Genomic DNA, 115,343 nt, shown 5'->3' with positions numbered 1-115,343 from the left:
GCGGTTAAGTCAATCTCGCCTGTTTCGGTGGCGCTGCCGATATTACCTAGGCCATCGTCTACCTGTGCGGTAACAGTATATTCGCCTTCGGCTAAATCAGTTGGTGCATCGATGCTCCATACACCACCCGTTACCGTCGTATCAACAGTCGTAATATTCCCTGCACTGTCTTCAAACGTTAAACTAATCGTGGTGCCATCTGCCGCATCGCTTGTACCATTAATGGTTGGGGTGGTGTCGTTGGTATCAACCAATGCATTAATACTAATGCTTGGGGCCGTGGTGTTGAGTGTTGCGGTTTCACTTAATGTAGTGGTATTACCGGCGTTATCACTAACGCTAGCTTCAATGGTGAGCTCACCATCGCTCAGTGCATTCGGTACATCCGCTGACCAGCTGCCATCAGCTTGTACTGTTGCGGTGAACGTTTCTGTATTATCTGCATCCGTGACGTTAATCGTTATAACCGTGCCTACTGGCGCGTTCGATGTCCCGCTAATTGTTGGTGTGCTATTATTCGTGGCACCGACTGTGTCTAACGTCAATGTCGGCGCTAAGGTATCTAGGTTGCCTGTTTGTGTGGCGCCGCCGGTGTTGCCTGCATCATCGGTGATACTGGCTTGCACACTGTAGCTGCCCTCTGGTAATTCAGGGCTGATTGCTTGCCAGTTGCCGTTCGCATCGACTGTGGCTGTAATTGGTGTTTCATCGCCGTTACTGTCTGTGATAACAATATTCACAACGGTGCCTTCAGGCTCTGTTGAGGTACCACTAACAACAGGGGTGCTGTCGTTGCCTAAACCCAGTGCATCAACGGTGATAACCGGTGTAATGGTATCTACATTACCACTACTGTTGGCCGTGGTGTCGTTGCCTGCGGCATCGGTAATGCTGGCAACAACGCTAAAGTCACCTTGTGCAAGGGCACCTGGAATTTCAATATTCCAGTGGCCATCACTTTCAACGGTGGTGGTGAAGGTTTGCTCAGCGCCTTGGCTGTCGGTGATGGTCAGTGTTACGGTGCCGCCAATTTCATTACTAGTGCCCTGCAGCTCAGGTGTTAAATCGCTGACATCGCCTACGTTTTGAATGGTGAGTATTGGCGCTTGTGTGTCTAACGTAATTGTATCTGTAACTGTTGTCGTATTTCCTGCTTCGTCAGATACACTCACTTCGATGGTGTTATCACCTTCATTTAAATCTGTTTGTGGAGTTACTTCCCAGTTACCATTTGCATCTACTGTGGTGCTAAGTGTTTGTTCAACTCCATTTTCATCTGTAATAACAACCGTGATACTGGTACCAACGTCTGCATCACTAGTGCCTGAAATAGTAGGCGTTGAGTCGTTGGTTACAGCTTCAAAGTCAACGGTTAAGCTAGGTCCTGATGTGTCTATATTACCGGTAGCCGTAGTTGAAGCGCTATTTCCTGCAGCATCAGATACTTCAGCTTCTACAGAATAATCGCCCGAGGCCAACTCTTGAGAAAGTTCAACACTCCAATTACCATCGGCATCCGTTGTTGTGCTAAATGTACGAACAACCCCTTGAGAATCAGTAACCGTTAAATTTATAACTGTGCCTGAAGCTACGTCTGTTGTGCTACCTGAAATAATTGGAGTAGTGTCATTACTAGTTTCTAGTTCATTAACTTGTATTGTTGGAGGCGTAATATCAATTACAGCATCAAGCTCTGCATTAGCCGTTCCACCACCTATGTCTGTTACTGTTGCAATAATTAAAATGGTGCCCTCAGCTAAATTTGCAGGCGGAGTAACACTCCAAAGACCGTTTTCATCAACAACTGTGGTTAAAGTAATTACTGCACCCGCTGAGTCAGTGATCTGAACTTCCACTTGAGAGCCAACTTGTGCATTAAAAGTATCACCATTTATTTGAGGTGTTTGATCGTTAGTTTCGCCAATAATATCAATGGTAATGGTCAATGCGCTTGTATCAATTGTGCCTGAAGCACTTGCTGTGCCTTCATTACCAGCGCTATCACTAATACTTGCATCTACAGAGTAGCTTCCTTCAGCTAAAGCCGCGGATACTTCTGCAGTCCAACTTCCATCAGCAATTACTTGTGCTGTAATTGTTTGTAATTCACCGTTAGCATCGGTCACGGTTAAAGTTACGGTTGAACCAGCTGGCTCACCGCTAGCTGTGCCTGAAATAGTTGGTGTTGTATCACTCGTATCGCCTAGCGCATTAATAGTAACTATTGGCGCTGTGGTATCAACTTCTCCCGTTGTTGTGGCTGTGGTTTCATTACCCGCGGTATCAGTAACCGATACTTCAACAGTAAATTCGCCTTCACTTAATTCGTTCGGCACATCTACACTGAAGGTGCCATCGGCTTGTACTTCAGTAGTAATTATTTGTGGATTACCTGCTTCATCAGTCACGGTAATAGTAACAACCGTGCCTTCTGGCTCACCCGTCGCGGTGCCTGAAATAGTTGGTGTGGTGTCGTTAGTATCACCTACAGGGTCTATTATTACTGATGGTGCAGCCGTATCAACTTCTCCAGTCGTAGTTGCTGTGGTTTCATTACCTGAAGTGTCAGTAACGGATACCTCAACTGTAAATTCGCCTTCACTTAATTCGTTTGGTACATCAACACTGAAGGTGCCATCGGCTTGTACTTCAGTGGTAATGATTTGTGGGTTACCTGCTTCATCAGTAACTGTAATAGTAACAACCGTGCCCTCTGGCTCCCCCGTTGCGGTGCCTGAAATAGTTGGGGTGGTGTCGTTACTATCAGCCAGTGCATCTATCGTGATCACCGGTGCTAAAGTATCAACCTCGCCAGTCGTAGTTGCTGTGGTTTCATTGCCCGCAGTATCTGTAGCCGATACCTCAACAGTAAATTCACCTTCACTTAATTCGTTCGGCACATCAACACTAAAGGTGCCATCAGCGAGTACTTCTGTAGTGATAGTTTGTGGGTTACCGGCTTCATCAGTCACGGTAATAGTAACAACCGTGCCTTCTGGCTCACCTGTTACGGTGCCTGAAATAGTTGGGGTGGTGTCGTTACTATCAGCCAGTGCATCTATCGTAATCACCGGTGCTGAGGTATCAATAGTACCCGTTGTTACTTCTGTACTTTCGTTACCCGCAGTATCAGTGATTGATACGTCTACACTGTATTCGCCTTCGCTTAATTCATCTGATACATCAACAGTGAAAGTGCCGTCAGCGAGTACTTCTGTGGTGATGGTTTGTGGGTTACCTGCTTCATCAGTCACGGTAATAGTAACAACGGTGCCTTCTGGCTCGCCCGTTACAGTGCCAGAAATTGTCGGTGTTGTATCGTTACTATCAGCGAGTGCATCAATCGTAATAGTTGGTGCGGTATTATCGATAGTTCCTTGTGCTGAAGTTTCACTTTGGTTACCTGCTTCATCGCTAACGATGGCATTAACGCTAAAGTCACCTTCAACTAACTCATTAATAGCATCAGCTGTCCAGCTACCATCAGCTAGCGTTTGTGTTGTAATTGTTTGTGTATTACCACCAGCGTCCGTCAATGTTAACGTAACCGTTGTTCCAGCTGGCACATTTTGTACGGAACCTGAAATTGTTGGAGTAGTATCGGCGCTATCTGGGATTGCATTAATTGCTATAATTGGAGCTGATAAATCAATTGTTCCAGTACCGGTATCGCTTGCTTCATTACCTGCAGCGTCTGTTACTGTTGCCGTAATTGTAAAGTCGCCTTCAGCAACAGCTTGAGTTGCACCTACTTGCCAAGTTCCATCTTCTGACACAACCGCCGTCAATGTTTGAGACTCACCATTTGCATCAGTAACTAAAACACTAACAAGGCTACCCGGAGCTACATCACTCGTTGTTCCGCTAAATGTAGGTGTTGTATCGTTTGAATCAGCAAAGTCATTTATTGCAACTAAAGGAGGGGTGGTATCAACTGAGCCTAATTGTGAATCTTGAGCTGCGTTACCCGCATTATCAGATACATTAGCAGTTACGGTAAAATCCCCCTCGCTTAAAGCAGTTGGAACCTCAATACTCCAAGTACCATCCGCACTTATAGTAGTAACTAACTGTTGCTCAGCCCCTAGACTATCGGTAACAATTAAAGTTACTTCACTGCCCGATGCTAATCCTTGGGTAGAGCCTGTAAGAGTAGGTGTTGTATCGTTTGTATCTGCAATATTGTTAATAGTGACACTTGGTGCGGTTAAATCAACCGTACCTGTAACAGTTGCAGTACTGCTATTGCCTGCAGTGTCGCTAACACTTGCTGTTACTGTGAAATCACCTTCACTGAGATCTGCAATAATATCCGCTGTATATGTACCATCGGCATTTGTAAGTGTTGTGAGTGTTTGTTCATTGCCTTCACTGTCAGTTATTACTAATGTAACTTCGGTCCCTGCAGGTACATCAATTACGTTACCACTTACTGATGGGGTTACATCATTCGTATCCTCAATAGGATTAATCGTGATTGCAGGATCGGTTAAATCAATCTCTCCAGTTTCACTTGCAGAAGCTGTATTACCTGCAGCATCAGTCACTGTTGCAATTACACTAAACTCACCTTCAACCAATTCATTACTTGCCTCAACAGACCAACTTCCGTCAGCACCTGTAACTACTTGCACGGTTTCTGCTACGCCATCGCTTCCTGTAAATGTAACGGTTACTAACGCACCAGGTTCTACGTCTTGGGTAGAGCCGCTAATTGTTGGTGTTGTATCGTTAGTATCAATAATAAAATTAATGCTTACAGTTAAATCAACATTACCTACTGCACTTGCTTGCGCTTCATTGCCCGAGTCATCTATAACCGCTGCAACTACAGTAAAGTCGCCCTCAGGCAGAGGAGTTGTTACTTGTGCAGTCCACGAACCATCTGCTTGCGTCACTGCTAGTAATGTAAATGTACTGCCATCGCTTGCCGTAATAGTTAAAGTAATGGTAGTACCTGCAGGCACATTACCGGTGTTACCACTTAAAAATGGAGTGGTATCGTTAGTATTAGCAATTGCATCGATTTGAATTGAAATAGGAGCAAACGTTATTTCGCCGTTTGTTTGCGCAGTAGCCTCATTACCCGCAGCATCGGTTACTGACGCAGTTGCTGTAAACTCACCACCTGGCAAGATTTCATTAGCATCAACACTCCATGTACCATCTTCATTTAATAAAGTAGTTAAAGTTTGTACGCTACCGTTTATATCGGTTACTAATACTGTAATTACAGAGCCCGCTGGAGCGTCTTCTACCCTACCTACAAATGTTGGTGTAGTATCGTTAGTATCAGCAATTGCAGTAACGGTAATATCTGGATTTGTTAAATCAACAACACCTTGGTTATTTGCTTGGGCTTGATTACCTGCAGCATCGCTTACACTTGCATCAACCTCAAACTGCCCTTCAGCCAATGGCGTAGTTACGTCAATAGACCAATCACCATCAGCGTTAGTTTGGGTTAATAATGTTTGAGTTTGACCATTAAAATCGGTAATAACCACACTAATAATAGAGCCAGCAGGTACATCTTGCGCGTTACCTGTAATAGTTGGCGTGGTGTCTTGAGTGTCGTTAATATTATTAATTTGTACCGTAGGCGCCGTTAAATCAACTACTCCTGAATCACTTGCTAATGCTAAGTTTCCTACACTGTCGCTTACTTGTGCATCAACTGTAAAATCACCTTCAGGTAAAGGAGTCCCAACTTCTACACTCCAGCTTCCATCGGCTTGAGTAACCGCTGTTAATGTTTGTATTTGTCCTGCACTATCTGTAACAGTAATTGTTACTTGCGTGCCTTCAGGAACCCCATTTGTTGTTCCAAAAAGTGGTGGTGTTGCGTTATTTGTTTCATCAGTTACATTTACTGTGATTACCGGAGCAGTTAAATCTACATTCGCTAAAGCTTGATCTACAGCTTGATTTCCAGCGGCATCAATCACCACTGCGCTTACGTTAAACTCTCCTTCAGATAAAGGTGAGGTAGTAGTAATAACCCAATTTCCTAGTGCATCAACCTGAGTAACAATTGTTTGTACCGTACCTGCACTATCCGTTAACGTGACCGACACATTATCACCAGTGTTCAACCCAGATACAGTCCCTGTTATTGTCACTGTTTGCGAAGCAGAATCGGCAACAGGATCAATAGCAATAAGCGGAGGTGTTGTATCAATTTCTATAAAAATAGTGTCGTTTATAGGGGTGCCAACAGGATCTGTCGCCTCAACAACAACGGTCACAGGACCATCCGCAACTGGAGTTGGTAGGGTTATTTCAAAGGTACCATCAGGGCCAATCACAACACTAACTACTTGAGAATTTCCATCAACATCAGTTACCGTTACATTAACCGTTTCGCCAATTAAGTTTTCACTCGTACCGGTAATTGTTGGTTGTGATGAATTAGTAACGCCCAGCTCATTAAGTGAAATAGAAGCCGAAGTTGCGTCAGGCACAATACCATCAGAGGTATCTCTTAAATTAAAAGCTTCAGTAGCGCTTTGATCAAAAGAAGAATCAAAAGTAACACTACTAGGATCAACACTTTCAGAAATTCGGGTTAACTGTACAAACGAACTACCTCCATCTGCACCAGCTGCATTACCGCCACCAGCGGCTGTTGCCTCTAAATTATCTAAAATGTCCCCATCACCCTCTAATGCATCTAAAAAATCTGTTACATCTGAATTAGCCGCCGTTGATGAGTCTTGTTCTGTACCTAAATCTAAGCTTGCGATTGCTTCATCTAAACTTTCATCAAAAACAGTTGTTTCGCTAGAGTCTCTTGCTTCTTTAGCTAATAGGTCTGGTGTTATTTTTACCTTTTGATTTGCGGGTATAGATAAGGTTTCACCTTGCACATCTATTTGTAACGACGACTTAATAGCAGTAACAACTAAATCACCTACGGTAATAATGTCACCAACGTTTAACGCTCTTATTGATCCATCATCCAACACAACACCCGCCGAACCCTGAATATCAATAACTACAAGTTGATTTGCTTCCATTTAGGTACCCTCAAACTTTTTAAAATAACAATCTAATAAATTAAAGGTAGAACAAAAAAAGCACATAGATACTGGACTCAAGTACAGGTTTAGAAGAAAAATTCAAAAATAAAAAATCAACAAAAAAGTGGTAGAAATTTTTTTTCATGCTACCCGAAAAGATTACTTGCAAAATTAGCACTCCTTTACTAAATATTTAAAAGAGTATTTTCGGTCTTAACAGGATCTAAGAGGAAGAAATGATTATAAAAAACACTTTTAAAAAGCATCAAGGGACTATGTTAATCGGATTAGCGATTACAGCCGTAACTTTATCAAACTACGTGCATGCAAACGAACAATCAGCAATGCCACTTACATACGTCTCAAGTAAAGCGATTGAAAACAATCCTGAAGTACAAGAAGCATGGCATGCTTTTAAATCTTCTATTTATGGAGTGGATGCTGCCCGTTCAGGTTATTTACCAAGTGTTGATGTATCAGCAAGTGCAGGATATGAAAGAAGAAATTACGGTATTGAAGAAGAATATAACCGTAATACAGCCGAATTAAGCGTTACTCAAATGCTTTATGACGGTTTTAGAACATCTAATACAGTTGACCGTTTTAAACGTATTCAACTTATTAGGTACTTTGAGCTTATTTCTCAAACAGAACAAACAGCACTTGAAGCCTCGATTGCACTACTTGACGTACAAAAATTCAAAGAGTTAGTACAACTTGCAGAAGCTAATTTACAAGAGCACGAGTCTGTATACCAACAAATAGAGCAAAGCGTAAGCGCCGGTGTAGCGCGCGCAGCAGACCTAGAACAAATTAGTGGCCGTTTATCTCTAGCGCAATCTAATGTATTAACGGAGTACTCAAATTTACATGATGTAAGCGCTCGCTACCTAAGAGTTGTAGGTGAGCTACCTATGAACGATATAAAGCAAGCTGACCTTGATGAAAACAATATACCAATTTCGGTTAACCAAGCGCTAGACGTCGCCTACAAAAACAGCCCTTCATTTTATGCCTCTTTGTATAATATTGAAGCGCAAAAGGCGAACGCCAAAGCACAAAAAGCGGCCTTTCATCCTAACGTAGATTTATCTGCCCGCTACGGTAGCCAAGATAGAGATGAGCTTGGTCAAAATGAAACCAGAACAGAAGCGCGAGTCGGCATAGATATTAGTTATAACTTGTATAACGGTGGTCTTGATAGCGCTAATTTAGAACAAGCTTATCAAGATATAAACATTGCAAAATATCAACGAGATCAAGCCTGTATTGATATTCGTCAAAGTCTGCAAATTGCCTACTACAACGTCACTATACTAGAGCAAAAGTTGCCAGCGCTTAATCAACACCGCGAATCATCAACTAAAGTTAAAATTGCATATAAAGATCAATTTGATATAGGCCAACGAACTCTACTAGACGTACTTGATGCCGAAAACGAATCGTTCCAATCAACACGTTCATACATAGTTGCGCTATACGACCGCCAATCGGCTATTTTAACTATGCTAAAAGAAATGGGGAAATTATTGCCAGCACTTGACGTAATGTCAGGTAAATACCCTACATTAAAAGAGCTAACTGACGATCCTATTGTGCATAACGCACAAAATATTTGTCCGAGTTACGATGTAGCAACCACCTTTAGCCGCAAGGCATTTCTACAAAAAAAAGCGAAGCAAGATAATGCCTACATGAGTGTAACCGCTATGCCAAGGTACTTAGATATACCGTTGGAAACCGACACTACACAAAGTAGCTTTTTAGATGATGATGGTGACGGCGTACCAAACGAGCAAGACACTTGTCCGAGTACGCCGCTGTCAACTAATGTTGATTTATCTGGCTGTACAATTTATAGCGCATCAACCTCGAATATAGAGATTGGTATCCCTTTTTCTGCTGACTCAAGCGATGTAAGGTCTCAATATATTCAAGAAATTAGTCGGCTTGCAGATTTTTTAAAAGAAAACCCAAATAAGCAGGTTGAAATACAAGGTCATGCTTCTCTAGATGGAGATCGAACATATAACCGCAAACTATCTGAAAAACGTGCGTTTGCCGTTGCTGAAATTCTAATTAAACAATTCGATATAAAACCAAAACGTGTTAAATCGTTCGGGTACGGTATTGATCAACCTCGAGTAAACGAAATATCAGTAAGAGCAAATGCTGCGAATCGACGTATCGAAGCTGTAATTACTGATAGCTAAGTCAATTAACGTTATGTAAATAACTAGGGTCTGTTGATCTTTGCGGATTAAAATTTGTTCAAACTAGGGGCTGTTTAATCGCGGCGCGAGATTTGTAACCTAGTGGGCTAAGTAAAAACCGAGCAACAAAGAGTAAATAGCCCCTAGGAAGAACCCTTTGGGCAGCGCCTGTTTGGCATTAATGCTACGTTATCACCCATTTATGGGGAATAACCACACTGCATAGGCTCTGCCTTGCCTAAATACCAAACAGACTGCTGCAAATTCAACCTGAAAGATCAACAGACCCTAAACTCGGCTTGAAATATTTAAGCTAAATTTATTTCTCGAGTTTAGGTTTAGTAGTAACAACCGCATGCAGTTCTACATAACATTGGATGGTTTATGGAATTAAACGATGTACTTGATCACGGTGGCATACTCGTTGATTGCCTAGCAGTTTTATGTCGCCATCATGATAAAGAGTTTTCAAGAGAAGCACTATTAAATGGACTTCCTCTAACTGATGGAAATCTTACTCCATCAGGTTTTTCGCGCGCAGCTAAGCGCATTGGCTTTAAATCGAAAGTAGTTAATAAGCCACTACAAAAAATTAATACAGCACTGCTACCTGCCATCTTAATTTTAAAAGACAATCAAGCCTGTGTTATTAATTCTATTGATTACGATAAGCAGTTGGTGAGTGTAATTTACCCAGAGCTTACCGAATCAGTTATCGAACAAAGCATTGATGAATTAGCAGGCAACAGTGTTGGTTTAATTATTTATGCACAACCAGAATTTGCATTTGATGAGCGAACACCTGTACTTGAAAAACTATCAAAAGACGGATGGTTTTGGGGAGTAATTAAAGAGTGCCGCTCACTTTATAAAGACGTAATCATTTCAGCTATTGCGTTGGGCTTTTTGTCGGTTGCCATGCCTTTATTTGTAATGAATGTATATGACCGCGTAGTGCCCAACCATGCAACAGAAACCCTTTGGGTACTTGCCATTGGTATTTTGATAGCACTCACTGCTGACTTTGTTTTACGCTTAGTAAGAGGCTATTTTGTAGAGCTTGCTGCAAGCAGAATAGATGTAAAAGTATCGGCTGTAATTATGGAGCGGGTATTAGGTATGAAACTAAAAAACCGTCCATCATCAGCTGGCTCCTTTGCTAGCAATATTCAATCATTTGAAGCTGTACGTAACTTTTTTAGCTCCATAACGCTTGTCGCATTAGTCGACTTACCATTCGTAGTTTTATATTTAATTGTTATCGCCATTATTGGCGTACCTCTAAGTTTACCCATTATAGCGGGCGCACTTACATTATTAGCTTACGCTATAGCCGCACACCGCAAACTTGAAGCCCTTTCAGAGCAAACAATGAAAGCAAGCTCAATGCGAAATGCAGTATTAGTAGAAAGTTTAACCAGCATTGAAGATGTAAAAAGCTTTCACTCAGAGTGTAAAACACAATCTGTATGGGAAAAGTCGACCATTTACATTGCGCAAGTAAACGCACAAAGTCGACTCGTTTCTAGCTCTATATCAAATACAGCATCGTGGATACAGCAATGTGTAGGCGTGATAATAATGATAATAGGCGTACACCTCGTTATTGAAGGTGAGCTAACTCAAGGCGGATTAATTGCAGCCTACTTATTATCATCTCGTGCTATGGGCCCTATTGGGCAGTCAGCCGCTGTTTTAGCGCAATATCATCATGCCGCAATAGCAATGCAGTCACTAAATGAGATTATGGAAAAAGAGGTCGAGCGCCCACCTGGTAAGCATTGGTTAAGCCACCCTATTTTAAAGGGCGATATAGAATTTAAAGATGTATGTTTTAAATACTCTGACGAATCTCATAATGCACTCAACGGCGTTAGCTTTAAAATTAAAGCTGGTGAAAAAGTCGCAATTTTAGGACGTAATGGCTCAGGTAAAAGTACATTAGAAAAGCTTATCTTAGGGCTATATGAACCCTGTTCAGGAGCAATTTTGATGGACAATAACGATATACATCAAATTGACCCTGCAGAGCTTCGCCATAATATTGGTTATGTACCGCAAACCGTTGCCCTGTTTTATGGGACCTTAAAAGACAACCTTACGATAAGCGCTTGGCATGCCAAAGACGAGCAAATTATTGAAGCCTGTGAGCGAAGCCAATTATTTGATTTAATTAATTCGCACCCAGACGGATTTGATCTACAAGTAGGCGAGCAAGGCCGCCAATTATCAGGAGGGCAACGCCAAGCTGTAGGTATGGCAAGAGCCATAATTAACGACCCACCAATACTATTACTAGATGAGCCAACTTCATCGCTAGATCACAATAGTGAAAGTAAAATTATTAACAATTTAAAAAATTATTCTAAAGATAAAACCCTAATTGTAGTGACTCATCGCTCATCATTACTCGAGCTTGTTGACCGTATTATAGTTTTAGATAACGGAAAAGTAGTTGCTGATGGACCAAAACAAAAAGTAATTGCGGCGTTAAATAATAAAACCGTGGAGCAAGCCTCATGAGTGATAACAAAAAACCACTTGAACAACGCTCTTTTGAATCTGTTAGCAAAGCAATAGAAGCAAGAAAACAAGGTAAGCCATCCGTATTTAATAAACTATTTAAAGGATGGATTTCACCGCCAAATACTCAAGACTGGGTAGTAGATGCACAGTGGGAAAAAATGCAGCAGGAACCAGCAAGCGCTAGGTTACTACTTTATCTAATTTGTTTAACGTTTATATGCCTTATTGTGTGGTCTGGCTTTGCTAATTTGGATGAAGTTGCTCGTGGCGAGGGCCGTGTTATTCCCTCTAATAAATTACAGCTTATTCAATCTTATGACGGCGGTATGGTCGAAAAAATAAATGTCCGAGAAGGCCAAATAGTAAACGAGGGGGATGTACTCATTAAAATAGACCCTACCCGCTTTATTTCTAGCTTTAGAGAAAATCAATCCAAGGTTGAATCGTTAAGTGCAAAAGTTGCGAGGCTCAGAGCGCTCACTCAAAAAAAGGAGCTCGTATTTAACGAAGATGTTATAAAAAATGCACCTCAGGTGGTTCAACACGAACGCTCTCTTTATTTGAGTAACAGCCAAGAGTTGGAGCAACAGGTAAGTATACACAAACGCCAACTAGAGCAGCGACACCAAGATTATATTGAAGCAAAAGCGGCACTTCAGCAGCATACCAGCGCGCTACGCTTAACAAACAGGGAGCTTAAAGTGACCCGCCCATTGTTACGCACCGGTGCTATTTCGGATATAGATATTATTCGTTTAGAGCGTCAAATAGTTGATTTAAACGGCGAGATAAACAGAACCAAAGCAGTTATAAATAGGAGTCTTTCGGCCATTAACGAAGCTAAAAATAAGGTAACCGAAGTTGAGCTCGTTATGATCAACCGCTGGAACAATGAACTCTCCGAAGCGCTACTGCGACTGGACTCAATTAAAGAAACTGAATCTGGCTTGGCCGATAAAGTAACTCAAACTGAAATACGCTCTCCTGTTAAAGGCACTGTACAGCGGTTATTAGTTAATACTGTTGGCGGTATTTTACAGCCAGGTAGTGATGTTATGGAAATTGTCCCGCTTGACGATCAACTTGTAGTAGAGGCAAAAATCCCGCCTAAAGACATTGCATTTTTACGCCCTGGGCAATCTGCAATGATAAAATTTAGTGCCTACGACTTTGCCGTATATGGTGGCCTTGAAGCCGAAGTATTACATATAAGTGCCGATACAATTACAGATGACCGCGAGAATACCTTTTATTTGGTGCAGCTAAAAACCACCAAAAATAATTTTTCAAAAGAGCTGACTATTATTCCAGGAATGACCACTCAAGTGGATATTATTACCGGTAAAAAAACCGTACTTGAGTATATTTTAAAACCGGTTCTTAGAGCTACATCGCAAGCAATGACAGAGCGTTAAAACATTTTATAAATGGAGAAGTAATGCGCCAAAGTATTTTTATTACACAGCCTGAATTTGAATCGAAACACTGGCATACAGCGTTTCCTAGTTGTTTGATATTCACAAAAGAACCACACAGAGTCACGGCATCAAGTATTATTTGGGTTTTAGCCGGCACACCTAATTGGCTTGAGCTTGTTAAAAAGTATTCTCAGCAACGTTTACTGGTTATAGTTATGACTAACGAACTAGAAATAAATCAACTAAGAAGTGCGCTTGAAGCAGGAGCTAGGGGGTACGTAGAAGCACTCGCTACTAAAGTAATTATTGAACAAGTACTTGAGACAATTTGTACTGGCGGAATATGGTTACCAGGACAATTACTATCTAACTTAGTAGGAGCTTTATCAAATACACCGTTTAAATATGCGAGCACATGCGAGCTTGATGTACTCACAAAGCGAGAACGTCAAGTAGTTGATATTGTTGTAACAGGTGCAACTAATAAGCAAGCTGCAGAATCTTTAAATATTACAGAACGCACAATTAAAGAGCATATGAGCTCTATATTTAATAAGCTAAAAGTTCGCGACCGTATTCAATTAATGTTAGTTGTAAAAGGGCATTAACCGCACCGTTAATGCCTATTACTTACTCTTTAATAACCCCATCAAAACCTAAGTTAATAAGCGTATCTATATCATCTTGGCTTGTTACACCTTGAGCCACCACTTTAATGCCAATAGAATGCGCTAACGTGCACACTCCTCGCAGAAATGTTTGGTTATCTTGGCTGTAACTAATATTGTGTCCGTAAACACTATCAACCTTAATCATTTCAAGACCAAATTCCTGAATTTTATTAATTTTAGTAAATTCAGGGCCCACACGTTTTAATGCTACCTTAGCGCCCATACATCGAGCCTGCTCACAAAAATCTTTAAATATCTCAATTTCGCTAACGGCAATACTTTCACGAATATCAAAACAAATTTTAGAGGCTAAATCAGGAAACGCCGAAAGGTACGTAAGAATCGAAGCAAGTGCAGCATCATCAAGTAACGTTTGAGCAGATAATTCAACCGAAATCAGTTCACTTGGTGGCTCAATACTATAATGAGCCACCAACGCCTTAATTAAACCCCAATCTAAACGCGCTAATAACTTTAATCGGTTAGCCCACTGGTAGTAGTAACTAGCACGGTATACTTGCCCACCAAGCTTTAGGCTCAACCCTAATTGATTTTGCATTACCTGCCCTGTAAAGCTCGTTACTGGGTAAGTATTTATTTCTAAATTATTATTGTTGAGTGCCTCTTCTATGGCATTTTTCCAGCTAGTTGCATTATCAAACAGCTCACTTTCTTGCTTGATTTGAGCTACTTTTGCTTGTACATCAGATTGTTTACCCGATGATTTTAAAAGTTCATCCGCACGCTTTAATACATCAAATCGCGTATCGTCTTTTTGAATATAAGTACAGCTGTGAGGTATCGCTAGCTTAACGTTTTTATACTCTTCAACAAACGATTGATGCATCAATAAAATACGTTCACTGATTGCTTGAATATCATCAATATCACTAAATAAAACGGTAAAATCGCTGTGAGAAATACGTGCAATGTAATTTTCAGAAAAGTGTTCTTGATTGCTCTCTAAGAAGCTAACCAACATCTGTGAAAATCGACGTAGAAAATTAACCATTTCTACTCGTCCCACTTCCTCACTTACGCGATCGAGGTTAACAACCCTAAATAAAAACAAGGCACCATGGGCATGATCTTTCGATTTCTGTAAGTGAGCCTCAAGTGTTGCACCAAAGTATTCTCTATTTGCTAAACCAGTTAGCTCATCGTGTTGCGATTTAAATCTAAGCTCTTCTAAACGTTTATTATCTTCTTTAATAATACGACTAAAACGGGTAGATAACTGGTTCATTGATTGCACTAAACGTGCAAATTCAAATGTACGAGGGACGGTGGATTTAATAAAACGTTTTTCACCAAATGCATTAGCCTGATACACAACATCATCTAGCGGTTTTAATATCCTACTTAAAAAGTAAGCACTAACTATACAAGCAAAAAAAGCGACAATTAAAAAACTAAAAAATAGTTTAAGCGCACTTTCCCATAAGGCTTGCTCAGCATATTGACTATGGCTTTCTATAAACAAAGTACCAAATTGCTGCCAACCATTATTTACTTGCCCAACCCCTGGCTGTACATTTAATCCATACATTGCTCTAAACCACTGCGGAGCCGTCGCTTTAAGTTCATCGGTAAACGTGCGTTTAACAATCACCTCACCATTAGGGTTTTGTAGTTCTATTCGCTTATAGTGACCGGTATCAAATGTGGCCGATACTAATAATTCAAGCTCAACGGGGTCTTTGTCTAATTGGCTGATCATTAACGCGAGTGAACTGGCGTTATCTACATTTTTTAAGTACAGCTGGGTCGAAAAATAACTTTTAGCCGAATTAGTGCTAATTAAAACACTACTTATAAAGCCTACAAAAATAACAATTAATAATGCAATCCACAGCTCTTGCCTGAGTGTTATTTTTCGTTTTTTAAGATACTTAGATAAGGAAAATGATGCCATTACCACATAACTCCTTCTTTGGTTGTCTGCTCCAAAATTTTACGCCAGCGTGAAAGTCTTGCTGTTGGGCTGGCTACACTTTTGGTTGAATTATTAGCCCATAAACCTTGGCTGTTAAAGCTAAAAACAGGGCTTAAATCTACACGTTTTGCAGCAGGTAAAACCTTTGTTATTAAACTGTCTAAAATAAGTGGCTGAGCGTTTGGTGTAACAAAATAACCTAACACCATATGTGCTTGCGTTTTGTTAGTGCCCGCAATTTTTGCTTTTACATAAATAAGGCGTAACTTGTCGTCACTCACCCCTAGGGCTCTCAAGCTTATATACTTTGCTATTGCGTAATCTTCACAATCACCTAGGCCTCTGCCTAACGTTTCTAAAGGGGTTGCCCAATAATCGTTTTGTTTCCATAGCAAAATATCAGTTTGATAGCGTAAATTACGCGCAAAAAAATCATTAACAATAAGAATTTGTTGTTGCTCTGGTTTGTTTTGAGTTTGTACCAACATACTTTGCCAGTTACGTGCAACAGCCGCTCGCGCAGGTCCATATTTTTGACCCATCAGCTCAATAAAGGTATTAAATTGAATAGTTAGTCGGCTTGCAAGCACACCACTAGAGAGTACAAAAAACAGTAATAGGTAGCGCAAATTGGCTTTGCACCATATAAATAATTTAGGATTTAAATAAGTTGGCTTAAACGCCATTTACAGAGCCACTGTTAATATAAGTGGCAATAAAATACATCTGTTGAGCACTACGCAATCTGCTTAAAAATTAATCCTAACAACAGCATAGCACTCAATATAAGAGGATGAGATATTTTGAATAACTTTTTTAATGATTAGTAATAAGTTACTTTTTTAACTTCGCGAGGTTTTACTTCACCTATGTATAAATCGTGCACACGCTTCATATTAAGCTCAAGCTCGGTCACGTAAGTGTCATCTACTGCGTAAGTTTTAATTATTTGTGCACCTTTAATAAGCCCCTGCACTTTACTTTCTAAGTAATCGTCTTGAGCAATTGAACCTTCCACCGTTGTTCCGGCGGTAATTTTTTGCCCATATACTTGCTCAGTAAGCTCGCGGTAAGCCTCAAGCTTAGAAGCCTTAATTGCCATAAGTTGCTTTTGCGACGCGTTAGCGCCTTTTTGTAAGCTAATAGGTGCATATCCTATCGCTTTTAAAACAGGATAATTATTTGGCTCTACATATTTATATTCAACATGCTTATCAAAAACGCTGCTACAACCACCTAAGGTTAAACACCCAAGTGTAATAAGTAATGAAATTGCTCGCATAGCATCTAGCCCTAGTATTGTAATTAGCAGTACATATGCACGTTTAATGCCATTTATAGCATTACTAATAATTACCAAATAACATTGGTACAGTCCTTGCTCTACCTAGTTAATAGCTAACGTTTAATTGGAATAAAAGTATGAAGTCGTTTTTATCATTGGCATTTGCAGGGATAAGTGCAACGGTATTATTAACGCTCTCCCCTTTTACTAAAGCGCAGTGGTATGAATCAACAGGCCATGCGAACGTTCAAAATGGTGATACGAGTGCCGCTAAATCTGCTGCTATAAAAGATGCGATTACACAAGCGTTAGTGTTCTCTGGGGCACGGGTTAGCTCTGTGCAAACCTTGGTAGATGGCGTGTTAATGCAGGATCAACTCAAAATTAGCAGCCACGGCGAAATTCAAAAAATTGAACTGATCAGCGAAAATAAATACGACAATAAATTTGCTATTACATTACGACTCGATATTTTTTCTCAAACAGAGCAATGCCCACAAAATAGCTTTAATAAATTTGTGGCTGTTACACAAAGCCAACTAGTTCATCGTGAACACGCTAAAATGGGTCAAATATTTGACGTAAGTAAAGCGATTAGCAAAAACATTTTTACCTCACTGCAAAAATCAAAAATGAGCGCTGTCCCCGTTGCCTACTACAATAGTGCAATAAGTGTAGATAAGTACTTTTCGCAGCAGCACGACTATTCAAACGCTCAATTAGAAGAAATATCTTCACGCAGTAATGCTCAATATGTCCTGCTTAGCCAAATAACCAGCCTTTCGACCAGTGACAAACTTAATAACGATTACGCATTTTGGCAAGACGAGGCGTATGAGCGCAGTTACAACATTGAATTTGCACTATTTGATGGCACTACCTATGAGCAACTTTGGCAAAATAGTTACCATACTCAAGCAATTTGGCCATTTGAAAAAACAACCATAGTTGATGTCAATAGTGATAGATTTTGGCAATCGCCTTATGGGCAAAGCATAACCGATATCAACCAATCGGTAAGTTATGATATTCAAGCCGCCATGGCGTGTTTGCCAACTCAAGGCAAAATAATGCACATGGAAAATAGCAAAATCGTTATTAACTTAGGTAAAGCCCATGGGTTAAAAAAAGGCCAAACGCTAAGTATTGCGCATCATAACTATTTAACCGATGCAGCAGGTAATGTTATGCCGCACACTATCACCACGCTTAATAAAATTCGCGTGGAGCAGCTTTACCAGCAAACCGCAGTAGCAGTTAGTGTTGACAATAAACCGCTACCTGGCGTGCAAATTAACGATGTAGTAGAAATAATCAGCCAAGATCTTTAAAGTTTTTTACTCAATTTAGCTTTTAAATTAGGGTGAGCCGATAACCACTCACCCAATTGTTCTACACCAGGTAAATGCGGATAATGCTTTCTGCATGCAAACACCACATTACGCTGCTGATTAGGGAATATAGGCAAGTAATCAATTCCTACACGGTCGGTACATGCCAGTTTGGGTACAAATGTAATACCGTCATCCATGGCCACTAACGCTAATAATGTTTCTAAACTATTACCTTTATACTGATTAGATACATCGACACCTGCAGAAAAACAAAACTTTTGGGCTTGATCTTTAAAGCAATGACCATCACTTAACATTAATAGGCTACAACCTTGCAAGTCACTAAGCGCTACTTTTTTATGCTTAGAAAGCGTGTTATCTAGCGAGACAGCAACTAAAAAATCTTCTTTATACAAATTAATTGTATGGTAGTTTTTAAGCTCTGGTACGTCGGCTAAAATAGCAAAGTCGAGTTCGCCGCTATCAAGTGCCTCTAAAATAGTGGCTGTTTGCATTTCGATAAATGAAAACTGGCTATTAATAAAAGCCGCTTTCATCGATGTTAATAACGCAGGCAGTAAATACGGTGCTATGGTAGGAATAATACCAATAGTTAATTTACCTTCTAGGGGCTCGTTAGAAGTAGCTGCAAGTTCTTTGAGTATTTGCGTTTGTTCTAAAATGATCTCTATTTGCGTTAATAAACGTTCACCTTTTGCTGTTAAGGTAACTTGCTTGGTTGAGCGATCAAACAAAGTAACGCCAAGCTCATTTTCGAGTTTTTTTACTTGACCACTTAATGTAGGCTGGCTAACAAAACATGCATCTGCAGCTTTGCGAAAATGCTTGTATTGCGCTATTGCTTTTACATATTCAAAATCTTTTAAGTTCATATTCAGCTCTACATGATAGGTTATACCTATTAGTTTAATACAAACAAACGATTGGAACTATATTTATTTATTCGCCATAATGGCTCCATCAAATCAAGAGGAACAAAAACTATGTTAAACAATATTGAAGGTCAAACAATCCCAAGTGTTACATTTGCTACTCGTCAAAACGACGAATGGAAATCAGTAACTACAGATGAAATTTTTAAAGGTAAAACGGTTGTAGTGTTTTCACTACCAGGCGCATTTACACCAACATGTTCATCAACTCACTTACCACGTTACAACGAATTAGCTGGCGTACTTAAGCAAAACGGCGTTGACGAAATTGTATGTTTATCAGTAAACGATACCTTTGTAATGAACGCATGGGCTGAGCATCAAGAAGCGCAAAACATTACTTTATTACCAGACGGCAACGGCGAATTTACTGACGGCATGGGCATGTTAGTAGATAAAAACGACCTAGGTTTTGGTAAGCGCAGCTGGAGATACTCTATGCTTGTTAAAGATGGCGTGATTGACAAAATGTTCATCGAACCAGATTTACCAGGTGACCCGTTTGAAGTATCTGACGCAGACACAATGCTTGATTACATCAACCCTAAGCAAGCTAAACCAGAACCAGTAAGCATCTTTACTAAACCTGGCTGTCCTTTCTGTAAAAAAGCAAAAGAGCTTCTTGCAGAAAAAGGCTTCGCATATGAAGAGATTGTTATGGGCTCAGGCGCATCACTAACAAGTCTAAAAGCTGTATCTGGTCGTGACACTGTTCCACAAATATTCATTGGTGGTAAACACATCGGTGGTTCAGACGACTTAGAAAAATACTTTGCTTAATTAATAAGTAAATACCTTACGTTAGTAGGTAAAAAATAGGGGCTTTTATGCCCCTATTTATTAGAGGAAAAAATACTATGAAAGAATTGCAAACCGATGTTGTTGTTATAGGCGCAGGTACTGCTGGTTTAAGTGCTTACCGTAACGCTAAACAGTTTACACAAAACGTATTAATGATCGAATCAGGCCCATACGGCACAACATGCGCACGTGTTGGTTGTATGCCAAGCAAGTTATTGATTGCAGCTGCTGAAGCCGCACACGCAATTGAAATGGCACCTGCATTTGGTGTGCATAGCTCAAAGCCAGTCATTGATGGCAAAGCAGTTATGGCACGCGTTAAAAGTGAACGAGATCGTTTTGCAGGATTCGTAGTAGAAGCCGTAGATGAATTACCTGATGGTGATAAAATTCGTGGCTACGCACAATTTTTAGACACAAACCGCGTACAAATAGACGACCACACAATTATTACAGCAAAACGCTTTGTAATTGCCACCGGTTCACGCCCTTCGTACCCTAGCGTATTTAATAACTTTGGCGACAAACTTATTATAAACGACGACGTATTTGATTGGGATGACCTACCAGAATCAGTCGCTGTATTTGGCCCAGGTGTAATAGGTCTTGAAATTGGCCAAGCACTTAGCCGACTAGGCGTAAATGTAAAGCTATTTGGTGTAGGCGGCGCAATTGGCCCACTTACAGACCCAGTAGTAAAAGACTATGCAAACACTGTTTTTGCTGAAGAATTTTTTGTAGATACCGACTCAAACGTATCTGACATGATGCAAGTTGGCGACAAAGCACAGCTAACTTATACCGACAAACAAGGTGAAAAACACACCGAACAGTTTGACTACGTACTTGCAGCCACAGGCCGAGTACCTAACGTAGATAAACTCGGCCTTGAAAACACCGGCATTGAGCTTGATGAACGCGGCGTACCGCATGCCGACACGCACACAATGCAATGTGGTGAATCGAATATATTCATAGCAGGTGATGCAAGTAACATGCTCCCACTGCTACACGAAGCATCTGACCAAGGTGCTATTGCAGGTCAAAATGCTGGGCGCTTCCCAGATGTACGTATAGGTCTGCGCAGAGCAAAAATTGCAGCTGTATTTAGCGACCCACAAATAGCAATGGTAGGCGAAAGCTACAAGCAAATTACTGACCGTTTAGGCCCATGTGGTTGTTTTGAAGTAGGCGAAGTCAGCTTTGAAAATCAAGGCCGAAGCCGAGTAATGCTAAAAAATAAAGGTCATATGCGTGTATATGCAGAGCAAGGTACAGGCTTATTTTTAGGTGCTGAGTTTATTGGCCCACAAGCCGAACATATTGCTCACTTACTAGCATGGGCTGTACAAAACAAAATGACCGTACCAGAAATGCTTGATATGCCATTTTATCACCCAGTAATTGAAGAAGGATTACGCACCGCCCTTCGCGACTTAAACGCCAAACTTAAATTTGGCCCAGACATTGTAAATTCATGTATGGAATGTGGCCCAGGCGCATAACCTATTTACCACACATACAAACTTGCTAAGCAAAAGCCAAAACTAACGTTTTGGCTTTTTTTTATAATTTTTTTAAGCTGATCTCTCAAAAAAAATTTTAGCTGTTACACTTAATTGATAATTCAATTAAAAAGATGGAATAGCTATGCCCAATAATAAATTTAGACTAGTCACTCGCAGCGATTTTGATGGCTTAGTGTGTGCCGTATTGCTTAAAGACTTAGACCTAATTGACGATATTTTATTTGTTCATCCAAAAGACATGCAAGACGGCAAAATAGACATTACCGAAAACGACATTACCACCAACCTCCCCTACGTTGCAGGCTGTCATATAGCATTTGATCATCACCTTAGCGAAACCGTTCGTAACTCAAGCGACATAAAAAATCATATCATTGATCCAGAAGCCCCATCAGCAGCTCGCGTAGTTTATGACTATTATGGCGGCGCTGAAAAACTTCCAAATATTTCTGTTGAAATGATGGACGCGGTAGATAAAGGCGATGCTGCTCAGTTTTCAAAAGACGAAATATTAAACCCAACAGATTGGGTATTAATGAACTTTATTATGGATGCGCGAACTGGACTTGGCCGTTTTCGCGAGTTTAAAATTTCAAATTACCAATTAATGATGAAACTGATTGATGCGTGTAAAGATCAGAGCATCGAAAAAATTCTACAAATGGAAGACGTAGCCGAGCGTGTTGCTTTATATAACGAGCATAACGAAAAAGCTAAAGAGCAAATTTCTCAATGCGCTACCGTTCATAAAAACTTAGTGGTTCTTGATTTAACCCAAGAAGAAACAATTTACGCCACAAACCGATTTGTTATTTATGCAATGTACCCCGACTGCAATATTTCGATTCATAAAATGTGGGGCCTTAAAAAGCAAAACGTAGTGTATGCCGTTGGTAAATCTATCACTAACCGCAGTTCGAACACCAATGTTGGCGAGCTGTGCTTAAAATATAATGGTGGTGGCCACTTAAATGCCGGTACTTGCCAAGTAGAAACAAGTAAGGCCGAAGCGGTACTGAGTGAGTTAATCAATACAATTACGAGTGATGGTTAATATTAACTTACAATAACCAGAGTAGTAGCTCTGGTTATTTTATTTTTTGCAGGGTGAGTTTTAATCACTCTCTTTTTCATATAAATTTCTGTAATCATAAAAGAAATAATGACCTCATGTTAGATACTAAAAACTTCGAAAAAACACTTTATCAAGATACCAAAAAAGCATTTAAAGACATCATTCAAAAATATGGTAACGATCTTTATGTAATGGGTTATTACCACACAGGTAGCTACTCATTACTGCCAATGTTTAATACTTTATCAGATTTAAAAGAAGTATTTGAAACAGAGTACAACAACGATGTAAGTAGCTTTTACATGGCTAAATGGAACCCTGAGGACTACCCGACGCTTGAATATTATTCAGAATACTTTGATGAAACAACGCTAGAATGCCAAAAACTAGAAAACAGCATTGATTTGTTTCAATCAGATATAGAGGCGATGGATAATTGGCACCAATGGCTTACAGCAATGGAAAAAGTACTTATGCAATTAGATGCAGAAGGATTATTTTCAAATGGTATTGAACGCGAAAAAATCACTTTAGCCATACTCGCCTATGATGAAGAAGAAAGCATTCAATTTAAAAGAATCAAACGACTTAATCCACCAGCCGTTCTAACGCAAATTCAAGCTGACTTTGAAGCAATGATTACAGAGCGTGAAAAATGTGAGCAAGAAGTGTTAAACGCCTTCAATTAAAAAGTGCAACACTACTACATATACGCTATACACAAAGTATAAGGGAGGGAGGTTAAAATATAACTCATTGATTTAATTGGTAGCCCCTGCAAGAATCGAACTTGCAACTGCCCCTTAGGAGGGGGCCGTTATATCCATTTAACTAAGAGGCCACAAACAAGCTGTGTGCTTAGAGGTGTGAATTATAACGGCATCTGGTTTTTTATATCAAGTGACAACTGAACTTAATTGCTTGATAAGTATATATCTTCTTTATTTAGTACATAAATTGGGATTAGTTTTCGACTACTCGCGACGATTTTTTTTGTATGCGCGTTAATTACACGTGTATTTACAACAACAGCATCACTGCGATAAATTAATGTACCCGCTAATACATGGCTCGCCATTTGATCTTCACTAAGCTTTTCAATATCGCGCGAAAAAGCAAAATCACCACGACTATTTACATCTATTGTTTGAGTGGTTTTAAAATCAACCACGCCATAACCAAACTTTTGTAACTGATGAATTAACGTTTCAGAAATTTGATTACCTAATTGATTACTTTTAGTAAGCGATGAATCAAGATCGACCAAGGTAGTAACGGCAATATTAATATTGGCGTCGGTATCACTTTCAAACTCAAGCGTATCAACCAAATCAAGTGCCATTTGCTCTACATAGTTAGCAAGTGTTTTATGGTGCTGAAGTGGTGTAAATTGATTGCCGTTAGCATCATCTTGAGTTGATTTTTGCTCGGCTGTTTTAAGCATGCTTGCTAAGTCATAATTTACTTGTGTGGTTGAAGATGCATTCATTTCAGCACTTTCATTATTTTGAGTAAAGGCACAACCAGTTAAATTAGCTAAAGCAAAAAAAACGATAAAGCGGTTAAATAATTTACTATACATAATTATCTCACTTGCTTGCTTGTTTTAACATTATGCCATCAGTGCGATAGCTACTATTAAGCGCATCAACAACTGACTGTGGAATAAACCCTTGTGCAGAACCGACTACGGCCTTACTTTCTAGCCCAACAATACGTGCATTAACAAGTACACCACCTTGATGGTTTACAAGCGTACCGGCTAGTACATACTTAAAGTTTTGATCTTGATTTAGCTCTAAATAGTCGCGACTAAATACAAAGTCGCCTGTTGGGGTAACACGCATATAATCAGTTGTTTTAAAGTCAATAACGGGTACACCAAAGCTGTGTAATTCATGCATGAAGCTTTCTGCAATTTGGTTTCCTAGTAAGCTACCATCGTTGTAGTCTTCATCTAAAAAAATAAAACTCGAAACAGCTAACGGTGTTTGTTCACTTACGTACTGTAAGTTTTCAACCATGTCTTGCATTATGCCGCGCACATAATGGTTAATATTTTTGCGCATTGGCGGTGTTGCTTTTGTGTAGTTATCTTGTGGAGCCATTCCTGACTGAAATAAGTTATCGTCAGAAACAGGTGCTGCAACGTCGCGTTGGTTACTCACCAGTTGGTTGCTTTGCTCACTTTGTGGTGTTGCGGTGTCTGTATTCATTGTGCCTAGTATTTGAGAGCAACCAAAGCCCAGTGGTAAGCATAATGTAATTAATAGGTTTTTCATTTTGTGCTCCAAATTAGTATTCGCTTCGGTATAAAAGTCCGTCACGCTGCTGAATTTTCTCATTGCCCCACATTACATTAATTGGGATCTCGGTACTTCCCGCAGAGAGCACCTGTTTATTTTCTATATTCACAAGCCGTGCATTAACTATGTATGCATGCTGCTGGCGAGTCACTGTTCCTGTGATAACTAAGTCAATATTTTGGCGATTACGTAATTTACTTAAATCGCGACTTAAAATACTGTCTGAGTTTTCTGATAAAGAGAGGTTATTCCCAAGTCTGTACTCAACGGTGTGATAACCTAGTTGAGTAAATTGTGTAAGCAGACTTTCTTGGATCTGCTGACTTAAGCCTGAGGCCTGCCCTGTCACTAATTTTGTATCTAGTGCATCTGCATAAAAGAAGCTACTAACGCCAACACGTGCATTAGCATTTAATGCTCCGTTTAGGTGGTTAAGTTGCGACGTTAAATTAACTACATAGTCATTAACCGTAAAAGGAGCCATGGCTGCTTTAGGTGCATCTGTAGGCACACTTGGTTCTGGCGGCGGCACCAAGTTACAAGCAGCTAAATTTAAAAATAATAAAGGCAGTAAAAGGCGCATAATTGCCATCCTCTTCAAAACATACTGAGGATAAAGCAATTTGTATGCCGACTTAGCTATTGTGCGATAAAGGGCTGATCTACGTAATAACTAACTAAACAATTTATATTTTGGCTCTTTAATTTTTGACAGTCACCCATAGCGTTTTTTTTGTCTATGTATGCGCCTAGCTTTAAACGGTTATACATAACTCCTTTTACATTTATTGTTTCAACATTCATCACAAAGTTATCGCCTAGTAAGCTAGGAAGCTTTTTTTGTAGTTGCCTAAAAGCTAAAGAGAGTTGTTCTTTTTGCGTTGTTGAAAGCACTTGTAAAGCAAATTTAGGATCAACTGGTTTTTTTAATTGTAAATTGGAGCGATTAATTTTGTTGGTATGAACGATTTCTGCTTTTATTACTGGTGCGTTTTTCTGCTCATTTTCTTTTGCAATTGTATTGAGTTGCGATATTAGTAAGCTTAAGTCTTCTTCAATAAGTAATAAACGCGCAAGTTCTGGCTTCATATTTTGCCACTGCTGGGAGCTCATTTTTAGAGTTTCAAGTTCTTGCTTTGTTATTTTTACGTAGCTTTTTTCGTCAGTTACGTTGGTCTGAGTAGCACCACCATCAATTGCTTTATTATTCGCACAACCATAACTTAGCAACATTGCACTGATTAAAAATATACATTGAACTCTTTTCATCCTAATTCCTTTAATGGAGTATTTTATGTGTTTCAACAACACACTTTAATCCTTGCGCTTTTACTGAGTCGCATACAGAAATAAGCTCTGGCGAACTGTTTGTTGCGTACGCTAAGGCTAAAATAAATTTATTTTTAGCTTTATCATGCATATAAAAAGCTTCTTGCTGCTCTATTCGTGGTGCTATTAAACGGTAATAAATTTTTAAGATATTTAACGAACTAAAACTTCCTGCATTGGCAATGCTTCCAGTTGTTGCACTGAGCGCCTTTAATGTTAAATCAACGCCCATTACTCCATCTCCTTGAGGCGATAAATTAACTGTTATATTTTGAGTGTTTTTTAGCTGCTTGCGTTGTTTATATTCATCATCAATTACTGCTTTATACTGCCCCGGTTTAAGGTCTGTAAATAAGTAATAGCCATCATATGCTGCTTGAGTTTGTGCAACTTGATCCCCTTTCTCATTCAACAGCGCTATATTTGCAAAGGGTTGGATCTGTGTTGTATCACCTTTTTGTTGATAAACAACTCCCTCTACTTCACTGGCATTATTTAATGCGAAGTCCATATACTCTACAAAACCAGCCCTTGGTGTAATAGAAAAACCCTCATTAGCTGGTATTAAAAACGGATCTTCAAAACTATTTCTATCCAGTATTATATCTGTTGTACGATTTGCTGGCATTGAAGTTAATAGCGCAACGCCGTGTTCGTCTGTAATTGCTTGACGATAATTGTGAACGCCTTTTACTTTTACGCCGGCAACGCCGTGCTCATCATCATCCATAATACCGTTATTATTTTGATCTAAAAATACGCGTAACATTAAGCTACCCGTGTTAGTTAAGGTGCGCTTAGAGACAAAATATGTATTATGTTCAACATCAAAACCTAAGCTAAAACGGCTATAAATGCCGAGCCGCCAATCATCGTTACTGTTGTAGTTTAAGTTACTCGTTAAACTAAACTTGTCGCTTTGCCAATTGAGCCCTAATTCGGCCGATTGAATATTATTACGAAGTGAATCAGTTAAAGTAAGTTCCGCTTGTAAATCTCGGCCCAAGTTGCGGCTAAACTCAGCCTCGTAACTAACAAGCTCACTTACTGGCGATATACTATAATCTATACCAAACCTTGTGTAGGTTCTCCCAAAGCGCTTTTGAAAACGTGTTGTTCCAAAAGTACTCTTAGAGCTATCGTCTTGTTGCCACAGCAATTGGTTACTTAGTGCAAATCCTGAGTATGAGTAGTTGAACTGGTTGCGTACTTGTTTAAAGCGCCCTCTAGTATCACTATCGTCATATAGGATGTTATTTTGATAAGAAAGGCGTCCATAGGTATTATTCATTAGCCCACCAGCTAAATTTATTTGGTAGCTGTTAAAATCTTGCTGCTGTTCGTCGGTACGATTTGTAGCGCTAAAAAGTAGTGATTGTTCGGCAATTTGAGTTCGGGCTGTAAATTCAAATTCTTGTTCATTGTTATTATTTTTTTCAACATTCGCATTTAATAATAATCGGTCAAATAAGCTTATGTTGGTACCAAATGCATACTTAAGTAAATCGTCATCTGTGTTTTTTTGACCTGATGTAGCAGTGTATACAGATATATTATCTGTAAGCCCTTGCTCATATCTACCCGCAATTTGCCAACCCTGCCCCTGCGAGCTTGAAACATTGTTATTTAGTAATTGCTTGCCTTGTTCAGTAACCGACAATTCATAGTTACCTTGTCCCTGCTTAAGTTGATTTCCGTCCACAAAGTAATAATCACTTTTACGCTCAACTTGACCTTGAGGCCCATAAAAAATAAGCTCAAAATTATTAGCTCCGAATAATAGGTTTATATTATCAAAAATATAACGCCCATCTGCGAGGCTAAGCTGCTGGTCTATTAATATTTCATTACGATACAGCTCTACATCCCAACCTGGCTGTATAGCACCGCTTAAGTTAATTTGATTATTGACTATTTTTCTATTGGTTACATTATTAGAAACTTTAACACCTCGGGCATACTGACTACTGTAGCTATTACCAACTTGCGTGGCGATAACATCACCAAAAGATATTTCAGTAGGCATAAAGCTGTTTTTTATTTCTTTGTCTAAGTTTTGCTTTGTAAACGTTAACCTAGAGTTGGTAAGTAAGTCAGTACTTCGTCCCGACAAAAAATACTCTGCAGATAAATACGCAAAGTCTTGAGTGCCTAAAAGTGAATAGTTCGTAGAATGTCTATCATCGCTCGCGGTAAAATTTAGTTGTAAGTCGGCAACCGGAGAAGATAGCGCTTTATATGGGCTAGCTTTCCATGGCAGCGTAGGTGGCGATCTTTTGTTAGGTGATTTAAGGTTGCGCGACTGTCTGTATCTTTGTTGTTCAACCGGTAAGGGGCTATCTGAGCTTATAAGTAATTCTAAATCTGGGTAATCAATATTAAACTCTAGATTTAAAGCATTATGTAAACTTTGAATATCTACATAAATATCATCTTCAATGGTAATTTGATTTTTTGCTAATAAGTAGCTCTGTGTAGGACTAGTAAATACAGCGGGTGTAACCGCTGCATTTAGAAAAAGAGGTTGTTGATTTGCTCCAACACCTTGAGCAATTCGATTGCTAGCATCAACATTCATTGCAAATTGTAGAATATCAAATAAGTCGCTTAAACTAACTTGTACACTTTGCTCGCTTTTAATTGCTGCAACTTCACCTAAGTAGTATGAGTTTAAATAAAGCGAAAGTATTAATAACTCGCCTGTGGCGATTCGCTGTTGCTGATTTTCTTTGTTTTTATAATCAATTACTTCAACGGGCTTAGTTAGCTTTAGTTCAATTGCGCGTAGTGTTGTTAAAGCATCCCCTACGGAAGAATTAGGATTAGCGATTACACTATTACTAAGCAAACTACTTATGCTTAGTAATAGTGCATACAATAAATTATTTAGCGTCATTCACTGTTAAAACATTAAGTGATTGTGAAGTTAAAGGCAGAGTGTATTGTGCAAATGTAAGGTCTTTATATTCTTGACTGCCTTCATATTTAAAAATGACTTTTCCTGCTTTATCTAAATTTTTGTCACTAAATAAACTAAGGGTTACAAACGCATTATCCACTTCTGGATAAATACTTAAATTACCAATTTCTGCAATTTTAACTTGCTCGTTATTACTATCAACAAAGTAAGCACTTAATTTACCGTAGCTACTAAACTTACCTTCTCGTTTTATATTCAATAAAAACTGAGGACGTTGATTGCTTTCATTTAGCACTAGCTTAGCTTGTTCTATGGCAACTACTGGCTGTTTAATGTCTTTACGTAACAAAATAGGTATACTGTAGCTCATAATCATATTAACTTTTATTGAGCTTGTTTTATTAGTATTTTCACCAGGCAATGCTTGAAATAGAAGATGAGAGCGGTACTCACCAGAAGCTAGGCCTTTAGGTTTACGTATTGCTATTTTTACTGTTTGTTTTTCACCTGGTGCTAAACGCATTTGTTTTGGTGACAAACGTGCCATTGAACTTAAACTTTCGCTTGTAGCCTCTGCCAACTGTATGTAGCCACCGCTAGGTTGCGCTTGCTTCTCACTCCATAAAACACGATATGTTTGATATTCATCCCCCGTATTAATTACGGTAACTTTAGCGGTTCGTTGACGTTCATCAAAACTAATACGGGTTGGAGAGATAAGTAAATTTGCGTATGCATTTTTTCCTAAAATACATACACTCAGTGCGAGCAGCACTACAACTTTATAAAGCATGTTTTTCCTTTAGTAATCAATCGTAATTTCTAATTGGGTGTCAGTAATAAAACTACCATCTAAGTAACTTTGGCTAGTCCCTGTCGTTATTAAACGGCCACCTACTTTGAGTAAAAGCTCTCCAAATTCATCGCTAGTTTGCGTTCTTGGTAAATCCACTAATACAACCGAAAACTTGGCACTATTAGCTCCTAGCGCTTCACTTTGCAATGTAGAGTCACTCGTTTTGTTAAACGATATTTGAGTAAGGGGAGGTAAATCAGTAAATAAAAGTTCTGCGGGATTACCCTCAGTTAATACGTAAATACTACCAAATGTGATTATTTCACCTTCATGGCTAATGGTTATAGAGCTTAAAGTATTATTTTGAGGGATAACTAAAGTGCCAAAATTAAGCGCTTCTTGTTGTATGCTTGCGCTATAGGCTTGCTCGCTAAACATTAACGAAAGCCAAGCAGAAACATACAAAAAGCGCATTGTTTGTTTAAACACTAATTAATATGACACTTCAATATTAAAGCTACCAGAATACTCACCATCAGGGTAATCCACACTTGATGCGTTTGATGAAGTAGAAAGAGTCGCGCCTATATTAAATGATACAGCGCCATCAACGCCAGCTTGTAGGTTGGGCGTAGCACTTGTATATAATCCACCAGCATTAGTGCCGCTCGTTATAAAGTAAGTCCAAGCACCTACAGTAAAATCAGGTTCATTCAACCCTTGACCAGCTAAAGGTTGTACTAAAGTATTTAATGGGTCGCTAATGGTTAAAATAGAATTTGGTACTACATCTGACACACTAAAAGCGCCCGCTTCACCACCTTCAATTATTGAGATACTCGCAGCGTTACCAGTTGGATTATCTTGTGAAGTAACATTGCTAGCAGCTGGATCAGGATTAACTGTCAGCGTTGCTTGTTCGGCGCCTAATGGATCTGAAATAGCACGAATAGTACCAAAATTTAAATCGTTATCTTTTGTGAGTACTACAGCATTTTGTACTGTTACTTTCGCTTCAAATGACTCTGTAGCAGCATAAGTGCTAAACGAGCTGACCACGGTGGCTACAGCTAATGCAGATAAATAAAACTTCATGCTAAATCCTTATAAGAAAATGGGCTTTATCAAATATTTGCCCAACTATAGTTAGTATCGACTATTAGTACAAATACTTTAATACTATATAAGTTTAAAAGGCCTAATTTATTAATTATATTGGTTTTCCGACAAAAGCAGCAATATTACATACTTGATCAAGCTGATTAGCTAAATAACAAAACGCACTTACTTGAGCATCGTTTTTAAATGGACCTACACGTAATCCATACAAAGTCATATTATTATTTTTACGTTCAAACATAGTAAAATTAAATTGAGTAAATGCACTGGGGTATAATTGCTTAAGCCTTTCGACTCTTGCTTTAACAAGCTCTGGCTTTAAATACCAACCAAGCTGTGCTCCAATTTTAGTTTCATCTGTTAAGGTGAGTTCTGAATTTTGTAAGTTTGGTGTTTTTACTTCGGGAGTGTTATTTAGTGCCGTCGGTTCCAAATTCTGTGAAGGCTGATTACCATAGGTGATATCGGTTTTACTTTGCATGAGTAAAGGAGGGTTTTCAGTTAATTCACTTCGAGACGATAACGCCATAATTAACAGCTGTAAATCATCTTCCATAGCAGTTAAACGACCAATGCTTTCTTGCTGTAAGTGCCACTGCGAAACATACTCTTTTACTTGTTTATCAGTAATTAAAGAATGCTGCACGCTCTCGTTATTTACAGTTGCGCTGCTACATCCATATAAATAAAAAGATAAGAATAAAACTGATATTAAATGACAAGACTTAAAATACCGCATTGCAAAATGCACTCTACTAACCAAGATAATAAATCAAAGCAAATTTTGCGCCACTTTATAGCAACTTTTTAATTAAGTAGTTTATTTTGAGGTAAGAAAAGCCATATCGATAACAAGGCAAAATTTCATCATTTAGTTGGTATCACTAATTGTTGCTGCATTGCTCTAACTCCGGCATACATGCCGTCGTATATCAAAAATTATTAGCGAAGTTAGCGTCAGGTCTAATCCTTCAAATTGATTAGGTATTATTGTAGATTGATATTACATGCTGTGCGCTAAAGCTTTACTGGCTTATCAGTGTAGTTACTTACTATGCAATCGAGTTTGTACAGTTTGAATACGTCACAGTCTGCTTTTGCATTTTTAAAGTTTTGGTAAGAGCCAAGTTTCAGCCTGTAAAACATTTTGTCGTTTATTTTGGCGGTTTCTACGTTAGTCAATATTTTGTCTCTAAACAACGGTGCTGCTTTAGTATTTAGCTCTTGCCATGCTTTAGCCACACCTTGCTCTGAGTCAACCGAAGCTACCTGTAAAGCAAATACATGTTTAGGTTTATTTAATTTTACAGTTTGTTTTTTATTACTGTAATTTTGTTTAACTTGTTGGCGTGACTTAACATTGCGTGTGTTTCGTGGTGAGCGTACAGACTTGCTGCTATACCCTTGATTAGACTGTGCAATAGCTTTACTGTTTATAATATCGATATGATTTACGAGGTAAGTTATTTCTTTTTCTAATCTTAAAATTCGCTCTATGCCTTCACGAGCTTGTTGCCACTGCATTGCGGCATCTTTTAGCTGTGCAAGTTCAAGGGCTGTAATTGATACGTAGTCAGGCGAGTTACTTTGAGGTTGTTCATCAATGGTTTTTATTTCAGGCGAGACGCTGCATGCTGTACCAAATAAAAGCATTAGCAAGCTAAGTAAAAGCCCAATGTTATTTTTTTTATATATAAACATGTATTAGTTGTCCTGAAAGCAGTGTTTTTACACTACATTTCAGTTAAACATTCTCACAAGAAAGCGTTTAACTTTATTTAAGCTGTGAGCTATAAAACTTAGCTCTTCGCATGCTTGTCAGTATTTCGTAAAACACAACGTTGCATACTCCATCCCTTCCTTGAGAGCATTATTTAATACAAATTCAATGCCAATTAACACAAACTTTACAACATAAATAACAATATGTCTGTAATGACTTAAAAAATTTTATTTTAGAGCTATTCCTTTTCTTATTTTATTCTAGGGCCTGTTGACCTTTCAGGATTAAAATTTGTTCAATCTAGGGGCCATTTAATCGCGGCGCGAGGTTTGTAACCTAGTGGGCTCGATAACTGCTCCTGCGTTATTCTACTGGCTTACATCCATGTAAGAATAAGTAAAAACCGAGTAAAGCTTCCGCGTCCTGCTCACGCCCCTTACCTACATCCATGTAGGCAACAAAGAGTAAATTGCCCCGAGGCAGAACCCTTCGGGCAGCGCATGTTTGGCATTTATGCTACGTTATCGCCTATTTATGGGGAATAACCACACTACATAGGCTCTGCCTTGCTTAAATACCAAACAGCCTGCTGCAAATTTAACCTCGAAAGATAAACAGGCCCTGATAAAACTCATAAAAAAAGGCGCCGATATAGGCGCCTTTCATGTTTTACGTTAACTGTTAAATCAGTTTTTTGATAAATGATTTTAATTCATCGGCAAATTCGTCGCGACGAAGTGCAAATTCAATCGTTGCTTTTAAGTAACCAATTTTACTTCCACAATCGTGGCTACGGCCTTTTATAGCGTATGCATCTACTTTTTCGTGTTCCATTAACATCGCAATTGCGTCAGTTAATTGAATTTCGTCGCCTGCACCTTGCGGAGTTTTTGCAAGTAACGGCCAGATATTTTCGCTTAATACGTATCGACCCACTACAGCTAAGTTTGATGGAGCTTCATCTACTGGCGGCTTTTCTACCATATTAAGAATTGGTGAGCTTTCACCTTGCTTTAAGTCAACATCACCTAAATCAACCACACCAAACTGGTTAACTTGTGCCATTGGTACTGGTTCTACCATAATTTGGCTGTGCTTGGTTTTCTCAAAATTAGCGATCATTTCTGCTAAGTTATCTTTTTTAAGATCGCTCTCTACATCGTCAATAATTACATCTGGTAAAATAACTACAAACGGTTCGTTACCAATAATAGGCGCTGCACAACTAATAGCATGGCCTAAGCCTTTTGCTTCACCTTGGCGTACGTGAATAATGGTTACGTCTTTAGGGCAGATTGCTTGCACTTCGGCAAGTAGTTGCCGCTTAACACGCTTTTCTAAAGTAGCTTCTAGTTCAAAACTTGTATCGAAGTGATTTTCGATTGAATTTTTACTTGAGTGCGTTACTAACACTATTTCTTTAATGCCTGCAGCAACGGCTTCGTTTACTACATATTGAATTAAAGGACGGTCTACCACTGGCAGCATTTCTTTAGGAATTGCTTTAGTGGCTGGTAACATACGAGTACCAAGGCCCGCTACTGGGATCACTGCTTTCATTTTATGTTTTCCTTAATCTTTTATTATACTGAAAATGGATATTGAATCGCTTCATGGCATTGATAGCCTATTACTTCAAAGTCGTCTCGTGTTACCCACGTTTCTATGTCTTCTAATGATTTAATTTTTGGATTAATTTTTAACTGAGGTGATTCAAATGGCTCACGCGTTAACTGCACGTCTCGCATCAGTTCAAGTTGGTTTTCGTAAATATGTGCATTAGCAATTTTATGATACGCCTTACCCGCTTTGTGGCCGGTAATTTGAGCCACTAACGCAAGCAACACAAAACACTGAATTTGATTGAAATTAAGGCCAAGCGGTACATCACAGCTTCGCTGGTATGACGTTAAATATAGCGTATCGCCAAGTAAGGAGAAAGTGTGCGTATGCATACACGGCCGCAAACAACCAAGCTCAAACTCACCTGGATTATAAAACGTGATTATTTCACCACGGTCATCGATGCCATTTTTTAAGTTATTAATAACTTTGGAAAGCTGATCAAGCGTTGAGCCATCTGGACGTTGCCAACCACGGCCTTGTACGCCATAAACACGGCCCATATCGTCCTCGCCTTTACGGTGAGGATTATTAAGCCATGCGTTGTTATCGTTTGCGTTAGCATCCCACGTTTTACAGCCAATCTCACGAAACTGCTCAGCGCTGTCGTACCCGCGTAAATATCCTAGTAACTCAGCAATCGCTGCTTTGTAGTAACTTTTTCGCGTCGTGATCATTGGAAACTTATTATTAGCCACATCGTATTCTAAATCGGCATTAATAACGGTTAAACAACGCGTACCTGTACGTTTGTTTTCGACCCACTGACCTTCGTCAACAATACGCTGACATAATTTTAAATATTGTTTCATGTTGTTTTTATTATGCCTTAGCTGTTTTAACGTGTTGTGGTTGCTTATATGCCCAAATTAATAAACCTAAGCCGCCTACAATCATAGGAAGTGACAATATTTGTCCCATTGAAATAAAGTCGGCAAATAAACCGAGTTGTGCATCGGGTTGGCGGAAATATTCAATACAGAATCTAAATACGCCGTAACCTAATAAAAACACACCGGCTACGCTGCCTGCTGGACGTGGTTTTTTAATAAACCATTGTAGGATTAAAAACAGCACTAAACCTTCAAAAAATGCTTCGTATAATTGCGATGGGTGACGCGCAAGCGGACCGCCCGTTGGAAATACCATTGCCCATGGCACGTCGGTAACTCGGCCCCATAACTCACCGTTTATAAAGTTACCAATACGCCCTGCTAATAAGCCAACAGGCACAAGCGGAGCAACAAAATCGCCCACTTGAAGTAGTGACTTTTTACGCGTCCACGAAAAAATTGCGACGGCGGTTATAACGCCAAGTGTTCCACCATGGAACGACATACCGCCCTGATCTATCCTAAATAAATACAGTGGGTTTTCTATAAAATAACTAAACTGGTAAAACAATACGTAGCCAATACGCCCGCCTAGTATTACCCCTAACATGCCGTAAAACAGTAAATCGCTTACTTGGTCTTTAGTCCAACCCGAATTTGGCTTTGACGCTTGACGATTAGCAAACCACATCGCAAATGCAAAACCTATTAAGTACATTAAGCCATACCAACGTACGCTTAGCGGTCCAACAGAAAAAATAATTGGATCAATTTGAGGAAATTCAAGTGCCATAAAAAATAAACCTTTAGCTAAAAACCATTTTAATTGCGATAACTACAAGCAGCACCGCGAAAACTTTCTTAATTGTATTAACAGGTAAATAGTGAGTTGCTTTGGCGCCAATGGGCGCAACAAACCACGAGGTAATAACAATTCCAAATAATGCAGGTAAATAAACAAACCCAGCAAAACCATGCTCTAAATCGGTAACCTGCCAGCCTGCGCTGATGTAACCAATAGAGCCAAACAATGCAATAACAATTCCGCACGCGGCTGCGCAGCCAATTGCTTTTTTTATATCAACCGAAAAATAATTAAGCATCGGTACTATTAAAGCTCCGCCGCCAATCCCTATTAAACCTGATAACCCGCCCATTATTGCAGAAACGCCCCCTAAAATAGGACCTGCCGGCAACGGTTTTTCTGACATCGGTTTATTACGCGCGGAGAGCACCATTCTTGCTGCAATAAATACAACACTTATAGCAAACACTGTACGTAATATTTGTTCAGGGATTAAACTTGCTGCAAAGCCACTAATAAGTGCGCCTAAAGCCACACCCGACATAACCCACGGGGCGATTGCCCAAGGCACGTTATCATTTTTATGATGAGCCAGCGCTGAAGACGTTGAAGTAAATAAAATAGAAGCGAGTGAGGTTGCAATAGCAATTACTAATACATGATCAGCCGACGTTACATTAAATGAGAGTAACAGAGTGCTTAGTACTGGAACGATAATTAAACCGCCGCCAATGCCTAGTAACCCAGCTAAAAACCCAACAATACAGCCTAGTAGTGCGCAGCTTGCGACTAACAAACCTAAGTCATACATAGTAATCTCAAGTACCCTTTGAAGGTTTATATATTAAAGGATTATAAAACTAATAGCATCTGTGTATGCAAATTAATTAGGTGTACAGTATTATTTGGGGGTGTAAAACAAATCACCTAATTTATGCTCTAGCATAAAGCTTCGCGTTAAACGTAATACTTGTTTAGCTGTCGATTGCGCTAAACATTCACTTAGTAGTTGTTCCATGTCACTGACATTTAAACGCCTAAGTACCCACTTTACTTTATTAAGCGATGATAAGTTCATACTAAGGCGCCTGTAACCCATGGCAATAAGTAAAATAGCCCCTTCAGGATCGCCGCCTAGTTCACCACACAAACTAAATGGCAGTTCATATTGCTCACATTCGTGCGCCACTTTATTTAGTACTCTTAGTACACCAGGGTGATAAGGGTTAAAAAGTTCGGCTACACGTGCGTTAGCCCTGTCTACTGCTAATAAATACTGTGTTAAATCGTTACTACCTACTGAGCAAAAATCGACTTTTTTTGACCACTCTGGAAGCATAAATACACTTGAAGGTACTTCTAGCATTATTCCTATATCAGGTCTTTCTATGGTTTGCTCTGGGTATTTTTCACTTAACTCAAAATAAGCCTGCTCAAATAACGCAAGTGACTCATCAACTTCTTCAGTGCCACTGATCATAGGGAGCATTATTTTTAAATTACCCAAACCAATATTTGCTTTAAGCATCGCTTTTAGTTGATCTAAAAATAACTCTGGATGATCAAGGCTAATACGAATCCCACGCCAACCTAAAAATGGGTTTTCTTCGGTAATATTAAAGTAATCAAGTACCTTATCGCCCCCAATATCCAATGTACGCATAACCACAGGATTAGGATGATAGCTAGTTAGTACTTCTCGGTACCAATTTTCTTGCTCTGATTGCGAAGGAAACTGACCCTTTTGCATAAACCACGCTTCGGTTCGATAAAGCCCCACACCGTCACAAATATGCGCGCTACTTTGCTCGGTATTAAGCTCAAGGCCTGCGTTTAATAATAAGCTAACATGCTCACCGTCAAGCGTAATTGATTCTGAATCTTGCTCTGCTAAAAAGCGGTTATTTAGTAGGTTATCTTGATGCTGTAACTCTGTGTATTCGTCCATCAGCATTTGTGAAGGCGATATATATAAACGCCCAGCAAATGCATCTAAAATCATCGGCTTGCCATTAAACTGCAGTAAGGGTAAATCCTCTATACCCCAAATAGCAGGAATGCCCATCGCACGCGTTAATATAGACGCATGGCTATTTGCAGAGCCATTTACGCTTACAACGCCTATTAAATGACCTTTTGGCACTTCAGCAAGCATGGCGGGTGTTAAGGTATTAGCAATTAAAATAGTGTTGGCCGGATAATTTTTAACAGCGTGCTCGGTATTTACAAGGTGGTGTAATACGCGAAGACCAATGTCTTTAACGTCAATAGCACGCTCTTTTATATAAGGGTCTTGCATGGCATTAAATTGAGATATTAAACGCTCTATTACAATTTTTAGGGCGCTTTTAGCACACCACCCTTCTTGTAATTGCATTTCAACATTATGCCCTAAACTTTTAGCATCAAGCAGTTGTTGATACACATCAAATACCGCAAGAGCTTCGTGCGGAATAGAATCGCTTAGCGTCATCGATAGGGTATTAAATTCTTTGCGCGTTGCAGCTACAGCTTGAGTAAACAAACGACGCTGCTCAGTGACGTCACTGTCTTTTAAAAGCTCAATAGATTTAAAATCAAGTTTTGGTAATACAACAAATGCTTGTCCTATACCTATTCCTGGCGCGCTCGATACACCTTTTAAAACAGACGTTTGATGAGATGATTCATCTTGGCGTAGTATTTCTTTAATTTCAGCATGCGCTAACTGTGACGCAAGTTGGGCAGAAAGCGTTATTAAAAACGACTCTTCGTCTTGGCTAAATACACGTGCCATCTTTTGTTGGACAACAATAACGCCCAGTACTTTTTTTTGATGAACAACGGGTACAGATAAAAAAGCGTTGTAGCCTTCTTCATTTACTTCGGGGGAGAGCTTAAAACGAGGATGCGATTTAGCAAATGCAATATTAATAGGTTCTTCACGTTGCGCTACTAGGCCAACTAAACCTTCGGTAAAACCAATTCTAAACTTACCTACCGCATCGGGGTTTAGCCCTTCGGTTGCCATAAGTACAAAATTGTCCTGGCTGTAATCTGCAAAATAAATGGAGCAGCACTGGGTTTTCATGGCATCTTTAACCATTTGCACAAAGCACACTAATGCACTGTCTAAATTCGCTTGTCGCGATACAGACTCCGCAATAGATCTCAGTGTAGCCAGCATGTCCTGCTCCTTTACTTATTCTAAATTAACTACCTTTTGCTTCGCCAATGATCTTTATGTTGTTCTCTCTTATTAAAAGGCATGGCGAAAGGAGCAAACTCTTTCATTACACGTCGATAAACATCCCGTTTAAACGATACAACCTGTCTTACAGGATACCAATAACTTACCCAGCGCCAATCATCAAATTCAGGGTGATGGGTTTTGAGTAAATTTACATCTTCGTCTTTACAGCGTAACTTTAGTAAAAACCATTTTTGTTTTTGCCCAATACACACCGGACTAGAGTCTCGGCGGATTAATCGTTTGGGTAATTTATAGCGTAACCAATGTTTTGAGCTTGCGACTATTTCTACATCTTCTGGTCGCAACCCTACTTCTTCGTGTAATTCACGGTACATGGTTTGTTCTGCAGTTTCGCCATCATCAACACCACCTTGGGGAAATTGCCAAGAGTGTTGACCATAACGTCTGGCCCAAAAAACCTGTCCCTGATTATTGCAAATCACAATTCCGACATTGGCACGAAAACCTTCGGCATCAATCACCTTAGTGCCTCATTTGTAAGTCGATTTTTAATGATTGTTCCACATTAGCCGCAATACGGCAAATACTATTATACCCAAGCCAATTAGTTAGCTAAGTTTGAGCTTTTAGCGCATCAATAAATTAATAGAAAGTGAGTAAATATTTGAAAAATAACTGAGTGAAGCTATTGCGGTTCTTGTTTTCCTCTAGTTACTCACAGTTTGTGCATAACTTTTGTAAAACGCGCTCATTTTGCAAACAAATCCACAATGCAAGTTCGAAAAACTCGTGTTCTCCACAGATTCTGTGGATAAACATGTTCATATGGTTGTATTTATCCTTACAACTTTTAAACGGCTTAATCAAAACTGAACGTATAGCTTTAAAAAACTCAAGTGAGTCAGTAACTTAAAGCAAAGCACTCTAATTAAAACATGTACAAAATTAACACAAACAACAAGCGAGCAAAAAACACACAACCCTAAAGATATCCACGGCTTAGCCAATTTGCTATCATGGCTATGGTATTTATTCAACCGAAATTAAGAATACTAATTACGTTGAATTGATATTTATAATCGCAATAAAAAGTAGCTCAATAACAAAAAACTATCATATGCAGTTTCTCCGCATAAGTAATTTCAACGTAGTTAGTGAGTTGTTAAACCTCTATAATATTCATATTTTAATAAAATTGGCATGACATGCGACCTACAAAACCACACTCAATAAACGATTTAATGCAACGCGTTAATAATATTGCCGGATTAACTCTAGGGCAGCTTGCTAACAAGTATAATTTTAAAACGCCAGATGATTTACTGCGCGAAAAAGGTTGGACTGGTCAGTTAATTGAATATGTACTAGGTGCTACTGCGGGCTCAAAACCACTTCCTGATTTTGAAGATTTAGGAATTGAGCTAAAAACACTCCCTATTTCCTATAAAGGTAGGCCACTAGAAACGACCTTTGTATCGGTTACACCCTTAATGAACGTTACAGGAATGACGTGGCATACCAGCTCTGTACGTAAAAAACTAAATCATGTTTTATGGCTGCCAATTTTAAGCGAACGTGATATTGCCCCGTTTGATAGAACCATTGGCAGCGGCTTTTTGTGGCAACCCTCACCTGAACAGGACGCTTTATTACAGCGCGACTGGGAAGAGCAAATGGAGCTAATTGCGCTAGGTAGAGTCGACGAAATATCAGGCCATTTAGGCGATGCGATGCAAATACGCCCTAAAGCAGCTCATAGCAAAATAGTGACTGATGCTATTGGTCCAAATGGGCAAATAATTAAAACCCTACCCCGTGGCTTTTACTTAAAAACCAGTTTTACAGGTGATATTTTAAAGCAGCAGTTTCAGCTTTAACTGTGTTATAAAATATTAAAACTTAAGTAACCTTTAATATTATTGCCGCCACCCTCTTTCGCTCTGTGCGCGCGCCAGCAAGCTTAACCCTACAACTTATTCTCATATCTTTGAAAAAGTATCAGGCATAAAAAATCCCCGCTTATGCGAGGATTTTATCATCTAAAATTAAAAATTAGATTCTATATAAAATAGAATTACTGACCTTTAACTTCTTTAAGACCGTTGTACGGTGCTTTATCACCTAATTGCTCTTCAATACGTAGTAATTGATTGTACTTTGCAACACGGTCAGAACGGCTCAATGAACCTGTTTTAATTTGACCTGCAGCAGTACCAACCGCTAAATCAGCAATTGTTGAATCTTCAGTTTCACCAGAACGGTGAGAAATAACAACAGTAAAACCAGCATCTTTAGCCATTTTGATTGCAGCTAAAGTTTCAGTTAAAGAACCGATTTGGTTAAACTTAATTAAGATTGAGTTAGCAATACCGTTGTCGATACCACGTTTTAAAATCTTAGTATTTGTTACAAATAAATCATCACCTACTAATTGGATTTTATCACCCATTAGTTTAGTTTGATGTGCAAAGCCATCCCAATCAGACTCATCAAGACCATCTTCAATAGAAACGATTGGGTACTGATTAGTAAGATCTTGTAAGAAGAAGTTAAATTCTTCAGAAGTGAATTTTTTTCCTTCACCCTTAAGGTCGTAGATGTTTGCTTCTTTGTCGTAGAACTCAGATGCAGCACAATCCATCGCTAAAGTAATATCTTTACCTAGCTCGTAACCTGCGTTTGCTACAGCTACTTTAATTGCAGCAAGAGCCGCTTCGTTAGATGCAAGGTTTGGTGCAAAACCACCTTCATCGCCAACCGCTGTTGAATGACCATCAGCTTTAAGTACTTTAGCAAGGCTATGGAATACTTCAGCACCCATGCGTAGGCCTTCGCGGAAGTTTTTAGCGCCAACAGGTTGGATCATGAATTCTTGAATATCTACAGAGTTATCTGCATGCTCACCACCATTGATGATGTTCATCATTGGAAGTGGCATAGAGTAAACACCTGGCGTGCCGTTTAAGTCAGCGATATGTTCATAAAGCTCAACTTTTTTAGACTGTGCAGCTGCTTTCGCGGTTGCTAGTGATACAGCTAAGATTGCGTTTGCACCTAATTTTTCTTTATTTTCGGTACCGTCTAAATCTAGCATCACTTTATCTACAGCGCTTTGATCTAATGCACTTTGGCCTTTTAAAGCATCAGCAATTTCGTTATTGATATAACCAACTGCTTTTAATACACCTTTACCTAAGTAACGTGATTTATCACCGTCGCGTAACTCTAATGCTTCACGAGTACCAGTAGATGCGCCTGAAGGTGCTGCTGCACGACCCCAAGAGCCATCTGCTAAATGTACGTCTGCTTCAACAGTTGGGTTACCACGCGAGTCCATAATTTCGCGACCGATTACTTTTACGATTTCTGACATCTTGATTCCTCTATATTCCCAAAATGGTGAGTTCAGCTAACTTTACTACGTTTTATATAGCTTAGTCAGCCCTTAAAACAAAAAAGCCGTGCAATATGCACGGCTTTTAAAATTACGAATTCGCTTTTTGGTGGATATGCGCGGCTGCTACAAACCCTTCAAACAACGGATGACCATCACGTGGAGTTGACGTGAATTCCGGGTGGAACTGCGCGGCAATAAACCATGGGTGATCTTTATTTTCGATAATTTCTACCAGTTTTTTATCTTCTGATAAACCAGTAAAGCTTAAGCCTGCTTTTTCAAGTATTTCTACAAAGTTATTATTTACTTCGTAGCGATGACGATGACGTTCAACAATTTCGTCGCTGCCATATACTTCGCGTACTTTAGAACCTGGTGTTAAATGACATTTTTGTGCGCCTAAACGCATAGTGCCACCTAAATCAGATTTTTCGCTACGTGTTTCAACATTACCTTCAGCATCTAGCCATTCAGTAATTAAGCCAACTACTGGCGCTTCTGAATTTGCATTAAACTCTGTAGAGTTTGCATCCGTTAAGCCTGCAACATTACGTGCATATTCAATTAATGCTACTTGCATACCTAAACAAATACCTAGGTATGGTACTTTATTTTCACGTGCGTATTTAGCCGCTAAGATTTTACCCTCAACACCACGTCCGCCAAATCCACCTGGTACTAAAATAGCATCTAAGTGTGAAAGTAATTCAACACCTTTGTTTTCTAAATCTTGTGAATCTACGTATTGAATATTAATTGTTAAACGGTTTTTAAGACCCGCATGCTTTAATGCTTCGTTAACCGATTTGTACGCATCTGGTAATTCAGTGTATTTACCAACCATACCAATTGTCACTTCACCCGTTGGGTTAGACTCTTGATAAAGTACTTGTTCCCACTCAGCTAAATCAGCTTCTGGTGGATCTAAGTGAAAACGACGACATACGAAGTTATCTAATTCTTGCGTTTTTAATAGCGCTGGAATTTTATAAATGCTGTCTACGTCAGGTAATGAAATAACCGCTTTTTCTTCTACGTTTGTGAATAATGAGATTTTTGCACGCTCATTATTAGGTAGTTTACGGTCTGAACGACAAATAAGAATATCTGGCTGAATACCTACTGAGCGTAACTCTTTAACAGAGTGCTGAGTTGGTTTTGTTTTAACTTCACCTGCAGGGCCTAAAAATGGCACTAACGTTAAGTGAATAAATAGCGCGCGTTCGCGGCCAATTTCAGTTCCCATCTGACGAATTGCTTCAATAAACGGTTGTGATTCTATATCACCTACAGTGCCGCCAATTTCTACAATAGCAATATCATAACCTTCAGCACCGTCGTATACACGTTGCTTAATATCGTTAGTGATATGTGGAATAACCTGAATAGTAGCGCCTAGGTATTCACCACGGCGCTCACGACGTAATACGTCTTCATATACACGGCCTTGTGTGAAGTTATTACGACTAGTCATTTTGGTACGAATAAAACGCTCGTAGTGACCTAAATCAAGGTCAGTTTCTGCGCCGTCTTCTGTAACGTAAACTTCACCGTGTTGAATTGGGCTCATTGTGCCTGGGTCAACGTTGATGTAAGGATCCAGCTTTAAAATGGTAACATTTAAACCACGGGCTTCTAAAATAGCGGCCAGTGAAGCTGCGGCAATACCTTTACCCAACGAAGAAACAACTCCGCCAGTAACGAAGATAAATTTTGTACTCATGCGAACCCTAGAATATCAGGAATTAAAAGGAATATAACACCCAAAGAAGAGCCTAAGGGTATATCATCAAGACGGGGCGAAATTGTACCAAAACACTGCTTATCAATCCAGCTAAAATTAGCTAATGCGCGCACAAAAAATGTGCACTATTTAACATTAAGCCTATTTTACTTTTTTAATCGCATCCCATGCGCTGTCCATTTCTTCAAAGGTGGCTGTATCTAAGCTTTTACCTTGCGCATGCAAATAGGCGTTTACCTTTTCAAAACGCGCTGAAAACTTATCATTAGCGCTACGAAGCAGTTGTTCGGGATCTCGTTTAACATGGCGTACAACATTAACAGTGGCAAAAAGTAAGTCGCCGAGTTCTTCCGCTGTATGATCAGATAACGGGTCTTGCTCAATCGCTTCTTTTACTTCAAGCACTTCTTCGCTCACTTTATCAAGTGCACCATGATACGTTGGCCAATCAAAACCAAGTGCGGCAACCCGTTGTTGAATTTTTTTTGCTTTACTTAAGCTTGGCATATTGGCAGGAATATCTTGCCAAAAAGAAGGTGATTCGGTTTGCGCTCTAGCACTGCGTTCTTGTGCTTTGATTGCTTGCCACTGCTGCGATAGCTGCTTATCTGTTAGCTCTTTTTTATCGCCAAATACATGCGGGTGGCGACGGGTAAGCTTATCGTTTAATTGCTCCACTACATCATTAAAATCAAATATATTTTGCTCTTGTGCAAGCTGCGCATAAAAAATAATTTGAAATAACAAATCACCCAATTCACCTTTAAGCTCATCTAAGTTGCCTGACTCAATACAGTCGGCAACTTCGTATGCTTCTTCTAGTGTATGCGGCACAATAGATTTAAAATCTTGTTTGAGATCCCACGGGCAACCGCCCTTGGGATCTCGCAGTGTTTTCATTATGCTAAGAAGTTGTGTAAGCGCTGCATTATCATTCATGATTAATGACCACGCTTGGCATCGTGTACACCTTCAATTTGGTGTAACTTAGAAAGAACACGGTTAGTACCCGATAAGTCATGTACTTCTATTTGCATCGTAAATATAGCTAACTGATTATCTTCAACCGTATTTACGTTCATGTTTAAAACATTTACTTTTTCGTTAGCAAGTACTGAGCTTATATCGCGTATTAGCCCTGAACGATCGGTGGCTTCTATTTTAATACTTAGTGCGTACGAGCCGTTGATATCTTCAGACCAACTTACCGAAATAACACGCTCTGGATGCTGATTTTTTAAGTTATTAAACGAATCACAGTCTTCCTTATGAACACCTATTCCTCGACCTTGCGTTATATAACCTATTATTTCATCGCCAGGGACAGGACGACAGCATTTGGCTACATGGCTCATTAAGCTACCAACGCCATCAACCACTATGCCGTTTTTGTCACCAGTTACTTTGCTAGGTGCTTTAATACGAATGACCGGTTCGTCTTCTGTTCTATCACTTACAAAGTTAAGCATTTGATTGAGACGTACATCGCCCGCACCAATCGCAACCATTAAGTCATCAAGTTCTTTAAAGTTAAAACGCTTGATGGCTGGCTCTAAATCTTTGTATGTTAAATTAAGCTTTTGTAGTTCACTGTCGAGAATTTCTTTACCCGCACTTAAGTTTTTGTCGCGGTCGAGCTGTTTAAACCAGTGATGAATCTTGGCTCTAGCGCGCGATGACTTAATGTACCCTAATGACGGATTTAACCAATCACGACTTGGATTTGGTTGTTTTTGGGTTAGTATTTCTACCTGATCCCCCGTTGTAAGTTGATGCGTAAATGGCACTATTTTGCCAAATATTTTTGCACCAATACAACGATGCCCTACATTTGAATGAATGTAGTAAGCAAAATCAAGCGGTGTAGCGCCAAGTGGTAAATCAATAATATCGCCGCTTGGGGTAAATATGTATACGCGGTCTTCTACTACTTGGTTTTTAAGCTCTTCTGCTAAATCGCCACCATCGACTACTTCTTCTTGCCATTGGAGTAACTTACGTAGCCAGCTGATTTTTTGCTCATAACCCGAGCCGCGCCCTGGTAATGCACCTTCTTTGTACATCCAGTGTGCAGCCACACCCAACTCAGCATCTTGATGCATGTCGCTAGTACGAATTTGTATTTCTACTGTTTTACCTTCAGGCCCAAATACCACGGTATGAATTGATTGATAGCCGTTTTGTTTTGGGGTTGCTACATAGTCGTCAAACTCTTTATTAAGATGGCGCCAATTGGTGTGCACAATACCCAGCGCTCCATAACAATCTTGCAGGCGTTCAACAACGATACGCATTGCCCGAATATCAAAAAGCTGATCAAACTCGTAGTTTTTTTGCTGCATTTTTTTATAAATGCTGTAAATGTGCTTAGGGCGACCATAAACTTGGGCTTCTATGCCCGCTTCACTTAAACGGGTTTTTACTTGTTCAACCATATCTTCCATATAGGCTTCGCGCGTAAGGCGTTTGTCGTCAAGTTGTTTGGCTATGCTTTTATAGGTACCTGGGTGCAAATATCTAAACGATAAATCTTCAAGTTCCCACTTTAACTGCCCTATTCCTAATCTGTTTGCCAGTGGTGCAAAAATATCAGCCGTTTCTTTAGCGGCAATAACGCGGTCTTCTTCATCCGCATTTTTTACATTACGTAGATGACAGACCTGCTCGGCAAGCTTAATGACCACGGCGCGCACGTCTTCGACCATGGTTAATAACATTTTTCGAATATTATCAACTTGCATAGTGCCTTTACCTTGATGCGATAAAGTACTAATAGTGGCCATTTGTGCAACCCCAGTTAACAGCATGGCTATGTTACTACCAAGCTGCTCTTCTATGGTTTCAAGTGATATTAAATCGTTTAAAAAATACGGGGTTAAATACGCAGTAGCTAACGATTCGGGGTCGAGATTTAGCTCAGCTAAAATTTCAACCATTTCGATTGCAGTAGTTTGCCTGCTTTCATTATCACATTTTACGCAGAGCGCTTGCGCTTTAGTAAGTAGCTCTGTTTTTTCTTCAGACAAGGCAAGAAATGAAAGCCGAGTGCTAAAATCTGTTGTCTCATCTTGTTGATGTGATTGCCGTGTAGCTACCATAATGCGTTCTACCTCCGTTGAAATAACGCCATAGTTTCAATATGCCCTGTATGAGGGAACATATTCATTAGCCCAATTTTATTAAGATCAAAGCCAGCTTGTGAAATAATTGCGCTGTCACGGGCTAAAGTAACAGGGTCACAAGAGACATATAAAATAGTTTTAAACTGCTTTAAAGATAATTGCTCTAATACAGCCATTGCACCCGTCCTAGAAGGATCGAGTACAAGTACATCTAAATTTTTACTAAACCATGGGGCGCTCTGTATGCTTTGCGTTAAATCAAAGCAATGAAACTGCGCATTGGTAATAGAGTTAGTTTGCGCATTTTGAGCAGCCATTGCAACCGCTGAAGTTACACCTTCTACGCCAATTACAGATTTTGCTTGTTTTGCCAGCACTAATGAGAAATTACCAATGCCACAAAATAAATCCAATAAATTTTCATCACCTTTTAAATCAAGCCAATTTGCTGCTTGCTTTAACATAGCTTCGTTAACTTGCGCATTTACCTGAATAAAATTATCTAAACCAAATTCAAATTTTAGAGCAAATTCTTTAAGATAATAAAACGGCATGGCTAAGTGTGAATGATCAATTACATCGCTCTCGCTTTGCCATACTACTTCAAACTGTTGGCTCTTTGTTATGTGCTCAATCAAAGCCTTTGTATCTTCGTTAATTACTTTGGTGTGGCGAATAACAATAAAGTTTGTCTCATCACTTTGGCATAACTGTAAATGGCTTATACTATGAAGCGCTTTGTGTTGATTAATTAAATCATCAAAAAGTGTAAAAACATCTGCAAATACTTCATCAAGTACTGCACATTTATTAATACTGACAATATTTTTTGAACCACTGGCTCTGTAACCTACACGCATTTTTTTTGCTGCTTTATCAAACATAACGGCTATGCGAGCGCTGCGCCTGTAATGCACAGACTTACTTAATAATGGAGCTTGCCAGTTTAAGCTGTTTAATTTAGCAAACTTACTAAATAGCTGAGTAACTGCAGTTTGTTTTTCTACAACTTGTTGGCTTACTTCTAAATGCTGTAGTTGGCAACCACCACACTGATTGTAGTGCTCACAAAAAGCGTCAACTCTTGATTCACTCGCTTTAATAACTTTAATTACTTTTGCACTGCTGTATTTAGCTTTATCATCGACAAGCATTGCTTTAACTGTTTCATTTGGTAATGCGCCACTAACAAAACATACTTTATTATTATGCTTAGCAATGCCACGCCCTTGATGATCCATTCCCGTTATGTTTAATTCTAATGTTTGTTGCTTAAGCGGTTTTTTTTTCGCTTTAAAAATTTGCGCCATTAGGCATTACCTTCACTTTATTTATGAAGCACCTATATTTAGATGCTTTAGAATGCGTGTTGAACCGTATATACTCAGACCATACTAATAACGATAAAACGCTCCCATCATGACCAAATTAGGCTTACGCGATTCTGTTTTAACACTGACCCTGATCCCAACGGTGATCATAGGATTACTACTTGGTGGCTATTTTACAATAAATCGTTACATTGAGCTTGATGAAATTTTATATCAGCAAGGTACTACTATTTCTGAGCCCCTTGCTATTGCGCTTGAGCAACCCATGCTCGAAAAAAACAAACAGCTATTGAATCGCCTTATAAGCTACACACATAACAAGCACTCCCCTACAATTAAGTCGATTGCAATTTTTGATAAAAATAATGCGCTATTAATGACGAGTAATTATCACCGCTCATTTGAAAAGTTAATTAATCAAAAGACGCTCATAAATTTAAAAACGACCCACGTGCAAAAGTCAGATGAGCTTGTTACATTCTTCACGCCCATTATTAACCATACAAGTCACGACTCTAAATGGGACCCATCTGCTTTTCAGTCATCTTTGGGCACCGTTATTATACAACTAAACAAAGACCAAGCGGTTATAGGGCAGCAACGTGCTTTATTAATTAGCGGTATTGTAATTATTTTATCATTGGTATTTGCAGCAATTTTAGCTTTAAGGTTAAGCCGCATGTTTATGACGCCGCTTAATAAGTTAGTACTTGCAACCGACAAGTTAGTCGAAGGTAAAAGAAGTACTGGCCTTAACGACAACATGATAGGTGAATTTGAGCTATTGCGAGAAGGCTTAAATACCATTGCTCACACTATGGTGATGCAAAAAGATGAAATGCAAAAAAATATTGATCAAGCAACTAGCGACTACCGTGAAACACTAGAGCAATACGAAACTTCAAATATAGAACTCTCGTTTGCAAAAAAAGAAGCTCAAGATGCTAACCGCGTAAAATCAGACTTTTTAGCTAAAATGAGTCACGAACTTCGTACTCCGTTAAATGGTGTTATTGGATTTACACGCCAGCTTTATAAAACACCACTAAACAAGCATCAAAAAGATTATCTCGACACTATTATGCTATCAGCAAATAGTTTAATGACTATTATTAGCGACATTCTAGATTTCTCCAAACTAGAAGCGGGTGCAATGGAACTTGAGTCGATTCAGTTTCAACTTCGTGATGCTGTAAATGAAGTGATGACGCTACTCGCTCCTAGCGCACACGATAAGCAATTAGAGCTATCCATTTACATTAACCAACAAGTACCAGATGACTTAACGGGCGATCCCACTCGCTTTAAACAAGTGCTGATAAACCTATTAAGTAATGCGATTAAATTTACTGAAAAAGGCTCCATTAAGGTCGACATAAGCCATCGGTTACTCGACGACGAACGCACCTCTTTACTTGTGTCAGTAACAGATACTGGCGTGGGTATACCTATGGATAAGCAAGACTCTTTATTTACTCCATTTGGGCAAGCAGACTCAAGCATTACACGTAAGTTTGGTGGTACAGGTCTTGGCCTCATTATTACTAAGCATATTGTTGAAGCGATGAATGGCCGCATAACATTAAACTCTGCACCAGGTAACGGTACCTGTTTTACATTCAATAGCGTGTTTAGTTTGCCCAATCATGTATTTACTAACGACTTACCGACTAAATCGCTCATTGGTAAGCGTATTTTGTATTTAGAGCCACACGAGCATACACATCACGCTGTACTTTCGTTATTGACTCAATGGGAATCAAGCGTAACGGCATGTTTTAACGAGACTAGCTTTTTAGACGCTATAAAAAATACTGAACATAAATATGATGTTTGCTTAATTGGCCATATGGCATCAGTTGATGATATGCAGCAACTAAAAAGCTATGTGAAAGCCGTGCGTGAATCTACTGATTACTTATATTTAATGCTTAATACTGTATCGCACAATATGCGAGAAGCCTTTATAGGCAGCGGTGCTGATGCGTGTTTAAGTAAACCACTTAATCACCGTAAGTTATGTGAAGTACTTGCTGCACCTTACAGGCTTGACCACCCTACTCATAATATTGAACAAAACGATCAAGCTTTGCTGCCGTTAAAAGTATTAGTTGTTGATGATAACGATGCCAACTTAAAACTTCTCCATACTTTATTAAGTGAACAGATTGAAGTAATAGAAACGGCACATAATGGTTCACAAGCATACAGCTTAAGTAAAAGTCATAAATACGACATAATTTTTATGGATATTCAGATGCCAATTATGGACGGTATAACCGCATGCAAGCTTATACAAGAATCATCACTTAATGAAGATACACCCATTATCGCTGTAACGGCACACGCCCTTCAAAGCGAAAAAGAGCAACTACTAAAAGATGGCTTTAAAGGCTATTTAACTAAGCCTATTGATGAAGATATGCTTAAACAAATTATTAGCGACCATAGTCCACAGACCCCGGTTAATCGCGATAAAGCTAAAACAGATACACCACAAAGCCCGGCTCCATTTCAAAGTAGTCGAATTGATTGGGCACAAGCCCTGCAGCGTGCTGGAGGAAAGAGCGAGTTAGCGCTAGAGATGCTTAATATGCTACTTCTAAGCGTCCCTGAAACTCTTAAATTGCTTGCTAAAGCGATAGAGAGTAATGATTGTCAGCAAGTCTTAAGTATTGTCCACAAGTTTCATGGTGCATGTTGCTACACTGGTGTACCAAAACTTAAATCACTCGCAGAAACAATTGAAACATCACTTAAAAATAAATGCTTGTTAGAGAATATTGAACCTGAATTATTTGAGCTACAGGACGAGCTTGAAAACTTACTTGCTGATGCAAGCGTAACTGAGTTACAAAGATAAGCTTTGAATTTTAGATACAAAAAAACGCGGCATTAACCGCGTTTTTTTAATTAAGCTTTTTAAATACTTATGTAGAATCGTATTACATTCTTGCTTCAATCATTAATCGTTTCATATCGCGTACGGCTTTATCGAGTCCATCTATCGCTGCACGAGCAATAATAGCGTGGCCAATATTTAGCTCATAAATCTCAGGCATCGCGGCAATAGGTTTAACGTTATGGTAATGAAGACCATGGCCAGCGTTAACAATCAAACCTAAGCTTGCTGCGTATTTAACACCTTCACGAATATGCTCTAACTCTTTGTGTAAATCAGTATCATTTGTTGCATCAGCATACGCGCCTGTGTGTATTTCTACATAAGGAGCACCACATTCTTTGGCTGCATCTAGTTGTGCTTTATCTGCATCAATAAATAGCGATACTTTAATACCCGCGTCGGTAAGCGTTTTTGTTGCGGCTTTAATTTTATCTATATTACCCGCAACATCTAAGCCGCCCTCGGTGGTTAACTCTTCGCGCTTTTCAGGTACTAAACACACGTACTCGGGTTTTACTTCAAGCGCTATTTGTATCATTTCATCGGTAACAGCGGTTTCAAGATTCATGCGAGTTTGGATAGTTTTAGCCATCACATAAACGTCGCGATCTTGAATATGGCGTCTGTCTTCACGTAAGTGAATCGTAATACCGTCTGCGCCTGCATGCTCTGCTACACTGGCTGCATGGGCTGGATCTGGGTAACTTGTTCCACGCGCTTGACGAAGTGTTGCAATATGATCTACGTTTACACCCAAAAGAATATCTTTCATTTTCTTACCTGTAAAATTACGTTTATTGAGAGGCCATAAATAGCTCACGGCTTTTTAATGGTTTACTACCTAATAAGGGTTTTAATAAATAGCGACTTAATTGCTTTGCCATATATAGCACATCACTTTGGCTAAAGTCATGATTTGCTATGGCGTTGAGTTGTTTGCCACTAAATCCAGAACGCGTATCTTCTTGTATTAAAAAACCAAGTTCGGGGAAATAACTATACGTCTGCTTTTCATCTATTGGTTCACCACTGGCATCAAAACTAAAATCCACGCCATAACCGAGTAATTCCAATAATTGAAATTCGTACGAGCGAAGCACTTCTTGTAAATTGGCTCCGCTGTTTAGGTTTCCTAGGTGGGATTTATATAGCTCAAATACTTGTTCAATTGGCTCATTAACAGGAACGATGCGATTAGTTAGCTCATTCAAATAAAAACCACAATAAAGCTCATCACCTTTTAAAAAGTGCGGGTTACCATGCAGTTCAAACTTATTGATATATTTTAAATCGTACTTGCCACTGTAATTAACAAGGAGTGCCTGGAACGGCTGAAGTTGTGCTTTATGTTTAGTGGCCTGGCGACCACTAATTCGGGCCAGCATTCTTAACTGACCAACGCCTTCTACAAGCATATCTAACATTACCTGGGAGTCACTATAAGGACGCCGATGTAATAAATACGCGGTGTAGAAGTCGCTATCCATTCACTAAGCTACTGCTTGGTTTAGTCTTCACTGTAACCTAAGCTTCTTAGTGCACGTTCATCATCAGCCCAACCCGACTTAACTTTAACCCAAAGCTCTAAAAATACTTTGTTATCAAGCATTTCTTCTATGTCTTTACGGGCTTCACGGCCAATGGTTTTTAGCTTTTCGCCTTTATTACCAATAACCATGCGTTTTTGTGTTTCGCGCTCAACAAGAATCAACCCATTGATGTGCCAAATACCGTTGTCTTGCCATTTAAACTGCTCAATTTCAACAGTCACAGAATACGGTAGTTCTTCACCCATAAAACGCATTAGCTTTTCACGAATAACTTCAGCTGCCATAAAGCGCATCGAACGGTCAGTTACATAATCTTCAGGAAAGTAAAATTCGCAAGGAGGTAAGCGTTTAGTTACTTCTGCTTTGATTAAATCAACGTTTTTACCTTGCGTTGCTGATACTGGCATAATTCCAACAAAATCAAACTTATCACTTAACCACTTCATATGAGGCAATACAAGATCACGGTCTTTAACTTGGTCAATTTTATTAATAACCAATAATACAGGCTTACCACTTTGCGATACTTTATTAAGTACCATATCGTCATCTGCATTCCAATGAGTGCCTTCAACGACAAAAATAATAAGCTCTACATCGCCGATAGAACTAGACGCTGCTCGATTCATTAGACGGTTAATAGCACGCTTTTCTTCAACGTGTAGACCCGGTGTATCTATGTATACCGCTTGGTGTTTATCTACGGTATGAATACCCATAATACGATGACGTGTAGTTTGTGGTTTACGTGAGGTAATACTCACTTTTTGCTCAATGATTTCATTAAGCAAAGTCGATTTACCTACGTTTGGTCGACCGACAATCGCCACCATTCCACAAAATGTATCTACATCACGTTCATGAGGCTGTATTAAGGTATCAAGGTTCATTTTTAAGTATCTTCAATGCTTTTTCGGCAGCTTTTTGTTCGGCCTTACGGCGCGAGCTACCAACAGAAATTATGCTATCCATTCCATCAACAATACATTCAACCGTGAATGTTTGATTGTGTGCTTGGCCTTGTGTATCAACTACTGTGTAGCCCGGTAACGATAATTTACGGGCTTGTAAATACTCTTGCAGCAGGGTTTTAGGATCTTTCTGGTTAAGCCCTGGTGAAATAGCATCCAAACGTGATTGGTACCACGCCAATATAAGATCGCCACAACTGTCGATACCTGAATCTAAAAATGCAGCGCCTATAATAGCTTCTACTGCATCAGCAAGCGTTGACTCGCGACGAAAACCGCCACTTTTAAGCTCGCCCGGCCCTAAGCGTAAATAATCGCCTAGACCAAATTCAAGACCAAACTCAGCAAGTGTTTGACCACGCACAAGTGTTGAACGCATGCGGCTTAAATCGCCTTCACGCGCTTTAGGAAATTTGGCATAAAGTGCATTGGCAATCACAAAGCTTAAAATCGAGTCGCCTAAAAATTCTAGTCGCTCATTATGTTGGCCTTTGTGGCTGCGGTGCGTCATTGCTTGTTCAAGTAAACCTTGATCAGCGAATTCATAGCCAATTTTTTTATATAATTCTGTTACATTTTTTTTCATCGTTACTGAATATTACCTAGGCGTTCAAAGCGAACACCAGTTGGAACCCATCCTGGTAAAATATCATCAGGGCCATTCTCAAATTCAAAACTCATCCATATAAAGACAGCTTTACCCACCAAGTTTTCTTTTGGTACAAAGCCCCAAAAGCGACCATCTTGGCTGTTGTCGCGGTTATCACCCATCATAAAATAATGATCAGCAGGAACAGTCCATTCATCAGAAGGCGTGCCCGGTTGCTGATAGTAACGCCCTTTTCTTTCAGGCGCTTGTGGGTTGATTAATATATCATGCGTAACTGTTGTTAAATTTTCATTCACACGAGCTAGAGGCATTGGGCCTTGTTTAAATTCGTTATCATTAATTAGTTTAAAATCAATTTTATTGAATTCATTACATAAAAGCTCACCCTGTTGGGTTTCGCCTTCTTTACAGTTTGGCTGAATATATAAACGTTTATCACGATAAACAATTTTATCGCCAGGTAAACCAATCGTACGTTTAATATAGTCAACACTTTCATCTAAAGGGTATTTAAAAACAACAATATCACCACGTTCAGGCTCACCGACATCAACCAACTGAGTGCGCCAAACTGGGTCTTTTATTCCATATGAATACTTTTGTACTAAAATAAAGTCACCCACTAACAGCGTAGGCATCATTGAACCAGATGGAATTTGAAACGGTTCAAAAATAAATGATCTAAAAATAGTAATTGCTGCAATCATCGGGAAAATCGACTTTGCTGTTTCTGTTAGTACTGGTTCTGGTGCAATTAATGCCGCAGTTTCTTCATCTAACGGAGCTCCAGCAGACGTTTGCGCTATCGCTAAGCGTTCCTGTCTTTTAGGTGCATACATTAAGTGATCTATTAACCATATTAAGCCTGAGCCTAAGGTTAATAGCACCAATAAAACTGAAAAATAACCAGCCATTTATAATCCTTTGTTTTTATTTACCAACTTTTAAAATAGCTAAAAACGCTTCTTGAGGCACTTCAACATTACCTACTTGCTTCATACGTTTTTTACCATCTTTTTGCTTTTTAAGTAGCTTTTTCTTACGACTCACATCGCCACCGTAACACTTAGCAATTACGTTTTTACGTAACTGTTTTACCGTAGTACGTGCAATAACGTGTTGTCCAATCGCTGCTTGAATCGCAATATCAAACATTTGACGAGGAATAAGCTCTTTTAATGCATCAGCTAATTGACGACCACGAGACTGAGCACCATCGCGGTGAACAATAATCGCAAGTGCGTCAACACGCTCACTATTGATTAAAATATCAACACGCACCATATCTGATGTTTGAAAGTGTTTAAAGTTATAATCAAGCGATGCAAAACCACGGCTTGTTGATTTTAATTTATCAAAAAAGTCCATTACCACTTCAGCCATAGGTAGCTCATACGTAACAGCTACTTGCTTTCCGTGATAGGTCATTTTTGTTTGGCTACCGCGTTTTTCAATACACAAAGTAATAACATTACCTAAGTATTCTTGTGGTACCAAAATATTAGCTTCAACAATCGGCTCACGAATTTCTAAAATATCGTTTACTGCAGGTAAATCAGACGGGTTATCAATCTGGAATGTACCTTCTTTAGTAACTATCTCATAGATTACCGTAGGTGCCGTTGTAATTAAATCAATATCGTATTCACGCTCTAAACGCTCTTGAATGATTTCCATGTGTAGCATACCTAAAAAGCCACAGCGGAAACCAAAACCTAATGCAGTTGAATTCTCTGGTTCAAAGAATAACGACGCATCGTTTAAGCTTAATTTATTAAGCGCATCACGGAATGATTCATACTCATCTGATGCAATTGGGAACATACCTGCATAAACCTGAGGCTTAATTTTTTGAAAACCAGGTAAACGAAGTGGAGCCGCATTTTTTTGATGAGTTATAGTATCGCCTACTGGCGCACCATGTATCTCTTTGATGCCAGCAATAACAAACCCTACTTCACCGGTTCTTAAAATACCGGTGTTAGTTTGCTTAGGTGTAAACACACCCACTTGGTCGGCAGTATGTATATGCTCATTCGACATTATTTTTATTTTGTCGCCAGTGCGTAATTCACCGTGCTTAATACGCACTAATGATACAACGCCTTGGTATGGGTCAAACCAAGAATCGATAATAAGTGCTTGTAGAGGTCCATCTGTATCGCCTACTGGCGGCGGAACATCTCTAACAATCATTTCAAGAACTTCGGCAATACCTACACCCGTTTTAGCGCTACATTGCACTGCATCAAGGGCATCAATACCAATAATTTCTTCAATTTCTTCTGCAACGCGCAAAGGATCCGCTTGCGGTAAATCGATTTTGTTAAGTACTGGAATTACTTCTAATTCCATTTCAATAGCGGTGTAACAGTTAGCTAATGTTTGTGCTTCAACGCCTTGGCCTGCATCAACAACGAGTAGTGCACCTTCACATGCAGCTAAAGAACGCGATACTTCATATGTAAAATCAACGTGTCCTGGAGTATCAATGAAATTAAGTTGATAAGTTTCGCCATCGTTCGCTTTGTAATTCAACGTTACACTTTGCGCTTTAATGGTAATACCACGTTCGCGCTCAATATCCATTGAATCCAAAACTTGTTTTTGCATTTCACGGTCGGTTAAACCGCCACAAACTTGGATCAAACGATCTGAAAGGGTCGATTTACCATGGTCAATATGGGCGATGATCGAAAAATTACGGATATGCTTCATAAACTGGATTCTATACTTCTATTTTAATGGACTAAATATGAATACCTAAGTGACTTGAAAATACTTGCTGTAGGATGCCATAAGCTCAGTTTGTAAATTACAAACATCACGAATGCTTTTTAATATTGATTAAAACCATTTTATTTATTGAATAACAATAAGTTAAACTTATTTAATTTACATAATTCAGCTAGATAAAATAATTTAAAAAACCACTATTCCCTGTATTTCCAAGTTACTTTGGTATAAAACGGCAATTTTACATTTAATTGGCGTCAATCACCATCTATTTGAGTTAAAGGGATACTAATTGGGTGAATTTTTATAACTTTTATATCGTGCTTTAGCGATTTCACGCGAGTTTTAGCTATAAAGAAACCAGTAACACCACCTAAAGCTGCAGCTAAAATTTGCCAAACTTCGGAAGACATAAATAATTGCGCTGCAATCAGTGCAAAAACCAGACTTAAAAGCAGTGGTAGCATGTATACCGCAAATGCATGCTTAACGACGTGACTATCATCAAGTGACAAGGTTACCTTTTGTCCTACTTCAACAGAGGATTCAAATTTATAAGGGAAGGTTTTTTTTGCAGTGCCAAACAGCTTACCAAACACTTGTGAGCCGCAACGACCATTGCAGCCTTCACAAGCTTGTTTTTGTTGTGCTTCTAAATGAGCAATGTGGCCATCGAGGGCCACAACAGTGAGGGTTTGTTCAATCATAACAATCCTTACGAATCGTTTATAATGCGCGGGTAACTGACTCAGCAATCGCTTTTGCGGTCATACTCGGTACATTACCAACAACCGATACATCAAAATTACCGCCATTATGCACATATACTGTCGTTGCACCAGAGGTTAGTGCACCACTTAAACGCTTACCCGGTAATGGACGCTGAATAAATACCGAAATTTCAACAAAACCATCGGAGAACAAGTAATAGTCTGTTAATTCGTTATTTAAATCGAGCTTATGTCTGTCTGATTTTAGTAATTCAAAGCCATCCGGTAACCAACTAATCTGCCAGTTAGTCGCTGTACTGTCTTCGTTTATAAGTGCATCGTTTGGTAAAGGCGTTGGAAAGTTTCGATTGAGCACTTCAAGTAACATACCTGCTGGCTGCTCTGTCACACTAATATGGGTAAGCTGTAACTGTTCTAAGGCCTCACCTTCATGGTTAACGTACGCGGCTTTTAGTAACAACGACGATTCCATATCCAGCCAAATCCAATAATTATATTTATACTCGTCTTTAGATTCTATGCGAACTAGTTGAGCAGCACGCCCTGCAATACGACCTTTCCCGCCTAATACAAAATCATAGTGCGCGCTTAAGCGATCTATATCTTTAAAAAGCACTTCAGGGATTGGACCCGCTATTGAATCTGTTTTTAGGGAGTATGGTTCAGACTGAGGTTCAAAATAAGTAACTTGGTTGTCAATACGGACCATTTCAAGCCCAGCACCGTTAAGTAAACTTAAATGCTCAAGTTCTGTATCACCTTGTAAAGCATGCACCCATCGGTAGGGTTCCATTGTTTTACCTTTGACAACCACAAACGAAGCGTCAAAATTACGGGTGTGAACGGCATTAGCCATTTTTAGTAATAAATCTTTGGCAGGATTTGTGTCGTTGGCAAATGCATTAAAGCTTACTACCAACGACAGAACAAAAGTGATTACTTTCATTTAATTAGTTTTTTTCCTCAGACGCTTTGGTATTAGTTTGCGCTGTTTCTAAAGAATTCGCAACTCGTGCTTGGCGTTGATGCTCAAGAACTAATGCACCAATACGTTGTTGCTGTAATTCACGTAAACCTTGCTCTGCATTTTCAAGCGCAGGTTCAGATGAGTAACTTACTGGCGACGCCATACCTGTCAGCGGTGTGGTTTGTAGTAATGGAATTTCGCTTTGTTGCTCGTTGTTACTTTGAGGAAGCGTATTAACTCCCACAATAGCAAACATTGCCACACTGGCTGCAATTGCTAGTTGAGCAACTGGTTTGCGCCAATTAAAAGCCACTACTTTATTATCTTGTACTGTTTCAGTGATTGCTTGGGGCTGTGTTTTTGACTGACTAAAGTCAGCATAAACAGGCTCGCTTTCTAGTGCTAATGCAACGCGATCGCTAATATCAATATGTATGTCGTTATTATTTTTTTGAGCACGCATCGCATCACCAATTAACGCATAACGGCCAAACGTAGTTACATCTTGCTCTGCAATTTTTGCATCAGTAAGATGTTGCTCGCCATCAAGTAATGCCGATAACGCTTCGTTATCTAACTTGTTAAGGTGTGCTTTTGTCATACTAAGACTCGCCTATTAATGGGTTTAATTTGTTATCTATTGCTTCACGGGCACGAAATATACGCGAACGCACAGTCCCGACCGGGCAATCCATTACCACTGCTATTTCTTCATAGCTCATCCCTTCGATTTCTCTAAGGGTGATTGCGGTTTTAAGATCTTCAGGCAAACTATCAATCGTATTAAAAATAACAGCGCGTACTTCTTCGCTTAAAAGTAGGTTTTCAGGAGATGCATTAGATCGCATTGAATCTGCACAATCATAAAACTCGGCATCTTCAGCGTCTATATCATTTGCTGGCGGCTTACGCCCCTGGGCTACTAAGTAATTTTTAGCACAATTAACGGCAATACGGTATAACCACGTGTAAAAGGCGCTGTCACCTCTAAAGTTTGGAAGTGCACGGTAAGCTTTAATAAAAGCCTCTTGTGCTACATCAGCAATATCGCCTTGGTTTGATACATAACGTGAGATCAAACCTGCAATTTTGTTTTGATACTTCTTTACTAATAGGTTGAAGGCGTTTTTATCTCCTTGCTGGACCCTTTTTACTAGCACTAAATCTAATTCCTGCTCGCTCATTCGAGCCGGTACTCCTATGTCTGATTTTTGCTTGTTATTCATATTGTCGTCATTGTTCACAAATACTCTGACCTCTTTATGAATAAAAAGTTCTGCTTAATATTATTTTTTTATAAAATAGATGATAAATAACGGCGCGAAGCCTTTAAAATCACTACGTAGTAGTATGACAAATATGGTACAACTACAGATATTAAAAACAAATATTGCTCTATATGAGCATTGTAACCGCAAAGTACCTCTGACATGAACCAAAATAAACATCACATTGCAGATGTCGCTATTATAGGTAGCGGCGCAGCAGGCTTATCACTTGCATTATCTCTAGCTAATTATTGTAACGTTACCGTGATCAGTAAAGGAGCGCTTACAGAAGGTTCTACTTTATATGCTCAAGGTGGTATAGCAGCTGTATTTGATAAACAAAACGACAGCATAGAATCTCATGTTGAAGATACACTCGATGCGGGCGGCGGTTTATGCGACAGAGACGCTGTTCATTATACTGCCAGCAATGCTCACGATTGCCTACAGTGGTTAATCGACCAAGGTGTTCCCTTTGATATGGAGTTTGATAGCAAAGGAAAAGAGCGTTTTCATTTAACACGTGAAGGCGGTCACAGCCATCGTCGTATTTTGCATGCAGCCGATGCTACTGGCAAAGCTGTGCAAACCACGCTTATTAGCCAAGTTAAAATTCATAAGAATATAACGCTTTTAGAGCAATACAACGCCATTGATTTAATTACAGATAAAAGCGCCGGAAAAACAGGCTCACACATTGAAGGTATGTATGTGTGGAACAAAAAAGCTAAAAAGGTAGAAACCATTTCAGCTAAATTTGTTGCTCTTGCCACTGGTGGCGCAAGCAAAGTGTATTTGTATACATCTAATCCAGATGTATCAAGTGGTGATGGCATTGCAATGGCATGGCGCGCAGGCTGTAAAGTTGCCAATATGGAATTTAATCAATTTCATCCAACGAGCCTTTATCATCCAGAGCTACAAAACTTTTTAATTACAGAAGCTATGCGCGGTGAAGGGGCTTATTTAAAACGACCTGATGGCACTCGTTTTATGAAAGATTTTGACAGTCGTGAAGAACTTGCTCCACGCGATATAGTGGCACGCGCAATCGATTTTGAAATGAAGCGTTTAGGTGCTAATTGTGTTTATTTAGATATTAGCCACAAAGATAAAGACTTTATTATTGAGCACTTTCCTACTATTTACGCAAAATGCCTAAGTGTAGGGCTTGATATAACAAAAGAAGCAATCCCAGTTGTACCTGCTGCGCATTACACTTGTGGTGGCGTAATGACCGACTTTAACGGTAAAACAGATCTCGATAACTTGTATGCTGTTGGCGAAGTCGCTTACACAGGCCTACATGGTGCAAACCGTATGGCAAGTAATTCATTATTGGAATGTATTGTATTTGCCCACGCTGCAGCTAAAGACATTTTAAGTAAAATTGAACATGCACCAGAGCCAATGGCTCTACCTCATTGGGATGAAAGCCGTGTTAGTAACTCTGATGAAGAAATTGTTATTACCCATAACTGGCATGAACTACGTTTATTTATGTGGGATTATGTAGGTATTGTACGCTCTACTAAACGCTTAGAACGTGCACTGCATAGGGTTGAGTTGCTGCAGCAAGAAATACATGATTATTATGCAAACTTTAGAGTAAGTAATAACTTGCTTGAGCTTCGTAACTTAGTACAAGTGTCAGAACTCATTATTAGAAGTGCAATGGAGCGAAAAGAAAGCAGAGGCCTACATTATACTATTGATTACCCTGAACAAAATGAAAATCCAACACCGACTATTTTGACTCCAAAACGCAATTAATCGCGCTTAAAGTAGCACGTTTTAGACGCGCATAGCTTTGTTCATTAACACCATTGGCTGAAATTATAAGCCAATGGTTGTTACTAAAACCTTTAATATGTAGCCATATATTATTGCCATAAAAACGGCTTTTTTTACTAATTTCACCCTGAATTTTTAAACCTTCACCCTCAAACCTAAATAGCTTGGGTTCTAGAATTATAACGCCATGGTTTGGATGAATTGCCAACACTTTTTGCCACACTAAAAAGCCAGCTAATATATTAATTATCAAACAAAAAAGCATAGCTAGTAGCGAATCTAAAAATAAACATAATATTAAAATGAGCATGCAAAAAAAGACCACAATAGGTTTGTGGTCAGCGTTATTATTAGTAACTGTAAACCTATACACGAACTCGGTCTAAGATCAGCGAAACCATACCGTTTAACTGCTCATCTTTACATTCTTGATGACCCATAAACCATGCAAATAAGTCAGGGTCTTCTTCTGTTAGCAAACGCTGAAAAATAGCCTGTTGCTCTGCGCTTAAAGAGTCGTATGCTTCTTCAACAAACGGCATAAACAAAACATCAAGCTCTAACATGCCACGACGGCAAGCCCAACGAATACGTGCTTTACTATGAATTTCAACCATTTTAAACCTCATACTTAATTGACTCGAGTTTAACAAACACAAGCCTATTTAGCAGCTATTAATCTCTCATTAAAGAATAAACCCGCACCAATAAGCGCTTGTCTGTACCATACGTAACAACTGCGTTATTATGTCACTTCATTTATATTGCAAAGAAGGTTTTTATGTCGAGCGTTTATGCATGTCCGTTATCTCATCAACTTATTAGCCTCTGCGGTGCTGATAAATTATCTTATTTACACGGGCAAATCACTCAAGATCTAAATAAATTAACCAGCAGTAATTATTTGTGGGCTGGCCATTGCAGCGCTAAAGGTAAACTTTGGGGCGTATTTAAATTATTTTCTTATCAAGACAGCTACTACCTTACAGGCAGCGAAAACGAAGTAGAAAAATCGTTAGCTGAGCTAAAAAAGTATGCCGTATTTGCAAAAGTTGACATTAGTGCATGTTCAAAGCGATTAATTGGTCTCATTGGTGATGATTTATCGGATGTACTCGCACAACTTGATATTAACTTTGAAGGTGATGCGAGCGCGTGTGACTTTGAAAGCGGTAAAGCACTAAAATTAGCTGATAACCGTGTTTTATTGATGGTCGATAGCCAGTTTAGTATGCCTGATGACGTATCTACACTTGATAACGAAGCTCCTTGGCAACAAGCATCTATGCTTGCAGGTGAACCTCAGTTAAGTGCAGATGCAATTGGCGAGTATGTTCCTCAAATGGTAAACCTACATGCTATTGACGGTATAAGCTTTAAAAAAGGGTGTTATACCGGTCAAGAAACTGTAGCTCGCATGAAGTACCTAGGTAAAAATAAGCGTGCAATGTATATAGTCTCAGGTCAAAGCGAAGGGATACTTTCAGAGCCCGATTTAGAAACCCAATTAGGCGAAAATTGGCGCCGTGCGGGTAAACTTATTGCACAAAGCTTTAATGAACAAACAAATAAATTAACAGGCCTCGTTGTGTTGCCAAACGATACTGATGTAACTCAGGTACTTCGTGCAAAACACACACCTCAGGTGGAGCTAAGCATTCTGCCTCTACCCTACTCTCTTGAAGATGAATAAATAGGAATGACTATGATCGTTGCGGCAAACAAAGTGGTAAAAATGCATTATTCGGTAATGGATAATGATGGCAATAGCATTGATAATTCGTTCGGTGGTGAGCCACTACACTTTATCATTGGCACAGGCTACTTAATTTCAGGCCTAGAAAATGCTTTGCAAGGCAAACAACCAGGCGACACACTTAGCGTAAAAGTTGAACCTGATGATGGTTATGGCGAACGCCACGATAACCTAATGCAAGCTGTACCTAAGTCGATGTTTGAAGGTATGGAAATTGAAGTCGGCATGCAATTTCGTGCATCAACAGATGATGGTGACCAATCAGTAATGATCATCGATATCCAAGATGAAGAAGTGATTGTAGATGGCAATAACCCACTTGCAGGCATAACACTTAACTTTGATGTAGAGATACTAGAAGTACGTGATGCAACCGAAGAAGAACTCACTCATGGTCATGTACATGGTGAAGGTGGATGTGGTCACGACCACTAATACACTGTTAAACCAAGTAAAAAAGCGCCTAGGGCGCTTTTTTTATATCATATTGTTGCGCTTAACCGTTTCAGTTTTTGCCTTACTAGGCAGCGCGATTGATACATTCTTTTCTTTTAGAGCGGCGAGTAAACCTTTTTGATCGTTTGTGCCAACTCGATACAAAGTGCCATCTTTAAGCGTTAGCTGTATTGCACTAAAGCCAGATACTGTATACACCCAACCATCGTGAGTAATTCGCATACCAATACCGTGTCTGTAAGAGTTTTGGACTGCCTTAGCTTCTACTACTTCGCCAAGCTCAATGCTTTGCCCTGCAACGCCTGGACCAAACGCCCAGCTAATTTTTTTATCATCTACTTTTACTGTTAGACCATGGAACAAAAAGCCCACCAGCACTAAAATCCCAGCAAATATCATTAAAGGTCCATCAGCGCCTAACAAGTTCCATGCAAGCGCTACAAAACCGCCTATCCACGCTAATACAAAAAAGATAAACACCGCATACTGTTTATGCTGATACATAATATTCTCTAAATTAAATAAATACTTAAAAGCTGTACACCAATGTAGCACTCAGCTCTGAGTCAAACTTGAGTTTATCATCTTCGGGTTTTGAATTATAACGATACATGTAGGTAAATTTGAGTGATACCGCACCAATCACTTGGCTTATTAGTGCGGTTTCCGATTTTAAGCGAGAATTAAGACCTGAGAGCGACTGCTCTATACTCACATCTTGATTAAAACGAGTACGCTTAGAAACCAAACGTTCCCACTGCATTGCAACACGTACTAAATAACCGGTTTTATTAATTTCATCTTCGCTCACATCCGAATCTTCATCCGCTACTGAACGGTATAAACCAGGTCCTATATCAATATCTACTTTGTTTTTAGAGCCTTGATATACACGTGCACCATAGCCTGTCGCCACCGTACTTTTAAAATCAAGTCCACTAAACTCATCTTCTTCGTAATCACCGTAAATAAAAAATGAGGAGTTTTTAACACCTACTTTATAGTTACCTTGCGCTGATACAAAAACACGATTAGCTGTAACATCAGTGCCACCGCTTTCATCGTTCTCATCACGCTTATAAAGAGAGTCTATTTTAAATTGGTTACGCCACTTTTCAAAGTCTTGGTATAAATTACCTTTGAGCTTAAAACTGGTCGAATTGGTGTTACCTTTACTTAGAATAAAGCCAAATTCAGTATCACCATAGAACATGTCACCTTTGTGTAACTCATGAATTTCTTCATCAGAGAGCTTGCCATATTCATGAAAATCTTCAAATGGATCAACGGCCCAACTTGGGCTGCTAATTATTAAAAAAATTAAAAATAAATACTTACGCACAATACTCTCTCTGCACACAATTATAAAAATAAGCAGTATTGCTTATTCAGTTTCTTTCCATAAAATATGACAAAACGGAGCATCTTTATCACGACTAATCAAAATTTTAGCAAACAAAACATCATCATTTTCAAATTCTAAACCAACCAACACCTGAATAAAGTGCTCTGGCTCTATTTCAAGGGCTACAAAGTCTTGCCACTGGTCATCTGGCTCGTCTTCTTCAATAAAGCCTAGGTCTTCTCTAAACTCATTAAAGTCTTCAACATCTTTTTCACTCAAGTTATTTGGCGCTAACTCTAAAAAAATATCATAAGCTTGGTGAGTAGCTTCTTCTACCGTATATAAACGTGGACCCGACATATGTGCTTACCTTAAGCTTTTAAGTTGCGCTATATTATCAAATCTCATCATCATTTTGATAAAAAAAAACGTAAAACACTGACTTTTTTGTAACCGAGTCATGCTTTATTCAGCATACAACTAAATCGACAAATAACAATTCACCTAAACTATTGAATATAAAGATTACTTTTATTATTTTAGTTAAAATAACAACGTAAAATATTTTTATTATCTTAGGTTCGAATTGTTTAGCTTTTTCTCATCTAAAACCAATCCTTTAAGACTACGGCTTTAGCAATAAATTCCATTTATTTAAAAAATACCGTCACTTTACTTAATTCCTATAACAACATAAGCTCAAGCAACAGGTCAGAGGAGTGTGTAATGATAAAACTAGAAAAACAAAATGGCATTGCAACCGTCACGCTTAGCAGAGCAAAAAAACAAAATGCATTAAGCTTTGAAATGTTTGTAGAGCTAAACAAAGCCATTAAAAATATAAAAAGAGATCGTAGTATTCGTGCTGTGGTAATAAAAGGTGATGGCGAGCATTTTTGTGCAGGCCTTGATATATCTGCAGTAATGGCTACACCAATGAACATAGTGAAATTATTGCTTAAATGGTTACCAGGCAATCAAAATTTAGCGCAAAAAGTAGTATTAGGCTGGCAGTCACTTAGTGTGCCCGTTATTGCACAAATTGATGGCAACTGTTTAGGGGGTGGTTTGCAAATAGCTTTTGGGGCAGATTACAGAGTTGTTCATATTGATGCCAAACTTGCCATTATGGAAGCGCGTTGGGGATTGTGCCCCGATATGGGCGCAAATGTAATGATGAGCGGTTTAGTTAAGCGCGACCAAGCACTTTGGCTTGCAAGCCACGCAAACCCAATCACTGCACAACAAGCAAATGAGCTAGGTTTGGTTACTAAACTTACCGATGATACTCAGCAAGCAACGCAAAACATGCTCGATACATTACTTGAGCGTTCACCCGATACGCTTGCTGCTATTAAACGTGTTACACAACTTAGCTATAAACCAAACCAACGAAAAATACTCGCTAAAGAAACCTTAAGCCAAATTCGCTTACTGCTAAACCCAAACACTAAAAAAGCAATTGCTAAAGCTAAAGGAAAAGCAGATATAACCTACGCAAATACAAAGCACTGGTAGACTATTGCACAATGCATAAAAGAGTTTGATTTGTTAAAGTTAAGCTCTTATCTTTTCTGTGAGCCACTTTGATGAAATATCTGCTCAGTAGCGCTATTATTTTACTATGTTTAGCCTGTGCTAAACTCATTATGCACTTTATTGGTGGGAGCTTTCCTGCACCGTTACTCGCTATGGTTATTTTATTAGCTTTACTCTTATCTGGTATTGTAAAAGAGCAACACGTGAAACCATGCGCCTCCCCTATTTTAAATATTATGCCTATATTTTTCATCCCTGCAGGTGTGGGATTTATTGAACATCTAGGCCTTATAAAATCGTATTGGGCATTTTTAGCCTCAGTTGTGGTGCTAGTCCCTATAACTACCTTGTTGCTTGTTAGCAGTGTAATTGCGTACTTTAAGGGAAGAGAAAATAATGACTAATTTTACTTTTTCCGCTATTTCAGAGCTACAGCCTAATTTATGGTGGCTAAGTATTCCTTTTATTATTGTATTGTTTTTAGCACTAAGGGCCGTAAACCAAAGTATAAAAAACAGCGTATTTAAATCGCTCACTAACCCCGTATTTTTAAGTATTAGTATTATCGCTTTATTACTAGTTAATCTAAATTTGCCTTATACGCAATTTGCCTCGCACAGCAAATTACTAAGCTGGTTATTAGAGCCCGCGATTGTGGCTTTAGCGCTTCCTTTATATCAGCAGTTTACACACGTACGAAAAAATCTATTACTCATAGTCGCAACATGTAGCTTAGGTATTGTTAACGCAACCGTTGTGGCATTTTTGCTAAGCATATTATTTAATGCGCCTGCGCAGCTAAGTGCATCTGTTGCCGCACTCAGTGTCACAACCCCAATATCTTTAATTGTTACTGACTCATTAGGGGGGATTAGCTCTCTTGCTGCGGCTTTAGTTATTTTTATTGGTTTACTAGGCGCTTTATTTGGTTTTATGCTTTTTAAACTCATTAATATTTTTAATCACGAATCTCAAGGTGTTGCAATGGGCACAGCTTGTCATGCAATTGGGACTGCTGCTGCTATTGCTGAACATCCAAAAGTAGGCGCTTACTCCTCAGTTGCAATGGCGCTAAGTGCTTTATTAACAGCAATTATAGTGCCGCTGTTATATCCATTTTTAGTCAACATTTTGCTATAGTTGGAAAAATACAACATAGCCCTAACATAGAGCGCTTTATGATCAGTTCTGAAATCGAACAGTTTGAAAAATATTACACCATGCTTACTGAGTATATGGTTACCTACAGTATGCAAATTGTTGGCGCTATTTTTATCGTCCTCATTGGTTTGTGGATAGCACAAAAGCTTGCCAAATTTGTAGCCGCGTTAATGACCCGTCATAACGTTGACATTACGCTTACTAACTTTGTCAGTAGCGTGGTAAAAGTACTGCTAATTGTAATGGTTATAATTATTGCACTTGGCAAAATAGGTATCAGCGTTACGCCATTTGTAGCAGCCATTGGTGCTGCATCTTTAGGTGCTGGTTTAGCGCTGCAAGGAATGCTCTCTAACTATGGTGCGGGCCTTGCCATTATAGCCACCCGACCTTTTGTTGTTGGTGATACTATTGAAGTTAAAAATGTAAGCGGCCAAGTTAAAACAATTGAGCTTGGCTACACTATTTTAATCAATGAAGAAAAAGTAGAAATCACCATTCCAAATAAGCATATAGTAGGTGAAATACTTCATAACTCATTTAGTTACTCATTGGTCAAAGGTGAAATAGATATAGCCTATAGTGCTTGCTCTGATAATGCGATTAGCCTTATTGAAGACGTACTTAAAGCACACGAATTAGTCGCACAAAATCCGTTATCACAAGTGGGTATTGAACGCTTTGCCGATAGCGGTGTTACAATAAGCTACCGATATTGGGTGCCTACTACTAAAATTATTGAAACCAAACTGGCTATTAATGGCGGTGTTTATAAAGCAATTAATAACGCTGATATTGAAATCCCATTCCCTCAACGCGTCATTACTATAAATAAAAGCGATATATAGTCATAAAATCCAGTGGGTAATTCAATATTGAATTACCCACATCAATAAACTTCTTTTACTGCGTAAAAACTCCTTATCTGTTTGTTATTTTATCTGTAATATAAAGACTTGGTTAAAAAAGTCGGCTAATCACTCGCTTTAATTACATAATAACAATAATGAGCCATTATGAATCGCAGCCCTTTTTATTTAGGTGATTGGCAAGTCAATCCCCAGTCAAATACTCTTCAGCGTGCAGAAAAAAATAAACAGTTAGAACCAAAAGCCATGGATGTGTTAGTTCATCTTTGCTTCCAAAAAGGCGAAATTGTTACTACTGACGAGCTATTAGATCAATGCTGGAAAAATGTTGAGGTAGGCGATAACCCGCTGCATAAAACAATTACCCAGTTACGAAAAGCCCTCGGTGATAAAGCAAGTGAACCCACCTACATAGAGACTATTCGCAAACGTGGTTACCGCGTTATTGCAAAACTTGAGTTTCCTCTGGCTGAAGATATAAAAAAAAGTGAAAACACATGGCAAGGTGGCTCTCCTTTTTTAGGATTAAGCGCCTACAACCCAAGCGATACACACCTATTTTTTGGCCGCAATCAATCTATAGAAACGTTACTCAATAGAATATCGAGCCAAGTTAAATTTGGTCGTGCTTTTTGCTTAATACTTGGCCCTAGCGGTACAGGTAAATCCTCGCTTGTTAATGCTGGAATTTTACCAAAACTGCTAGATGAGCGAGGCTATAATGGCATCGGGGTTATTTCCTACACCCAGATCGACTTTGCAGATGTTCATAAAAATAGACTTTTTTTAGATTTAGCTTCTGCATTACTTGATTGGGATATAAACGCCCAGCCTGTGTTTGAAGGATTAAGCGCGCAAACACTTGCAGAACAACTAGAGTTGGCAATAGATGACGTAATTAACGCCATACAAGCTGCACTAAGCAAAACCTCTACACAACTTAAAACACCGCAGTTATTTTTATTTATTGACCGCTTAGAAGTACTGCTTTCTTCTCCTTTATTTAGTAGCGAAACACGCAGCCATTTTTTATCGGTTATTGAGCGCTTAGCAACCTCTAAAACAGTGATTCTATTTAGTGCATGTCGTAACGACTTTTATCCTTTAGTGGTTGAACAACCCAGCCTAATGGCAGGTAAAGCTCATGGTGCGCATTACGATTTAACACCACCAAACAGGCACGAACTACAACAAATTATTCGCCTGCCAGCGTTAACCGCTAATTTAACATTTTCACTCGACCCGCAAACCCAAACGCCACTGGATGAAATTCTGTGCGCCGATACAGCTAATAACCCCGACGCACTGCCCATGCTGCAATACACACTGCAAGAACTGTATTTACAACGCAGTGATAGTAACGAGCTACTGCACAGTGTTTACACAAAACTCGGGGGTATTGAGGGAGCCATAGGCAAAAAAGCAGAAGATATATTTATTGACCTCAGCAACGAGCAACAACAGCAACTAAAAAGCGTGTTATCACAACTGATCACTTTAAATCCAGATGGTAAAACCATTACGAGCCGCGCTGCCCGCTGGCAAACATTAACGAACACAAGCCAAAAAGAGCTTGTGCAAGCCATGGTCGATAGCCGTTTATTTGTATCGCATTTACAAAATCAAGAAGCCTGTTTTAGCCTTGCTCACGAGGCATTATTACGTCAATGGCCGCGAGCAAAACAATGGATTAATGATCATAAAGATGCCTTAGCAATAAAAAGTCGCTTACAGCATCAAGCGCAAAATTGGGTAGATGAAGGTAAAAGTAGTGCTTACCTCCTAGCGCCAGGTAAACCTCTACAAGAAGCGCAGCTATTACTTAGCGACAAACTGTTTAAATTAGATGATAACGAGCACGCTCTTATCAAAAGCTCTGTAAAAAAAACAAAAGCAAAAATAAGAGTAAAACGAGTGACCGTTGCTTTATTGTGTTTGCTTACATTTACCGCGTTATTAATGAGCTTTACTAGTTTTAAGGCCCAGCAAAACGCACAAAAAAAGCAGCTTGAGGCAGAGAGCCTGCTTGGTTTTATGGTCGGTGATTTTGCCGATAAATTACGTAGCGTAAAGCGTATGGATTTACTTGATGGTATTAGTAATAAAGCACTTGAGTATTTTACTAATCAAACTGACGAATCAGGTTCACTTTTTAGCTTTAGCGATGATAAAGCACAATTTAACAACCGTTTTCAGTACGCACAAACTCTTGAGGCAATGGGGGAAGTGGCCTATTCGCGCGGTAAAACCATTGAGGCCTTCACCGCCTTTGAAAACGCCCGCACCCGCCTTGAGGCATTATTAAAAATCCAGCCCGATAATTTAGAGCTACTCACGCTTGCGGGTGCCAATGCCTTTTGGTTAGGGCAGCTTAGTTACGATAAAAGTGATTACGCCGCCACTGAGCCATTATTTAAAAAGTACCATTCATATAGCAAAACCATGTATTCGTTAGCACCGAATGATTTTAATTCCATTATGGAGTTGTCGTATTCACATAACTCATTGGGTTCTTTATACACAGAGAAATTTGACTATATAGCCGCGAAAAAAAGCTTTACAGAGTCACTTATGCTTAAGAATAGGGCCATTGAACTAAAACCGAATAGTAAAAATTTATTACGTGATAAAGCAGATACAATCAGTTGGCTTGCAAAAACTGAAGGTAACTTAGGTAACTTTAATGTCGCAATGAATATGCTGGAAAATGCAGTTTCTGTGGTGAAAAAAATGACTAATCACTACCCTGATGACGCCAGTCTTTTTTATATGTCAGCAAATATACATATGCAACAAAGTTATTTACTAAGTTATTTACCTGATAAAAAAATGGCCTATTTAAAAGCTCGCTTTGCGAATGAAATTATAAATGAGGCTTTAAAGCAAGATCCGGAAAATAATGAATTTCAACATATGTATTATCGCTCATTAGCGCAATTGATAATGTTGTCTTATGACAAAAAGATTGATTCAAGGACAGAAAAAATTATTAGCTTCTTAAAATCACAAGGTCTTAATAGTATCAATTCTATCAATACACAAATTAGTCTAATTCACTATTTTATTGACAGAAACTTCCCCCTTAAAGCGCAAGAGTTATTAACGACCCTTGAGAATGATGGCGAATATAAACGGTACATAACCAATAAAATGAAAAATAGAGATAACTTAGCCCCCATAAATATAAACCTACTCAAAGCTAAATTAGCTGCGACCAGCGAACAACGAGAGCAATTTTGCTTAAATGTGCTTAAAGCTATTACTAAAACAGTAAAAATAAACCAAAGTATTCACGTAAAGTACCCGCAGGTACAAGCATATACCTGCTTAAACCGAGCAAACGAAATACCAACAATAACAGCAAGCCTGTTAAAACTAGGCATTACTGACTTTAAACTATAAAACTAAACACAAAGGAAATTACATGACGACCACTATAAACAAAGTCGACATTCAAGTGCATATTGAGTTTAACGATAAAAAAGAGGCTATTTTTAGCTACACAGAAAATGGCAAAGCCGTTGATGGCGGCGGTACAGTAAGAACCGAAACTGCAGGTACTTACACTTTAACTCCTGCTGCAGTTGGGCTAGGCTTTTTTTTCACAGGAGCTACAGTTACTGATAAAATAGGAACATGTGCCCAAGACTTCAGTTATGCACTTAGTGATAACCACCAAGCAATCACTATCACCGATACAGCAAAAAACTCAGGCACTGCGTGTTTAATATTTAACGTTGAATGTAATGATAAACCTTATTCAAGCCCTGACCCACAAGTTATAAATAAAAAAAAATTAATCAACAACGATTAATTATTGATTTTAAATTGCATGGGGCTGATTTATTCCTACGCAATTTATTTATAAACTAACTACCTTTTAGTTAAACACTGACACACTTCAATAAAAACAAGTAAAATCAAACAATTAAAAAAGAAGGTTACCGAAAGGTTTAAAAATATAAATTAAATAAACTACTAGACATAAAGTTTCATTAACAATAAAAATGAGCAACACCATGTCTAACAATAATGAAAATAGCAGAGCAAACAACGCCGACAATGCTGTATCTGCATTAATGAGCAGCATTTCTAACACCGTTAACAATGAAAAAATAAGCGCTATTATTAATGTCACGAATGTCATGGCCGATGCTATTTTTATTGTTAATGCAGATGGCGTGTTTGAATCAGTAAACCCCGTCGCAGCACGTTTTTTTAACGTGACGTCAGATTTATTAATAGGTAGAAAATGGCATGATTGCTTACAAGAGCAATATCGCGATGACTATGCTTACATGTTTGAAAGTTGGAAAAATAATTATCAAACACCACTCAATCATGGTCCCAAAGAAGTTAAAATAATAAAAAATAACGGCAACTGTTTAGATATAGAACTTTCAATTTCTTGTATGCCTGCATCAACCACAAACAATACACCTTTATTTATTTGTATTATGCATGACATTTCAAAGCATGTTAAAAAGTATAAAGTACTCGAGAACATAGCCAAAATAGATCACCTCACTGGCGTCGCTAATCGCTGCACCCTAGAGAAAACGATTATTAAAAATTGGCAAGAGTGCATCGTAAACAAACAACCTTTGAGTTTTATTTTAATCGATATTGATTTTTTCAAACTGTTTAATGATAGTTTTGGTCATGTTAAAGGTGACAAATGCTTACAAAAGGTAGCGCAAACTATTGAAGCATGCCTACCCTCCAAGGATAGCTTAGTAGCTCGCTATGGTGGTGAAGAGTTTGCTGTTGTATTACCCCGCTCACATATCTCAAATGCAGAAATGATCGCAAAACGTATTCAAGAAAAAATACTCAACATTAATTTTAGAGATATTGGGCTGCCACCAAATGTAAAAATTAGTGTAAGCCAAGGCATTGCGTGTGAATACGATAATCAGTACAGAACATCTGAAGCATTAATATGCGCGGCTGATACGGCGTTATACAGAGCGAAGTCGGAAGGTCGTAATAAATTATGTATAAGGTAATGTACGACCTATATTGATAGAATCTTTATGTACTGAAATAAAAACCGCACTTGGCGGTTTTTATTATTTAAGGGACGCCTAAATGTCGATTAACAACCCTTCGTCTTTTTTAATTTTTTCGATCACCATATAAGTATGATGAGTGCCCACACCAGGTATATCGACTAAGTCACCTAGCACTTGTCTGTACTCTTCCATATTAGAAACACGGATTTTTAATAAATAATCATAGCCGCCTGCCACCATGTCACATTCAACGACTTGTTGTATTCTTAGTATATGCTCTCTAAATACCTTAAATACTGCTGTATTTGAAGCAACAAGCGACACTTGAACATGTGCTACTAAGCTTTGATTAAGCTTTGCTTCGCTAAGCTTAGCGTAGTAGCCTTCGATATAGCCTTCTTGCTCTAATCGTTTTACACGATCAAGACACGGGCTTGCACTCAAATTAACCTGTTTTGCGAGGTTAACATTTGAAATTCTGCCGTTCTTTTGTAGAACGTCTAGTATGGCTAAATCAATACGATCTAGCATGCGTAATCTATTTGGAATTGTCATAACAGAATTTTATGCGGATAAGTTAAATTTATGCCCTGTAAATTATCGTAAAACGCGAAATTTAACCAGCATATTCTGCTGAAATTTAATTAGAATGCACTCACAATATCACTGGTAATTTATTGGTAATTAATTTTACTTTAATTCTTAACACTCCTGAGGGTTGCTTATGTTATTCAACGGCGATTTAACAACGATTTGTCCTATTAGACAAAGAATCCGTGACTTCTACCGCATAGATGAAAATGCGGTTATTGATCATATTTTACCGCTTGCAGAAGTAGGCGTAAAAGCACGAAGTCGTGCCTGGGAAAGAGCCCGCCAGATTGTTTTAAACATTCGTAAAGAGCAAGATGGGCAAGGCGGTGTTGATGCGCTTTTAAATGAATTTTCACTCTCTAGTGAAGAAGGCGTTGTATTAATGTGTTTGGCCGAAGCGCTGCTTCGCGTACCAGACAAAGCAACTCAAGATGTACTGATTCGTGACAAGTTAGCGAAAGGTGATTGGAGCTCTCATTTAGGCAGCAGCGATTCTTTATTCGTAAACGCGTCTTCTTGGGGGTTATTAGTTACCGGTAAAATGGTTAACTACACAGACAAAACGAAAGAACAACAGTTCGGCATGCTTAAAAAGACCATTGGTCGTTTAGGTGAGCCAGTTATTCGTAAGTCTGTAAATTTTGCTATGAAAATTATGGGTAAGCAATTCGTTATGGGTCGTACCATTGACGAAGCAATTGAACGTGCTGCCGATACAGAGCAAAAAGGTTATGTATATTCTTACGATATGCTAGGCGAAGGCGCGCGCACAATGAAAGATGCGAAGCGTTACTTTGACAGCTACATGAATGCTATACACTCGATTGGTAAAGCGGCAAATGGTCGTGGTCCAATTAAGAGCCCTGGTATTTCAGTTAAGCTTTCTGCTATTCATCCGCGCTATGAGTTCACTCATAAAGACCGTGTGATGGAAGAAATTGTACCAAAGTTAAAAGAGCTTGCGCTTGCTGCTAAGAAATACGATATCGGCTTTACCGTTGATGCTGAAGAAGCTGACCGTTTAGATATTTCATTAGATGTCATTGAAGCAGTATTTAGTGATGAAGATCTTGGTGATTGGCAAGGATTTGGCTTAGCGGTTCAAGCGTATCAAAAACGCGCTATTTTTGTAATTGAATGGCTAACAGACCTTGCAACCCGTGTTGGTCGTAAAATGATGGTACGTTTAGTTAAGGGCGCGTACTGGGATACTGAAATCAAAACCACACAACAAGATGGTTTAGAGCATTTCCCTGTATTTACTCGTAAAGCAACAACCGATGTTTCTTACAAAGCATGTGCAATTAAAATGCTTGAAGCGCGCGACGTACTTTATCCACAATTTGCAACGCACAACGCTTACACTGCCGCGACTATTTTAGAAGTAGCGAAAGGCGACAACACCGGTTTTGAATTTCAACGTTTGCACGGTATGGGTGAATCATTATTCGACCAAATCGTAAACGAGGAAAAAATCCAGTGCCGTGTATATGCCCCTGTTGGTCAACACGAAGACCTACTTGCTTACCTTGTTCGTCGTTTATTAGAAAATGGCGCTAACTCATCATTTGTAAACGCGATTGTAGATACAACAAAACCTGTTGAATCATTACTACCAGACCCTGTGGAAACATTGCAAGGCTTGCGTAACAAGTACAATACGCAAATCAAAATGCCAATTGATTTATACGGTGAAGAACGTGCTAACTCTAAAGGCATGGATTTAACCGATATTAACGTTATTACCCCTTTCAAAGAGAATCTTGAAACATGGTTTAACGAGCACCTAATTGAGCAAAGCCAAGTACCAGAGGGCTCATTGGCTGTTAAAAACCCAGCGAACCACAAAGAAATCATCGGCCACGTTAAGTTACAAACTGGCGAAGAGATGAAAGTATTACTGGCCAACGCTGAAGCCGCACTTGAATCATGGTCACAAACACCAGTAAAAGAGCGCGCTAATTTACTGCGTCGCGTTGCTGACATTTTAGAGCGTCATCATGATGAACTAGTCGCTATCTGTATTAAAGAAGCAGGTAAAGTAGCGCAAGATGGTATTGATGAAGTGCGTGAAGCGGTTGATTTTTGTCGTTACTACGCAGCGCGCGCTGAAGAGTTATCTAAAGATGAGCGTTTTGAAGCCCGTGGCGTTATTTTATGTATTAGCCCGTGGAACTTCCCGCTTGCAATATTTTTAGGTCAAGTTGCTGCTGCGATTGTTACAGGTAACACTGTAATTGCTAAGCCTGCTGAGCAAACAAGTTTAATCGCCCTTCGTGCCATTGAACTAATGCTATCTGTTGGTTTACCTGAGCACGTTGTTCAACCGGTTATCGCTCGCGGCTCTGAAGTAGGTAAAACAATTGTTCCTGATGAGCGCATTCAAGCGGTTATGTTTACAGGTTCTACTGAAACAGGCACATTAATTTCTCAAACACTTGCTGCACGTAACGATATTCAAGTACCGTTAATTGCAGAAACAGGTGGCCAAAACTGTATGATTGTTGACTCAACGGCGCTTCCTGAGCAAGTAGTTGACGATGTGATCAGTTCTGGTTTTCAAAGTGCTGGCCAACGTTGTTCTGCTCTTCGTGTTTTATTCATTCAAGATGACGTAGCTGATGGCATTATCGAAATGCTTAAAGGCGCTCTAGCTGAGTTACACATTGGCGATCCATCGTTACTATCAACTGATGTTGGCCCTGTAATTGATGAAAAAGCACTTAAAAACTTAAATGAACACGTTGAGTACTTAAAAGGTAATTCTATACTTCATTACGAATGTAAAATTCCTGATAATACTCAAAATGGCGCATACTTTTTTGCTCCTCGTTTATACGAAATTAAAGACTTATCAGTACTTAAACGTGAAGTATTTGGCCCATGTGTTCATATTGTTCGCTTTAAATCGAATGAACTTGATGATGTGATGGATCAAATAAATAACACGGGCTATGGTCTGACAATGGGTGTTCACTCACGTATTGAAGAGCGCTGTGAGTACCTTGCTAAAATGTCACGTGCGGGTAATGTTTACATTAACCGAAACATGATTGGTGCCATTGTTGGTGTGCAACCGTTTGGTGGCCGTGGTTTATCAGGTACTGGCCCTAAAGCCGGTGGCCCTAACTACCTACAACGTTTAGTAAAAGAAAAAGCATCACCAGATAACGTACAAATGACTAACCTAACGCCTGACGAACTTGATTTACACCACTACAGCGGTGCGAATGAACAAGTTAAAAAGCTAATGGCTAACTCAATGCGCGATGAAAAAATCTGGCGTGCAACACCACTAAACGACCGTGTTTCGGCTGTACGTCAGTTGCTTGCTAAAATCGCGACGGTAGAAATTATCGACGATTTAGCAGACGACTTAGCATTAACATTATCAGAAGCACGTGCACAGCTTAACCGCCTTGAAAAGCACATGCGTAAGTTTACTACCCTGCCTGGGCCAACGGGTGAGTCTAATACACTTCATCTAGAAGCACGTGGTTGTGTAGTGTGTTATGCAGATAAGAGCACATCATTTAACTTCTGGGCATTGTCTATCATCACTGCTATTGCCGCAGGTAATACGGTAATTACTGTAGCGTCTGAGCTGTTTTATGATGAAGCAGTTGCCTTTAAAGATAAATTTATCTCTACAGGTGTTGCAGAAGGTGTTTTCCAAGTAGCTAAACCTAACCAGTTACAAGCTATTTTGGCGCACCCTCATTTAGCCGGTGCGGTAGTTGCTGCTCGCTCGTCTCGCTTGGGCTACTTTAGCCAACAGCTTGCACAGCGTAAAGGTGCTATTTTACCAGTAATTAGCTCTGAGTATTACGATACATTAATCAAACGTCTTATTACTGAAAAAACAATCAGTATTGATACAACAGCATCAGGTGGTAACACATCACTAATGACGCTTGTTGAAGATGATGAATAATTAAGCTAATGCTTTTTAACTAAAAAATAAAAAAGGCACTGAAAAGTGCCTTTTTTATTAGGTAGTAACGTATATATTTGTTAGCTTAATGAAAGATTAATAATAGAAGTAATAAATTTGAAAATAATTCCTGTTGGTCAGTTACTGCCTGGTATGTTTGTGCAAAGCGTTACTAGACAAACTGGCAGTATTAAAATTAAAAATCAAGGCTGGGTTAAAACTCAGGCTGGTATTAATAACCTAATAAAAGCAGGTATTTTAGAAGTAGAAATCGACCCTGATAAAACCCTCATTGAATCAGTCCCTGAAAAAGCTCCTATTGCTGTACCTGCAACAAAAATAAAGCGTGACCCTTGGCAAAAAACACACAGTGCCGAACAAGAAATGGGAAAGGCAAAAAAACTGTATGACGAAGCTAAAACACTGCAAATAAAAGCATTTAAAGATATTAAAGCAGGCCGCGATATAGATATTGCACCATTCAAAGAGCTGGCAAGTGGCTTTATGGACTCTGTTTTTAGAAACCAAGATGCCCTAGCCTGCCTTACCCAAATGCGCCAAAAAGATGCTTACCTACTTGAGCACTCTATTAATGTATCGATATTAATGGGGATTTTCGCTAAACATTTAGGTATAGAAAAAAACATTATTGTTGAACTGACTACCGGCGCACTTTTACACGACATTGGTAAGATAAAAATCCCTGATGAAATACTCAATAAGCCGGGCCGCTTTACCGATGATGAATTTAAAATAATGAAAATGCACTCGCTTTTCAGTAAAGAAATATTAGAAGAGTCTGGCTTAACGGGTATCGCGGTTGATATTGCAGGTATGCATCATGAAAGGCTTGATGGTAAAGGCTACCCGTTTGGTAAAAAGGGCGACGAAATAAGTCAGTACGTACGTATGGCATCAATTGTAGATGTGTATGATGCACTTACCGCAGAACGTGTTTACAAAGCAGGCATGGAGCCAATAAAAGCCTTTAAAATACTAAAAGACGGATGCCCAGATAGCTTCGATCCCGTGCTGCTTAATAAGTTTATTCAATGTATTGGTATTCATCCGGTAGGAACGCTCGTTAGATTATCGAGTCAAAAAGTGGGTTTAGTGACCGAGAGTAACCCCAGTACACCACTAAAGCCTATCGTTAAAACATTTTACAGCGCCAAACATAGTCGCTATACAGAGATAAAAGATATCGATTTATCTAATAAAAAAACCTTAGACACCCTTGAATCAGCGGTGAAACCTAAAGAATATAATATTGATTTAGAACGCTTTTATAAAAACTCAATATTACCCTAAGCAATATTGAGAGCTCAACATTCTACCGAGCTCTCAATATAATAGCTAAACGTTTACTGCGGCCAGTCTTGCAAAGCCTTTAAGCTAAACTCATAACCATCAAAATCAAGTACACTTTGCTCAGGTGTAATCTCTCTTACAGTTAAAGCGCCTATGCTCTCTCCTTCATGTAACTCTCGGCCATTTAGCTTGATCCAACGTTTGTCAGCACTCGATGAATAAATATGCGCTTGATATTTAATACTAGGCAACATTGATTGCAAACCATCTGGTAGTAATTCTACAGGCTCAACACGTGATGACGTTTTTGATGCATGGGTAACTTCATAATCCTGATTTTTTTCGACGTCTTGTATAGCTTGCGCAAACGCATTTTTAAGTGTTGTAGGCACCTCATCAAGCTCAGGATCGCTCATCTGTTGAGATTGGTTGTTACCATTAATTGGCTTACCTAGTACTTTATATTTACTCATATCTAGTTGAGCTGATGCTGTATTTTGACTTTGCCCAAATACCGAAGCGTTCTGTGTATTATTTGGATTGTAATTATTTTGTGGATTAAATACTGGCTGATTATAATTTTGAACTGGCATTACTTGTTGCACGTTCTGCTGATTATAACCCATTGCGCTCGTGACCGGACTCGATGGCATAGGAATATATTGCCCATTAGGCGTTAATAACATTTGCTGTACACCATTAGGTGTTTGCACATGTACAAGTTGCCCTTCAATCGTTGCAGTATTATTTGGAGCTATTTTAGCGGGTTCTAACTTAGCTATTTGCTGCTTTTCAACTGCGGCATCTACTTCTTTAACTTGTTCTTTAGGTGACGATTTTTCGCTTTCAACCACCTTAATTACAGCGGGTTCCGATGTGTTTAATAAAGTAGTACCTTGAAACCACTTACCAGTAGTAAACCCACCAGCTACAGCAATAAAAGCAGCTAAGCTTGTACCAAATACTAACGCTAATCGTCTATAACGCTTTAGTGCTTGCTGTTGCTTTAACTGCTCTGATTGTAAGTCGTATTGCTCAGCACTCATATCTGATTGCTGCGACTGCTTTAGCGCATCTAATAAATAAGACATAACTTACCTAACTATAAAATAAATGAAAGCCCAATGCCTACGGCAAATAAAGCAACGAATGCAAGGCTATATGGTACAAATGACGTTGCTTTGTTGGCCTCATTAACTGGCGCTACAAAATCCATGGGTAATGACTCATGTGCTGATTTTTTTATTATATCGCTATCAACTATCAACTGCTGCTTTGCAAAAGTGCCTACCAAAGCTCGCTCACATACCAAGTTCATTAATCGTGGCACACCACCAGTTAATTGATGAACAGCTTGCATGGCATCCATCGAAAAAATTCCTTTATCACATCCTGCAACATGTAACCGATGCTTTATGTAAGCAACTGTTTGGCCTTGCGTAAGTGGTAATAAATGGTAACGAGCTGTTATTCTCTGGGCGAGTTGCCTTAATTCATTGCGCTTTAAAAGCTCTTGTAGCTCAGGTTGACCAACCAATACTATTTGTAATAATTTTTTATGATCGGTTTCTATATTTGTCAGCAAGCGTAATTGTTCAAGCACATTAGGGGCAAGTAACTGCGCTTCATCAATTATAAGTATGGTGTGCCCACCCGATTTATTATTGGTCTCTAAGTGCTTTTTTATAATATCGGTAAGACTTTTAAGCGTCGCATTATTAGCATCGTAACTAATGTTGAGCTCATCACAAATACTAGCCAATAACTCCAGCTCTGATAGTGCTGGGTTATGGATCATCGCTACTTGCGTGTTTTCAGGTAACTGCTCTAACATACTGCGGGTAATTGTAGTTTTACCAGTACCCACTTCGCCTGTTAATAATACAAAACCACCGTCTTCACCTAATCCGTAGGTAAGGTGTGCTAAGGCTTCTTTATGTCGTTCACTTAAAAATAAGTAATGAGGGTTGGGCGAAATTGAAAAAGGTTTTTCATTCAGGCCAAAATAGCTTAAATACACCGTGATGTTCCTTCGTAATTAAATCACGGCCTATAATGGCAAAAAAACGCACTAAGTGACAACGTTGTAAGCGCTTTATTATTGAAATAACGTAAATTTATGTAAAACAAAAAAATGCAGCGGTTTTAAGGCTGCACTTTCATCTGTCTAATCTTAATATGTAATTTACTCTTCGTAGCGAACTAACCGTAAATACACATTACTAGTTTTGGCATGCAAGCTATTCAACCCACTATCAAATTGATAAACCCATGCAGAGCTCATCGTGCTCACACCCGATGTATTTGACCAATAGTTTTGAAGCTTAGTACCAAAAAACACCTCTTCATTAATGCTCGGCTCGGTGCAACTGTGCTCTAAAATACTCGCCAACTCTTTAATGTTAGGCATTTGCCAATCATCGTAATCTGCGGTTGTATCATTTTTAGCACCGCGTAGTGCCTCTTGCCAAGTAAGAGAAGGTGTAGAGCCTTCGCAAAGTTTTGTATCTGTATTATAAATTTGCCCATAACTACAGCGTTGCCACATAAGACCTGTTTCGGTATCAGACACTGTGCCATCTGTATTTATAGTAAATCTATCTGTCGGCGTTGTGGTATCTGCACCGTCGTAGCACGTTTGCGCCGCTGCAATATTAAAGCTCAAGCTTATAGTTGCTAGTGCATAGAGTAATTTAAATCTCATTATTTTCTCCTAACGGCTTCTAACTAAACGAACATACGCGGTATTTTCTTTTGGATAAGCAAGATCGTTACCATCACTCATATCAATAATGTACGCTTGCGATAAACTTGTACCATCGGCTGCGGTTTGTGAAGTCCAATAACGTAAGTGGCTTAATGCACTTTCACTTGGCATATTGGGGAAAAACACCTCATCAATTAATATGCTTTGCCCTTGCTTACCATAATCAATTAAACCTAAAAGCTCTGTATAAGTAGGTAACCGCCAATTTGTACCACCACAAAAATCTAAGTTATTCACTTCGTTTATATAACTTTGTACTCCACAACTCGTATCATCCGGACAAGTTGAATTGGCTGTACTGGTATCGGTAAAAGTAGTATCGCCTAAATCCCAAAAGTAATGATTTTGCCCCTCACGCAAGCTTGTATTTGGCAATACTCCTGAGGATTCACTTTTTACTTCCCATACAAGTCCAGTAACATTATCGCGTATACAGGTAAAGTCACTACTATCATCACCAACTTCATCCGCAAACTGATTAAGTTTAGTGTAATCAAACGCTAAATTACCTTTACCAACCTTATCTAAGCGGTTTGCATAGCTATCGCGTCCAAGTTCAGCATCTTGCGCTGGAAAGTCATCGCTTTCACAGTTAATGCGTTGGGTGTTGTTATAGCACTCACCAACACCACTATCGTTTATAAGCCCAAGCGCTTTTGGTGATACATCAACAAATAAAGAATCTGTATCGGTGCGTCCTTTTGAGTCGGTTACCGTTACTTCAAAGCTCAACGTGGATTCAGTATCTACATCAGAGGCAAAAAATGTCGTTGTACATTGCTCGCTATTACTTAATGTTTCGCTATTACCGGTAAGTTGTTGCCACTTACACTGATAGGTATCGGTGACAGTTTCGCTATTCGTTGCATCAAGCGTTACTTCTTCAAACTCTTCGACATTTTGATCAGCGCCTGCATTTGCATCCACTAGTTCATTTGTTTTATTAAGCGTCATTGAATATTGAGTACTCGCCTCACCGCCTTCATCATCAGTGACTGTTAGCTGCCAAGATAAATTTACGTTACTTTCTAGTAATGGATGAGAGAAGCTAAGAGTTGACTCATTAAAGCTAGCAATATCTAAGTCAGGACCTGATAGCAGTTGCCACAAATAACTATCAATTTGGCCATTATCATCAGGATCGCTCGACTCAAGGGCGCTCAAAGTAACTGTATCTTTGTATACAGAAGGAAGTGTTTCAGGAAATGTTTGGGTAACAACAGCAAGAGGGAGTTGATTATTAGAGCTCACTGAAATAGAAATGTCGTCACTAACAGCGCTACTACCCGTACTTTGATAGCTTACTCTTAAGATTATTTCACTATCAGTTTTTACGTCAGGGGCTGTCAATGTTTGCTCAGCGCCTTCAAGCGGAAAACCTTCTAAGCTTGGGCCGCTAACTTGTTGCCATGAAAACGTACCATCAGCGGGAGAACCTTGTGCTGTGATGGTAAATTCAGTTTTTTCGATAATTTGTAAATCGGTTCCAGCATTAACAGATGTTTCTACAACTGTATTATCGCTATCACCGCCACCTCCTCCACACGCACTCAGCAAACCGCAAGAAATGAGGGGGATTAAAGCAAACGCTTTCATACGCAGCACCTTATTATGTCAAATAATTACTATAGTGTAATTACTAGCAATAAAGATGCCATTAAAGTACTACATATATGTATCTTGATGAATGCGTACAAACAACTTCGTACCGATTTTACTGTAATCTACTTTGTATTCACGCCCATCTAAAGCTTGAATAAATAGTAATTGTTTTTCTTCGCCAAATACATCAGGGCTTCCAACATAGACTATTTCTAAATAGCGATCTTTTGCATCACGGCGGTTTTTAGGTAACTCTTCTTTAAATGGCTCTAAGCCATGTTGAGTCACTTTAATTTTAGGATGAATTTCAGAGTTTACAATCACTAAATCATGCTTTTTATCTTTATGTATTATGGTGTTTCGACCACTTTTTAAAAAGGCTCTCTCTTGACTCATTTTTCTTTCCTACAGTCGCAGCTTAATTATTAATTTGCGACGCTATAAACTGACTAGGCTCGCGCTTCCACTTATTTAAGTTAGCACTAAATGCCCAGATATCTCTATCTAACACACTGGCTGGTAATAATAAATCGTAACCGGTTAACAGTTGAAGGTGCTTAGTCCTGTTAGCAAACATAGCTATAAGACCAGTATAGCTTATCCCTTTATGGGATGTGTAATGTGTATCTTCTATTAGCCATTCTGATGGGCAATTGCCATTTTTGCAATGTTTTTGAACAACTTGCATAAACAAATTACGCTGCTCTATTAATAATTTCCCTGCAATTCGAGGCGCTATGCTTGTTAAAAAGTCATCTATGTCGTTTACCTTTATACCAACCGCATTTAATTCTAAGTAATCAAAGCCATCTTCTACTTTGGGTATACCACTGTGATGAAAGTTACTATGAGGCATACACCAAGCTCCGTATTTATGGCAATAAACGAGCTCAGACTCATTTAATATAAGGCTATGATATGGTTCTTGAGTTTTTAAATATCCAATAAAAATAGCGGCAATACACAAGCTCACTAAAAATATTTCAAGTATGCTAATCTCACCCGGCCTCAGTAAATTAAACAACATAATAAAAACTAAACCAATTGCACCTGCAACAAGCACTTCAATTGCGTTTCGCGCACCTTGTGCCCGAAACTTAATGACATTGTTAGGTTTATCCATATTGGTAAAACACCATATAAAAAACAAACATAATAACAGCCCAAATTATGACCTTTCTTGTTGTTATACATAAGTTACAGGTGGTTTTAAATTTCATACATTACCGCTTTTTCCTCAACAAAATAGGAACAATGAATAAATCTTATTTACTTTTACGCTTAACGCACAAATTTATGAGACACATAACCGTCTTTTCCCGGTCTTATTTCGTACAATACTTACAATTCATTTTCAGGTATGAAATCAATGTACTCAAGACAATCAGGTAAAGCACTTTTTCCATTTATTATTACGTTACTTCTAATATTTAGCGTTTATTTATATCTACCCGCTAGCCACGGCGAACAGGCCGATTTATCACAAATGTCTACTCAAGTAACAGCTCATACTGTTACTTCTCAGGAAAACGCAGTGATGATAGAAGCGATCGGTAGCGCGCGTGCAAACCAAGCAATCTATATAAAAAGTGCGCAAAACGATTATGTCACAGATATATATTTTAAAGACGGCGACTTAGTCAGTAAAGGACAAAAGTTAGTACAGTTACAGAGCCAACAAGAACAGCTTGCCGTTAAAGAGCTTGGCATTAACTTACGTGAAGAACAACGCCAGTTAGATCGCCTAACCGAACTTTCACGCTCGCAATCAACGGCAAAGTCGTTACTTGAAGAGCAGTTATCTCGTGTTGATGCAACAGAGGCCCAACTAGAAAGCGCTAAAACTAAATTAAACGAAATGACTATTAGTGCGCCCTTTTCAGGCCTGTTAGGTAAGCGTGAAATATCAATAGGTGCTTACGTAAGTAATACAACAATAATCACAACACTTGATGATATTAGTATTATTAAAGTTGACTTTAAAGTACCTGAAAAATATTTAGCACAATTAAATATGGGCATGAAAGTGCTTACGCAAAACGATGCCTACCCAGGACAGACATTTAACGGCAAGGTAACGCATATTAGCTCGCGTATTGATTCGGTTACTCGCAGTGTTGAAGTTACAGCAAGTTTTGCCAATAAATCAGGATTACTTCGCCCTGGTATGTTACTAAATACAGCACTTGAGCTAAGCAGCAACCAAGCTTTAATGGTGCCAGAAAAAGCGGTTATACCTTTGCAAGATAAACACTTTGTTTTTCAAATTCAAGATGGGATAGCTAATAAAATTGAAGTGCATGTTGCTAGCAGAAATAATGGCTGGGTTGCTATCGACGAGGGCCTAACTGATGGCGAGCAAATTGTTACTGAGGGGCTAATAAAAATTCGCTCTGGAAGTAAAGTAAGCGTAAAGGGGTAATACGTGAAAATTACAGATACTAGCGTCAAGCGCCCCGTTTTTGCCATTGTAATTAATTTACTGCTTCTTACTTTTGGACTAGTTGCGTTTACTATGCTGCCACTTCGTGAATACCCGGATATTGAAACGCCGATTGTAAATATCAGCACTGAATACACAGGTGCTTCTGCCGAAATTATAGAAACCAAAATAACGCAAATAATAGAAAATCGAATTTCAGGTATTGAAGGCATCAAAAGTATTAACTCTTCGAGCCGTAATGGACGTTCAAACATTACCATTGAGTTTGATATTAACCGCGACATAGATGCTGCATCTAACGATGTACGCGAACGTGTAGCACGTGCACTTGATAGTTTGCCGGATCAGGTACGCCCGCCAGAAGTATCTAAATCAAATAGTGATGAAAGCCCAATCGCCTGGTTTGTATTAAACAGCGAAACAATGGACTCGTTACAGCTCTCTGATTACGCGCAGCGTTTTATTGTTGACCGCTTAGCCGTAGTAGATGGTGTATCTAACGTACGTATTGGTGGTGAGCGCCAATACGCCATGAAAATTTGGCTAAACCGCCAAGCAATGGCTGCACGTGGCATTACCTCAAGCGATATTGAAAATACACTGCGTACAGAAAACGTTGAGTTACCGGCTGGCGAAATAGAATCTATAGATCGTGACTTTACCGTGCGTACTGCCCGTAGTTATAAAGATCAGCGCGATTTTAAAAACCTGGTAATTAAACGTGGTGATGAAGGTTACTTAGTACGTTTAGGTGAAGTTGCCGATGTACGTTTAGAAGCTGCCGATGACGAAAGCTTATTTCGTGGTAACGGGCGTAATATGATTGGCTTAGGTATTGTAAAACAAGCTAAAGCAAACACACTTACCGTAGTAGATAACGCACGCAGCGAACTTGAAAAAATCAAACGCAACCTACCTGAAGGCACTACAATTCAAGACAGCTACGATTCGTCTGTATTTATTAAAGAGTCTATTAATGAAGTTTACAGCACACTTGCCATCTCTATGGGTTTAGTCGTACTCGTTATATTTTTGTTTTTAGGCAATATACGAGCAACGCTTATTCCTGCGGTCACCGTACCGGTCGCACTTGTTGGTAGCTTTATGTTTTTATTGGCAATGGGCTACTCAATTAACTTACTAACTTTACTTGCCTTAGTACTGGCCATTGGTTTAGTAGTAGATGATGCTATTGTAATGCTTGAAAACATTCACCGCCGTATTGAACTGGGTGAGCCGCCGTTACTAGCTGCATTTAGAGGCGCGCGTGAAGTAGGTTTCGCTATAGTAGCAACCACGCTTGTACTAATATCGGTGTTTGTGCCATTAGTATTTATGGATGGCCGTATAGGTGCATTATTTACTGAGTTTGCTATGGCGGTAAGTGCTGCCGTATTTTTCTCAAGTGTTACAGCACTGACTCTCGCACCAGCCTTGTGCTCTAAAGTACTTAAAGTATCAGACAAACCAAATAAATTTAGCCAATGGATGGACCGCCAATTTACTAAAATTGAAGTAAGTTACCGTAATTCACTCTCCACCAACATAACCCGTAAATGGGGTTTAATGGTGAGCTTATTATTAGCTGGCTTTGTTAGTTACTCGTTGTTTTTACAAGTTCCTTCTGAGCTAACGCCAAAAGAAGATCGTGGTACGTTCTTTATTATGATGAGCGGCCCTGAGGGCGCAAGTTACGAAAATAACGCCGCTAATATGGCTAAAATTGAAGAGCGCTTAATGCCTTACTCGCAAGCCGGTGAGCTAAGTCGCGTACTTGTTCGAGTGCCTGGCTGGGGTGGCAGCGGCGGTGTTGCGATTGTGGGTATGGCCGATTGGGATAAACGCAAACGCTCAACGTGGGAAGTAATGGATGAAATAAGCGGTAAAATGCAAGAAGTTACCGATGTTCGTGCATTTGCCATTATGCGCCGTGGTATTGGTGGTGGTGGTTCATCTCGCCCAATTGAGTTTGTACTGCAAGGTAATGATTACGCTCAACTAGCCGATTGGCGTGACCGTATAATTAAGCGTGCTGAACAAAACCCAGGTTTAGTAAGAATCGATCATGATTATAAAGAAACCTTCCCGCAGTTTTTAGTCAGCATAGATAAAAACAAAGCTGCCGATTTAGGCGTTTCGGTATCTGATGTAGGCCGTACACTAGAAACAATGCTTGGCCAGCGCCGTGTTACGACCTTTATTGACCGCGGTGAAGAATACGATGTGATTTTAAAAGGAACAAAAGAAGATTTTACCAATCCTACTGATATTTCAAATATATACCTTAAATCACGAAGCGGTGAACTAGTTCCACTTGATAGCCTTATCAGCTTAAAAGAAGAAGCAACAGCATCACGCTTAAACCGATATAACCGTATGCGCGCAATTACATTAAGCGCCAACTTAGCTGACGGTTACACACTTGAGCAAGCGCTTAACTTTTTAAACGAAGTAGCCGCGCAAGAAAACGATATAGATGGCGCAATAGATTACAAAGGTGAATCGCAGCTTTATTACGAAGGCGCATCAGCGATGACCTACGTATTTATACTTGCACTCACCGTTACCTTTTTAGTACTTGCTGCGCAGTTTGAAAGCTTTATGCACCCATTTGTCATTATGCTTACCGTACCGCTTGGTTTAATGGGCGCTATGTTTGGGCTTTGGGCTACAGGACTGACCTTAAATATTTACAGCCAAATAGGTATTGTTATGCTCATAGGCTTAAGTGCTAAAAATGGTATTTTGATTGTGGAATTTACTAACCAATTACGCGATAAAGGCGTTGAGTTTAGTGAAGCAATACTACAGGCAGCTACCCAGCGCCTTCGCCCAATAATAATGACCTCACTTACAACCGTTATGAGCTCTGTTCCTTTGGTTTTTGCTTCAGGCCCCGGCGCCGAAAGCCGTATGGTAATTGGTGTAGTTGTGTTTACAGGGGTTATTGTATCTACCCTGCTGACTCTTTTTGTTGTACCTGCTGCGTATTATGCTCTATCGAAAAATACACAATCACCTGAGTTTTTACAACAAAAGCTGAATAAACAAGCTGCTGAAAAGCCTTTCGAAGAGATCTAATCTCTTTATTGCGCCGTAACCTTGTTGTTGCGGCGCATACAATTTATGCTCGCCTTTAAACTCCATATACATTTTAGGAATACTTATGAGCTCAACAACGCAAGTAGCAACATTTGGTGGCGGCTGTTTTTGGTGTATAGATGCAGCATTTAGACGTGTAAATGGCGTATTAGATGTGAGTTCTGGCTATACCGGTGGCGAAACCGACACCCCAACCTATAATTCTGTATGCTCTGGCACAACCGGGCACGCTGAGGTTGTTAAAGTTGAATTTGACACCACTGTAGTTAGCTTTGAAACACTGCTAGCAATGTTTTTCACTTTGCATGATGCAACACAATTGAATCGTCAAGGTAACGATATAGGCACACAATATAGAAGCGTTGTTTACTATCACGATGAAGCCCAACTAAAGCAAACCAATGAAATGATAGCTCAACTGCAAAGCCATGTGAGTGAGCCCATTGTAACAGAAGTCAGCCCTGCCACTACGTATTATCCAGCAGAGCATTATCATCAAGATTACTATAACGAAAACCCACAGCAGGGTTACTGTAGTATTTTAATAGCACCTAAATTACATAAGTTTGAAACTGTGTTTAAAGAATTCTTAGCTGACTAGCTAATTTGAGCAGTTAAATTGATTAGTTAAACTTAGCTACACATTAAAAAGCCCGACGTAAGTCGGGCTTTTTAATATTAATAAATACCGTTAAAACTGGTAGCTTGCGCCTGCAAAAAAGCGACGCTCTGGCGTGTTGTAGTAATACACTTGACCCGTTGTAAAATCAGTATTTGAATCAACAGCGTTATACTCTTTATCAAATAAGTTTTCTACACGAAGCGAAACTTCAATATGCTCATTTACTTGATAATTACCCGCTAAGTTCCAAAGCGTGTATGATCCTAAACGCGTCACAGCACCTTGTCGGTCACTACGATATTGCATGTCTAAGCTTGCATCAAAAGCACCAAACTGTTTTGCAAGTTCCCAGTTAAAAGTACGTTTAGCAACATTACGTAACTCTGCGCCCGTTTCTTCGTCTTCTGCACTTAAATAAGCAAAGTTAAGGTTGCTATCAAAACCAAAAAACTGCTGAGATAAGCTAAATTCAACCCCTTCATAACGTGCTTCATCAATATTAGCTAATGCAAAGTTTGCATCGTAATCAATTTTATCTTCTATATCGTTTCTAAAAATTGCAACATCAACTTGCGCAATATCAAAGTCCACACTCAAACCTAACTCACGGTTTACTGATTTTTCAGGCTGTAAATCAGGGTTACCATAAAGTGGGAAATATAAATCGTTAAATGTAGGGGCTTTAAAGCCAGTACTTTGGCTTATACGAAATGTTGCATCTTCAGATAAATGATAACCCGCAGCTGCGGTATACGTTGTTTCGTCGCCAAATTGCTCGTCGTCATCTTGGCGAACAGTTAAATTAGCTAATACTTTATCTGCATCGTAGTAAGCACCTACAAACACAGCAAGTACATCTCGGCTGTCTTCAACAAATAGTTGCGAACTATGAGATACATCATCGTTGTACCAATTGATACCACCACTAATGTTAAGCTCATCAGATAATAGGTATTGGCCGTTATAATCAATTTGTGTGCGTTTAGTTATAAAAGTACTTGTTGTTGGTCCAACTGAAAAATCGACATATGTATTGTCTGAATCATCCGTTGCTAGCGCTAAATCAATACTGTGCGTTTGGTTAGTGTAGTTTTTACTCCAACCTGCAGAAAGCTGATAGTTTTTAAAATCATCTCGTTCAATCGTACTGTCGGCTGGGCTAAAGCGACTGTCGTAATCTGCAAATCCTTCACTGTATTGACCTAATAACTTAAAGTCGCCGTAGTGTGCATCAGTATAATTTACTTTAAAACCAAGGTTTTTATTTTCATAGCCATCTTCATCTGGTGCTACGCCTTGCAGTACATCAAAGTTATCTGTTTTTTCAAAGCCTGCATTAAATGCTGTTGTTATATCGCCTGATTTTACAGAGCCTGCCACTTGATAATTTTGGTAAGAATCAGAACCAAACGTAGCACTCACAGATAAGTTATCTGATTCACGCGTTATAATGTTAATTACGCCAGCAAGTGCATCAGAGCCGTAAACAGCCGCGCGAGAACCCTTAATAATTTCAATGCGTTCAATACTATTTAAAGGGACATTATTTAATGCTTTTTGACCAAGTGTTGCTGAGCCTGTACGTACACCGTCAATCAAAATTAGCGTATCGCCAGAGCCAGTACCACGAAGTGACACACCTGTATTTTGGCCAAAACCACCGTTTGGATTAACCTGAAAACCAACTCGCGTGCTTAATAAGGTTGGTAAATCGCGTACGTTGCTTGCTTCTATTTCTGCACGCTCAATAACATTTACACTTGCTAAAACGTCATTGATTGATTGCTCAAATTTATTAGCTGTAACGGTTATTTTTTCAATTGATTGCTCTGCGCCAGACACAGAAAATGAAAGCGCAGCAGAAATAGCAACGCCTAAAGTTGTTTTGTTTAACATGATGTCCCCTACCTTTGCCCACCGCAAAGATTTAAGTAAGTAAGATTGCATCAAGGCCGGTCTCCGGACTCAGTAAGCACATCAAAATATGCAATACTTTACCGTTGCGGGGGCAGTGTTGGGCTTGTAGTCATCATGAAAACGCACCAACTTCCCGATTATCCTGCTAAAAAAATCATTACATGAAGTGGCTAGCAAGCACCTTGAAAATATGTCGCTATTGTGAGTATTTTGTTTACAAATGTCAATGGACGTCTATACAGCTAAAAACCTTTAAAATGCAGTTAAGGGCTAGTATAGTTTGAAGAAACGCCATATTTATTAAGTAGCTTCTGAAGTTGTATTTGTGCAGTACGTAAGCTTAGTATTTCATCCATTTTATTACTAGTGATCTTATTTGATTTAGAGTTAACTAAAAAGTGCGTTTCATAAACGGCATCTGGTACGTTACTTTTATAGAGTAAATCCATATTAAAAGTATTTTGATTTTTAAAATATTGGTAAGCAATATTATTTAAAACGCCTACTTCCGCGCGCTTTAATAGCAGCATTTTAACCACATTGAATTCATCAATGGTTAAACTTACTTGATGTTCCTCACTTAAAAATTCGGCATCTGTATTAAATCCAGCAAATTGATACGAGTACCCCAGAACCCCAACCTTTGTTAATGACGTAATGTCGTCAAAGTAAGCTTGCTCATTTGTATTTTCTTTAAGCGTATAAAGCTCATTTTTGGTAATGGTATAAAATTCGGTTTTTTTTATATTCTCTTGCGCTGATTGTGGGATCCATTGCAGTGCCATTAAAAATAAAACATCAAAATTATTTTTTTCAACTGACAAAGCAAGCCTTTTTACAGGTAGAGACTTAAGTACGAAGTTAAACTCCTGCTGTGCGCCGTTTAAAATCTTAATAAACTCAGGAGCAAAACCCTGCTTTTTTTGCGCATTAATAATAATGGGAAAGTAGCCATCTTCAACCAGTACATCAATATCAACTGTTTTTGATAAGCTTGGTTTGGTAAATGTAAGCAAAACAAATAACAAAAATAATTGATGAAGTTTCATTTTAATACCTTCTAGTGTGAAGTACTTAATTGCATGTGATTAAATATAATAGCTTAAATATCAAAAAGAAGATTAATACATACGGGAGTATCTAGGCAGCAAAGAGGGATAATAGTGAGATATTTAAAAAGAGTAAGTAGCTTCAATCTGTCTGTAAGTATAAACAGATTAAAGCATGCTTAATTTAAAACTATTTATTAATTAATCGCGGAAATTTTTAAACTGAAAAGGTTGACCTAGCTCAGCACTGCGCACTACTTGCATAGCCTCTTGAAGATCGTCACGTTTTTTACCCGTTACACGTACTTCTTCGCCTTGGATAGCAGCTTGAACTTTAACTTTAGAGTCTTTAATGGCTTTAACTACTTTTTTAGCCATGTCCTTTTCGATACCCTGCTTTAAGCCAACGTTACGAAATACATTTTTACCTGCACGGGTAATATCTTGAAGCTCTAAGCTTGATACATCCATACCACGCTTAGATATTTTGTTAGCTAAAATATCAAATAATTGCATAACCTGAGAGTCTGCTTCAGCTTTAAGCTTAATTGTTTTGTCATTTAGCTCAATAGATGCATCAACGCCTCTAAAGTCAAAGCGAGTCTCTAGCTCACGATTTGCATTATCAACTGCGTTTTTAGCTTCGTTCATTTCTACTTCAGATACAATATCAAATGAAGGCATTGGTTTGCTCCTAACTATTTAATCTTAATTTTATGTGGTAATTATAACGCTAAAATTATAAATCTTTACATTTTTCTGCATCTTGTTCAGGTGCGATATTAAATTAGTTTGATATACTTGCGCCTCTTTTTTAAGCGATTTTAGGATTTGTCGTGACAAGGCGTGTTTATCAAGCAATTTTTTTAATCAGCATAGTAGCTTTTACCTTTTTATTTGCCAAAGAAATAAAAGGTGGCGTTGTAAATTTATTTCCTCATGTTGATAAAGTGGCCCATTTTGGGATTTTTTTTATACTAGCCATAATAATGGATAAAGCGTTTAAGCTTCCTTTATATGCGCAAATACTTTTATTGGCAGGTTATGGCGCCTCTATAGAAATAATGCAAGACGCACTTCCATATAGGCAAGCATCACTCGGTGATTTTTTTGCTGATTTTGCAGGTGCCGCAAGCTACTTTTTACTTAGAGTAATTTTTACACCTCGAAAAAAGAACCCATATGGCTAATATTTTAATTGTCGGCGATGGTGCTATTGGCTTGTTACTTAGTCATTTTCTAAGTGCGTCGCATAATGTCAGTGTTTTAACTCGCAAAAGCCCAACAAATACCCGCTTTTATAGTCGAGGTAAGGGTGCATCTAAAAAAATTGACGCACAATTTATTACATTAAATCAGCTAAATAAAGCAGCTGAATTTGATGTTGTTTTATTTACCGTTAAAGCCTTTCAAGTACTTGATGCATTTACGCAAATAAAGCCATTTTTACCAAATCATTGCTCTGTTGTACTTTCGCATAACGGAATGGGTAATGTTGATGAGGTAAATAGCCAACTAAGTACTCACCAAGCACTCTACTTTTTAACGACAAGCATAGCGGGCTTTAAATCAAACCAATACATTGTGCAGCACACTGGTGAGGGACAAAGTGTTATTGGTGCTTGTAATGAATTAGCTTTTCAAAATAGCGCGCCAATAGCTGATATTTTTAAAGTGATACCCAGCCTAAAGTTTACTAATAACATTCAGCAGCTTCGTTTTGAAAAACTACTCGTAAATATTGCCATTAACCCATTAAGCGCTTTAAGTAATGTAAAAAATGGTGAGTTACGCGCACCTAAGTACAACGCTATAATTTTTAATGCACTCACTGAAGCGTGCAACATAGCGAAGGCGCAAGGACTTAATATTCCATTGATTAAAGCGCTCAATACCGCTTATAAAATAATGGAGTTAACATCCGATAATTACTCTTCAATGCAGCAAGACGTAGCGCATTGCAGAGAAACTGAAATATCAGCTATATGTGGCTATATTGGCCAACAAGGTAAAATTTACGGTATTCCTACACCTTACAATGATGAGTTGTTTGTCAAAATTCAGGCAAAAAAAAGCGTGGTATAAACCACGCTTATATAAATTCTTAACTTTAAGACTACAAACCTTATGGGCGGTAAACTTTTACAGTTTCAAAGCCTTGTTCGTGCAGCATAAGTGCCTGTAGTTGGCTCATTACGCCTCTATCACAATATAAATAGTAGTCAGTGTCTTTTGGTAAATCACCAAACTTAGTCGCCAGACGGAAGAACGGTAAATGAACCACTTCAACACCGTCGATTGCAAGCGGTGCAGCTTCTTCTTCCTCTGGTGAGCGAATATCAACTACCACAGAGCCTACAGGCAAATCAGCAACCGATTCAGCTTCTTTAAGTTCTTGTTTGGCTTCTACGTCAATATCACGCACGTCCATTATACGTGCGTTGTTTACAACGGTATCAAGTACATCAAAGTCGAACTTTTCTTCTTCACCAAGAATAACGTCTATTTTGGCTTTAACCGTTGGCTTTTTAGAAATAACACCACAGTATTCAGGCATTGTTTCTGCCATTTCAGCCGTACCAATTTGGCGAGCAATATTAATAATTTCTTGCTTATCGTGTTGAATAAGCGGGCGTAAAATAAGCGTTTCAGTAACACGGTCAATCACGCTTAAATTCGCTAATGTTTGACTAGATACTTGGCCAATACTTTCGCCAGTAACAAGTGCTTGAATGTTTAACTTTTGCGCAACCACACTCCCTGCGCGCATCATCATACGTTTAAGTACAACACCCATTTGGCTGTTTTCAACGTTTTCTAAAATTTCAGCAACAACAGGTTCAAAATCAACCGTTACAAATTTAACTTTATGTGTAGAGCTGTATTTTTTCCATAAGTAGTAGCTTGCTTGCTTAACGCCAATTTCGTGCGCTGCGCCACCTAGATTAAAGAATAAAAAGTGCGTGCGTGCGCCTTTACGAATCATTTGGTAACTTGCTACGCCAGAGTCAAAGCCACCCGACATAAGCGAAAGCACATCTTCTTGAGTTGGCAGAGGAAAACCAGCCATACCAAAATGTGTATGAGAAACAATGTAAGCTTTATCGTCTTTTACTTCTAGGCGTATTGTTACTTCTGGGCGGCTAAGCTTTACGCTTGCGCCTTCAATATGCTGATTTAATCCACCACCAACATAACGCTCTAAATCAGTTGAGGTAAAATCGTGTTGCCCTATGCGCTTAGCACGAACACAAAAGGTTTTACCTACAATAGTATGACCAACTAAAGCGATGGTTTTTTGATAAATATCATCAAGAGTTTCGAATTGTGTTTCGGTTACTTCAATAAATTGAACAATGCCAGGGATGCGTTTAAGGCTATCGATAAAATCAAGGCGAACTTGCGCGTCTTCAAGCTTTGTAACAACTGAAATGTTATCCCAGTTATTTCTTACTTGTACTTTTTCGTCAACACGGCGCAATACAATTTTAATGTTATTTTCTAACACTTTAGTAAAGCGTTTACGGACTGAACGGCTTTTAATGGCTATTTCAGGATGTAGTTTGACGATAAATTTAAGCATAGTTCACTCTTAGACTGCGGGAATTCGCGCTCCCAGGCATTTGGCGCGGGATTATAGCAAAAAATTCAGCGCCTAGGAAACAGCCTATTACTATCGATTAAACTACAGCTAGGGCCTGTTTATCTTTCGAGGTTAAATTTGCAGCAGTGTGTTTGGTATTTAGGCAAGGCAGAGCCTATGTAGTGTGGTTATTCCCCATAAATAGGCGATAACGTAGCATAAATACCAAACAAGCGCTGCCCAAAGGGTTTAGCCTAGGGGCGATTAACTCTTTGTTGCTTGGTTTTTACTTAGCCCACTAGGTTACAAACCTCGCGTCGCGATTTAATCGCCCCTAGATTGAACAAATTTTAATCCTGAAAGGTCAACAGGCCCTAAGGCTTGTTGCGCTAATTCAGTATATTTTTCACGTAGCAGGTTCATTTTATCAATGCTTTTATCGGTACTGTACGCTCTAAATAATGTAAGTACTTTTAAAATGCCATGATATATATCTTGCTCAGCAAGCGTACCACTTGGCCTACGGGCTTTAATATAAGGCGTCCAAAAACTAACCGTTAACTTTAATGTATGTGCTAAATCAATGACATCTTGCTCATCAATAGCAATCATTTCACTATCGCGAAGTCCTAAAATAATTTTACGAACTTGCTCTAACAACTCTAACTGAAAATCAATATAAGCTTGTTTTAAATCAGCATCTCTAGAGAGAATATCCCCGAGATTATCGTAAAAAAAATGATAGCGCCACATCAGCTCAAATAACGAATCTAGGTAAGCCGTTAAATGATTAAATGCATCATCATCTTTATTAATAGGTTTAAAGTGAGTATTTAAATGATCGCGATACAGCGCAAAAATATGACGGATAATGTCTTCTTTATTTTTAAAATGATAATAAAGATTACCCGGGCTCATCCCTAAGTTTGATGCAATATGATTTGTCGTTATTGCACGCTCACCATTTTCGTTAAACAACAAAATACTGGTGTGTATTATTTTATCCTTGGTATTCATATGCTAATACTCAAATTATCTATAGGCTACATTACACTCAAAAGAGGTAAACAGTATAAACAAATATGAATCATTAAAACACTCCCACCATGGACTGACCTGTTTAAAGAAAGTAAGTGTTTATATGCTTTTTTAGCTAGGCTGCTTTGTGGCATAAACACTGTTAAACTAGCGCTAAAATAATAAATAGTGAACATTATGAAAGTTATTGCAATTTACCCTGGCACCTTTGATCCACTAACTAATGGGCACACAGACCTTATTCAACGTGCAGCTAAAATGTTTGATACTGTATTAGTTGCGGTTGCTAATAACCCAAGTAAAAAACCCTGCTTTAACCTTGAAGAACGTGTTGAGCTTGCAAACACTATTTTAAGCCACATAGATAATGTTAAGGTGATTGGTTTTTCTGGTTTATTGGCTGATCTTGCACGCGAGCACAATGCTAATGTGCTTATTCGCGGTATTAGAGCTGTATCTGATTTTGACTATGAATTTCAATTAGCTAACATGAACCGCCGCCTGAACCCCGACTTAGAAAGTGTATTTTTAACACCCGCAGAGCGAAATTCATTTATTTCATCAACACTCGTTAAAGAAGTAGCTCGCCACAATGGTGATGTAAGCGAGTTTGTAGACCCTGTAATTGTTAAAGCGCTAAAAACTAAATTGGGTTGTGGTAGCAGTTAATAATAAATAAGGCCTGTTAGCACTGAAATCCATTACTAATAGGCCCTTTTATTAAACACTTTATTTAGCTTTCCTTCTAACCAAGTAAGTTTTAAAACATCTTTACCTATAAAGAAAACTAAAACCATGGTCAAATCTGTAAAATTTATACCTACTATGTACACCCACCAGAACCACCAAAAATCATAATGGTGCATAACATCATTATCTATATACATTGCAAAAAATAGTAAGGTGTTTATACCTAAACCAAATAATAAATAAATGTATATGCTGCTAATCTTTATAAAAAAACCAGATAAAATAATAACAAATAGAGTAATAATATCGAATAAGAAAAAATCGAAGTAAGTTATTGCGTCCATATCAATAAACATACTAGAAGAGTAAGAAAGTGCCATGATGAAAGATAGCCAAACAATGCTTTTATCTGCGCTATTTATAGAGCTTACTAAAGAATATAAAAAAGCCATCAAAAAGCCCCACTGTACAAAAATACCTATATAAAACGAGATATTTGTATTTAAAAGTAGCTCAACCATTTTACTCCAACACTAGATAAAAAATTATTATACCGCTTTACATATTACGGCAACATCAAATAAAGGCACAAAATCACTCTTCTTTTAAGTTGATTTTTACTGCCTCAGCGATTTAAATGTAACTTTCTAACACTCTTCAAGAGCTTATTTAAGCCTAAAACATCCTTGTTGATGATCAACACCAATGCCATTGTAAAATCGACAAAATACATTCCAAAAATATAAATAGTCCAAAACCACCAATAGTAAAGAGTACCTGCAATTTCAATATCGTAGTGCATACCTAAAAATAAACATGCATTAATAAAAAGGCCTACAATTAAATAGGAGAAAGCAATTGGTACTAATTTTTTATATATAAATCGCCAAAGTATCAGGGCGCTGATAGTAGCAAGATCATAATAGAAGTAATTTAGATGAGGACTTTCAATAAGTGGATCCATAAAAAGGCTAGATATATATGAAACCATCATTATAAGTGAAAGATGCGTTCTACTTTTATCATTTTTATTAATACTCGATGATAGGTTATATAAAAATGCGATTAGGAAGAACCATGTAAATAGTATTGCTACGTTATATCCTAAATCAACCAGAGCCCAAAGTATGTCAGCCACTAATATTATTCCTTCTCATAATACTATTGTGGAACCATGTTTTAATTGCAGCTAAAGCTAAAAAATCTTTGTTTATAAAAAATATAGCTAGCATCATAAAGTCGGCTAAATTAACAACAATTGAATAAAAAAACCAAAACCACCAAGGTTCGTAATTATTATAAACTGACACATCTATATACATACCAAGAAATAATGATGAGTTTATAGTCAACCCTAACAACAAGTAGCTCGATATAAGATTTTTAATAATGAAAAACCTTAAAATAATGATGGCTAAAATAGTTGTTATATCAAACAAAAAGAACTGAAGGTACGATATGTGTTGTATATCGATAAACAGGCTTGAGGAGTAAGAAATTGACATAACAAATGATAACCATACAGCTTCTTTTTTAGGTGTGTTAATACTTACAACTAATGAGTACAAAAAAGCCATTAAAAAGCCCCACTGTACAAATGCTCCTATGTAAAAAGAAATTGCTGGATTAACTAGAATATTATCCATTATTTTTGAGATTTTTATTGAATACTAGTGAAAGAATCATTAAAACATCGAACATATTAACGCCAACAGAATAAACACTCCAATACCACCAAGGCTCATAGTTATATAAGACGTATAGATCGTAATGTAATATTAAGGTAAGCACAGCATTTATTATTAACGCAAAGATGATGAAGTGAAAAGCTATAGAGCGGTGAAGTACTTTAAAGTACTCTAAAATTAACAAAGCTAAAATTGTAATAAAATCGTAGAGCGCCGAGTTTAAATATAAACTGTCTAATAAGCTTATGTAACCACTGGAAATATATGAGCAGAGCATAAGCGCAGATAAATAAACAGTGGATTTATTTTCTTTATTTATAGTAGAGGCCAAACAATACAGGAAGGCCATTAAAAAGCCCCATTGAGTGAAAGCTTGCATATAAACCATTAGGGGTTCAGTAACATACATTTAAGCTAGGTTACTTTGTGTGTATCGTTTGACTTGAAGTAGCTGAGGATTTTGTTCTTTAATTTGTGAAAACCGAGAAAGTCTCTATCTACGATAAGAGCAATAATCATAATAAAATCTATTATATTTACTCCAAATGTGTATAAGTCCCACAAAAACCATGGTTCTCTATTGCCGTTTAAATAAAGGTCATTATATATACTTAGACTTAATGTCGAGTTTATGAATAACCCAATAATTATGTAAATAAAAGATCGAGTTGTTTTTCCAAAAAATGAATAAGTCAGAAAAAGTGCAAAAATAGTAGCATAATCATATAGAACCCAATCTAAATAAACTGAATTTTCAATTGAAAGCCAAGTAAATAAATAGTCCGAAGCTGAATAAGACACCATCATGATAAAGGAACTGAGTAATAAGGTAGTTTTTCTTTTAATATCTAACGCAAATACAAAAACATTAAAAAAAAACGCCATTAAAAAACCCCATGTAGCAAAAGCTGACAAGGAAAACAAACCAAAAAACTCAGTTATAAACATCAACGACCTTTTTAAATATTACTTGGGCTTAACAGGGCTAAGATCTACTAAAACACCACCACGTTGAATTTCAGCACTGGCGGCACTCATCGCCTCTTGAGAGATGCTTACTGTATCAGATTGCAGGGTTTTAGGGCTAGCAGTTTGTTCCATTGCAGGCTTTAATTGTTGTGTTTTGTTGTATGCTTGCATTTGTACTTGGCTATTAGCTGAAACTTGCATGTGATTGATCCTTGTAAAAGTTTTAATTATATTTGGTGCAACTTTTAACCACATTATTATGTAGATAAATGCATCACCTGTTTAAAGTAGTGATAGCTATTTTGCTATCTACCTTATACAAAGCAACCAATGTGCCAACTTTTTTTGACATCTTAAAACTCACTCAAAACATACTTATATAATCAAACCAAACAGCTCCGACCAGTTTACTACAAACATAAAAAAACGCACAGGGATAACCGTACGTTTTTTGTATCCAGGGAGTTTAAGCTACGTATTTACACGGGATCTCCGCACGTGTACTTAGCTTCAAAATATATTCCATTGCTACTTCGTCACAATTTTCTTTACGAAGGCAAAGTTCACAATCTTTCATTACTTTTTCAGGCAAAGAGTCTTTGCTACAAAAAGTAAAACGTTGTTGTTCAAAAAAATCTGGTACGCGTGTTAATACAATAACTCGGTTAAGTGCCAATTTTTTGGCTTTAGTAAGTAGATGATCTACAAGCTGTCTACCCTGCCCCGACACTTTACTTTTTGGGTCTATACCCAATGAGCGTATTTCAGCAAGGCCGGTATCGTAAATGTATAACGACGCACAGCCCGACACTTTTCCATTTATTTCCGTTACTGCAAACTCGTTAATAGAGTGCACCATATCGCTTTTTGCACGAGGCAGGTTTTCACCTACCGTTGCCCAATGCTGTATAAGTGTGGCAATTGCTTCTACATCATCTAAATTTGCATCACGTACCGTTATTTGCTGTTTTTTTTTGGCTTCTTTAACAGCATTAGTTACTTGTTCAATAGACGTCCCACCAAGGGCTTTACGTGCTTTTATACATGCATCAATTTCAAGTACTGGGTAAACATCGTCTTCAAATACAGTGTTTACTGATTTGTACTGCTCAAGCGATAGCTCTTCAAGCGTTTTACCTTCGCTAATCGCAAGCTGTACAAGTACACCTACAATGTGATGCCCTTCTCTAAATGGCACACCTTTAGCAACTAAGTAATCAGCAAGTTCGGTGGCATTTGCATGCCCTCCTTTTGCTGCAGCAAGTGTCTTATCGCCGTTTACTTTAACGCCTTTAATACATGCTTGCGCCATATGAATACATGCAAGCCATGTTGGCATAGCGTCGAATAGCCCTTCTTTGTCTTCTTGCATATCTTTATTGTATGCAAGTGGCAGCGCTTTTAACGTCATCATCATAGCGCTAAATGCACCAAACACACGTCCGGTTTTACCGCGAATAAGCTCGAGTGCATCAGGATTTTTTTTCTGAGGCATGAGCGATGAGCCTGATGTTACGTTATCAGCAAGCTCTATAAATCCGGCTTCACCCGAATTATAAAAAATCAAATCCTCTGACATACGAGATAAGTGAATCATCGAAATAGACGCACAACTTAAAAGATCTAAAACAAAATCACGATCAGATACACCATCAAGGCTGTTTTTTGTAGCCGCTGTAAAACCTAGCCCATGCGCTAATGCTTGGCGATCAATCGGATAAGCTGTACCTGCTAATGCACCACTGCCTAATGGGCAAAAATTCATGCGCGCTTTAGCATCTTGCAGGCGGCTTTCATCACGCTCTAGCATCTCTACATACGCCATACACCAGTGGCTAAACAATACTGGTTGTGCGCGCTGTAAGTGCGTGTAACCTGGTAATATTGTGCCAAGCTCTCGCTCTGCAAGCGCTACAAACTCGCCTTTAAGCTGTGCAATAGCATCTAGTAAATGGTCAGCCGTATCACGGCACCATAATCTAAAGTCGGTGGCAACTTGGTCATTACGGCTTCGGCCTGTATGTAATTTTTTAGCTAAATCACCTACTTTTTCAATTAGAGCTGCTTCAACATGTGAATGAATATCCTCTGCACCTGAAGTAGCTACCGCTTGTGGATCTGCTTTAACTTCTTCAAGCAGCTCATTTAATGCAGCCACTAATCTTGTGTGCTCGTCACTTGAAAGTACACTTACCTGTTCAAGTGCACCAGCCCATGCCACAGAGCCAATAATATCTTGCTCTGCTAACTGGTAGTCAAAGGGAAGAGAGTCGTTAAATTGCTTAAACGCCTCATCTGGACCCGTAGAAAAACGTCCGCCCCATAATGCCATGAAATCTCTCCAAACCCTGTAGTGCCCCTTTTATGAGGGGCGTAATAAATTACTTTTTAGCGAGTGCTGAAATTCTGCTTGAAAGCGAGAATAAACGAATAAAGCCTTCAGCGTGTGATTGGTCGTACACATCATCTTCGCCAAATGTAGCAAATGCTTCGCTGTATAAGCTATTTGGTGACTGCTTTTGAACTGCAGTTACTTGGCCTTTGTATAGCTTAAGTACCACTTCACCTGTTGCCACTTTAGAAAGTGCTTCAGCACCGGCTAAAATAGAATCTTTAAGAGGCGTAAACCAACGGCCGTCGTATACTAAATGTGAAAACTCACCACCGAGTACTTCTTTCCACTTACGGCTTGCTTTATCAAGCACTAGCTCGTCAATGGCTTGAAGCGCTGCCATAATGACTGTGCCGCCTGGCGTTTCATAACAACCGCGTGACTTCATGCCAACTAAACGGTTTTCTACAATATCAACACGTCCAACACCATGAGGCGATGCAATATCGTTTAATTTAACTAAACAATCGTAAGGTTTAAGCTCTACGCCATTTACAGCAACCACTTCGCCTTCAACAACTTTTAATGTTACTAGTTCTGATTTATCTGGTGCTTGCTCTGGAGAGTTAGTCCAAGTCCATACTTGTTCAGTTGGTTGACACCATGGGTCTTCAAGCTCACCACCTTCGTGCGAAATATGCCATGCGTTAGCATCACGGCTATAAATTTTTGTAGCAGATGCTGAACACGGAATGTCACGCTCTGCTAAGTAATCAAGTAATGATTCACGGCTCGATAAGTCCCACTCACGCCATGGCGCAATTACTTTTAAATCAGGGGCTAGTGCTGCAAAACATGATTCAAAACGAACTTGGTCATTACCTTTACCAGTACAACCATGAGAAAGTGCATCAGCACCTACTTTACGTGCAATTTCAACTTGTGCTTTAGCAATAATTGGGCGCGCCATAGAAGTACCTAATAAATAAGTACCTTCGTAAATTGAGCCCGTTTTAAGCGTTGGGTAAATGTAATCACTTACCATTTCATCTTTTAAGTCAACTACGTAACATTCAGATGCACCAGAGGCAATTGCTTTAGCTTCTACGCCTTCAAGTTCTTCAGCGCCTTGACCTACATCGGCAACAAACGCGATTACTTCACAGCCGTAGTTTTCTTTTAACCATGGCACGATAGCCGACGTATCAAGACCACCAGAATAGGCTAAAACGACTTTTTTAATTGAACTCATAGGTGTTCCTTAACAAAATTTGGATTTAGTAATGTAACTAGCAGAGCATTTTGCGCATGCATGCGATTCTCTGCTTGTTGAATGATTTTTGATGCTGGACCATCCATTACCTCAGAGGTAATTTCAAATTCACGGTGTGCCGGTTGGCAATGTAATACCGTAGTCGCACCTGTTTGATCTAGCAATGCCTGGTTTAATTGATAAGGCATGTATTTTTCTTTTACTTGCTCAAGCGGCGTTGTATCACCCATTGATACCCATGTATCTGCGTATACAACGTTTGCACCAACCGCAGCTTCAACTCTATCGCTCACCATGACTGATGCGCCATTCATTGCTGCAATTTGCTCTGCTTTTTTAAGTATTTGTGAATCTGGCGAACACCCTTTTGGTGTTACAGCAACAAAGTCAGTACCTAGCGTTGCGGCAAGTAACATCAATGAATGAGTCACGTTATTGCCCTCACCTAAGTAAGCTACTTTAAGCTGACTCACATCGCCATGTACTTCTTGGAGTGTTAAAAAATCAGCAAGTGCTTGGCAAGGGTGGTACAAGTCACACAAGCTATTTACCACTGGTACCGATGAATATTCACCTAACGTGGTTAATGTGCTGTGCTGATTTACACGCGCCACAATACCGTCGGCCCAAGTAGAAATATTAAGTGCAAAATCTTTAATTGATTCACGTGCACCCATAGCGCCATTTTGCTGATCTAAATAAACAGCATGACCACCAAGGCGATTAATACCTATATCAAACGATAAACGTGTACGTAAACTTTGCTTTTCAAACAATGTTACGATTGATTTACCCGATAATACTTGGCTGTATTTTTCTGGCTTTGCTTTTATATCTTGCGCTAACTTTAATAAATTAAGTGCGCCTTTTTGGTCTAATTCTAAACCTGTTAAAAAATTCTCAAACATAATAAACCTATGGTGTAATCTTTGTTCCGACATGCTCACCTTGCAGCAGAGCAGTTAAATTTTCTGGCTTTTGCCAGCTGGAAATATACACACCGCGTCGTAAATGTTGGGCAGCGTGAAGGCTGGTCTTAACTTTGACCTCCATCCCGCCCACAATTACTCCATCTGTAATTAAAGTATCAATGTGTTTTGTGTCAAGTTGATGTAACGGTTGTTTATTTGCGTCAAGCACCGCTTCTACATCCGTCATAAAAATTAGTTCTGCATTTAAATTACTGGCAATAGCCGCTGCAGCTTCATCTGCATTTACGTTGTACCACAAGCCTTGTTCATCAAAGCCGATAGAGCTAACAATAGGTAAACGAGAAATTCTAAGTAAATCATTGATGATAGAATCGTCGTTACTTGTGCATTTACCCACTAAGCAAAGCGCTTTTAATTTTTGGGTTGCAGTCACACCCGCCTCAAAAAGACTTAAGCCGACAGGCTTATGCCCTGCGCTTATAGCTTGAGTCATTAATTGTTTATTAGCGCAACCTGCAAGCGCACCCACTATATAAGGCATTTGCTCTGCTGGACTAATACGTAAACCTTGGTGTTTAGCACTAGCAAAACCCGCTTGCTTTAGCCATGTATCTACTAAAGAACCACCGCCATGAACAATGACAAACTCATCATTTTTTTGCTCGCTTAGCACGTCAAATAACGCTTTTGCTGCATTTTCTGTATTAAGTACTGCACCACCGAGTTTAATAACCCACGTTTTTTTACTCATTTAAAACGCTCCTTTTAAGCCCGTAGTGTGATCTAAATTCATAGAAATATTAATACACTGCAAAGCTTGTCCAGCAGCGCCTTTTAATAAGTTATCAATGGCAGACATTACAATTAACTGCGTGCCTTGTTGCTGCCAGCCAATATCAACAAATGGTTGCTTAGCAACACCTTTAATTGAAGGTATTTTATCGCCTAACAAACGAATTAATGGTTCGTTAGCAAGCACTTGATAAGCCGATGCAACGTTTTCCTTGGTAACGTCAGGCTTAAGTTGTACATAAATAGTTTCTAAAATACCGCGCGCAAAGCTACCTAGATGCGGTGTAAATAATACTTTGTGGCCAAGGTGTTGTTCAATTTCAGGACCGTGGCGATGGTTAAACAAACCATAAGGTGCAAGCGATACCTCACAAAAATGTGTTCCTACACTCGCTTTACGCCCGGCACCCGTAACACCCGAAACGGCATTAATGATAATACTTTCGCTGCTCAATAAGCCTGCTTGTTTAAGCGGTTTAAGTGCATTGAGCGCCGCTGTTGGGTAACAGCCTGCAACAGCAATTAGCTTTGCGTTAGCGATAGCATCACTGTTCCACTCTGCTAAACCGTAAGCCGCTTCATTTAAAAGCTCTGGGTGTTGATGCTCAAAACCATAATAAGTAACGTAATCATCATTATTTGCTAGGCGATAGCCACCAGATAAATCAAATACTTTTTTACCCATAGCTAAAAATTGAGGCGCTAAATCAACACTTACTTTGTGATCGGTACATAAACACACATAGTCAGCATCACTTTGAATGTCATCAAAAGCTGATGCACTAAGAGGAAGTAAAGGACAATCTAGTAAGCCAAGGTGCTCTGGGTATAAATCACTTAGTAATTTATTTTTATCTAAGCTACCCTCAGATACATAACAGCCTGTTAAGGTAAGGTTTGGATGATTAGCAACTAAGCTTGCTAACTCTGCGCCGCTATAACCGCTTGCGCCAATAATAACTACATTCATTGATTACTCGTTATTTTTAAATTTACTGCTAAATATATATGTTGTTCGCTTAAACTAGCTAAGACGCTAAATTAAGACTTAATTTAATGAATTTGTAGATTATCGTCGCATTATTTTCATAGCTTTACTTTAATATATTTATGCTCAAAAAGTGAATTGATATTCATCATAAATACTTTTATATTGTTATGCAATTAAATTGAATAATAATTTTGGATTTTTTTATGCCTTTGCCTTCGTTTATTTCTATGTATCAACAATTGATTGCAGCCCCTTCTATTAGTGCAATTGAAGACAACCTGTGTATGAGCAATAAAAACGTAATTGAACTCCTTGCTAGGTGGTGCGAAACACTCGGTTTTACGTGTGAAATTATTGAATTAGAAGGAGGTAAAGGCCGCTTTAATTTATTAGCAAAGCGTGGAAAAGGCGATGGCGGGTTAATGCTTGCGGGCCACACAGATACAGTGCCTTTTGATGACAGCTGCTGGAACCACAATCCGTTTAAACTTACCGAACTAGACAATAAATTGTATGGGCTGGGAAGCATTGATATGAAAGGATTTTTTGCTTTTGCATTACAAGCGATTAGTGAACTTGATGAAAAGCAGCAAACTCAACCTATTTTAATACTCGCCACTGCCGATGAAGAAACAACTATGGCAGGTGCACAGCAAATATGTAAGCACCCTAATTTAAAACCTGCACGCTGTATAATTGGCGAACCTACTGATATGACGCCAGTATTTATGCACAAGGGCCATATGAGTACAGCAATAAGAGTGGTTGGTCGCTCTGGGCATAGCTCAGATCCCGAACGTGGCCTTAACGCCATTGAAGTAATGCATAAAGTGATTACAAAATTGATGATCTTAAAAGAGCAATTAAAGCATAAGTATTCAATAAATCACTTTGAAATTCCTTATCCAACATTAAACTTAGGTAATATTCATGGTGGCGATAATGCGAATAGAATTTGTGGTTGCTGTGAAATGCATATAGATATGCGCCCATTACCAGGTTTAAGTGTACAAGAACTACAAGCATTAGTGCTTGATGCAATAAAAGAGATAAATCAGCAATACCCAAATGCGGTGAGCGTTATTGATTTACATGAACCAATCCCGGCATTTAGTGGTAGCACCGACAGTGCTTTAGTTAAAATGGCTGAAAAAATAGCGGGGCAAAAAGCGGTCGCGGTAAATTATTGCACTGAAGCGCCGTTTATCCAACAACTCGGTTGTGAAACAATCGTAATGGGCCCAGGCTCAATTAACCAAGCGCATCAGCCTGATGAGTTTTTAGCTATGGAAAAAATAAAACCATCACAACAAATAATCACCAATATCATAAAAGCAAACTGCTTTAGCAATCAGAGTTATTAACTGCTTATAACAACACAAAATAATAAAGGCGCCAATTGGCGCCTTTATTAATACAAAACTAAGGCTTAATCACCTTTAACTTCTAAGTTAATAAACTTAACTAGCTCTTCAGGTTGCCCTACTAGCATCATAACTTGTTGGTTAATTTCCATCATAGTTTTGCCTTCAGGCAGCTTTGCAGACACACTGAATGAATTTAAACCTTTAGCAAAGCTAGTTAAAGCCTCTGCAATATTTTCAGTTACAGGAGCCTGTTGTAACTGCTGCTCTAACATCATTTCCATTTGCTCTAGCGTCATGCCTTGCTTTTCAAGCTCACTTGATAGTAAGTCTTTTAACTTACCTTGGTTATTTAAGGCAAAGCTAACATTGCGCGGCTCTAACTTACTCATTGCTTGCATAACAAGTGTTTGCTGCTGTAACTCTTGCTCATAAGTAAGTGGCTGGTTACCCGCTTCTTGCTGCGCTTTACTAATCGCTAATGAAGCATCCATTAATGCTTTTGAATTAGCCAAGCCCATATCCATATTAAAACTAACAATGTCTTTTGCATCAAGCTTAACGACTACATCACTATTGCCAGACTCTTCATCGTAATCAAGTGATGAATGTAAGTCGTAACTTGCCGACGCGAGCATTTCGTTTGTATCAGCAGGTAATTTTGAAACAAAATCTTTATCAAACTGAAAGCTTTTTACATCAAATGATGTATGCGGTGATATTTTATCTGGCTCGTAACCTGTTATTTCAATGCTTTGAATATTAGCAACATTGTCGCCCTCTGGGCTTATTACTTCCATATTTGTTATTTCTACGCTTTTTGAAATAACACTTGCCGATAAACCAGCGTATTTAAATGTAGCGCCAGTTTGCTCGCTTACTAAAGCAAGTTGCTTATCTACTTCTGCACGCACTTCTTGTGTAGCTACATAATTTGCATAGCTCACGCCACCAACGCCCGCAGCTACAATCGCTGCAACTATTACTAACTTTTTCATGTTATTTCCTTATTCTATTCTTTGTGTAAACCGAGTTTTATTAAGAGTAACATTACACATTAACACCCGTAAGTATTAATTAATTAAACTAAGCAACTCATGTACTGTTTTAACTGGGGTAATTTTAGCGCCCAGCCCTTCCATCGACTTATGGTAATTACGAAATGGAATATATATTTCTGTAAAACCATGTTGTGCTGCTTCTTTAACACGTGGCACACCACTATCAATTGGGCGTACATCGCCGTTTAAGCTGAGTTCGCCCATAATACATGTGGTACGTGGCACAACAAATTCATTTAAGCTGCTAAGTAACGCGGTTACTAATGCTAAATCAATACAAGTTTCTGTTTCATCAATTCTTAGGCCACCCACAATATTAAAAAACGTATCGTGGAATATTTTGGTTTTAGTGTGTTTTCGTAATATGCCAGTCAGCATTTTTATGCGGTTCATGTTTAAACCAACGCACACACGCTGCGGAAATTCCGCCTCGGTTTCGGTCGTTAAACACTGAATTTCCAGCAATAAATTACGATTGCCTTTACGAATACAGGTAATTGTAGAGCCTGGCGAGTCAGTGGTTGAACCCGACAAGAAAATTTCGCTCGGGTTATCAACGCTTAACATCCCACGTTCGCACATTTTAAAAATGCCAACGGTATCTATATCACCAAAGCGGTTTTTATTTGCCCTAAGGGTTCGAATTTGCCCATCGTTGGTGTCTATGTGTAAAAGCGCATCGACAATATGTACAAGTGTTTGAGGACCTGCTATTTCGTTATTTTTATTTACATGAGCAATAATAAACATGGTTACATCATTTTGCTTACAGTATTGAGTCAATGCTTGGGCGGCACTTTTTACTTGCGAAGGCGAACCTGGGCTACCATTTGCCGTTTCGGTTACAACCGCTTGAATAGAGTCAATAACAGCAAACTTAATTTTATTTTTCTCGAGCTCTTCAATGATGGTTTCAACACTGGTTTCTGAAAGTAAATAAAGCTCGTCAGGGTTATAGTTTAACTTTAAACGATTTACCCTGTTTTTAAACTGCGATAATGACTCCTCGGCCGTACAGTAAAGTGACGGCATACGTTGTGACATTCTCGCCACTAGATCAGATAGCAAGGTTGTTTTACCAGCACCTGGATCACCCGAAATTATATTAACAGAGCCGGTAGTTACACCACCGCTTAGCACACGATCGAGCTCGCCAATTTCTGTCAGCTGTTTTTCTGCCTCTGACGTAGCAATATCATTAATTTTTTTAGAGCCGCCACCAGCACCGCCAGCATAACCACCTACATTTGCTCGAACTGACGCTTTTTTACTCTGCCCTGCTGAAGGTTTAAATTCTGCTAATGTGTTCCACGCACCGCAGCGGCATTGACCCTGCCAACGTGGGTAGTTCATGCCACATTCTGTACACACAAACTCTATTTTTGCCGCTTTAGTCATTTATAACCTTATCTACGATTCTCTAATTTTAAAAACATTTACTTCTAATAACTTATTTTGCCACTTCAAGCATTTACTTAGCAACAAACTCTTGCCTGCGTAAAAATCTAGCGTCACAATCATTAAATACACATGGTGTTTCTTTTTAGCTATAATTTAGGGCATACTTTTTGCTTTGAAATAGTTTAAAGTAACTTGCCAACAAAATGGCATATAACACATAATAACAAGAGCTAAACAGTAGTAACTAAAATAATTGTACCTATATTAATAACATAGCGCGATTTAACGTTTATTGAACTTCTAATAAATGGACTTAACAGTATACCTACTTTTTCAATTAGACGGTGATGGTTTTATAAATGGCTGATGACATAATGCTCAAACACGAAGACCTCGTGAATGAGTTAAAAACATATTTAGGCAATGCTAAATTTGACCTAATTTTCAAATCAAAAACCGCTGGGTTAACCAAACCTGAGCAATTTTTGATGAAAATGGAAATGTCACGCTTATCTCAGCCAGTGGCACGCTTTGTTGATCTTCGTGGATTAGTGACGGGCCAAGTAAAACCGTATGAGCATAACGGCAAACAGCACTTTATGGATGACACAGCCATTGAAGTGTTTGAAAAAGCACTTAAACAGCATGGTGAATATACCCTAGCCGTTTACGAAGCCGTAATGAATACAGAAAATAACCACCGAGTATTACAAAAACAAGCCGCCGAAAAATCAGAACTACAAGAATCAGAAAGTAACTTAAGCACTGAAGTCATTAAGTTTGCCTCTTACGAGAGCCGCCGTGAAGAACGGATGAATTACTCAATAAAAGTAACTATTGATTACAAAGATAAAAAGAACATTGCTGCTAGTACCTCAGATATATCTTTAAGCGGTTGTAAAGTTAAGCTTGCAACGCGCTACTCTATAAAAAAAGGTGAACTAATAGCAATGCGCTTGGTAGGCCTTGAACAAGACTTTGAACTTGGCCTAAAAAACGGTATTCAATACGAGGTTGTTGCCGTTGAAAATATCTCTCGTGAATACAACCACATTCGCTTAAAACGCACTTATATCGAAAATAACGACGCCTTTAATGACTTTTTAGAAAGCTTTATTCACGGTAATAAACGTCGTTATAAAGTAAATTTAGATAACACGCTCGATGCTGTAGTATCAAAGGGGTATGAGCAATACTACATCCCTCGTGTAACGTCTTTATATGTATTTTTAAGCAAAAAAGATGAACAGTATTACCCAAGCCTTAGCCTTACTACTGAAAATAATATTTTTATCCAGCGCTATTTTACCGATGAAAGAAAAACACCGTGTTTGTACAATATACTCAATCATCAGCGCATTACACAATTACTAACCCAAATTACCGCGGTCAAAGAAGATTACCTCTATACATTTACACATATATCATCGGGTAAAATTTACTATTACTCTGCGACACGAACTGAGCTAAATAATAACCCTAAATTACGTGATCTATTTTTAGGTTTTGGTAGCCAAAAAGAAAGTTGGCAGTGCTTTAAAATACAAATAATGCCAAGTCATCCAGATGATTCTTTTATACCGCTTTCATTACCTAATAGTGCTGGCGCTAATATTGAAAAACTCAACAAGCCGCCTTCCCCTCGAGTTAAAGGCCTTATAAAAGACGTTAAATATATTGTTGTACTTACAAGTATTGGCAATAAAACAGAGCAAGCAGATTATAAACAACTTACTTTTGATAAAGCGTTAGTAAATCAGCTTAAACATTTTGGCCACGCAAAACATAAAACGCCACCTTATTTAGATATTGTGCCACTTGAATACGTAAATTTACGCTCGCATAAGCGCTACCTTTATAAAACACCGGTTAGCGTCACTATTAATGATGAAGTATTTAACGGTTATACACGTGACTTTTCTGTAATGGGTTTGCAATTAGAGTCCGAGCAACCAGTCACATTTAAAAAAGGTGATATAGTACTTTTAACATTTCCTGAGCTTCAAAAAATAACTAAAAAGCATAAACTTAGCGAACTAAAGTACGAAATAATGGCCATTAGTAAGTCATTCACTACTATTAACCTAAAAGCGAATCGTGTTGCTGATTTACCCCATGCTGGCGTGACTTTTTTCACTCAGCTAATAGAAGGTAATAAAGACAAACTTAAAGTATCTGAAGAAGCGCCAAAAGTAGAAGGCTTATCTACCGCGCTTAGAAATATGGTTACAAAAAGTGTATGCCAATTTCCGCTGTATTTACACAAGGAAGCTGCACACTTTAAAACAGGTGCAATTGGTTATGGCTTATACGCCAGTCCTATGCATGTTATTTTGCAAAATTTTGGCTTATTAGGTAACAAAACTGACTTTTCGAGTATCCTTACCGAAGAGCAAATTATTAATGTAATAACGCCTAATATTAAAGATCGCAGTCGCCAAGATGCACCGCTCGCTTTTACACTCGCTATTAATTTCGACCCTCGTAAGGGCAAAATTGAAGAGGCTATTGTTAGCCAATGCGCTTTAGGTGAAGACTACTCAAGCTTTTATAAACAAATTAGTAAAGGCATTACATCACAACTTATATTTGTGATGCGTTTGTATATTTCGCGCACAGGTCGCCCCGATACTGACTACCTATCTAATGAGCTTAAATACGTAAGCCAATATGCAATGCATAAAGCAAAAGATTTAGAAGAAGCATTATGGGCTGTTGCAGGCGTGGGGGACGTAGTAGATATAACTGAAGAAGCTCTAAGCCATTTAGAGCTTAAAAAAGAGCAAGTTGAACAAATGGGCCGCCGTAAACTAATTTGGTTAAACCGCTTACGCTAAGCAGTTTAACTTAAACAACTTTAAAGAGCGGGCTCTTTATCTAACGGAATGGCCAACATATACAACAATTGTAATAATGACCCTTCACAAATAGCCGCTTGTGCTTGCTCAACTACTTTAGGTTTGCCATGCACTGCTACACCTAGGCCAGCTTTTGCCATCATGACTAAATCGTTTGCGCCATCGCCAATAGCAACTGTTTGCGACTTCTCAAGCCCTAGTTTATGTTGTAACGACTCTAGAATAATTGCTTTTTGTTGTGCATCTACAATTGTACCCAGTACTTTACCTGTTAGTTTATCGTCTTTAAATTCGAGTACATTAGCGTGCACTTCATCTAAATTAATAAGCTCTTGAACGCGCTCTGCAAACGG

The 115,343-nt window shown here is 38.8% G+C and carries 95 protein-coding genes, 1 tRNA gene and 1 riboswitch (2 of these 97 running past the window's edge); of the genes, 31 read left to right on the top strand and 65 right to left on the bottom strand.

The window, feature by feature from the left end; all coding sequences use genetic code 11:
- On the bottom strand, nucleotides 1-7,019 hold part of the coding region annotated (locus I6F54_RS05095; protein WP_197140061.1) for an Ig-like domain-containing protein (this coding region is incomplete at its 3' end). The annotated region extends 1,164 nt beyond the left edge of the window; 7,019 of 8,183 annotated nt are visible.
- Nucleotides 7,020-7,258: 239 nt separating this feature from the next.
- On the opposite strand from I6F54_RS05095, the gene I6F54_RS05090 reads away from it, so the two are divergent.
- From I6F54_RS05090 to I6F54_RS05075, 4 genes are all read left to right on the top strand, one after another.
- A complete protein-coding gene (locus I6F54_RS05090; RefSeq protein WP_197140059.1) occupies nucleotides 7,259-9,235 on the top strand; it encodes a TolC family outer membrane protein in 1,977 nt (658 codons plus the stop codon).
- A 384-nt stretch (nucleotides 9,236-9,619) separates the two neighbouring features.
- A complete protein-coding gene (locus tag I6F54_RS05085; RefSeq protein WP_197140057.1) occupies nucleotides 9,620-11,758 on the top strand; it encodes a type I secretion system permease/ATPase in 2,139 nt (712 codons plus the stop codon).
- On the top strand, nucleotides 11,755-13,176 hold the full coding sequence (locus I6F54_RS05080) for an HlyD family type I secretion periplasmic adaptor subunit (RefSeq protein WP_024608819.1): 1,422 nt from the start codon (nucleotides 11,755-11,757) through the stop codon (nucleotides 13,174-13,176). The genes I6F54_RS05085 and I6F54_RS05080 overlap by 4 nt, the downstream gene beginning before the upstream one ends.
- Nucleotides 13,177-13,199: 23 nt before the next feature.
- Nucleotides 13,200-13,787 carry a response regulator transcription factor gene (locus I6F54_RS05075; protein ID WP_197140055.1) on the top strand — a complete coding sequence of 196 codons (588 nt, stop codon included), beginning with the start codon at nucleotides 13,200-13,202 and terminating at the stop codon, nucleotides 13,785-13,787.
- A 22-nt stretch (nucleotides 13,788-13,809) separates the two neighbouring features.
- Here I6F54_RS05075 and I6F54_RS05070 read toward each other — a convergent pair whose 3' ends face one another.
- The 3 genes from I6F54_RS05070 to I6F54_RS05060 all read right to left on the bottom strand — a co-directional run bounded on the left by I6F54_RS05070 (nucleotide 13,810) and on the right by I6F54_RS05060 (nucleotide 17,068).
- Nucleotides 13,810-15,765, bottom strand: a complete 1,956-nt coding sequence (locus I6F54_RS05070; RefSeq protein WP_197140053.1) for a bifunctional diguanylate cyclase/phosphodiesterase — start codon at nucleotides 15,763-15,765, stop codon at nucleotides 13,810-13,812.
- Complete coding sequence (locus I6F54_RS05065) at nucleotides 15,765-16,472, bottom strand: transglutaminase-like cysteine peptidase (RefSeq protein ID WP_101217122.1); 708 nt, start codon at nucleotides 16,470-16,472, stop codon at nucleotides 15,765-15,767. Before I6F54_RS05065 ends, I6F54_RS05070 begins: the two co-directional genes overlap by 1 nt.
- A gap of 137 nt (nucleotides 16,473-16,609) precedes the next feature.
- On the bottom strand, nucleotides 16,610-17,068 hold the full coding sequence (locus I6F54_RS05060) for an LPP20 family lipoprotein (RefSeq protein WP_008168853.1): 459 nt from the start codon (nucleotides 17,066-17,068) through the stop codon (nucleotides 16,610-16,612).
- Nucleotides 17,069-17,208: 140 nt separating this feature from the next.
- On the opposite strand from I6F54_RS05060, the gene I6F54_RS05055 reads away from it, so the two are divergent.
- Nucleotides 17,209-18,402, top strand: coding sequence for a flagellar assembly protein FlgT (locus I6F54_RS05055; RefSeq protein ID WP_197140051.1), 1,194 nt, complete (start codon nucleotides 17,209-17,211; stop codon nucleotides 18,400-18,402).
- On the opposite strand, the gene I6F54_RS05050 is transcribed toward I6F54_RS05055, so the two are convergent.
- Nucleotides 18,399-19,298, bottom strand: a complete 900-nt coding sequence (locus tag I6F54_RS05050) for a LysR substrate-binding domain-containing protein (protein WP_197140049.1) — start codon at nucleotides 19,296-19,298, stop codon at nucleotides 18,399-18,401. The genes I6F54_RS05055 and I6F54_RS05050 overlap by 4 nt on opposite strands.
- A 111-nt stretch (nucleotides 19,299-19,409) precedes the next feature.
- Between I6F54_RS05050 and I6F54_RS05045 the strand changes: the two genes are divergently transcribed.
- From I6F54_RS05045 to I6F54_RS05030, 4 genes are all read left to right on the top strand, one after another.
- Nucleotides 19,410-20,138: a glutathione peroxidase gene (locus I6F54_RS05045; protein WP_197140047.1), complete on the top strand. Its 729-nt coding sequence runs from the start codon at nucleotides 19,410-19,412 to the stop codon at nucleotides 20,136-20,138.
- 77 nt (nucleotides 20,139-20,215) lie between these two features.
- Nucleotides 20,216-21,664, top strand: coding sequence for a dihydrolipoyl dehydrogenase (locus tag I6F54_RS05040; protein ID WP_197140045.1), 1,449 nt, complete (start codon nucleotides 20,216-20,218; stop codon nucleotides 21,662-21,664).
- 145 nt (nucleotides 21,665-21,809) lie between these two features.
- A complete protein-coding gene (locus tag I6F54_RS05035; protein WP_197140032.1) occupies nucleotides 21,810-22,742 on the top strand; it encodes an exopolyphosphatase in 933 nt (310 codons plus the stop codon).
- Between the two features lie 116 nt (nucleotides 22,743-22,858).
- Nucleotides 22,859-23,452 (top strand): DUF4303 domain-containing protein, encoded by a 594-nt coding sequence (locus I6F54_RS05030; RefSeq protein WP_165727538.1) that lies wholly within the window; start codon nucleotides 22,859-22,861, stop codon nucleotides 23,450-23,452.
- Between the two features lie 77 nt (nucleotides 23,453-23,529).
- Here the strand turns inward: I6F54_RS05030 and I6F54_RS05025 are convergent.
- The 17 genes from I6F54_RS05025 to rppH all read right to left on the bottom strand — a co-directional run bounded on the left by I6F54_RS05025 (nucleotide 23,530) and on the right by rppH (nucleotide 39,931).
- Nucleotides 23,530-23,604, bottom strand: a tRNA-Arg gene (locus I6F54_RS05025).
- Nucleotides 23,605-23,676: 72 nt separating this feature from the next.
- Complete coding sequence (locus I6F54_RS05020) at nucleotides 23,677-24,345, bottom strand: FlgO family outer membrane protein (protein ID WP_165727548.1); 669 nt, start codon at nucleotides 24,343-24,345, stop codon at nucleotides 23,677-23,679.
- 7 nt (nucleotides 24,346-24,352) lie between these two features.
- Complete coding sequence (locus I6F54_RS05015; protein ID WP_197140024.1) at nucleotides 24,353-25,045, bottom strand: FlgO family outer membrane protein; 693 nt, start codon at nucleotides 25,043-25,045, stop codon at nucleotides 24,353-24,355.
- 13 nt (nucleotides 25,046-25,058) lie between these two features.
- Entirely contained in the window at nucleotides 25,059-25,652 is a 594-nt protein-coding gene (locus tag I6F54_RS05010) for a FlgO family outer membrane protein (RefSeq protein WP_007583140.1), read from the bottom strand.
- Nucleotides 25,653-25,708: 56 nt separating this feature from the next.
- Nucleotides 25,709-26,338, bottom strand: coding sequence for an SPOR domain-containing protein (locus tag I6F54_RS05005; protein WP_197118687.1), 630 nt, complete (start codon nucleotides 26,336-26,338; stop codon nucleotides 25,709-25,711).
- A gap of 10 nt (nucleotides 26,339-26,348) precedes the next feature.
- The gene (locus I6F54_RS05000) at nucleotides 26,349-29,294 is read right to left on the bottom strand and encodes an MSCRAMM family adhesin SdrC (RefSeq protein ID WP_231616987.1); all 2,946 of its coding nucleotides are present in this window, start codon (nucleotides 29,292-29,294) and stop codon (nucleotides 26,349-26,351) included.
- Complete coding sequence (locus I6F54_RS04995; RefSeq protein ID WP_197140022.1) at nucleotides 29,281-30,111, bottom strand: fimbrial biogenesis chaperone; 831 nt, start codon at nucleotides 30,109-30,111, stop codon at nucleotides 29,281-29,283. Before I6F54_RS04995 ends, I6F54_RS05000 begins: the two co-directional genes overlap by 14 nt.
- A gap of 9 nt (nucleotides 30,112-30,120) precedes the next feature.
- Nucleotides 30,121-30,603, bottom strand: a complete 483-nt coding sequence (locus I6F54_RS04990) for a DUF4402 domain-containing protein (RefSeq protein ID WP_197101082.1) — start codon at nucleotides 30,601-30,603, stop codon at nucleotides 30,121-30,123.
- A gap of 3 nt (nucleotides 30,604-30,606) precedes the next feature.
- A complete protein-coding gene (locus tag I6F54_RS04985; protein ID WP_165727552.1) occupies nucleotides 30,607-31,209 on the bottom strand; it encodes a DUF4402 domain-containing protein in 603 nt (200 codons plus the stop codon).
- A 115-nt stretch (nucleotides 31,210-31,324) separates the two neighbouring features.
- A complete protein-coding gene (locus tag I6F54_RS04980; protein WP_165721033.1) occupies nucleotides 31,325-31,879 on the bottom strand; it encodes an SPOR domain-containing protein in 555 nt (184 codons plus the stop codon).
- A gap of 371 nt (nucleotides 31,880-32,250) precedes the next feature.
- Complete coding sequence (locus I6F54_RS04975; RefSeq protein ID WP_024592961.1) at nucleotides 32,251-32,934, bottom strand: SPOR domain-containing protein; 684 nt, start codon at nucleotides 32,932-32,934, stop codon at nucleotides 32,251-32,253.
- 703 nt (nucleotides 32,935-33,637) lie between these two features.
- Nucleotides 33,638-34,516 (bottom strand): UTP--glucose-1-phosphate uridylyltransferase GalU, encoded by an 879-nt coding sequence (gene galU / locus I6F54_RS04970; RefSeq protein ID WP_007583126.1) that lies wholly within the window; start codon nucleotides 34,514-34,516, stop codon nucleotides 33,638-33,640.
- A 23-nt stretch (nucleotides 34,517-34,539) separates the two neighbouring features.
- Complete coding sequence (locus tag I6F54_RS04965) at nucleotides 34,540-35,391, bottom strand: thymidylate synthase (RefSeq protein ID WP_101217579.1); 852 nt, start codon at nucleotides 35,389-35,391, stop codon at nucleotides 34,540-34,542.
- Between the two features lie 10 nt (nucleotides 35,392-35,401).
- Complete coding sequence (lgt, locus tag I6F54_RS04960) at nucleotides 35,402-36,205, bottom strand: prolipoprotein diacylglyceryl transferase (protein ID WP_007583122.1); 804 nt, start codon at nucleotides 36,203-36,205, stop codon at nucleotides 35,402-35,404.
- A 13-nt stretch (nucleotides 36,206-36,218) separates the two neighbouring features.
- On the bottom strand, nucleotides 36,219-37,028 hold the full coding sequence (locus tag I6F54_RS04955; RefSeq protein ID WP_197140020.1) for a sulfite exporter TauE/SafE family protein: 810 nt from the start codon (nucleotides 37,026-37,028) through the stop codon (nucleotides 36,219-36,221).
- Between the two features lie 90 nt (nucleotides 37,029-37,118).
- Nucleotides 37,119-39,383 carry a phosphoenolpyruvate--protein phosphotransferase gene (ptsP, locus tag I6F54_RS04950; protein ID WP_165727554.1) on the bottom strand — a complete coding sequence of 755 codons (2,265 nt, stop codon included), beginning with the start codon at nucleotides 39,381-39,383 and terminating at the stop codon, nucleotides 37,119-37,121.
- A 29-nt stretch (nucleotides 39,384-39,412) separates the two neighbouring features.
- Nucleotides 39,413-39,931 carry an RNA pyrophosphohydrolase gene (gene rppH / locus I6F54_RS04945; RefSeq protein WP_002958704.1) on the bottom strand — a complete coding sequence of 173 codons (519 nt, stop codon included), beginning with the start codon at nucleotides 39,929-39,931 and terminating at the stop codon, nucleotides 39,413-39,415.
- A 684-nt stretch (nucleotides 39,932-40,615) separates the two neighbouring features.
- Here rppH and mutH point away from each other — a divergent pair.
- Nucleotides 40,616-41,287 (top strand): DNA mismatch repair endonuclease MutH, encoded by a 672-nt coding sequence (gene mutH, locus I6F54_RS04940; RefSeq protein WP_024589993.1) that lies wholly within the window; start codon nucleotides 40,616-40,618, stop codon nucleotides 41,285-41,287.
- Between the two features lie 197 nt (nucleotides 41,288-41,484).
- Here the strand turns inward: mutH and eno are convergent, their stop codons facing one another.
- The 5 genes from eno to rlmD all read right to left on the bottom strand — a co-directional run bounded on the left by eno (nucleotide 41,485) and on the right by rlmD (nucleotide 48,983).
- Entirely contained in the window at nucleotides 41,485-42,783 is a 1,299-nt protein-coding gene (gene eno, locus I6F54_RS04935) for a phosphopyruvate hydratase (protein ID WP_024589994.1), read from the bottom strand.
- A 112-nt stretch (nucleotides 42,784-42,895) separates the two neighbouring features.
- Nucleotides 42,896-44,530, bottom strand: coding sequence for a CTP synthase (locus I6F54_RS04930; RefSeq protein ID WP_010553216.1), 1,635 nt, complete (start codon nucleotides 44,528-44,530; stop codon nucleotides 42,896-42,898).
- A 162-nt stretch (nucleotides 44,531-44,692) separates the two neighbouring features.
- Nucleotides 44,693-45,490 carry a nucleoside triphosphate pyrophosphohydrolase gene (gene mazG / locus I6F54_RS04925; protein WP_197140018.1) on the bottom strand — a complete coding sequence of 266 codons (798 nt, stop codon included), beginning with the start codon at nucleotides 45,488-45,490 and terminating at the stop codon, nucleotides 44,693-44,695.
- Between the two features lie 2 nt (nucleotides 45,491-45,492).
- Nucleotides 45,493-47,649: a GTP diphosphokinase gene (gene relA, locus I6F54_RS04920; RefSeq protein ID WP_166377262.1), complete on the bottom strand. Its 2,157-nt coding sequence runs from the start codon at nucleotides 47,647-47,649 to the stop codon at nucleotides 45,493-45,495.
- Between the two features lie 8 nt (nucleotides 47,650-47,657).
- Entirely contained in the window at nucleotides 47,658-48,983 is a 1,326-nt protein-coding gene (rlmD, locus tag I6F54_RS04915) for a 23S rRNA (uracil(1939)-C(5))-methyltransferase RlmD (protein WP_197140016.1), read from the bottom strand.
- 109 nt (nucleotides 48,984-49,092) lie between these two features.
- Between rlmD and barA the strand changes: the two genes are divergently transcribed.
- Nucleotides 49,093-51,867 (top strand): two-component sensor histidine kinase BarA, encoded by a 2,775-nt coding sequence (barA, locus tag I6F54_RS04910; RefSeq protein ID WP_197140007.1) that lies wholly within the window; start codon nucleotides 49,093-49,095, stop codon nucleotides 51,865-51,867.
- An 82-nt stretch (nucleotides 51,868-51,949) separates the two neighbouring features.
- Here barA and pdxJ read toward each other — a convergent pair whose 3' ends face one another.
- The 10 genes from pdxJ to rpoE all read right to left on the bottom strand — a co-directional run bounded on the left by pdxJ (nucleotide 51,950) and on the right by rpoE (nucleotide 60,658).
- A complete protein-coding gene (gene pdxJ / locus I6F54_RS04905) occupies nucleotides 51,950-52,681 on the bottom strand; it encodes a pyridoxine 5'-phosphate synthase (protein ID WP_007581734.1) in 732 nt (243 codons plus the stop codon).
- A gap of 22 nt (nucleotides 52,682-52,703) precedes the next feature.
- Entirely contained in the window at nucleotides 52,704-53,396 is a 693-nt protein-coding gene (gene recO, locus I6F54_RS04900) for a DNA repair protein RecO (protein ID WP_024592970.1), read from the bottom strand.
- Between the two features lie 20 nt (nucleotides 53,397-53,416).
- A complete protein-coding gene (era, locus tag I6F54_RS04895; RefSeq protein WP_007581730.1) occupies nucleotides 53,417-54,349 on the bottom strand; it encodes a GTPase Era in 933 nt (310 codons plus the stop codon).
- The gene (gene rnc / locus I6F54_RS04890; RefSeq protein ID WP_007581728.1) at nucleotides 54,339-55,016 is read right to left on the bottom strand and encodes a ribonuclease III; all 678 of its coding nucleotides are present in this window, start codon (nucleotides 55,014-55,016) and stop codon (nucleotides 54,339-54,341) included. Before rnc ends, era begins: the two co-directional genes overlap by 11 nt.
- 2 nt (nucleotides 55,017-55,018) lie before the next feature.
- Nucleotides 55,019-55,954 (bottom strand): signal peptidase I, encoded by a 936-nt coding sequence (gene lepB, locus I6F54_RS04885; protein ID WP_024589998.1) that lies wholly within the window; start codon nucleotides 55,952-55,954, stop codon nucleotides 55,019-55,021.
- A gap of 16 nt (nucleotides 55,955-55,970) precedes the next feature.
- The gene (lepA, locus tag I6F54_RS04880; RefSeq protein ID WP_007581724.1) at nucleotides 55,971-57,758 is read right to left on the bottom strand and encodes a translation elongation factor 4; all 1,788 of its coding nucleotides are present in this window, start codon (nucleotides 57,756-57,758) and stop codon (nucleotides 55,971-55,973) included.
- A 275-nt stretch (nucleotides 57,759-58,033) separates the two neighbouring features.
- On the bottom strand, nucleotides 58,034-58,483 hold the full coding sequence (locus tag I6F54_RS04875) for a SoxR reducing system RseC family protein (protein ID WP_197118683.1): 450 nt from the start codon (nucleotides 58,481-58,483) through the stop codon (nucleotides 58,034-58,036).
- Between the two features lie 19 nt (nucleotides 58,484-58,502).
- The gene (locus I6F54_RS04870) at nucleotides 58,503-59,453 is read right to left on the bottom strand and encodes a MucB/RseB C-terminal domain-containing protein (protein ID WP_007581719.1); all 951 of its coding nucleotides are present in this window, start codon (nucleotides 59,451-59,453) and stop codon (nucleotides 58,503-58,505) included.
- A 4-nt stretch (nucleotides 59,454-59,457) separates the two neighbouring features.
- Nucleotides 59,458-60,075: a sigma-E factor negative regulatory protein gene (locus tag I6F54_RS04865; RefSeq protein ID WP_007581717.1), complete on the bottom strand. Its 618-nt coding sequence runs from the start codon at nucleotides 60,073-60,075 to the stop codon at nucleotides 59,458-59,460.
- A gap of 1 nt (nucleotide 60,076) precedes the next feature.
- Nucleotides 60,077-60,658 (bottom strand): RNA polymerase sigma factor RpoE, encoded by a 582-nt coding sequence (rpoE, locus tag I6F54_RS04860; RefSeq protein WP_002958721.1) that lies wholly within the window; start codon nucleotides 60,656-60,658, stop codon nucleotides 60,077-60,079.
- A 246-nt stretch (nucleotides 60,659-60,904) separates the two neighbouring features.
- Here rpoE and nadB point away from each other — a divergent pair, with 246 nt between their 5' ends.
- Entirely contained in the window at nucleotides 60,905-62,515 is a 1,611-nt protein-coding gene (gene nadB, locus I6F54_RS04855) for an L-aspartate oxidase (RefSeq protein WP_007581714.1), read from the top strand.
- Here the strand turns inward: nadB and I6F54_RS20260 are convergent.
- On the bottom strand, nucleotides 62,490-62,846 hold the full coding sequence (locus I6F54_RS20260; protein ID WP_024609021.1) for a hypothetical protein: 357 nt from the start codon (nucleotides 62,844-62,846) through the stop codon (nucleotides 62,490-62,492). The genes nadB and I6F54_RS20260 overlap by 26 nt on opposite strands.
- 55 nt (nucleotides 62,847-62,901) lie before the next feature.
- Nucleotides 62,902-63,153, bottom strand: a complete 252-nt coding sequence (locus I6F54_RS04850) for an FAD assembly factor SdhE (RefSeq protein ID WP_007581709.1) — start codon at nucleotides 63,151-63,153, stop codon at nucleotides 62,902-62,904.
- A gap of 164 nt (nucleotides 63,154-63,317) precedes the next feature.
- On the opposite strand from I6F54_RS04850, the gene ygfZ reads away from it, so the two are divergent.
- Together ygfZ and I6F54_RS04840 are read left to right on the top strand one after the other, a co-directional pair.
- Entirely contained in the window at nucleotides 63,318-64,229 is a 912-nt protein-coding gene (ygfZ, locus tag I6F54_RS04845; protein WP_010553210.1) for a CAF17-like 4Fe-4S cluster assembly/insertion protein YgfZ, read from the top strand.
- A gap of 12 nt (nucleotides 64,230-64,241) precedes the next feature.
- On the top strand, nucleotides 64,242-64,727 hold the full coding sequence (locus I6F54_RS04840; protein ID WP_197140005.1) for an FKBP-type peptidyl-prolyl cis-trans isomerase: 486 nt from the start codon (nucleotides 64,242-64,244) through the stop codon (nucleotides 64,725-64,727).
- 42 nt (nucleotides 64,728-64,769) lie between these two features.
- Here the strand turns inward: I6F54_RS04840 and I6F54_RS04835 are convergent, their stop codons facing one another.
- From I6F54_RS04835 to I6F54_RS04825, 3 genes are read right to left on the bottom strand one after another with little or no spacing between them, the layout of a single operon-like run.
- Nucleotides 64,770-65,252 (bottom strand): hypothetical protein, encoded by a 483-nt coding sequence (locus I6F54_RS04835; RefSeq protein WP_008168001.1) that lies wholly within the window; start codon nucleotides 65,250-65,252, stop codon nucleotides 64,770-64,772.
- A gap of 25 nt (nucleotides 65,253-65,277) precedes the next feature.
- Nucleotides 65,278-66,090 (bottom strand): DUF481 domain-containing protein, encoded by an 813-nt coding sequence (locus I6F54_RS04830; RefSeq protein WP_007581700.1) that lies wholly within the window; start codon nucleotides 66,088-66,090, stop codon nucleotides 65,278-65,280.
- 42 nt (nucleotides 66,091-66,132) lie between these two features.
- On the bottom strand, nucleotides 66,133-66,453 hold the full coding sequence (locus tag I6F54_RS04825) for an HI1450 family dsDNA-mimic protein (RefSeq protein WP_007581697.1): 321 nt from the start codon (nucleotides 66,451-66,453) through the stop codon (nucleotides 66,133-66,135).
- 366 nt (nucleotides 66,454-66,819) lie between these two features.
- Between I6F54_RS04825 and I6F54_RS04820 the strand changes: the two genes are divergently transcribed.
- From I6F54_RS04820 to I6F54_RS04790, 7 genes are all read left to right on the top strand, one after another.
- Nucleotides 66,820-67,611 carry a crotonase/enoyl-CoA hydratase family protein gene (locus I6F54_RS04820; protein WP_197140003.1) on the top strand — a complete coding sequence of 264 codons (792 nt, stop codon included), beginning with the start codon at nucleotides 66,820-66,822 and terminating at the stop codon, nucleotides 67,609-67,611.
- Between the two features lie 71 nt (nucleotides 67,612-67,682).
- Nucleotides 67,683-68,036, top strand: a complete 354-nt coding sequence (locus I6F54_RS04815) for a CidA/LrgA family protein (RefSeq protein WP_197140001.1) — start codon at nucleotides 67,683-67,685, stop codon at nucleotides 68,034-68,036.
- Complete coding sequence (locus I6F54_RS04810) at nucleotides 68,029-68,772, top strand: LrgB family protein (protein WP_166420188.1); 744 nt, start codon at nucleotides 68,029-68,031, stop codon at nucleotides 68,770-68,772. The genes I6F54_RS04815 and I6F54_RS04810 overlap by 8 nt, the downstream gene beginning before the upstream one ends.
- A 38-nt stretch (nucleotides 68,773-68,810) precedes the next feature.
- The gene (locus I6F54_RS04805; protein ID WP_008167991.1) at nucleotides 68,811-69,641 is read left to right on the top strand and encodes a mechanosensitive ion channel family protein; all 831 of its coding nucleotides are present in this window, start codon (nucleotides 68,811-68,813) and stop codon (nucleotides 69,639-69,641) included.
- A gap of 168 nt (nucleotides 69,642-69,809) precedes the next feature.
- Entirely contained in the window at nucleotides 69,810-73,064 is a 3,255-nt protein-coding gene (locus I6F54_RS04800; RefSeq protein WP_197139999.1) for an nSTAND1 domain-containing NTPase, read from the top strand.
- A gap of 22 nt (nucleotides 73,065-73,086) precedes the next feature.
- Entirely contained in the window at nucleotides 73,087-73,476 is a 390-nt protein-coding gene (locus I6F54_RS04795; RefSeq protein WP_166377285.1) for a DP-EP family protein, read from the top strand.
- Nucleotides 73,477-73,681: 205 nt separating this feature from the next.
- Nucleotides 73,682-74,671, top strand: coding sequence for a sensor domain-containing diguanylate cyclase (locus I6F54_RS04790; RefSeq protein WP_165740718.1), 990 nt, complete (start codon nucleotides 73,682-73,684; stop codon nucleotides 74,669-74,671).
- Nucleotides 74,672-74,749: 78 nt separating this feature from the next.
- Here the strand turns inward: I6F54_RS04790 and I6F54_RS04785 are convergent, their stop codons facing one another.
- A complete protein-coding gene (locus I6F54_RS04785; protein WP_024590009.1) occupies nucleotides 74,750-75,232 on the bottom strand; it encodes a winged helix-turn-helix transcriptional regulator in 483 nt (160 codons plus the stop codon).
- Nucleotides 75,233-75,401: 169 nt separating this feature from the next.
- On the opposite strand from I6F54_RS04785, the gene putA reads away from it, so the two are divergent.
- Together putA and I6F54_RS04775 are read left to right on the top strand one after the other, a co-directional pair.
- Nucleotides 75,402-79,205, top strand: a complete 3,804-nt coding sequence (gene putA / locus I6F54_RS04780) for a bifunctional proline dehydrogenase/L-glutamate gamma-semialdehyde dehydrogenase PutA (protein ID WP_010553201.1) — start codon at nucleotides 75,402-75,404, stop codon at nucleotides 79,203-79,205.
- 117 nt (nucleotides 79,206-79,322) lie between these two features.
- Nucleotides 79,323-80,516 carry an HD-GYP domain-containing protein gene (locus I6F54_RS04775; protein WP_007581678.1) on the top strand — a complete coding sequence of 398 codons (1,194 nt, stop codon included), beginning with the start codon at nucleotides 79,323-79,325 and terminating at the stop codon, nucleotides 80,514-80,516.
- Nucleotides 80,517-80,569: 53 nt separating this feature from the next.
- Here I6F54_RS04775 and I6F54_RS04770 read toward each other — a convergent pair whose 3' ends face one another.
- The 6 genes from I6F54_RS04770 to I6F54_RS04745 all read right to left on the bottom strand — a co-directional run bounded on the left by I6F54_RS04770 (nucleotide 80,570) and on the right by I6F54_RS04745 (nucleotide 86,008).
- Nucleotides 80,570-81,607, bottom strand: coding sequence for a general secretion pathway protein GspB (locus tag I6F54_RS04770; RefSeq protein ID WP_024592310.1), 1,038 nt, complete (start codon nucleotides 81,605-81,607; stop codon nucleotides 80,570-80,572).
- 11 nt (nucleotides 81,608-81,618) lie between these two features.
- The gene (locus I6F54_RS04765; RefSeq protein WP_024592309.1) at nucleotides 81,619-82,536 is read right to left on the bottom strand and encodes an ExeA family protein; all 918 of its coding nucleotides are present in this window, start codon (nucleotides 82,534-82,536) and stop codon (nucleotides 81,619-81,621) included.
- 165 nt (nucleotides 82,537-82,701) lie between these two features.
- Entirely contained in the window at nucleotides 82,702-83,220 is a 519-nt protein-coding gene (locus I6F54_RS04760; protein ID WP_121954209.1) for an Lcl C-terminal domain-containing protein, read from the bottom strand.
- Nucleotides 83,221-83,229: 9 nt separating this feature from the next.
- Entirely contained in the window at nucleotides 83,230-84,879 is a 1,650-nt protein-coding gene (locus I6F54_RS04755) for an Lcl C-terminal domain-containing protein (protein WP_197139990.1), read from the bottom strand.
- Nucleotides 84,880-84,948: 69 nt separating this feature from the next.
- On the bottom strand, nucleotides 84,949-85,281 hold the full coding sequence (locus I6F54_RS04750) for a hypothetical protein (RefSeq protein ID WP_007581673.1): 333 nt from the start codon (nucleotides 85,279-85,281) through the stop codon (nucleotides 84,949-84,951).
- Between the two features lie 22 nt (nucleotides 85,282-85,303).
- On the bottom strand, nucleotides 85,304-86,008 hold the full coding sequence (locus tag I6F54_RS04745) for a DUF2982 domain-containing protein (RefSeq protein WP_165727571.1): 705 nt from the start codon (nucleotides 86,006-86,008) through the stop codon (nucleotides 85,304-85,306).
- 246 nt (nucleotides 86,009-86,254) lie between these two features.
- On the opposite strand from I6F54_RS04745, the gene I6F54_RS04740 reads away from it, so the two are divergent.
- From I6F54_RS04740 to msrA, 3 genes are all read left to right on the top strand, one after another.
- Nucleotides 86,255-87,307: an efflux RND transporter periplasmic adaptor subunit gene (locus I6F54_RS04740; RefSeq protein WP_024590017.1), complete on the top strand. Its 1,053-nt coding sequence runs from the start codon at nucleotides 86,255-86,257 to the stop codon at nucleotides 87,305-87,307.
- A 3-nt stretch (nucleotides 87,308-87,310) separates the two neighbouring features.
- Nucleotides 87,311-90,409, top strand: a complete 3,099-nt coding sequence (locus I6F54_RS04735) for an efflux RND transporter permease subunit (RefSeq protein ID WP_197139988.1) — start codon at nucleotides 87,311-87,313, stop codon at nucleotides 90,407-90,409.
- Between the two features lie 85 nt (nucleotides 90,410-90,494).
- A complete protein-coding gene (msrA, locus tag I6F54_RS04730; protein ID WP_197139986.1) occupies nucleotides 90,495-91,031 on the top strand; it encodes a peptide-methionine (S)-S-oxide reductase MsrA in 537 nt (178 codons plus the stop codon).
- A gap of 90 nt (nucleotides 91,032-91,121) precedes the next feature.
- Here the strand turns inward: msrA and I6F54_RS04725 are convergent, their stop codons facing one another.
- The 3 genes from I6F54_RS04725 to I6F54_RS04715 form a co-directional block, all read right to left on the bottom strand.
- Nucleotides 91,122-92,948, bottom strand: coding sequence for a TonB-dependent receptor domain-containing protein (locus I6F54_RS04725; protein ID WP_197110884.1), 1,827 nt, complete (start codon nucleotides 92,946-92,948; stop codon nucleotides 91,122-91,124).
- A gap of 37 nt (nucleotides 92,949-92,985) precedes the next feature.
- Nucleotides 92,986-93,169, bottom strand: a riboswitch (cobalamin riboswitch).
- 63 nt (nucleotides 93,170-93,232) lie between these two features.
- The gene (locus tag I6F54_RS04720; protein ID WP_197139978.1) at nucleotides 93,233-94,018 is read right to left on the bottom strand and encodes an ABC transporter substrate-binding protein; all 786 of its coding nucleotides are present in this window, start codon (nucleotides 94,016-94,018) and stop codon (nucleotides 93,233-93,235) included.
- A gap of 201 nt (nucleotides 94,019-94,219) precedes the next feature.
- Nucleotides 94,220-94,702, bottom strand: coding sequence for a YajQ family cyclic di-GMP-binding protein (locus I6F54_RS04715; RefSeq protein ID WP_007377833.1), 483 nt, complete (start codon nucleotides 94,700-94,702; stop codon nucleotides 94,220-94,222).
- A gap of 152 nt (nucleotides 94,703-94,854) precedes the next feature.
- Between I6F54_RS04715 and I6F54_RS04710 the strand changes: the two genes are divergently transcribed.
- Both I6F54_RS04710 and I6F54_RS04705 read left to right on the top strand, forming a co-directional pair.
- The gene (locus tag I6F54_RS04710; protein ID WP_007581666.1) at nucleotides 94,855-95,208 is read left to right on the top strand and encodes a VanZ family protein; all 354 of its coding nucleotides are present in this window, start codon (nucleotides 94,855-94,857) and stop codon (nucleotides 95,206-95,208) included.
- Nucleotides 95,201-96,103 (top strand): ketopantoate reductase family protein, encoded by a 903-nt coding sequence (locus tag I6F54_RS04705; RefSeq protein WP_197139976.1) that lies wholly within the window; start codon nucleotides 95,201-95,203, stop codon nucleotides 96,101-96,103. Before I6F54_RS04710 ends, I6F54_RS04705 begins: the two co-directional genes overlap by 8 nt.
- Before the next feature lie 40 nt (nucleotides 96,104-96,143).
- Here the strand turns inward: I6F54_RS04705 and thiI are convergent, their stop codons facing one another.
- Nucleotides 96,144-97,601 (bottom strand): tRNA uracil 4-sulfurtransferase ThiI, encoded by a 1,458-nt coding sequence (gene thiI, locus I6F54_RS04700; protein ID WP_101164302.1) that lies wholly within the window; start codon nucleotides 97,599-97,601, stop codon nucleotides 96,144-96,146.
- A 324-nt stretch (nucleotides 97,602-97,925) separates the two neighbouring features.
- Nucleotides 97,926-98,618, bottom strand: a complete 693-nt coding sequence (locus I6F54_RS04695) for a TetR/AcrR family transcriptional regulator (RefSeq protein ID WP_024592300.1) — start codon at nucleotides 98,616-98,618, stop codon at nucleotides 97,926-97,928.
- Between the two features lie 198 nt (nucleotides 98,619-98,816).
- On the opposite strand from I6F54_RS04695, the gene coaD reads away from it, so the two are divergent.
- A complete protein-coding gene (gene coaD, locus I6F54_RS04690) occupies nucleotides 98,817-99,308 on the top strand; it encodes a pantetheine-phosphate adenylyltransferase (RefSeq protein WP_165727579.1) in 492 nt (163 codons plus the stop codon).
- A 35-nt stretch (nucleotides 99,309-99,343) separates the two neighbouring features.
- On the opposite strand, the gene I6F54_RS04685 is transcribed toward coaD, so the two are convergent.
- The 8 genes from I6F54_RS04685 to argC all read right to left on the bottom strand — a co-directional run bounded on the left by I6F54_RS04685 (nucleotide 99,344) and on the right by argC (nucleotide 108,285).
- Nucleotides 99,344-99,850, bottom strand: a complete 507-nt coding sequence (locus I6F54_RS04685; RefSeq protein ID WP_197139974.1) for a hypothetical protein — start codon at nucleotides 99,848-99,850, stop codon at nucleotides 99,344-99,346.
- A 104-nt stretch (nucleotides 99,851-99,954) separates the two neighbouring features.
- Entirely contained in the window at nucleotides 99,955-100,467 is a 513-nt protein-coding gene (locus tag I6F54_RS04680; protein WP_197139972.1) for a hypothetical protein, read from the bottom strand.
- 1,516 nt (nucleotides 100,468-101,983) lie between these two features.
- Nucleotides 101,984-102,187, bottom strand: a complete 204-nt coding sequence (locus I6F54_RS04675; protein ID WP_197139970.1) for a hypothetical protein — start codon at nucleotides 102,185-102,187, stop codon at nucleotides 101,984-101,986.
- Nucleotides 102,188-102,452: 265 nt separating this feature from the next.
- Nucleotides 102,453-104,318: an argininosuccinate lyase gene (gene argH / locus I6F54_RS04670; RefSeq protein WP_007581654.1), complete on the bottom strand. Its 1,866-nt coding sequence runs from the start codon at nucleotides 104,316-104,318 to the stop codon at nucleotides 102,453-102,455.
- A gap of 49 nt (nucleotides 104,319-104,367) precedes the next feature.
- Complete coding sequence (locus tag I6F54_RS04665; protein WP_007581653.1) at nucleotides 104,368-105,570, bottom strand: argininosuccinate synthase; 1,203 nt, start codon at nucleotides 105,568-105,570, stop codon at nucleotides 104,368-104,370.
- The gene (locus I6F54_RS04660; protein ID WP_165727585.1) at nucleotides 105,567-106,499 is read right to left on the bottom strand and encodes an ornithine carbamoyltransferase; all 933 of its coding nucleotides are present in this window, start codon (nucleotides 106,497-106,499) and stop codon (nucleotides 105,567-105,569) included. The genes I6F54_RS04665 and I6F54_RS04660 overlap by 4 nt, the downstream gene beginning before the upstream one ends.
- A gap of 7 nt (nucleotides 106,500-106,506) precedes the next feature.
- On the bottom strand, nucleotides 106,507-107,274 hold the full coding sequence (gene argB, locus I6F54_RS04655; protein WP_165727586.1) for an acetylglutamate kinase: 768 nt from the start codon (nucleotides 107,272-107,274) through the stop codon (nucleotides 106,507-106,509).
- Nucleotides 107,275-108,285, bottom strand: a complete 1,011-nt coding sequence (gene argC, locus I6F54_RS04650) for an N-acetyl-gamma-glutamyl-phosphate reductase (protein WP_165741111.1) — start codon at nucleotides 108,283-108,285, stop codon at nucleotides 107,275-107,277.
- Between the two features lie 224 nt (nucleotides 108,286-108,509).
- Here argC and argE point away from each other — a divergent pair, with 224 nt between their 5' ends.
- On the top strand, nucleotides 108,510-109,670 hold the full coding sequence (gene argE / locus I6F54_RS04645; RefSeq protein WP_197139968.1) for an acetylornithine deacetylase: 1,161 nt from the start codon (nucleotides 108,510-108,512) through the stop codon (nucleotides 109,668-109,670).
- Nucleotides 109,671-109,735: 65 nt separating this feature from the next.
- Here argE and I6F54_RS04640 read toward each other — a convergent pair whose 3' ends face one another.
- Nucleotides 109,736-110,668: a hypothetical protein gene (locus tag I6F54_RS04640; protein WP_024608998.1), complete on the bottom strand. Its 933-nt coding sequence runs from the start codon at nucleotides 110,666-110,668 to the stop codon at nucleotides 109,736-109,738.
- Nucleotides 110,669-110,743: 75 nt separating this feature from the next.
- Complete coding sequence (gene radA, locus I6F54_RS04635; protein WP_024590039.1) at nucleotides 110,744-112,129, bottom strand: DNA repair protein RadA; 1,386 nt, start codon at nucleotides 112,127-112,129, stop codon at nucleotides 110,744-110,746.
- A 362-nt stretch (nucleotides 112,130-112,491) separates the two neighbouring features.
- Here radA and I6F54_RS04630 point away from each other — a divergent pair, with 362 nt between their 5' ends.
- Nucleotides 112,492-114,969: a PilZ domain-containing protein gene (locus I6F54_RS04630; RefSeq protein WP_197139966.1), complete on the top strand. Its 2,478-nt coding sequence runs from the start codon at nucleotides 112,492-112,494 to the stop codon at nucleotides 114,967-114,969.
- A 20-nt stretch (nucleotides 114,970-114,989) separates the two neighbouring features.
- Here I6F54_RS04630 and serB read toward each other — a convergent pair whose 3' ends face one another.
- Nucleotides 114,990-115,343: the 3' portion of a phosphoserine phosphatase SerB gene (serB, locus tag I6F54_RS04625; RefSeq protein WP_165740678.1), read on the bottom strand. The gene runs 675 nt beyond the window's last position; the window shows 354 of its 1,029 coding nt (coding positions 676-1,029); the start codon falls outside the window, past its right edge — the gene reads right to left on this strand; its stop codon occupies nucleotides 114,990-114,992.

It is taken from the genome of Pseudoalteromonas sp. SWXJZ10B, assembly GCF_015864475.1.
GTDB lineage: Bacteria > Pseudomonadota > Gammaproteobacteria > Enterobacterales > Alteromonadaceae > Pseudoalteromonas > Pseudoalteromonas arctica.
This window is presented reverse-complemented; position numbering and strand designations above follow the sequence as displayed.

Excerpts from the sequence above, each read along its gene's own strand:
- I6F54_RS05090 (WP_197140059.1), top strand. The coding sequence starts at position 7,259 with ATGATTATAAAAAACACTTTTAAAAAGCATCAAGGGACTATGTTAATC.
- I6F54_RS05085 (WP_197140057.1), top strand. The coding sequence starts at position 9,620 with ATGGAATTAAACGATGTACTTGATCACGGTGGCATACTCGTTGATTGC.
- I6F54_RS05080 (WP_024608819.1), top strand. The coding sequence starts at position 11,755 with ATGAGTGATAACAAAAAACCACTTGAACAACGCTCTTTTGAATCTGTT.
- I6F54_RS05075 (WP_197140055.1), top strand. The coding sequence starts at position 13,200 with ATGCGCCAAAGTATTTTTATTACACAGCCTGAATTTGAATCGAAACAC.
- I6F54_RS05070 (WP_197140053.1), bottom strand. The coding sequence starts at position 15,765 with ATGGCATCATTTTCCTTATCTAAGTATCTTAAAAAACGAAAAATAACA.
- I6F54_RS05065 (WP_101217122.1), bottom strand. The coding sequence starts at position 16,472 with ATGGCGTTTAAGCCAACTTATTTAAATCCTAAATTATTTATATGGTGC.
- I6F54_RS05060 (WP_008168853.1), bottom strand. The coding sequence starts at position 17,068 with ATGCGAGCAATTTCATTACTTATTACACTTGGGTGTTTAACCTTAGGT.
- I6F54_RS05055 (WP_197140051.1), top strand. The coding sequence starts at position 17,209 with ATGAAGTCGTTTTTATCATTGGCATTTGCAGGGATAAGTGCAACGGTA.
- I6F54_RS05050 (WP_197140049.1), bottom strand. The coding sequence starts at position 19,298 with ATGAACTTAAAAGATTTTGAATATGTAAAAGCAATAGCGCAATACAAG.
- I6F54_RS05045 (WP_197140047.1), top strand. The coding sequence starts at position 19,410 with ATGTTAAACAATATTGAAGGTCAAACAATCCCAAGTGTTACATTTGCT.
- I6F54_RS05040 (WP_197140045.1), top strand. The coding sequence starts at position 20,216 with ATGAAAGAATTGCAAACCGATGTTGTTGTTATAGGCGCAGGTACTGCT.
- I6F54_RS05035 (WP_197140032.1), top strand. The coding sequence starts at position 21,810 with ATGCCCAATAATAAATTTAGACTAGTCACTCGCAGCGATTTTGATGGC.
- I6F54_RS05030 (WP_165727538.1), top strand. The coding sequence starts at position 22,859 with ATGTTAGATACTAAAAACTTCGAAAAAACACTTTATCAAGATACCAAA.
- I6F54_RS05020 (WP_165727548.1), bottom strand. The coding sequence starts at position 24,345 with ATGTATAGTAAATTATTTAACCGCTTTATCGTTTTTTTTGCTTTAGCT.
- I6F54_RS05015 (WP_197140024.1), bottom strand. The coding sequence starts at position 25,045 with ATGAAAAACCTATTAATTACATTATGCTTACCACTGGGCTTTGGTTGC.
- I6F54_RS05010 (WP_007583140.1), bottom strand. The coding sequence starts at position 25,652 with ATGCGCCTTTTACTGCCTTTATTATTTTTAAATTTAGCTGCTTGTAAC.
- I6F54_RS05005 (WP_197118687.1), bottom strand. The coding sequence starts at position 26,338 with ATGAAAAGAGTTCAATGTATATTTTTAATCAGTGCAATGTTGCTAAGT.
- I6F54_RS05000 (WP_231616987.1), bottom strand. The coding sequence starts at position 29,294 with ATGACGCTAAATAATTTATTGTATGCACTATTACTAAGCATAAGTAGT.
- I6F54_RS04995 (WP_197140022.1), bottom strand. The coding sequence starts at position 30,111 with ATGCTTTATAAAGTTGTAGTGCTGCTCGCACTGAGTGTATGTATTTTA.
- I6F54_RS04985 (WP_165727552.1), bottom strand. The coding sequence starts at position 31,209 with ATGAAGTTTTATTTATCTGCATTAGCTGTAGCCACCGTGGTCAGCTCG.
- I6F54_RS04975 (WP_024592961.1), bottom strand. The coding sequence starts at position 32,934 with ATGTTTATATATAAAAAAAATAACATTGGGCTTTTACTTAGCTTGCTA.
- galU (WP_007583126.1), bottom strand. The coding sequence starts at position 34,516 with ATGAAAGCAGTGATCCCAGTAGCGGGCCTTGGTACTCGTATGTTACCA.
- I6F54_RS04965 (WP_101217579.1), bottom strand. The coding sequence starts at position 35,391 with ATGAAACAATATTTAAAATTATGTCAGCGTATTGTTGACGAAGGTCAG.
- lgt (WP_007583122.1), bottom strand. The coding sequence starts at position 36,205 with ATGGCACTTGAATTTCCTCAAATTGATCCAATTATTTTTTCTGTTGGA.
- I6F54_RS04955 (WP_197140020.1), bottom strand. The coding sequence starts at position 37,028 with ATGTATGACTTAGGTTTGTTAGTCGCAAGCTGCGCACTACTAGGCTGT.
- ptsP (WP_165727554.1), bottom strand. The coding sequence starts at position 39,383 with ATGCTGGCTACACTGAGATCTATTGCGGAGTCTGTATCGCGACAAGCG.
- mutH (WP_024589993.1), top strand. The coding sequence starts at position 40,616 with ATGCGACCTACAAAACCACACTCAATAAACGATTTAATGCAACGCGTT.
- eno (WP_024589994.1), bottom strand. The coding sequence starts at position 42,783 with ATGTCAGAAATCGTAAAAGTAATCGGTCGCGAAATTATGGACTCGCGT.
- I6F54_RS04930 (WP_010553216.1), bottom strand. The coding sequence starts at position 44,530 with ATGAGTACAAAATTTATCTTCGTTACTGGCGGAGTTGTTTCTTCGTTG.
- mazG (WP_197140018.1), bottom strand. The coding sequence starts at position 45,490 with ATGAATGATAATGCAGCGCTTACACAACTTCTTAGCATAATGAAAACA.
- relA (WP_166377262.1), bottom strand. The coding sequence starts at position 47,649 with ATGGTAGCTACACGGCAATCACATCAACAAGATGAGACAACAGATTTT.
- rlmD (WP_197140016.1), bottom strand. The coding sequence starts at position 48,983 with ATGGCGCAAATTTTTAAAGCGAAAAAAAAACCGCTTAAGCAACAAACA.
- barA (WP_197140007.1), top strand. The coding sequence starts at position 49,093 with ATGACCAAATTAGGCTTACGCGATTCTGTTTTAACACTGACCCTGATC.
- pdxJ (WP_007581734.1), bottom strand. The coding sequence starts at position 52,681 with ATGAAAGATATTCTTTTGGGTGTAAACGTAGATCATATTGCAACACTT.
- recO (WP_024592970.1), bottom strand. The coding sequence starts at position 53,396 with ATGGATAGCGACTTCTACACCGCGTATTTATTACATCGGCGTCCTTAT.
- era (WP_007581730.1), bottom strand. The coding sequence starts at position 54,349 with ATGAACCTTGATACCTTAATACAGCCTCATGAACGTGATGTAGATACA.
- rnc (WP_007581728.1), bottom strand. The coding sequence starts at position 55,016 with ATGAAAAAAAATGTAACAGAATTATATAAAAAAATTGGCTATGAATTC.
- lepB (WP_024589998.1), bottom strand. The coding sequence starts at position 55,954 with ATGGCTGGTTATTTTTCAGTTTTATTGGTGCTATTAACCTTAGGCTCA.
- lepA (WP_007581724.1), bottom strand. The coding sequence starts at position 57,758 with ATGAAGCATATCCGTAATTTTTCGATCATCGCCCATATTGACCATGGT.
- I6F54_RS04875 (WP_197118683.1), bottom strand. The coding sequence starts at position 58,483 with ATGATTGAACAAACCCTCACTGTTGTGGCCCTCGATGGCCACATTGCT.
- I6F54_RS04870 (WP_007581719.1), bottom strand. The coding sequence starts at position 59,453 with ATGAAAGTAATCACTTTTGTTCTGTCGTTGGTAGTAAGCTTTAATGCA.
- I6F54_RS04865 (WP_007581717.1), bottom strand. The coding sequence starts at position 60,075 with ATGACAAAAGCACACCTTAACAAGTTAGATAACGAAGCGTTATCGGCA.
- rpoE (WP_002958721.1), bottom strand. The coding sequence starts at position 60,658 with ATGAGCGAGCAGGAATTAGATTTAGTGCTAGTAAAAAGGGTCCAGCAA.
- nadB (WP_007581714.1), top strand. The coding sequence starts at position 60,905 with ATGAACCAAAATAAACATCACATTGCAGATGTCGCTATTATAGGTAGC.
- I6F54_RS20260 (WP_024609021.1), bottom strand. The coding sequence starts at position 62,846 with ATGCTCATTTTAATATTATGTTTATTTTTAGATTCGCTACTAGCTATG.
- I6F54_RS04850 (WP_007581709.1), bottom strand. The coding sequence starts at position 63,153 with ATGGTTGAAATTCATAGTAAAGCACGTATTCGTTGGGCTTGCCGTCGT.
- ygfZ (WP_010553210.1), top strand. The coding sequence starts at position 63,318 with ATGTCGAGCGTTTATGCATGTCCGTTATCTCATCAACTTATTAGCCTC.
- I6F54_RS04840 (WP_197140005.1), top strand. The coding sequence starts at position 64,242 with ATGATCGTTGCGGCAAACAAAGTGGTAAAAATGCATTATTCGGTAATG.
- I6F54_RS04835 (WP_008168001.1), bottom strand. The coding sequence starts at position 65,252 with ATGTATCAGCATAAACAGTATGCGGTGTTTATCTTTTTTGTATTAGCG.
- I6F54_RS04825 (WP_007581697.1), bottom strand. The coding sequence starts at position 66,453 with ATGTCGGGTCCACGTTTATATACGGTAGAAGAAGCTACTCACCAAGCT.
- I6F54_RS04820 (WP_197140003.1), top strand. The coding sequence starts at position 66,820 with ATGATAAAACTAGAAAAACAAAATGGCATTGCAACCGTCACGCTTAGC.
- I6F54_RS04815 (WP_197140001.1), top strand. The coding sequence starts at position 67,683 with ATGAAATATCTGCTCAGTAGCGCTATTATTTTACTATGTTTAGCCTGT.
- I6F54_RS04810 (WP_166420188.1), top strand. The coding sequence starts at position 68,029 with ATGACTAATTTTACTTTTTCCGCTATTTCAGAGCTACAGCCTAATTTA.
- I6F54_RS04805 (WP_008167991.1), top strand. The coding sequence starts at position 68,811 with ATGATCAGTTCTGAAATCGAACAGTTTGAAAAATATTACACCATGCTT.
- I6F54_RS04800 (WP_197139999.1), top strand. The coding sequence starts at position 69,810 with ATGAATCGCAGCCCTTTTTATTTAGGTGATTGGCAAGTCAATCCCCAG.
- I6F54_RS04795 (WP_166377285.1), top strand. The coding sequence starts at position 73,087 with ATGACGACCACTATAAACAAAGTCGACATTCAAGTGCATATTGAGTTT.
- I6F54_RS04790 (WP_165740718.1), top strand. The coding sequence starts at position 73,682 with ATGTCTAACAATAATGAAAATAGCAGAGCAAACAACGCCGACAATGCT.
- I6F54_RS04785 (WP_024590009.1), bottom strand. The coding sequence starts at position 75,232 with ATGACAATTCCAAATAGATTACGCATGCTAGATCGTATTGATTTAGCC.
- putA (WP_010553201.1), top strand. The coding sequence starts at position 75,402 with ATGTTATTCAACGGCGATTTAACAACGATTTGTCCTATTAGACAAAGA.
- I6F54_RS04770 (WP_024592310.1), bottom strand. The coding sequence starts at position 81,607 with ATGTCTTATTTATTAGATGCGCTAAAGCAGTCGCAGCAATCAGATATG.
- I6F54_RS04760 (WP_121954209.1), bottom strand. The coding sequence starts at position 83,220 with ATGAGATTTAAATTACTCTATGCACTAGCAACTATAAGCTTGAGCTTT.
- I6F54_RS04755 (WP_197139990.1), bottom strand. The coding sequence starts at position 84,879 with ATGAAAGCGTTTGCTTTAATCCCCCTCATTTCTTGCGGTTTGCTGAGT.
- I6F54_RS04750 (WP_007581673.1), bottom strand. The coding sequence starts at position 85,281 with ATGAGTCAAGAGAGAGCCTTTTTAAAAAGTGGTCGAAACACCATAATA.
- I6F54_RS04745 (WP_165727571.1), bottom strand. The coding sequence starts at position 86,008 with ATGGATAAACCTAACAATGTCATTAAGTTTCGGGCACAAGGTGCGCGA.
- I6F54_RS04740 (WP_024590017.1), top strand. The coding sequence starts at position 86,255 with ATGTACTCAAGACAATCAGGTAAAGCACTTTTTCCATTTATTATTACG.
- msrA (WP_197139986.1), top strand. The coding sequence starts at position 90,495 with ATGAGCTCAACAACGCAAGTAGCAACATTTGGTGGCGGCTGTTTTTGG.
- I6F54_RS04725 (WP_197110884.1), bottom strand. The coding sequence starts at position 92,948 with ATGTTAAACAAAACAACTTTAGGCGTTGCTATTTCTGCTGCGCTTTCA.
- I6F54_RS04720 (WP_197139978.1), bottom strand. The coding sequence starts at position 94,018 with ATGAAACTTCATCAATTATTTTTGTTATTTGTTTTGCTTACATTTACC.
- I6F54_RS04715 (WP_007377833.1), bottom strand. The coding sequence starts at position 94,702 with ATGCCTTCATTTGATATTGTATCTGAAGTAGAAATGAACGAAGCTAAA.
- I6F54_RS04705 (WP_197139976.1), top strand. The coding sequence starts at position 95,201 with ATGGCTAATATTTTAATTGTCGGCGATGGTGCTATTGGCTTGTTACTT.
- thiI (WP_101164302.1), bottom strand. The coding sequence starts at position 97,601 with ATGCTTAAATTTATCGTCAAACTACATCCTGAAATAGCCATTAAAAGC.
- I6F54_RS04695 (WP_024592300.1), bottom strand. The coding sequence starts at position 98,618 with ATGAATACCAAGGATAAAATAATACACACCAGTATTTTGTTGTTTAAC.
- coaD (WP_165727579.1), top strand. The coding sequence starts at position 98,817 with ATGAAAGTTATTGCAATTTACCCTGGCACCTTTGATCCACTAACTAAT.
- I6F54_RS04685 (WP_197139974.1), bottom strand. The coding sequence starts at position 99,850 with ATGGTTGAGCTACTTTTAAATACAAATATCTCGTTTTATATAGGTATT.
- I6F54_RS04675 (WP_197139970.1), bottom strand. The coding sequence starts at position 102,187 with ATGCAAGTTTCAGCTAATAGCCAAGTACAAATGCAAGCATACAACAAA.
- argH (WP_007581654.1), bottom strand. The coding sequence starts at position 104,318 with ATGGCATTATGGGGCGGACGTTTTTCTACGGGTCCAGATGAGGCGTTT.
- I6F54_RS04665 (WP_007581653.1), bottom strand. The coding sequence starts at position 105,570 with ATGAGTTCAATTAAAAAAGTCGTTTTAGCCTATTCTGGTGGTCTTGAT.
- I6F54_RS04660 (WP_165727585.1), bottom strand. The coding sequence starts at position 106,499 with ATGTTTGAGAATTTTTTAACAGGTTTAGAATTAGACCAAAAAGGCGCA.
- argB (WP_165727586.1), bottom strand. The coding sequence starts at position 107,274 with ATGAGTAAAAAAACGTGGGTTATTAAACTCGGTGGTGCAGTACTTAAT.
- argC (WP_165741111.1), bottom strand. The coding sequence starts at position 108,285 with ATGAATGTAGTTATTATTGGCGCAAGCGGTTATAGCGGCGCAGAGTTA.
- argE (WP_197139968.1), top strand. The coding sequence starts at position 108,510 with ATGCCTTTGCCTTCGTTTATTTCTATGTATCAACAATTGATTGCAGCC.
- I6F54_RS04640 (WP_024608998.1), bottom strand. The coding sequence starts at position 110,668 with ATGAAAAAGTTAGTAATAGTTGCAGCGATTGTAGCTGCGGGCGTTGGT.
- radA (WP_024590039.1), bottom strand. The coding sequence starts at position 112,129 with ATGACTAAAGCGGCAAAAATAGAGTTTGTGTGTACAGAATGTGGCATG.
- I6F54_RS04630 (WP_197139966.1), top strand. The coding sequence starts at position 112,492 with ATGGCTGATGACATAATGCTCAAACACGAAGACCTCGTGAATGAGTTA.